Genomic DNA, 115,343 nt, shown 5'->3' with positions numbered 1-115,343 from the left:
AGCTGGCCGCGGCCATAGAGGACGTACGGCTGGAGGGCTTCGCCATCCACCTGCCGCTGGACCGTACCGACGGTTCCGACGCGGTGGAGGAGGTCATCGGCTGGATGGACCGGCTGCGGGCCAACCACCTGCCGCTGCACACGATGTTCGTCAGCCACCTCAAGTCCGACGAGCTCCACCGCCTCCAGCAGCAGTTCCCGCAGACGCGCTTCCGCGCCCGCATCGGTACGCGCCTGTGGCTCGGTGACCACGAGGCCACCGAGTACCGCGGCTCGGTCCTGGACGTCACCCGGGTCGGCAAGGGCGACCGCTTCGGTTACCGCCAGCAGAAGGCCGCCTCGGACGGTTACCTGGTCGTGGTGGCCGGCGGTACGTCGCACGGCGTGGGCCTGGAGTCGCCCAAGGCGCTGCACGGTGTGATGCCCCGCGCCAAGGGCGTGGCGCGCGCGGGTCTGGCGACCGTCAACCGCAACCTCTCGCCGTACGTGTGGGCGGGCAAGCAGCGGTGGTTCGCGGAGCCCCCGCACATGCAGGTCTCCATCCTCTTCGTGCCGGGCGACGCCCCCGAGCCCCGCGTCGGCGAGGAACTGGTGGCGCATCTGCGGCACACCACGACGCAGTACGACCGCATCGTGGACCGCTGAGCCGCGGTCGCTCACACGGAACAACGGGCCCGGGGCCGCAGAGCAGATCTGCGGCCCCGGGCCTGTTCCGTACGCGTCGACGCCGGCCCGGTCACTTCCGGGCCGCGCCCCAGCGCACCTGTGATGCTCCTTCGAACTGCACAGCGTGCCGTGACAGGTGCTGCGCACGGCCGAGCACGAAGACGTCCGGGGCGTGGTCCAGCACGCCGCCCGACGGGTCGTCCTCACCGTCCTTGCGTACGACGTCCCGCTCGGGCAGCAGGACGTCACGTACCACCACGGCGCACAGGTACAACGTCCCCAGCAGGTGCAGTGCCATGGCCAGCTGGTAGCCCTCCAGCGGCAGGCCCTGGTGCTTGTCGCCGTTGCCGGTGTAGGCCAGGTACAGCCAGATGCCGAGGAAGTACATGACCTCGCACGCCTGCCACACCAGGAAGTCACGCCAGCGCGGCCGTGCCAGCGCGGCGAGCGGGATCAGCCACAGCACGTACTGCGGCGAGTAGACCTTGTTGGTGAGGATGAACAGCGCGACGACCAGGAAGGCGAGCTGCGCGAACCGTGGCCGGCGCGGAGCGTAGAAGGTGAGGAGCGCCAGAGCACCGCACCCCAGGATCATCAACACCGTCGCGTAGGTGTTCGCGTCCTCCAGCGGATTGCCGGTGCGCTGGGAGATGAGCAGCCAGATCGATCCGAAGTCGATGGGCCGTTCCTGGCTGAAGGTGTAGAACTTCGCCCAGCCCGCACGGAGGTGGAATCCGGAACCGTCGTGCGTGATCATCACCGGCACGTTGACGACCAGCCACGCGGCCGCGGCACCGGCCACGGCTTTGCCGTAGGTACGCCACTGCCCGGCCCGCCAGCACAGGACGAGCAGCGGGCCGAGCAGCAGAACCGGGTACAGCTTCGCGGCGGTCGCCAGCCCGATGAACACGCCTGCGGCGAGGGCCCGGCTGCGCGACCACATCAGCATCCCTACGGCGGTCAGCGCGACGGCCAGGAGGTCCCAGTTGATGGTGGCCGTGAGCGCGAGGGCGGGAGCGAGGGCGACCAGGAGGCCGTCCCAGGGGCGTCGGCGGTGGGTGCGTGCCACGCAGACGGCGAGGACCGCGGCACAGGCCATCAGCAGACCCGCGTTGACCAGCCAGTAGATCTGCTCACGCTCCTGCATGGAGCCGCCGTGCGGGGTCAGCCAGGAAGCGGCCTCCATGAACACACCGGTCAGCACCGGGTATTCGAGGTACTCCATCTCGCCGGGCAGCCTGTCGAAGTACGGGATCAGACCGTCGGCGAAGCCGCGGCCCGCGTACAGGTGGGGGATGTCGGAGTAGCAGGCGTGGGTGTACTGGCTGGTGGCGCCGAAGAACCAGCCGCTCTCGTAACACGGCAGCTTCTGCACCATGCCGAGCGCGAACATCCCGATCATGACGAGCGCGATGACGTGTACCGGGCTCCACCAGCCCGTGCCGAAGACCGCGCGCCGCCCGGCACGGCCACCGATCAGCTCGCTGCCGGCCGCCGCCACCTCGTCCCGCCGCGTGGGCCGTACGGGCTCGTCCTGTCGCACGCTCGTCATGCGCCCATCCTGCCGTACGGCCCGGGGCCGAACGCGGAGAAGCCCCCGGCCCGTATGCACGGGTCCGGGGGCTTCTCCGTCATGTTTCACGTGAAACAGTCACCGGTCAGTAGTCGCGTCGTCCGCCTGACGCCGAGCCGCCGGCCGGGTGGCCGAAGATGCCGCCTTCGTCGCCCCCGGGCCCACCGGTGCCCGGATCGGGTGTCGGAGTGTTGCCGCCGGAATCTCCACCGCCCGGACGTCCACCGGTGTCCCCACCGTTCGCGCCACCGTGGGTCCGGCAGTTGAGGTCCCAGTCCGCGCACGTGTTGGTCGGCGTGGGGGTGGGCGTGGGACTGGCCGGTGCGGACTTGGTCGGGGTGGGCGTCGGGGAGCTGGGCGGGGGAGCGGACGGGGTGGGCTTCGGCGACGGGCTCATACCGTCCCCGTAGACCGTCTGGCCGATCGGCGCGGGCTGCGGGAAGCGTTCGAGCTTCTTGCCCTTCATGACCTGCGCCATGTAGTCCGCCCAGATACGGGCCGGGAACGACGCACCGTGGACCTTCTTCTCGCCGCCCACGCCGTACATCTTGAGGAACTGCTGCTGCTTGGCCTGGTCGTCCACCCGCCACATGCCGATCGTGGTGGCCAGCTGCTTGGTGTAGCCGGCGAACCAGGCCGACTTGTTGTCGTCGGTGGTACCGGTCTTGCCGGCCGCCTCACGCCCGTCGGGCAGCTTCGCCGCCGTACCGGTGCCCTTCTCCACCACGGTCTTCAGCACGTCCGTCACGTTGTCGGCGACCGCGGCGCTGAAGCCCGTCTTGGGCTTCTTGGTGTGCTCGTACTTGGTCTGGCCGTCCTTCTCGACGGACTCGACCGAGTACGGGTCGTCCTGCTGCCCGCTGGCGGCGAAGGTGGCGTAGGCGCCGGCCAGCCGGATCGCGCTCGGCGCCGAGGTGCCCAGCGAGAAGGCCGGGGTGGTCTTCGCCATGCTCTGGTCGTCGCGGAGTCCCGCGGCGATGGCCGCTTCCTTCACCTTGTCCCGGCCGACGTCCATGCCGAGCTGGATGTACGGGGTGTTCACCGAGAACTGCATGGCGGTGCGGAGCGTGACCTTGCCCTTGTCCTCGTTGCCGTCGTTCGCCTGGTGCCACTCCTTGCCGTCCTTGTCGTGCCAGACGGTCCCGTCGTAGTTGAGCAGCTTCAGCTTGTTGTCACCGTTGTAGATGCTGTTCGGCGAGACCCGCGTACGGCGTTCGGGATTGTGCGGATCCCGTACGCCCTCGCTCATCGCCGACGCCAGCACGAACGGCTTGAAGGTGGAGCCGACCTGGACACCGGTGTAGTCGGCGTTGTTCGTGTAGTGCTGGGTCGCGTCCTTGCCGCCGTAGATGGCGACGATCTTGCCGGTGCCCGGTTCGACCGAGGCGCCGCCGAACTGGACGTGCTTGTCCACCTCGCGCTTGTCCGGATCGATGTGTTCCTTGGTGACCTTGTCCACCGACGCCGCGAGCTCGTTGACCTGCTTCTCGTCGAAGGTCGTGTGGATCTCGTAGCCGCCCTTCTTGAGCATGGCGTCCGTGATCTTGGTGTTGGCCGTGATGTAGTTGTTGGCCAGGTCGACCAGGTAGCCCTTCTGGCCGCGGAGGTCCATGGCCTTCTTGGGCTTCAGCGGCATCGGGAAATCCTTGATCTGGTCCCGGTCCGGCTTCTTCATCCGGCCCACCTCGACCTCGCGGTCCAGCGTCCACTTCCAGCGGTACTCGGCGCGCTTGAGGTTCGCGCCCTTGGTCTCCGTGGTGATGTACGGGTCGTACAGGTTGGGGCCGTTGAGCAGTGCGGCCATGAAGGCGCTCTCACTCGGGGTGAGCTTGTCGCAATCCTTGCCGTAGTACGCCCGGGACGCGGCCTGGATGCCATACGCACCGCGGCCGTAGTAGGCGGTGTTGAGGTAGCCCGCCAGGATGTCCTTCTTATCCTCCTTGATGCCCACCTTCACCGAGATGAACAGCTCGGTGAGCTTGCGCTTGATGGTCTGCGACTGGTCGAGGTAGGTGTTCTTCACGTACTGCTGGGTGATGGTGGAACCACTCTGGGTCTCACCGCCCCTGGCCATGTTGAAGACGGCACGCGCGATGCCCATCGGGTCGATGCCCGAGTCCTCGTAGAAGGAGGCGTTCTCAGCCGAGATCACCGCGTCCTGCATGGTCGCGGGGATGGAGGAGATCGGTACGATCTGCCGGTTGAGTTCACCACCGCCGGCGACGACCATCGGCTTGCCGTTGGACCAGTAGTAGACGTTCTTCTGCAGCTGCGACGCCTTCTGCGGGTCCGGAATGTCCACGTAGGCCAGTGCGATACCGGACGCTCCGACGATCAGTGCCAGAAACCCGATGCAGGTGCCGAGGGTCTGCTTCCACGAGGGCACGAACCGGCGCCAGCCGATCTTCCCGGCTCTCGGATAGTCGATGATCCGCTTCTTGCCGGGCCTGCCTGCGCCCCGGCCACGTCCGCGGCCGCCTTCATCACCACCGCCACCGCCACCACCGCGGCGTCCGCCGCCGCGGCCGCCGTGGCCACTGCCCGAGGCCATCGCCGCCGCGTCGGAGGCACGCCGTCGGCCGCCGCGTTGGGCGGCGCGCCGGGCCTCGGCTCTGCCGCCGGCCGGCCGTTCCTGCCCGTACGCTCCGGAGTCGGCGCCGGGGGCAGGTGCGGAGCCGCGGGTGGGCGCGGCGCGGCGCCCGGGTGGTTGCTGTGCGGCTCGTCGGGCCGCAGCACGTCCGCCGCCCTGCGGCTGGGGCGGTTTGCGACGGTGCTCGCTCATGGAACGAATACTCCTCGGGCAGGCGCGCTATCTATCTCGTCGCCTGAAGGCGGCAGTTGGCTTCAGGTCCCCCCGACGTACGGCACCCATGTGGCGCATGGGGTCGCACTACACCGAGGACGGGGACGTCATGTTCCGCCCCACGGTTCCCGGCAGTTTGCATGGCGCACAGACTACGCACGGCCAAAACCTGCCCACTGTTGAAATTCACTCCAAATCAGTCAGGTTGGGTAGAACGAAACGGTGATGTGATGGCGTTCACCGTCCCCCCTCTTGTTCCTCCCCTGGGGCCGATCTATCGTCTGGATGTATCGGATCGATACATCAGCTCGGCATAAAGAGCGCACGAGACCAAGGAGGCGGACATGAGCAGGCGGTCCGGCATCCTTGAGTTCGCCGTCCTCGGACTGCTCCGCGAGTCCCCCATGCACGGCTATGAGCTGCGCAAACGACTCAACACCTCGCTGGGGGTCTTCCGTGCGTTCAGCTACGGCACGCTCTATCCCTGCCTGAAGGCGCTGGTCGCCAACGGCTGGCTGACCGAGGAGACGGGCGGCTCCCCGGAGCCCGCGTCGCTCACCGGCCGCCGGGCGAAGATCGTCTACCGGCTGACGGCGGAGGGGAAGAGCCACTTCGAGGAGCTGCTCGCCCACTCCGGTCCGGACGCGTGGGAGGACGAGCACTTCGGCGTCCGCTTCGCCTTCTTCGGGCAGACCTCGCGCGACGTACGGATGCGGGTCCTCGAAGGCCGCCGCAGCCGGCTGGAGGAGCGCCTCGAAAAGATGCGCACCTCCCTGGCCCGTTCGCGCGAGCGGCTCGACGACTACACCCTCGAACTTCAGCGGCACGGCATGGAGTCCGTGGAACGCGAGGTCCGGTGGCTCAACGAGCTGATCGAGAGCGAGCGCGCCGGTCGCGACCAGCGCGCCGTCGACCCTGCCGAGCAGCACCAGAAGGACACGTCAGGAGACGCGGACGGCCTGCCCCGGCGTCGGGGTGGTTCCCGGCCGGGCCCGTCCGATGACACCACCACATGAGGTCCCGCAGTCAGCGGAACCTTGTCGAGATCACAGGGAGCAACCGGAATGGGTTCGGTTCGCGTAGCCATCGCCGGCGTGGGCAACTGCGCCGCCTCGCTGGTACAGGGCGTCGAGTACTACAAGGACGCAGACCCGGACACCCGCGTGCCCGGCCTGATGCATGTGCAGTTCGGCGACTACCACGTGCGTGACATCGAGTTCGTGGCCGCTTTCGACGTCGACGCCAAGAAGGTCGGCCTCGACCTGGCGGACGCCATCGGTGCCAGCGAGAACAACACCATCAAGATCTGCGACGTGCCGAACTCCGGCGTGACCGTCCAGCGCGGCCACACCATGGACGGCCTGGGCAAGTACTACCGCCAGACCATCGAGGAGTCCGACGAGACGCCGGTCGACATCGTCCAGGTCCTCAAGGACCAGCAGGTCGACGTCCTGGTGTGCTACCTGCCCGTCGGCTCCGAGGACGCCGCGAAGTTCTACGCGCAGTGCGCCATCGACGCCAAGGTCGCCTTCGTCAACGCCCTCCCGGTCTTCATCGCCGGTACCAAGGAGTGGGCGGACAAGTTCACCGAGGCGGGTGTGCCGATCGTCGGTGACGACATCAAGTCCCAGGTCGGCGCCACGATCACGCACCGCGTGATGGCCAAGCTCTTCGAGGACCGGGGCGTCGTCCTGGACCGCACGATGCAGCTGAACGTCGGCGGCAACATGGACTTCAAGAACATGCTCGAGCGTGAGCGCCTGGAGTCCAAGAAGATCTCCAAGACCCAGGCCGTCACCTCGCAGATCCGCGACCGCGAGCTGGGCGAGGACAACGTCCACATCGGCCCGTCGGACTTCGTCGCCTGGCTGGACGACCGCAAGTGGGCCTATGTGCGCCTGGAGGGCCGCGCCTTCGGTGACGTCCCGCTGAACCTGGAGTACAAGCTGGAGGTCTGGGACTCCCCGAATTCCGCCGGTGTCATCATCGACGCCCTGCGTGCCGCGAAGATCGCCAAGGACCGCGGCATCGGCGGCCCGGTGCTCTCCGCGTCCTCGTACTTCATGAAGTCGCCGCCGGTGCAGTACTTCGACGACGAGGCGCACGTGAACGTCGAGAAGTTCATCAAGGGCGAGGTCGAGCGCTAAGCTCCGCGCCCTGCCCCGTGCTCACAGGCCCCCGGAAATTCCGTCCGGGGGCCTGTGAGCTGTGTGAGGCTGGGCCTCATGCCCGTTGTGCGCGACCTCCGCATGCTGCTCCAGCTGCGTGACTTCCGCTCCCTGCTGGCCGTGCGGCTGCTCTCCCAGGCCGCCGACGGCGTCTACCAGGTCGCGCTCGCCACGTACGTCGTCTTCTCACCCGAGAAACAGGCTTCTCCCGCGGCCATCGCCTCGGCCATGGCGGTCCTGCTGCTCCCGTACTCGCTGCTCGGCCCCTTCGCCGGCGTCTTCCTCGACCGCTGGCGCCGCCGGCAGGTGCTGTTGTACGGCAACCTGCTGCGCACCGCACTGACCGTCGGGACCGCGGCCCTGATCACCGCTCAGGTACCGGACTGGCTCTTCTACGCGTCCGCTCTCTCCGTCATGGCCGTCAACCGCTTCGTGCTGGCCGGACTCTCGGCCGCTCTGCCCCGCGTGGTCGACGGTACGGAACGCCTGGTGGTGGCCAATTCGCTGTCCCCGACCGCCGGCACCCTCGCGACCACCGCGGGCGGTGGCCTCGCCTTCGCGGCCCGGCTCGCGGGCGTCGAGTCGAACTCGGTCGTCGTAGTGCTGGCAGCGGCCCTCTACCTCTGCGCTGCCGGAGCCTCCCTGCGGATGGCCCCGGGGCTGCTCGGGCCCGACCCCGCACGACTCCGGTCGCGGTTGGGCGCCGCCCTGACGAGCACCGCCCGTGGCCTGGGCGAAGGCCTGCGCCACCTGGCCGAGCGCCGCACCGCCGCGGTGGCGCTGACAGCGATGACCGTGCTGCGCTTCTGCTACGGAGCGCTGACGGTGACGGTGCTGATACTGTGCCGGTACGCCTGGTCCGCCGACGAAGCGGACGGTCTGGCGCTCCTCGGGATCGCTGTCGTCGTGTCCGGGGCCGGCTTTTTCACCGCCGCGGTCGTCACCCCTCCGGCCGTGGCCCGGGTCGGTCCCCTGGCCTGGATGGCGTGCTGTGCGGGGCTGTCGGCCGTGCTGGCTCCCGCTCTGGAGCTGACCTTCGCCTACGTCCCGATACTGGTGGCCGCCTTCGTGCTCGGCCTCAGTACTCAGGCAGCCAAGATCGCCACGGACACGGTGGTGCAGTCCTCCGTGGACGACGCCTTCCGCGGTCGCGTCTTCGCCGTCTACGACATGCTCTTCAACGTCGCCTACGTCGGAGCCGCGGCCGTGACGGCGCTGATACTGCCGCCGGACGGCAGGTCGAGCCTGCTCGTCATCGGCGTGGCCCTGCTGCACGCGGCGACCGCCGCGGCGCTGGTGCGCTTCCTGCGACGGTAGGGCAGCGGCCTCCTGGAGCTGGGCCCTGCCGCCACCTTCCCGCCTGACGCGCGGCGCCTGGGCCCTCTCGCGACCCGATACGTTACGTGCTTCGCACACACATGACGCATCGCTCATCAGGGGGACCTCCATGACCACGCCGCCGCCTCCGGGCCAGAACCCGTACGGACAGCATCCCTATGGGCAGGGCCCCTACGGACAGAATCCGCCTCCGCAGGCACCGACCGCTCCGTACGGGCAGCCGCCGCAAGCGCCGAACCCCTACGGCCAGCCCCAGCAGGCTCCCCCGGCGCCGTACGGCCAGCCTCAAGGCGGCTACGCGTACCCGCCGCAGGCGCCGCAGCAGCACGGCGTTCCCTGGCCGCAGGCGGCGCCCCAGCAGCAGCCGTACGGCATGCCGCCGCAGGGCCCGGCTCCCCAGCCGCCCAGGCCGCAACGGCCGGACACCGCGGGCCGGAAGGTCACCCGCGTCGTCATGACCTTCGTCGTGCTCGGCCTGGTGCTCGGAGGCCTGGCGGCCTTCAACTCCTTCTTCAGCTCGGATGCCAAGAAGGCCGCCGTCGGCGACTGCATGAAGAACAACGGCACGACCGTCCGGCCGGACCTGGAGAAGGTGGACTGCTCCGCTTCCGGCGCCGCCTACAAGGTCGCCGAGGTGCATGACGACACCACCGACGAGAAGCTGTGCGACCTGACGAAGTACAACGCCTACTCGGAAGCCACCGGCCGTAGGCACCGCAGCAAGGTCGTCCTCTGCCTGGAGGACCTCAAGAAGTAGGCGACCCGACTGGTTTCACGTGAAACACGACCCGTCTCCAGCGCCGTGTTTCACGTGAAACAGCAGACTCAGCTCTGCGCGGCCCACCACTCCCGCAGGGCCGCGACGGCCTGGTCCCGCTCCATCGGCCCGTTCTCCAGCCGCAGTTCGAGCAGGTGCTTGTACGCCTTGCCGACCGCCGGGCCGGGAGCGACACCGAGGATCTGCATGATGTCGTTGCCGTCCAGGTCCGGCCGGATCGAGTCCAGCTCCTCCTGCTCCTGCAGACGCGCGATCCGCTCCTCCAGGCCGTCGTAGGCACGGGAGAGCGCGTTGGCCTTGCGCTTGTTGCGGGTGGTGCAGTCCGAACGCGTCAGCTTGTGCAGGCGCCGCAGCTGCGGGCCCGCGTCCCGCACGTAGCGGCGGACCGCGGAGTCGGTCCACTCGCCCGTCCCGTAGCCGTGGAAGCGCAGGTGCAGCTCCACCAGGAGCGAGACGTCCTTGATCATGTCGTTGGAGTACTTCAGCGCGGTCATCCGCTTCTTGGTCATCTTCGCCCCCACGACCTCGTGGTGGTGGAAGGAGACCCGCCCGTCGCTCTCGAAGCGCCGTGTCTTCGGCTTGCCGATGTCGTGCAGCAGCGCCGCCAGCCGCAGCACCAGGTCCGGGCCGTCCTCTTCGAGGTCGATGGCCTGCTCCAGCACCGTCAGCGAGTGCTCGTAGACGTCCTTGTGACGGTGATGTTCGTCACTTTCCAGTCGCAGGGCAGGCAGCTCCGGCAGCACCCGATCCGCGATCCCCGTGTCGACCAGCAGCCTGAGGCCCTTGCGCGGGTGTGCGCCCAGCAGCAGCTTGTTCAGTTCGTCCCGCACCCGCTCGGCGGAGACGATGTCGATGCGCTCGGCCATGGCCTTCATGGCGGAGACGACGTCCTCGGCCACCTCGAAGTCCAGCTGGGCCGCGAACCGGGCGGCCCGCATCATCCGCAGCGGGTCGTCGGAGAACGACTCCTCCGGCGTCCCCGGCGTCCGCAGGACACGCGCCGCCAGGTCCTCCAGTCCGTTGTGCGGGTCGATGAACTGCTTCTGCGGCAGCGCCACCGCCATGGCGTTCACCGTGAAGTCCCGGCGCACCAGGTCCTGCTCGATGGAGTCGCCGTAGGACACCTCGGGCTTGCGCGAGGACCGGTCGTACGCCTCGGAGCGGTACGTGGTGACCTCGATGTCGAACGAGTCCTTCTTGCAGCCGACCGTGCCGAAGGCGATACCGACCTCCCACACCGCGTCCGCCCACGGCCGCACGATCCGCAGCACGTCCTCGGGGCGGGCGTCGGTGGTGAAGTCCAGGTCGTTGCCGAGCCGGCCGAGCAGCGCGTCCCGCACCGAACCGCCGACCAGGGCAAGCGTGAACCCGGCCTCCTGGAAACGGCGGGCCAGGTCGTCCGCGACAGGGGAGACCCGCAACAGTTCGCCGACGGCACGGCGCTGCACCTGGCTCAGTGCGCTCGTCGGCTGCGAGGTCCGCTCGGACTGCGGGGCGAGGAAGTCATTGTTGGCGTTCGGCACAACAGAACAGGGTACGGGTCCGCGCCCGGCGAGGCGTCCTGTCGCCCGCCTCGCCGGGCATCCCCGGGAAAAGGGGACAAGGTCCGCCGGTGGCCCGGCCATCGGGCGATCTTGTGGAGCAGTCCCCAGCACTTCGGCACAGCAGGTCTCGTTACCATGCGTGGACGCACATTCCGACGACCACTGACGACGACGAGGGACGGGCGAACGCGTGGCCGAGGCGGCAGGGTTCCAGGGGAGTGAACGGCCGCGCCGTCGGTGGTTGCGCCGGGCCGCGGCACTGATCGCCGGAGTGCCTTTGCTGGCGGCGACGGCGCAGTTCACGGCCGCACCCGAAGCCCGTGCCGCCGGTCCGCGCACCGTCGACGTCTCCATCGACGCGCTCACGCCCACCGTGCCGGAGAAGGACGACACCCTCACCGTCTCCGGCACGCTCACCAACCGCAGCGACGCACCGGTCACCGACGCTCACGTCGGCCTGCGACGGGGCCAGGCCCTCACCAGCCGCAGCGCCATCGACACGGCCGCCAAGCGCACCGGTTTCTCGTCCGGCGCGGACGGCGAGGAGATCAAGAACCGCACGCAGAAGATCGACAAGCTGGCCCCGGGCGTCAGCCGCACTTTCACCCTCCAGGTGCCGGTCAAGGATCTCGACCTCGGGGGCGACGGTGTCTACCAGCTCGGTGTCTCCTTGTCCGGCCGCTCGGGTGACTCCTCGTACGAGCAGGTGCTCGGCGTCCAGCGCACGTTCCTGCCCTGGCAGAGCTCCGACGTGGCGAAGAAGTCCCAGCTCACCTACCTGTGGCCGCTGATCTCCTCGACACACCTCACCGCGGAGACCGACGCGAACGCGGAGCAGACCCCCGTCTTCCGCAACGACAACCTGGCCGCGGAGATCGCTCCCGGCGGGCGGCTCCAGCAGCTCGTGGCGCTCGGCAAGGACCTTCCCGTCACCCTGGTCATCGACCCGGACGTGCTCGCCTCCGTCGAGGCGATGACCAGGAGCTACAAGGTCGAAGGACCGAACGGCCCCACCGCGGGCAAGAACCAGGCCGTCGCCAAGCAGTGGCTGGGTCAGGTGGAGGAGGCCGCCAAGACCCACGAGGTCGTCGCCCTCCCCTTCGCCGACCCCGACCTGGCCTCCCTCGCCCACCGCGGCAAGGAGGTCCCCAGCGCCCTGGGCCACCTCGGCCCCGCCACGACGCTGGCCGCCACGACCGTGGAGACCATCCTGGGCGTCAAGCCCCGTACCGACTTCGCCTGGCCCGCGGAAGGCGCCGTCGACTCCTCGATCATCGATGTGGCCACCTCCGGCGGCGCGCACAACATCATCGCCCGCAGCGACAGCCTCCAGGAGAACGACCTCTCCTACAGCCCGACGGCGGCCCGCCCCATCGGCGGCGGAAACACCGCGATCGTCTCGGACGCCCGGCTGTCCACCGCCTTCGAGGGCGACCTGTCCAAGGCCGAGAACTCCACCCTCGCGGTCCAGGAGTTCCTCGCCCAGAGCCTGATGGTCAACGGCCAGGAGCCCGAGCGGCAGCGCAACATCGTCGTCGCCCCGCAGCGCACCCCGTCGGTCAGCCAGGCCCAGGCCATGGCCGCCGGCGTGAAGAGCCTGGTGCCCGGCCGCTGGGCCGAACCGCTGAACCTGGCGGGCGCCGCCAAGGCCACGCCGGACCCCGACGCCAATCGCGTCGTGCCCCCCCGCTCCGCGTATCCGGCCTCGCTGCGCAAGCAGGAACTGCCGACCGCGGCCTTCGAGGAGATCCAGGAGACCCAGAGCACGCTGGACGACTTCGAGCCCGTCCTGTCCCAGCCCCCTCGCGTGGTGACGCCGTTCGGCAACGCCATCATGCGGGAGATGTCGACCGAGTGGCGGGGCGACGACGCGGGCGCCGCGGTCTTCCGCAGCTCCGTACGCACCTACCTCGACGGCCTGACGAAGAACGTGCAGCTGATCCAGAAGTCGGACGCGACGCTCTCCGGGCGCAGCGCGACCATTCCGGTGACGGTGCAGAACAACCTGGTGCAGGGCGTCAAGAATCTGACGCTGGAACTGTCGTCCTCGCAGCCCAACCGCCTCGACACGGGTGAGCCGCAGGAGATCACGGTCGACGGCGGCCACAGCCAGTCGTTCAAGTTCGACACGACGGCGAACGCCAACGGCCCCGTGCAGGTGACGGCCCAGCTCTACACCTCCGAGGGCAAGCCGTACGGCCTGCCGATGACCTTCCAGGTCAACGTCACCGAGATCACCTCGACGATCATGCTCGTGATCGCCGGCGGCGTGCTGCTGCTCGTCCTCGCCGGCGTGCGCATCTACCTCCAGCGCAAGCGTGCCGGGTCCCGGCACGGCGAGGAAGGGACCGACGGCGGCGAGGGCACCGACGGGACCGACGGGGGCGAGGGATCCGGCGGGGCCGGCGGCGCGGGGGCCGACGGCGGCAGCGGGAACAGCGGCGGAACGGCCGACGGCGGTACGGACGGTGACGGGCCGGTGCAGCCGGGTGACCCCGGGCCGGACACCGGTTCGGGAAGCACGGGCCCGTCCGGCTCAGGTGAGAAAGTGGACCGTTGACAGATGGCGGGGCCGGATGGCCGGCGACGGATGAGGTGGGGCAGCGATGAATGCGCCGTACGACGGTGACCGCGGCAGGGGTGCGCGCGGCACTCCTGCGGGTCAGGGACCGCCGACGCCTCAGGGGCAGCCGCCCCAGGACCCGTACGTGCAGGACGCGTACGCCAACGACCCGTACCGGTCGCAGGACCCCACGACCCAGGACCCGGTGAACGACGTCCTCTACGACCGCTCGGCCCACCCCCCGCCGGCTCCCGGCCAGGCCCCGAACCCGCTCTACCAGCAGCCGCCTGCCCCGCAGCACACCCCGGACCCCCAGGTGTGGGCCCCGCCCCCGCCTCCCGAGCCCCAGGGCCCGACCCGGCACCTGCCGTACGGTGACGACGCCGCCACGCAGTTCGTGGGGGTGGACGACCTCATCACGCAGGCCGCCGACGAGCGCCCCGGGCAGGACGCCTTCGCGCACCTGTACCGGGACCAGCAGCAGCCGTACGAGCCGCAGCGCCCGCAGGAGCCCCAGCGCCCCTACGAGCCACAGAGTCCCTATGAGCAGCAGCGCCCGCAGGAGGCGCAGCAGCAGCCGTATGGCCAGCAGCCCCCGTACGGACAGCAGCGTCCCCAGGAATCGCAGCAGCCCTACGGACAGCAGTCGCCGCCAGAAGCACAGCAGCCGTACGGACAGCAGCAGCCTTACGGCCAGCAGCGCCCGTACAAGCCGCAGCAGCCGATGACGCCGCAGCCGGACCCTCTCGCGCAGACCGCAGCCCTGCCGGAGCAGCCGCCTGCCCCGGTGCCCGCGCCGGAGCCCGCCAAGCGCTCCGGCGGACGCGCGTCCAGCCTGCTGAAGTCCAGCGCCGTCATGGCCGCGGGCACGCTCGTCTCCCGCATCCTCGGCTTCGTCCGCAACCTCGTCATCGCCGCGGCGATCGGCGTCGGCACCCTCAACGACTCGTACCAGGTCGCCAACACCCTGCCGACGATGATCTACATCCTGGTCGGCGGCGGCGCCCTGAACGCCGTCTTCATCCCGCAGCTGGTGCGGGCCATGAAGAACGACGAGGACGGCGGCGAGGCGTACGCCAACCGGCTGCTGACCCTGGTCACCGTGCTGATGGCCGGTGTCACCACGGTCTGTGTGCTGGCGGCGCCGCTCTTCATCAGCATGATGTCGCCGAAGATCGCCTCGGATCCCGAGCAGATGGACGTCGCGGTCGCCTTCGCCCGCTACTGCCTGCCGACCATGTTCTTCATGGGCGTGCACGTCGTACTGGGACAGATCCTCAACGCCCGCGGCCGGTTCGGCGCGATGATGTGGACCCCGGTCCTCAACAACATCATCGTGATCGCCACCTTCGGCGCGTTCATCTGGGTCTTCGGCAGCTTCTCGCACAGCGGCGTGGGCGCGGGCAACGTCTCCGCCGACGCGGTACGGCTGCTGGGCATCGGCACCCTGCTCGGGCTGACCGTGCAGGCGCTCGCCATGTTCCCCTACCTCCGGGACGCCGGTTTCCGGCTCCGTCCCCGCTTCGACTGGCGTGGACACGGGCTCGGCAAGGCCGCCCGGCTCGCCAAGTGGACCTTCTTCTTCGTCCTCGCCAACCAGCTCGGCCTGATCGTGGTGACCCAGATCGCCACCTGGGCCGGCTCGGTGGCCGAGAGCGAGGGCCACTCCGGCACCGGCATCACCGCCTACAACTACGCGTTGCAGCTCTGGCAGATGCCGCAGGCCATCATCACCGTCTCGGTCATGACCGCCGTCCTGCCCCGCATCTCCCGGGCCGCCCACGACGGGGACGTCACCGCCGTCCGCGACGACATTTCCTACGGGCTGCGGACCTCGGCGGTGGCCATCGTGCCGTGCGCCTTCGCGTTCGTGGCGCTCGGTGTGCCGATGGCGACACTGATGTTCTCCAGCGCCGGCACCGGCGCCACCAACATCGGTTACGTGATCATGGCGTTCGGACTGGGCCTGATCCCGTACTCCGCGCAGTACGTCATCCTGCGGGGTTTCTACGCCTACGAGGACACCCGTACGCCGTTCTTCAACACGGTGATCGTCGCCGTCGTCAACGCGGCGGCGTCCGGGCTGTGCTTCCTCCTCCTCCCGGCCCGCTGGGTCGTGGTGGGCCTCGCCTTCTCCTATGGCCTGGGATACGCCGTCGGCGTCGGCGTGGCCTGGCGGCGTCTGCGCACTCGGCTGGGCGGCGACCTGGACGGATCGCACGTCATTCGTACGTACGCCCGTCTCGCCGGCGCCTGTGTGCCCGCCGCCCTGGTCGGCGGCGCGGCCGCATACGGAATCACCCTGGCGCTCGGCAGCGGCGTGACCGGTTCGCTGGCCGCCTTGGCCGGTGGCGGTGTCACACTGATCGCCGTCTTCTTCCTCGCCGCGAAACGGATGCGGGTCGAGGAGATGAACGCCATGGTCGGCATGGTGCGCGCCAAGCTGGGGCGCTGAGCGGGCACAACCATCGGCCGCAACCGTGTGTCGTGCATAGTGGCGGACTGTGGGCACAATTGTCTTGGCTCGTAGAGCCTGCAACGGATGGGGAGGCAGGAACGACGGTGGCGGAACGGAGCACGGCTGCCGTCGACGTGGCCGACACGAGCGGTGACGAACCGCTGACCGCCCAGGCGGGACAGGCCACGGACGACGGTGCGGAGGCCGAGAGCGTAACCGGCACGGACCAGGAAACCGCACGCACCGGCGAAGAGCCTGCCGCGGTGGCCGACACCAAGCCGCCCGAACTGCACAGCGGCCACAAGCTCGCCAGACGCTACCGCCTGGAGGAGTGCGTCACCCGTCTGGACGGATTCAGCAGCTGGCGTGCGGTCGACGAGAAACTGCGCCGTGCAGTCGGCGTACACATCCTGCCCGCGGACCACCCGCGTGCCCGCCCCGTGCTGTCCGCCGCGCGCTCCGCCGCGCTGCTCGGCGACCCCCGCTTCGTGCAGGTCCTCGACGCCGTCGAGGAGAACGACCTCGTCTACGTCGTGCACGAGTGGCTGCCGGACGCCACGGAACTGACCGCGGTGCTCGCGAGCGGCCCGCTGGAACCGCACGACGCCTACCAGCTCGTCAGCCAGGTCTCCCAGGCCATGGCCGCCGCCCACCGGGAAGGCCTGGCCCACCTCAGACTCAACCCCAGCTCCGTGCTGCGGACCGAGTCCGGGCAGTACCGCATCCGCGGCCTGGCCGTGATGGCCGCGCTGCGCGGCATCAGCAGCGAGCACCCGCAGCGCACGGACACCGAGGCGATCGGCGCGCTGCTGTACGCCGCCCTCACCCAGCGCTGGCCGTACGAGAGCGACGCGTACGGCCTGTCGGGGCTGCCCAAGGACGTCGGCATGATCCCGCCGGACCAGGTACGGGCCGGAGTGCACCGCGGCCTGTCCGAGCTGGCCATGCGGGCGCTGGTCAACGACGGTGCCACCGCCTCCCGCCAGGAGCCGGCCTGCACGACTCCGGAGGAACTGGCGAAGGCCGTCACGGCCATACCGCGCATCCGTCCGCCGGAGACATCCTTCACCGCGCCGCCGCCCTACCAGCGCACCGCTTTCCAGCAGGGCTCGTACGGGCAGCCCCCGTCGCGCAACGGCGGGGCTCCGGCCCGGGCCGCAGCGGTGCCCGCTCCGCCGCCACCGCTGCAGAGCCGCACCGGCCGGGCACTGAAGTGGTGCGTGTCCGGACTGCTGATCGCGGCGCTGGGGCTCGGGAGCTGGCAGCTGGCGGACACCCTCATCAAGGGCGAAGGCCAGGAGACCCAGGAGAACACCCAGCCCGAGAGCGCCAAGCAGAAGAAACCCGCACCGAAGCCGATCAAGATCGACAACGCTACGGAGTTCTCCCCCCGCACCAGCAAGCCCGTCGGCAAGGACTCGGCCTCGGCCTCGAACGCCGTGGACGGGGACCCGGGCACCGCCTGGGTGACCGGACTGTTCAAGGGCTGGGCGAACTTCGGCAACCTTCCGTACCGCGCGGACGGCAGCGGTCTGGTCGTCGACCTCGGCAGCGTCCAGGACGTTTCCGAGGTGCAGGCCAGCATGTACCGGGCGGGGCAGACGGCCGAGGTGCTCGCCGCCGCTCCCGAGGCGTCCGACCCGACGACGCTCGACGCGTTCACGCAGCGCCTCTCGAAGCTGGAGAAGGCCGGCTCCTCGCTGTCCGTGAAGGTGGACAAGCCCGTCAAGACGCGTTACGTCCTGGTCCACATCACCGAGTTGCCCAGCGACGAGGCGGAGGACGGCTACCGGGGCGGCATCTCGGAGATCAAGGTCAGCGGCTGACCCCTTCGGGCGCCCTTCGCGGGGTGCTCGAAGGGCTCGTCCCGGCCCCCGCTCCTGCGGGATCCGGCCAGTTCATGAAGACAGGGCACGTGCTGCATCAGCAGCACGTGCCCTGTTTTTTGCGAAGCGGCGGGTGTCTTCCGGCTCTGATTCCGGCAATTACCCGTGAATCCGGCTGCTGCCATTGGGGCAGGCCGATGAGCAACCCGGGGCTTCGGCCGACGCACCGGCAGGAGCCCCGGAAAAACGGAACCTACTTACGCTTCAGTTCCACTTGGTGCAATACACCTGATTGTTGCCGAAGTACCCACAGGCCCGCACCGAGTACCCGGGGCCGTCGTTCTGGAGGTTGTTGTTCGCGATCGATGCCGTGTCGCCCGGGTCGAGGGTCACCTCGCGCTTCTGCACCAATTCCTTCCAGGTCTTTCCGCCGTCGCGGGAGACGTCCATCCAGAGCGCCCCCTCACTGTCGCTCCCGTTCGACGTCATGCTGGCCATCGTCCAGTCGTGACCGTCCGTGCAGCGGTAGACGAGGAGCTTGACCGTGGCGTGCCCGCCGTAGGTCTTCACCGACAGCGTCTTGCGGTAGCTACAGCTGCCCTTGGAGTACGCGGACGCCGAACCCGGCATCGCCCCCACGGCAATGACCGAGGCCACCACGACCAGCAGAAGGCGCTTGAGGTTTTTCATACAGGAATTCCTTGAATCTGTGTCGACAGACGAGAAGCGGCCGGCCGGACCGTTCCACAGCGGCCGATTCCCGGCGGTCAGGTTTTGTGCAGCACCTTGATCGTTCCAGTCGTCGCCGCGACTCGGCAACTTTCGCATTCCGCACTTATATGCCGGTGAAGTAATGGCGTGCCCGGCACCGAACAGTGAGCGGCACCCGCGGTGGCCGAGCCTGTCCCCTCACCTGACCGGCGTTTACTTTCGCAGCCCGGCGGGCTTCAATGGAGCCACCTATCCGCTACCCGCCGCGAGCAGGGGGACATGTGGGGCCTGAGACGGGCGGCTCTGACGTGGTGAGCGACGCCGACCTCCTCGCGCGCCACGTGGCCGGTGACCCCGAAGCCTTCGGCGAGATAGTCCGGCGCCACCGTGACCGGCTCTGGGCGGTGGCGCTGCGCACCCTCGGTGACCGGGAAGAAGCGGCGGACGCCGTGCAGGACGCCCTCGTCTCGGCCTACCGGGCCGCCCACACCTTCCGCGGTCAGTCGGCCGTCACGACCTGGCTGCACCGCATCACGGTCAACGCCTGTCTGGACCGGGCGCGCAAGGCGGCCTCCCGCCGTACGTCTCCGGTCGCCGAGACGGAGCGGCTGGAGCAACTGCTGGAACCGCACGAGTCCGCCGCCGTGCCGGCCGAGCGGCAGGACCTGTACCGGGAACTGCTCGGCGCGCTGCGCACACTGCCCGAAGAACAACGTGCGGCGCTGGTCCTCGTTGACATGCAGGGATATCCGGTGGCCGAGGCCGCCGCGATCCTCGACGTCCCCACGGGGACGGTGAAGAGCCGCTGCGCGCGGGGCCGGGCCCGGCTTCTTCCGATGCTCACCCATCTGCGCCCGGGTGAAGGGGATAACAGACCCGTCAGCGGGGGAAGGAACCGGGCGCAGGGGACATCCGTCCCAGAGGCGGCAGGGCCGAAGGACACAGATGCCGTGAAGGGCGGAGGTGGGCGCTCGTGACTTCGACGACCGACACGGACGAGCACCCGGAGGTCTCCGAGATCTCCGCGCTCACGGACGGGCTGCTCTCCCCGTCCCGCACCGCGGACCTACGGGATCACCTCGCGTGCTGTGAGCTGTGCGAGGACGTCCACGCCTCCCTGGAGGAGATCCGCGGTCTGCTGGGCACCCTCCCGGGGCCCACGCGGATGCCGGCCGACGTGGCGGAGCGTATCGACGCGGCGCTGGCGGCCGAGGCGCTGCTCGACTCCACCGCTCCGGACCAGGAACCGGCCGTGCGGGAAGTCCCGGCAGCCGTGACCGTTCCTGTTTCACGTGAAACCGACAGCGCTCCCTCCGCCGCCCCTCCCGTGCCCGTCACCCGGCCCGCAGGGCATCCGCGGGCGGCTTCCGGCCCGGGGCGCCGTGCGGCCGGTGCCCGGCCCCGGGGCCGGCGGTGGCCGAGGGCACTGCTCGGCGCGGCGGCCGCCGCGGCGGTCATCGGCGTCGGCGGGATCGTCATCCAGAACGCGACCACCGGCAGTGGCCAGGGGGCGGCGCAGAAGCCGCACACCGAGACCGCGGAGAAGAGCACGGGGGGCCCGTCCGGGCTGACGTCCGCCACCCTGGAGTCACGGGTCCACGACCTGCTGGCCTCGTCGCACACCAAGAAGACGCCGGACGTCGGCACGCAGAGCTCCCCCGACACACCGCTGCGGGGCGCGAGGGACACCGTGCCATCCTGCGTCCAGCGCGGCACCGGTCGACCGGAGACTCCCCTGGCGTCCACACAGAGCACCTATGAGGGCAAGGACGCCTATCTCCTGGTGCTGCCGCACCCGACCGACGCCGACCGCGTCTCCGCCTACGTCATCTCCGCCTCCTGCGTCTCCGCGTCTCCGCCGGCTCCCGGCAAGGTGCTGCTGGCCCACTCGTACCGGCGAGCCTGAACCGGCGGAAAGGGCGCCGGGGCTCCGCGGGAATGCTTGCCCCGTAGGATCCGTTGGGTGGGGTGAGAGTTCACCGAGAGCCCCAGCAAGCAGTCGGCAGAGACAAGGAAGACACCCGTGAGCGACGTCCGTAACGTGATCATCATCGGCTCCGGGCCCGCGGGCTACACCGCCGCGCTCTACACCGCCCGTGCCTCCCTGAAGCCGCTGGTCTTCGAGGGCGCCGTCACCGCCGGTGGCGCGCTGATGAACACCACCGAGGTGGAGAACTTCCCCGGGTTCCGCGACGGCATCATGGGCCCCGACCTGATGGACAACATGCGTGCCCAGGCCGAGCGCTTCGGTGCTGAACTGGTCCCGGACGACGTGGTCTCGGTCGACCTGACCGGTGAGATCAAGACCGTCACCGACACCGCCGGCACCGTCCACCGCGCCAAGGCCGTGATCGTCACCACCGGCTCCCAGCACCGCAAGCTGGGCCTGCCCCGTGAGGACGAGCTCTCCGGCCGCGGCGTCTCGTGGTGCGCCACCTGCGACGGGTTCTTCTTCAAGGACCAGGACATCGCCGTGGTCGGCGGTGGCGACACCGCGATGGAGGAGGCCACCTTCCTCTCCCGCTTCGCCAAGTCCGTCACGATCATCCACCGCCGTGACACGCTGCGGGCCAGCAAGGCGATGCAGGAGCGCGCCTTCGCCGACCCGAAGATCAGCTTCGTCTGGGACAGCGAGGTCGCCGAGCTGCACGGCGAGAACAAGCTCTCCGGCCTGACGCTGCGCAACCTGAAGACCGGCGAGACCTCGGAGTCCCCGGTGACCGGCCTGTTCATCGCGATCGGCCACGACCCGCGCACCGAGCTGTTCAAGGGCCAGCTGGAGCTGGACGACGAGGGCTACCTCCAGGTGGAGGCCCCAAGCACCCGTACGAACATCACGGGTGTCTTCGCCGCCGGCGACGTCGTCGACCACACCTACCGCCAGGCGATCACGGCGGCCGGTACCGGCTGCTCCGCGGCCCTGGACGCCGAGCGGCACCTCGCCGCGCTCTCGGACAGCGAGGACGTCCCGGAGCCGGAGAAGACCGCCTCCGCCTGACTCCGCCCCTGACGCCCCCGAGCCCCATTCCACCCAGTAAGGAGACTGCCATGGCCGGTGCCACGGTGACCGTGACGGACGCCAACTTCGAAGAGGTCGTTCTCAAGAGCGACAAGCCCGTACTCGTGGACTTCTGGGCCACCTGGTGCGGCCCGTGCCGCCAGATCGCCCCTTCGCTGGAGGCCATCGCCGCCGAGCACGACGAGATCGTCATCGCGAAGCTGAACACCGACGAGAACCCGACCACCACCGCCAAGTACGGCGTCATGTCGATCCCGACGATGAACGTCTACCAGGGCGGCGAGGTCGTGAAGACCATCGTCGGCGCCAAGCCGAAGGCGATGCTGGAGCGCGAGCTGGGCGACTTCCTCGCCTGATCGCACTCCGCGCCCCGCACGAACGCGAACGGGCCCGCCCCTCCGGGGGCCGGGCCCGTTCGCGTTCGTCGTGGCCCGTTTCTAGAGCGGGCGCAGAGCCGGTTCCTTCTGCACCGCCCCCAGGAGGCGGTCCAGGGCCATCTCCACGTCTTCCTTCCACGAGATCGTGGTGCGCAGTTCCAGCCTCAGGCGGGGGAAGCGGGGGTGCGGGCGGACCGTCTTGAAGCCGACGGCCAGGAGGTGCTCGGCAGGGAGCACACACGCGGGCTCCGACCACCGGGCGTCGCCGAAGGCCTCGACCGCCTTGAAGCCGCGGCGGATGAGGTCCTTGGCCACCGTCTGCACCATCACCCGGCCCAGCCCCTGCCCCTGGTAACCGGGCGTCAGCCAGGCCGTGAGGAGCTGTACGGCGTCGGGGGACACCGGGCTCGTGGGAAAGGCCGTGGAGCGCGGCACGTACGCGGGCGGGGCGTACAGCACGAAACCGACCGGGACGTCGTCGACATGGACCACCCGGCCGCAGGAGCCCCACTCCAGGAGGACGGCCGAGATCCAGGCTTCCTTCTCCAGCTCGGGCCGACCCGCTCTTACCGCGGCTTCACCGCTGACGGGGTCGAGTTCCCAGAAGACGCAGGAGCGGCAGCGCTTGGGGAGATCCGGAAGGTTGTCCAGCGTGAGCGGTACGAGCCGACGGCCCATGAAGACAGGTCCTCGCTTCCCTCGCCCGCCGCACCGCGCGATGCCGTCCGCACGTCCCGCTCTCTGAGCAGGCCACCGACGAAACCACCGACTGCTCCCAGGCCGAAGCCCGCTGCCAGCAGTCCGGTGCGGCTCACCGTTCGCATGGCTTACTCCTTGTTGTGGGGGTTTCCACGTGGATGTGTGCCATACCCGATCGCATCGTATCCACGGTCCGCGTATGCGGATACCGCCACACAGCAAAGGGCGGGCCGTGTTCCGCAATCCGCTGGGAACACGGCCCGCCCTCCGGGCCGGAGAACTCCGCTCAGTCCTCGTCGCCGTTCTCCTCGGCGAGGCTCTTGTCGAGCACCCGTCCCTCGCCGGGGGCCAGGGTGCCGAGGATGCGCTCCAGGTCTTCTATCGAGGCGAACTCGACGACGATCTTGCCCTTCTTCTGCCCGAGGTCGACCTTCACCCGGGTCTCGAAGCGGTCGGACAGCCGCGAGGCGAGACCGGTCAGGGCGGGGGAGACCCGGCCGCCGGCCCGTGGCTTCTTCGCCTTGGTGGTACCGGTGGGCTCGGAGCCCATCAGCCGCACGATCTCCTCGACCGAACGCACCGAGAGTCCCTCGCGGACGATGCGGCGCGCCAGCTCCTCCTGCTCGTCCCCGTCGTCCACGCCCAGCAGGGCACGTGCGTGGCCTGCGGAGAGCACCCCGGACGCGACCCTGAACTGCACGGACGTCGGGAGCTTCAGCAGCCGCAGGGTGTTGGAGACCTGCGAGCGCGACCGGCCGATACGGTCGGCCAGCTCGTCGTGGGTGCAGCTGAAGTCCCGCAGCAGCTGGTCGTAGGCCGCGGCCTCTTCCAGCGGGTTCAGCTGAGCCCGGTGGAGGTTCTCCAGCAGTGCGTCCAGCAGCAGCTTCTCGTCGTCGGTCGCGCGGACGATCGCCGGGATCCGCTCCAGGCCGGCCTCGCGGCAGGCCCGCCAGCGCCGCTCGCCCATGATGAGCTCGTACCGCTGGGGACCGGTCTGCCGGACGACCACCGGCTGGAGGAGGCCCACCTCCTGGATGGAGGTGACCAGCTCGGCGAGTGCCTCCTCTTCGAAGACCTCACGCGGCTGCCGCGGGTTGGGCGTGATCGCGTCGAGCGGCAGCTCGGCGAAATGCGCCCCTGCGACCTCCCCCGACACGTCTGCCACTGCTTCAGGCTTGTGCGGTTCTTCCGTTTCACGTGAAACGGACCTGGCCGCGATCGAGGTGACCTTGGCCGCCGCCACCCCGCGGTCCGGCGGCAGCGTCGGCACCGCGGACGGCGATGTCGCTCCCCGGCCCACCGCGGGCGCGGCGTTCTCCGCTGCCTGCGGTGCCGCGGGGATCAGCGCACCGAGCCCGCGGCCCAGTCCTCTACGTCGTTCGCTCACTGATTCCCCTCCGACATGCTGTGCTGTGGTTCGTAGTTCACGGTGAGGCCCTCGGTGCCGGTACCGGCCTGGGCGACTCCCCGCAAGGCGATCTCCCGGGCCGCTTCCAGGTAGGAGAGCGAACCGCTGGATCCCGGGTCGTAGGTGAGGACCGTCTGCCCGTAGCTGGGCGCCTCGGAGATACGCACCGAACGGGGGATGCTGGTGCGCAGCACCTCGCTGCCGAAGTGGTTGCGCACCTCCTCCGCGACCTGGGAGGCCAGCCGGGTGCGGCCGTCGTACATGGTGAGCAGGATCGTCGACACATGGAGCTTGGGGTTGAGGTGCCCGCGCACCAGGTCGACGTTGCGCAGCAGCTGGCCGAGCCCTTCCAGCGCGTAGTACTCGCACTGGATCGGGATCAGCACCTCGGCACCGGCGACCAGCGCGTTGACGGTCAGCAGGCCGAGTGAAGGCGGGCAGTCGATGAGGATGTAGTCCAGCGGCTGTTCGTAGGCCTTGATGGCCCGGTCCAGCCGGCTTTCCCGCGCCACCAGCGAGACCAGTTCGATCTCGGCGCCCGCCAGGTCGATCGTGGCCGGCGCACAGAACAGCCCTTCCACGTCGGGGACCGGGACCACGACGTCGGCCAGCGGCTTGCTCTCCACCAGCACGTCGTAGATGGAGGGGACTTCGGCGTGATGATCGATGCCCAGGGCCGTGGAGGCGTTGCCCTGCGGGTCGAGGTCGACGACCAGGACCCGGGCACCGTGCAGAGCCAGTGAGGCAGCAAGGTTGACCGTGGTGGTGGTCTTGCCGACCCCGCCCTTCTGGTTGGCGACCACCATGACCCGGGTGTTCTCGGGGCGGGGCAGGGCTTCTCCGGTGCGGCCTGGCGTCTGAACCGCCAGCTGAGCTGCACGACCGATCGGGGTGTCGTCCATGGGGGACGGCGTTTCACGTGAAACGTCATCCCCGAGCGACTCGCTACGGGGACCGGGGACCGGGTCGGTCATCGGGCCCGCGATGTTGGCGTCGGACCGCAAGGATTCACTCTCCTCGACATCAGGCTCGCAGTGCTCAGAGCCTGCCATGCTTTCGGTGTCGTGAACCAGTGAGGTCCGCTCTCCTGTGGATGAACCCACCTCTGTGGATACTTCCGTGACCCGTGGGGGTGTCCGGTCACGCGGCGCGGCAGCCGCGCGACCACGGCTGATGATTCCATGCAGCAGAGAACGACGTTTCACGTGAAACACGATGACAGCGTTGCGTCCGTTTTGTACGCGACACTCCGCTTTATGTCGTTTTGTTGGTTTCGCTGGGGTAGTCAGCTGGGCCAAGGCCCCGCTCAGCGGCGCCGTCCCCGCTGTGCCCGGCTGGGCCTGGCCGCCTTCGCGCGCTTGGCCGCGAACCGCACACCGCCCGGGCTCTCGCCGACCTCGACACGGACCACGGTCGACAACGGATCCACGACCCCCTCGCCGACCTGCACCACCGAGGTCTCCACGACACCGAGCTTGCTCAGCGCGGCACGGGCCCCCTTCAGCTCCTCCTCGGCGGTGTCTCCCTTGAGCGCCAGCATCTCGCCGTAGGGACGCAGCAGCGGAACACCCCAGCCCGCCAGCCGGTCGAGCGGCGCCACCGCACGCGCGGTCACCACATGCACCTGCGGAAGCTTGCCCATGACCTCCTCCGCACGGCCGCGCACCACCGTGACGTGGTCCAGCCCGAGCAGCTCGACCACCTCCAGCAGGAAGTTCGTCCGCCGCAGCAGCGGCTCCAGCAACGTGATCTTGAGGTCCGGCCGCACCAGGGCCAGCGGAATGCCCGGCAGACCCGCACCCGAGCCGACATCACAGACGGTGACGCCCTCGGGCACCACCTCGGAGAGCACCGCGCAGTTCAGCAGGTGCCGCTCCCACAGCCGCGGCACCTCGCGCGGACCGATCAGACCTCTGCGTACGCCCGCGTCGGCGAGCAGCTCGCCGTAGCGCACGGCCTCCGGAAAAAGCTCACCGAACACCTCACGCGCCACATCCGGCGCCGGTGGGAGCTCCGCTGCTGCGTCCGTCACGGGAAACGCCCTTCCTCTGGACTGTTTTATAAGGCTGACAAGATGTGGCCCCGCCTGCGAGACAGACGGGGCCGGTGACATCAAGGCTGTGCGGGGCTCTGGCCGTCAGGCCGGAAGGACCACCACACAACGCTGGGGCTCTTCGCCCTCGGACTCGCTGCGCAGCCCCGCGGCCGCCACCGCGTCGTGCACGACCTTGCGCTCGAAGGGGGTCATCGCCTTCAGCTTCACCGGCTCGCCGGTGCCCTTGGCCTCTTCCGCCGCCTTCGCGCCCAGCTCCGCGAGTTCCTCGCGCTTCTGGGCCCGGTACCCGGCGATGTCCAGCATCAGGCGGCTGCGGTCACCGGTCTCCCGGTGCACCGCGAGCCGGGTCAGCTCCTGGAGCGCCTCCAGCACCTCACCGTCCCGGCCCACCAGCTTCTGCAGGTCACGGCTGGTCGAGTCGCTGATGATCGACACAGCGGCGCGGTCGGCCTCGACGTCCATGTCGATGTCGCCGTCGAGGTCGGCGATGTCCAGCAGACCCTCGAGGTAGTCGGCCGCGATCTCACCCTCCTGCTCCAGGCGGGTGAGGGTGTCGGTCCCCTCGGCGGCCGGGGTCCCCCCTGTCGACGACGAGGGGCGGGTCGTGTCCGTCACGGAAGGACTCCTTCTTACTTCTTGGACGGGTGCTTGGGCCGCTGCTGGCCCTTGCGCTGTCCGGACTTGGCGTTACGGGAGCCGGAGGCGGAGGAACCGCCCTTCGGCTTGCTGTCCTGAGGTGCCTGCTTCTCCAGCGACTGCTTCTTCGAAGCGTCCGCGCCGGAGACGTCGGAAGCGCCGGCACCGGCCCCCGCACGGGTGCGCCGCTGCGCACCGGCACCACCGGCGGGCTTGCTGCCGCCGGCCTGCTTGGCGCCGCCGGTGGTGGTGGGCTGGGTCTGACGCTGGGACTTGCTCTGCCGCTTGGGCTGCTGCCGGTTCTGGCGCGCCTCCTCGGCGACCTTCTTGGCCTCGACCTCGGCCGGGTCCTCCTTGAGCTTGCCCTTGGCGCGCAGCCGCTGCTGACGCTCCTCGAAGGCCTTGCTGCCCGGGGTGGGGTTCCGGCGGATGACGAACATCTGCTGACCCATGGTCCAGACGTTGGTGGTCAGCCAGTACAGGAGAACGCCGACGGGGAAGCCGGGGAAGCCGATGCCGAAGACGGCGAACATGATCGGGAAGACGTACATCAGCATCTTCTGCTGCTGCATGAACGGCGTCTTCACCGTCAGGTCGACGTTCTTGGTCATCAGCTGGCGCTGCGTGTAGAACTGCGACGCCGACATCAGAACGATCATGATGACGGTGACCACGCGGACGTCGGTGACCGACGCCCCCAGAGACTGGATCTTCTCCGGGGTGTCCAGGAACTTCGCGGCCAGCGGCGCGCCGAAGATGTGCGCCTTCTGGGCGCTCTCCAGCAGCGACTGGTTGATGACACCGACGGTCTGGTTGTTCGCGATGTGGCTGAGGACCTGGTACAGCGAGATGAAGAACGGCGACTGCGCCAGGATCGGCAGGCAGCTGGAGAGCGGGTTGGTGCCCGTCTCCTTGTACAGCTTCATCATCTCTTCGGACTGACGCTGCTTGTCGCTCTTGTAGCGCTCCTGGATCGCCTTCATCTTCGGCTGGAGCGCCTGCATGTTCCGCGTCGACTTGATCTGCTTCACGAAGAGCGGGATCAGGCAGATACGGATCAGCACCACCAGCGAGACGATGGACAGACCCCACGCCGCGCCACTGTTCTCGTCGAAGATGAGGCTGTAGAACGAGTGGAACTGGACGATGATCCAGGAAACTGCGTAATAGAGAGGACTGAGGATCGTGTCCACGAATCAGGCTCCTTGGGCGGTGGGCTGAGTCTCAGGCTGTGCGGCAGGCTCAGGGACGGTGGACCCGCCCAGGCGGCTCCTCAGCCGCCGATGCCAGACCGGACGCTTCCGGGGTGGTACGTGGTCGACGCCACCGGGCGACCACGGGTTGCAACGCAGGATGCGCCAAGCCGTCAGCGCGGTCCCTTTCACCGCGCCGTGCCGGTCGATGGCCGTATAGCCATAGTGGGAGCACGACGGGTAGTACCGGCAGACCGGCCCCAGCAGGGGGCTGATGGTCCACTGGTACAGCTTGATCAACAGCAGCAGCGGGTACTTCACCGCGGCTCCCTCCCCTGACCTCGGGTGGGGGGAACTCCATCCAGCAGCCGCTGCAGCGCGGTGTCCAGGTCACGGGCCAGCTGATCGTGGTCCGCATCACCCGCGCCGGGCAGCGCCCGTACGACAACCAGGCTACCGGCGGGCAGCCGGTCCAGCCGGTCGCGCACGAGGTGGCGCAGCCGTCGCTTGACCTTGTTGCGGACCACGGCACCGCCGATGGCCTTGCTCACGACGAAACCCGCACGCGCCGGGGGAGGGCTCTCCCCCGCTGCGTGCGGGTCCGTTGCACCGCTGCGTAGATGGACGACGAGGAGCGGGCGCCCGGCCCTGCGTCCCCGGCGTACCGCGGTCGCAAAGTCCTCGCGCCGCCTCAGCCGATGCTCGGTAGGCAGCACGTCATGGACCTAGCTCAGGGCTCAGGCCGACAGGCGGGCGCGACCCTTGCCACGGCGGGACGCGAGGATCGCGCGGCCGGCACGGGTACGCATCCGCAGGCGGAAGCCGTGGGTCTTGGCGCGACGACGGTTGTTCGGCTGGAAGGTGCGCTTGCTCACTCGGGGGCTCCAGAGATGCTTGGTGTCTCCGGGGAGACAGGTGTGGGGCGTCGATTGGCTGTCACCGTGCGCCCACGAGTAGCTCGCAACGCCCGAGTGCACCGCTACTTCGATCACTAGAGCGCGATCTTTGCCCATCGGAGGCAGGCGGCAGCAGCCATCGACAACTCGACCTGGTTACGGTACGCGCGGCGGCGTCATCCGGTCAAACCGGCCCTCGGCCGGGACACACTATGCACAGCCTGTGGACAACAACTTGAATCACCAGGGTCGCCCTGACTACCGTGGGTCAACTCCGATTCCTTCCCGCCCGTCCTGAGAATCACACATTCGTGGGACCAGTGAGAGAGCGTGCTCTGTGGCCGACGTACCTGCCGATCTTGCCGCAGTGTGGCCACGCGTTCTTGATCACCTCCTACGCGCGGAGAGCGACAGCCTCAAGCCGAAGGACCAGGACTGGCTGAAGCGGACCCAGCCGCTGGCTCTGGTGGCCGACACGGCCCTGCTGGCCGTACCCAACGAGTTCGCCAAGGGTGTGCTGGAAGGCCGGCTCGCGCCGCTCATCGGTGAAGCACTGAGCCACGAGTGCGGCCGTCCGATCAGGATCGCGATCACCGTCGACGACTCCGCCGAGGAACCGCAGCCTCAGCAGCCGATGCAGCAGTCCCAGCCGTCTGCGCACATGCAGCAGCGGCACCATCCCCAGCATCCCCAGCAGTCCCAGCAGCAAGGGGGACAGCCGGGGCAGCAGCACGATGCGTACGGCGGCTACGACAGCCGGCAGAGCGAGGGCTACGACAGCCGGCAGGGCTACGGCCACCAGGACGACGACCTGCCCCACGTACGTCCCGCGTACCCGGAGTACCAGCAGCACCAGCAGCCCCGGCACGAGCCCGGCGCCTGGCCGCAGCACTCCGGCATGGGCGGCCAGACCGGCCCCGGCCCGCGCGAGGACTACGGATGGCAGCAGCAGCGCCTCGGCGGCTTCCCCGAACGCGACCCCTACGCGACGCCGCCCCCCGCACACGTACAGCAGCAGCACCAGCACCCTCAGCGGTCACAGGGCGACTACCGTTCGCAGGCTCCCGAACACACCGGCCCGCCGCAGCACCAGCATTCCGAGGGCCACTCCCCGTACGAGCAGCAGCCGCCGCAGCGCCGTGACCTGTCCGAGCACCAGCCTCCCGCGCACATCCAGAACCCCGGCCCCGGCGGTCTGCCCGCGCCCAGCGGCGCCCCCGGCCCGCTCGCCGCGCAGCCCGCGCCCGCGACCGGCCCCGGTGAGCCGACCGCCCGGCTGAACCCGAAGTACCTCTTCGACACCTTCGTCATCGGCGCGTCCAACCGCTTCGCGCACGCCGCCGCGGTCGCCGTGGCCGAGGCGCCGGCCAAGGCGTACAACCCGCTGTTCATCTACGGGGAGTCCGGCCTCGGGAAGACGCACCTGCTGCACGCCATCGGGCACTACGCGCGAAGCCTCTACCCGGGCACCCGGGTGCGCTACGTGAGCTCGGAGGAGTTCACCAACGAGTTCATCAACTCCATCCGCGACGGCAAGGCGGACGCGTTCCGCAAGCGCTACCGCGACATGGACATCCTGCTCGTCGACGACATCCAGTTCCTGGCCAGCAAGGAGTCGACGCAGGAGGAGTTCTTCCACACCTTCAACACGCTGCACAACGCGAACAAGCAGATCGTGCTGTCCTCGGACCGGCCGCCCAAGCAGCTGGTCACCCTGGAGGACCGGCTGCGCAACCGCTTCGAGTGGGGTCTGATCACCGACGTCCAGCCGCCGGAGCTGGAGACCCGGATCGCGATCCTGCGCAAGAAGGCGGTCCAGGAGCAGCTGAACGCGCCGCCGGAGGTGCTGGAGTTCATCGCCTCCCGCATCTCGCGCAACATCCGCGAACTGGAGGGGGCGCTGATCCGGGTCACCGCCTTCGCCTCCCTCAACCGCCAGCCGGTGGACCTGGGCCTGACGGAGATCGTCCTGAAGGACCTGATCCCCGGCGGCGAGGACGCGGCACCCGAGATCACCGCGACCGCCATCATGGCCGCGACCGCGGACTACTTCGGGCTGACCGTGGACGACCTGTGCGGATCGTCGCGCAGCCGCGTGCTGGTGACGGCGCGGCAGATCGCGATGTACCTGTGTCGTGAGCTGACGGATCTGTCGCTGCCGAAGATCGGGGCGCAGTTCGGCGGGCGGGACCATACGACGGTGATGCACGCCGACCGCAAGATCCGGGCCTTGATGGCCGAACGGCGTTCCATCTACAACCAGGTCACCGAGCTGACGAACCGCATCAAGAACGGCTGACGCGGCATCGGCCACCGGCCGGCCGGAGTTTCCAGGGCGCCCCGGGACGTGACCGCTCCCGGGGTGCCCTTCGTCGCTCGGTGGGCTCCGCGGACGTACGGCGGGCTTCCTGGCCCGTGCGCCCTCGTACGCCCCCGTACGCCCCGAGTACCCCGCCCCTCCGTACCCGTGCGGCGCGGCTGCTCGGCTCGTACAGCGGAGTTCTCCGTCTCGCTCAGCGGGCTTCTCCGCCCGGTACGGGACGCCCGGCCCCGCCGTACGGAGACCTCTCCGCCGCGCCCCGCAGCCCCTCCGAACCCGCCCCACGACCGTCTCGGCACCACCCCGACCCTGTCCCGACCCTGTGGAAGGCCACCGCTCTGTTCGATTCCGCGTCAGGTCACGGCCGTACTCCACAGATTGGCCAAGATTCTTCCGTCCACATGCTGGGGACTGGGAAGTTATCCCGGTGGCTTCCACAGGGGGACCGGCCGCGGCAGCATCTGCCGAGGTCAGCGGCGTGTGGATTTGTGACTAACGCTCATCCACAGGGTGTGGACAGAGGATTCGTCCACAGGGGGCCGTTCGCGTTGTCCACCGCCCGCCCACAGGCGGCCCCCGCTTGTCCCCAGCTTCTCCACACCCCTGTCCACTGTTCGGCAAGGCGACACCCGCGCTCACCGGGCCGAGTGAAAGGCGTCACACCAAGGTGCCGGATTGGGCTGTGGGGAACCGGGGTAAAGCTGGGGACAGGACTGGGGAGAAGTAGGGCTCCCCTGTGCATCGGGTGTGCATGAAGAGCGGCGATCCACAGACACAGCCGGTTGTCCACGGCTGCCGCCCACAGGACCGGTGGACAAAAAAACCGTGTTGACCTGCGCAAATTCAGTTGTCCACGGTTTCCACAGGCCCTACTACTACGACCACAGATAGCTACCGGGGAACTCGTTTCGAAACGGGTCCTGTGCACAACTTGGGGGTCGGTCGTCCGGCGCCTCTCGACCCGACTTGACCCCGAGCAGCAACAGCTGTCGGTGACGTACGTCAGACTGGTCCCCGGCGACCCAGCCGACGAAGAAGGCCAGCAGGGCGTAAGCCAGCAACAGCAGGAGGCGGTTTCCGGTGAAGATCCGGGTGGAGCGCGATGTACTCGCGGAGGCAGTGGCCTGGGCGGCCAAGAGCCTCCCGGCCCGTCCGCCGGTGCCCGTCCTCGCGGGCCTGCTGCTGAAGGCGGAGGAAGGCAGCCTGAGCCTCTCCGGCTTCGACTACGAGGTCTCGGCGCGCGTCTCCGTCGACGCGGACGTGGAGGAGGAAGGCACCGTCCTGGTCTCCGGCCGCCTGCTGGCCGACATCTGCCGTGCCCTCCCCAACCGCCCGGTGGAGATTTCCACCGACGGTGTACGGGTCACCGTCGTCTGCGGCTCCTCGCGGTTCACCCTCCACACCCTCCCGGTGGAGGAGTACCCGGCGCTGCCGCAGATGCCGACCGCCACCGGCACCGTGCCCGGTGAGGTCTTCGCCGCGGCCGCCGCCCAGGTCGCCATCGCCGCCGGCCGTGACGACACCCTGCCGGTGCTCACCGGTGTCCGGATCGAGATCGAGGGCGACACCGTCACGCTGGCCTCCACCGACCGCTACCGCTTCGCGGTCCGCGAGTTCCTGTGGAAGCCGGAGAGCCCGGACGCCTCCGCGGTGGCCCTGGTGCCCGCCAAGACGCTCCTGGACACCGCCAAGTCCCTCAGCAGCGGCGACAGCGTCACGCTGGCGCTGTCCGGCTCGGGCTCCGGCGAGGGCCTGATCGGTTTCGAGGGCGCGGGCCGCCGGACGACCACCCGGCTCCTGGAGGGCGACCTCCCGAAGTACCGCACGCTCTTCCCCACCGAGTTCAACTCGGTCGCCGTGATCGAGACCGCCCCGTTCGTCGAGGCCGTCAAGCGCGTGGCCCTGGTCGCCGAGCGGAACACTCCGGTGCGCCTGAGCTTCGAGCAGGGCGTGCTGATCCTGGAGGCGGGCTCCAGCGAGGACGCACAGGCTGTGGAGCGGGTGGACGCCGACCTGGAGGGCGACGACATCTCCATCGCCTTCAACCCGGGCTTCCTCCTGGAGGGCCTGTCGGCGATCGACTCCCCGGTGGCCCAGCTGTCCTTCACCACCTCGACCAAGCCGGCGCTGCTCAGCGGCCGCCCGGCCAAGGACGCCGAGGCGGACGACGCGTACAAGTACCTGATCATGCCGGTGCGTCTGTCCGGCTGATCTTCTCTCCGGCTGACCGGCGGTCCGCACGGTCCGCCGACGGAAGTCACCCGAAAGTTTTCCCTCCGCCCCTGATACACGAGCGCTACGTGCGTGCATCAGGGGCGGAGTTGTTTTCGGTGCAGCAGGCGGCAATCAGCGGATATCGGCTGCGGACAGCCCTGTAAGAGCGACATCTTTCCCTTACCGGCCCCACTCGGCCGCCTAGTCAATTCCCGTCTTTTCGCGCCGACAGATTTGACTGCCGGAATTCACGAGCGGCTGTCCTCAGCGGCTGAACGAAACCGATACCCGCAGCCGTACGGCTGCCCGCCAGCCCCGGCCCGGGCGCCCCGCCGCACCGGGTGGGCGGGGCCCAAAAGTAATCCACAGCCGGTGGACACAGTTTCGCCTCGTGGGCGCCGCCGCTGGTCACGACGCCGACAACCCCCAGCCTCCGACTGCGACTGTGGAAAACCAGGCCGGGCAGCCGCGCCCCGTGACGACCTCCGGGCGAGCGGAAACCGGCCGCGTACAGAGCGCGAAGAGAAGTGCGTCTCCCGTGGCCCTGCCCTTTCCGCAGGGAGCGCGTCGCCCCACGCAAACCGCAGGCAGCCATTGCCGGCCGCCCCGGAGAACCGCGCAATCCGGGAATTATCGCGGCAGTCACTGCCGCCGGACACAAACAGCGCTAAGAAGCGGGAACGTCACCCCGGCCCCGCCCCCGGTTGTCCACAGGTGTGGGGGCCCGCGCCGCCGCGTCGTGGCTTCGCGCGTAAACTCGACACGTAGGGCGGGGATGTGCCGTAACGCAACGTAAGGGGTACTGATGGAGCTCGGTCTCGTCGGTCTCGGCAAGATGGGCGGCAACATGCGCGAGCGCATCCGCCGCGCTGGCCACACCGTCATCGGATACGACCGCAACCCGGACCTGGCTGATGTGAACAGCCTCAAGGAACTGGTGGACGGGCTCAAGGGTCCGCGCGTGGTGTGGGTCATGGTGCCCGCCGGCGACGCGACCCAGGCGACCATCGACGAGCTGGGCGAGCTGCTGTCCCCCGGCGACGTCGTGGTGGACGGCGGGAACTCCCGCTGGACCGACGACGAGAAGCACTCCGAGGAGCTGCGCGCCAAGGGCATCGGCTTCGTCGACTGCGGCGTCTCGGGCGGCGTCTGGGGCCTGGAGAACGGCTACGCGCTGATGTACGGCGGCTCCACGGAGGACGTCGCCAAGGTGCAGCCGGTCTTCGACGCGCTCAAGCCGGAGGGCGACTTCGGTTCGGTGCACGCCGGCAAGGTCGGCGCGGGCCACTTCGCCAAGATGGTCCACAACGGCATCGAGTACGCCATGATGCAGGCCTACGCCGAGGGCTGGGAGCTGCTGGAGGCGGTCGACTCGGTCACCGACGTGCGCGAGGTCTTCCGGTCCTGGCAGGAGGGCACGGTCATCCGTTCCTGGCTGCTGGACCTGGCGGTCAACGCGCTGGACGACGACGAGCACCTGGACAAGCTGCGGGGCTTCGCCGCCGACTCCGGCGAGGGCCGCTGGACCGTCGAGGCCGCGATCGACAACGCCGTACCGCTGCCCGCGATCACGGCGTCGCTCTTCGCGCGCTTCGCCTCGCGCCAGGACGACTCGCCGCAGATGAAGATGATCGCGGCGCTGCGGAACCAGTTCGGCGGCCACGCCGTCGAGAACGCGAAGAAGTAAGCAGCACGAAGAAGCAAGCAGCCAGGTAGCAGAAGTCCGGTAGCCGGGGGAGGTCGGCGCGCCACATGCACGTATCGCATCTCTCGCTCGCCGACTTCCGCTCGTACGCCCGGGTCGAGGTCCCGCTCGACCCGGGCGTCACGGCTTTCGTGGGCCCCAACGGGCAGGGCAAGACCAACCTCGTCGAGGCGGTCGGCTACCTGGCCACGCTCGGCAGTCACCGGGTCTCCTCCGATGCGCCGCTGGTGCGGATGGGCGCCGAGCGGGCGATCGTGCGGGCCGCGGTCGTCCAGGGCGAGCGGCAGCAGCTGGTCGAGCTGGAGCTGAACCCGGGCAAGGCCAACCGGGCCCGCATCAACAGGTCGTCGCAGGTCAGACCGCGTGACGTACTGGGGATCGTCCGGACGGTGCTGTTCGCGCCGGAGGACCTGGCGCTGGTCAAGGGCGATCCGGGGGAGCGCCGCCGCTTCCTGGACGAGCTGATCACGGCGCGTTCGCCGCGGATGGCGGGGGTGCGCTCGGACTACGACCGGGTGCTCAAGCAGCGCAACACGCTGTTGAAGAGCGCGGCACTGGCCAGACGGCACGGCGGCCGGCAGATGGACCTGTCGACGCTGGACGTGTGGGACCAGCACCTGGCCCGGGTCGGCGCGGAGCTGCTGGCCCAGCGCCTGGACCTGATCGCCACGCTCCAGCCGCTGGCCGACAAGGCGTACGAGCAGCTGGCGCCGGGCGGTGGCCCGCTGTCGATGGAGTACCGCGGCTCGGCGGGCGACAGGATGGCCGTCGCCTCGACGCGGGAGGAGCTGTACGGGCTGCTGACCGAGGCGCTCGGCGCGGCCCGTAAGAACGAGATCGAGCGCGGGGTGACCCTGGTCGGCCCGCACCGCGACGACCTGCTGCTCAAGCTGGGGCAGCTGCCCGCCAAGGGGTACGCGAGCCACGGCGAGTCCTGGTCGTACGCGCTCGCGCTGCGGCTGGCCTCGTACGACCTGCTGCGCGGTGAGGGCAACGAGCCGGTGCTGGTGCTCGACGACGTGTTCGCGGAGCTGGACAGCCGGCGGCGGGAGCGGCTGGCGGAGCTGGTGGCGCCCGGTGAGCAGGTGCTGGTGACCGCGGCGGTGGACGACGACGTGCCGGGTGTGCTGTCGGGGGCCCGGTTCGCGGTGTCCGAGGGCGCCGCGGAGAAGGTCTCCTCGTGAGCGGGCGTCGGAGCCGGTGATGAACGGCGAGCAACCGGACCGGCCCTCCGAGGAGCCCTCGGAGCGGCCGCCCGGCGCCGACCAGCCCAAGCCCCCGGAGCTGTCCGGGATCGATCTGGCCCGGCAGGCGCTGGTCGCCGCCAAGGAGCAGGCGAAGGCGCGTGGTGCCGCCGCGCAGCAGAAGAAGCAGGCGCGCCGCGGCGGTCTGCGCTCCGGCGCGCGCGCCGACGGGCGCGATCCGCTGCCGCTGGGGGCGGCGATCAACCGGCTCATCACGGAGCGCGGCTGGGAGACCCCGGCCGCGGTGGGCGGCGTCATGGGGCGCTGGCCGCAGCTGGTGGGCCCGGAGGTGGCGCAGCACTGCGAGCCGCAGAAGTACGACGAGGAAGCGCGCGTGCTGACGGTGCAGTGCGACTCGACGGTGTGGGCGACGCAGCTGCGGCTGCTGGCGCCGCAGCTCGTCGCGCGGCTGAACCAGGACCTGGGCCAGGGCACCGTGAAGCTGATCAAGGTGCTGGGTCCGGGCGGTCCGGCGCGGCGGTACGGGCCGCTGCGGGCGCCCGGCAGCAAGGGTCCCGGGGACACGTACGGCTGAGGCGGACGCGTGGTACGGGTGAGACTCCGCTCACCGTAGCCGGAGGTTGACAGCCCGAAGCGCTGAACGCCCTCTAGAGCGTCCTGGGGCCCCGTCGCAGATATGGGGAGTCGGCCAACGGCACTTCAGGACGGCACATGACGACTCAGGGGCCCGCAAACCCCCATTAGTTTCGGCGCTACCGGTAGACTGGTAGCAATCCCGCCCACTCGCGGAACATGTCGAACGACGCAGCCGCCCTGCTTCTGATGGAGGCGGCTCGTGCTGTGCCAGAAAGGGCGCTTCGTGGCCGACTCCGGCGACCTCAACGAGAACAACACGGCTTCTACTGAAGAGGGGGTTCCTGCCGGCGCCAGTGGCGACTCTTCGGAAGAGAAGTCGTACGACGCCAGCGCGATCACCGTCCTTGAGGGCCTGGACGCGGTCCGTAAGCGTCCGGGCATGTACATCGGCTCGACCGGTGAGCGTGGTCTGCACCACCTCGTGCAAGAGGTCGTCGACAACTCCGTCGACGAAGCGATGGCCGGGCACGCGGACACCATCGACGTGACGATCCTGGCCGACGGCGGCGTGCGCGTCGTCGACAACGGCCGGGGCATCCCCGTGGGCATCGTTCCGTCGGAGAACAAGCCGGCCGTCGAGGTCGTGCTGACGGTGCTGCACGCCGGCGGCAAGTTCGGCGGTGGCGGGTACGCGGTCTCCGGCGGTCTGCACGGTGTGGGCGTCTCCGTCGTCAACGCGCTGTCGCAGAAGGTCGCGGTCGAGGTCAAGACGGACGGCTACCGCTGGACGCAGGACTACAAGCTGGGTGTGCCGACGGCGCCGCTGGCCCGTAACGAGGCCACCGACGAGACCGGTACGACGGTCACCTTCTGGGCCGACGGCGACATCTTCGAGACGACCGAGTACAGCTTCGAGACGCTGTCCCGCCGTTTCCAGGAGATGGCGTTCCTCAACAAGGGCCTGACGATCTCGCTCACCGACGAGCGCGCGGCCCATGTGGACGAGGAGGGCAAGCCGCTCTCGGTCACGTACCACTACGAGGGCGGCATCGTCGACTTCGTGACGTACCTGAACCAGCGCAAGGGTGAGGTGGTGCACCCCACCGTCATCGACATCGAGGCCGAGGACAAGGAGCGGATGCTCTCGGTCGAGGTGGCGATGCAGTGGAACACCCAGTACACCGAGGGTGTCTACAGCTTCGCCAACACCATCCACACCCATGAGGGCGGTACGCACGAAGAGGGCTTCCGCTCGGCGATGACGGGTCTGATCAACCGTTACGCCAGGGACAAGAAGCTGCTGCGCGAGAAGGACGACAACCTCACGGGTGAGGACATCCGCGAGGGTCTGACGGCGATCATCTCGGTCAAGCTGGGCGAGCCGCAGTTCGAGGGCCAGACCAAGACGAAGCTGGGCAACACCGAGGCCAAGACCTTCGTGCAGAAGGTGGTCCACGAGCACCTGACGGACTGGCTCGACCGCAACCCGAACGAGGCCGCGGACATCATCCGCAAGGGTATCCAGGCCGCGACCGCGCGGGTGGCGGCCCGCAAGGCCCGGGACCTGACCCGCCGCAAGGGCCTGCTGGAGACGGCGTCGCTGCCCGGCAAGCTGTCGGACTGCCAGTCCAACGACCCCACCAAGTGCGAGATCTTCATCGTCGAGGGTGACTCGGCCGGCGGTTCGGCCAAGTCCGGCCGTGACCCGCAGTACCAGGCCATCCTGCCGATCCGCGGCAAGATCCTGAACGTGGAGAAGGCGCGGGTCGACAAGATCCTGCACAACAACGAGGTGCAGGCGCTGATCTCGGCCTTCGGTACCGGGGTCCACGAGGACTTCGACATCGAGAAGCTCCGCTATCACAAGATCATCCTGATGGCGGACGCCGACGTCGACGGTCAGCACATCAACACCCTGCTGCTCACCTTCCTCTTCCGCTTCATGCGGCCGCTGGTGGAGGCCGGGCACGTGTACCTCTCCCGCCCGCCGCTCTACAAGATCAAGTGGGGTCGTGACGACTTCGAGTACGCGTACTCGGACCGGGAGCGCAACGCCCTGATCGAGCTCGGCAAGCAGAACGGCAAGCGGATCAAGGACGACTCCGTCCAGCGCTTCAAGGGTCTGGGCGAGATGAACGCCGAGGAACTGCGGGTGACGACGATGGACGTCGACAGCCGCGTGCTCGGCCAGGTCTCGCTGGACGACGCGGCGCGCGCCGACGACCTGTTCTCGGTGCTGATGGGTGAGGACGTCGAGGCCCGGCGCTCCTTCATCCAGCGCAACGCCAAGGACGTCCGCTTCCTCGACATCTGAGCCCTGTCGGCCCTCCCCCGCCCGACGGCGGGGACCGCAGCAGCCGCAGCTCGAAAGGATTTAGAACAGCAATGGCCGACGAGAACCCCCCTGTGACCCCGGACGGCGTGACCGCCGAGGGCGCGGCCCCCGCCATCGAAGGCGTGGGCATGCGTGTCGAGCCCGTCGGGCTCGAGACGGAGATGCAGCGCTCCTACCTCGACTACGCGATGTCCGTCATCGTCTCGCGTGCGCTGCCGGACGTGCGGGACGGCCTCAAGCCGGTGCACCGCCGCGTCCTGTACGCGATGTACGACGGCGGGTACCGCCCCGAGAAGGGCTTCTACAAGTGCGCCCGCGTCGTCGGCGACGTCATGGGTACGTACCACCCGCACGGTGACTCCTCCATCTACGACGCCCTGGTCCGGCTGGCCCAGCCGTGGTCGATGCGGATGCCGCTGGTGGACTCCAACGGCAACTTCGGCTCGCCGGGCAACGACCCGGCCGCGGCCATGCGGTACACCGAGTGCAAGATGAAGCAGCTCTCCATGGAGATGCTGCGGGACATCGACGAGGAGACCGTCGATTTCCAGGACAACTACGACGGCCGCAACCAGGAGCCGACGGTCCTGCCGGCGCGCTTCCCGAACCTGCTGATCAACGGCAGTGCCGGTATCGCGGTCGGCATGGCGACCAACATCCCGCCGCACAACCTGCGCGAGGTCGCCGCCGGTGCCCAGTGGGCGCTGGAGCACCCGGAGGCGTCCAGCGAGGAGCTGCTGGAAGCGCTCATCGAGCGCATCAAGGGCCCGGACTTCCCGACCGGTGCGCTGGTGGTGGGCCGCAAGGGAATCGAGGAGGCGTACCGTACCGGCCGCGGCTCGATCACCATGCGTGCGGTGGTCGAGGTCGAGGAGATCCAGAACCGCCAGTGCCTGGTGGTCACCGAGCTGCCGTACCAGGTCAACCCGGACAACCTCGCGCAGAAGATCGCCGACCTGGTCAAGGACGGCAAGATCGGCGGCATCGCCGACGTCCGTGACGAGACCTCCTCGCGTACGGGCCAGCGCCTGGTCATCGTCCTGAAGCGGGACGCCGTCGCCAAGGTCGTGCTGAACAACCTCTACAAGCACACCGACCTGCAGACGAACTTCGGCGCGAACATGCTCGCCCTGGTGGACGGTGTGCCGCGCACCCTGTCGCTGGACGCGTTCATCCGCAACTGGGTCAGCCACCAGGTCGAGGTCATCGTCCGGCGCACCAAGTTCCGGCTGCGCAAGGCCGAGGAGCGGGCCCACATCCTGCGCGGTCTGCTCAAGGCGCTGGACGCGATCGACGAGGTCATCGCGCTCATCCGGCGCAGCGAGACGGTCGACGTGGCGCGCGAGGGCCTGATGGGCCTGCTGACCATCGACGAGATCCAGGCCAACGCGATCCTGGAGATGCAGCTGCGCCGGCTGGCCGCCCTGGAGCGCCAGAAGATCACCGCCGAGCACGACGAGCTGCAGGCGAAGATCAACGAGTACAACGCGATCCTCGCCTCCCCGGAGCGTCAGCGCCAGATCATCAGCGAGGAGCTGGCGGCGATCGTCGACAAGTTCGGCGACGACCGGCGCTCGAAGCTGGTGCCCTTCGAGGGCGACATGTCCGTCGAGGACCTGATCGCCGAGGAGGACATCGTCGTCACGATCTCCCGTGGCGGCTATGTGAAGCGGACGAAGACCGACGACTACCGGTCGCAGAAGCGCGGCGGCAAGGGCGTTCGGGGCACGAAGCTGAAGGAAGACGACATCGTCGACCACTTCTTCGTCTCCACCACCCACCACTGGCTGCTGTTCTTCACCAACAAGGGCCGGGTCTACCGGGCCAAGGCGTACGAGCTGCCGGACGCCGGGCGGGACGCGCGCGGCCAGCACGTGGCCAACCTGCTCGCCTTCCAGCCGGACGAGCAGATCGCGCAGATCCTGGCGATCCGTGACTACGAGGCCACGCCCTACCTGGTGCTCGCCACCAAGGGCGGCCTGGTGAAGAAGACGCCGCTCAAGGACTACGACTCGCCGCGCTCCGGCGGTGTCATCGCCATCAACCTCCGGGAGACGGAGGAAGGCGCGGACGACGAACTGATCGGCGCCGAGCTGGTCTCCGCCGAGGACGACCTGCTGCTCATCAGCAAGAAGGCGCAGTCGATCCGGTTCACCGCCACGGACGAGGCGCTGCGTCCGATGGGACGTGCCACCTCGGGTGTCAAGGGCATGAGTTTCCGCGAGGGCGACGAACTGCTCTCGATGAATGTGGTGCGGGCCGGTACGTTCGTCTTCACCGCCACCGACGGCGGTTACGCCAAGCGGACCTCGGTGGACGACTACCGCGTGCAGGGCCGCGGTGGCCTCGGCATCAAGGCCGCGAAGATCGTGGAGGACCGGGGTGAGCTGGTCGGCGCCCTGGTGGTCGAGGAGACGGACGAGATTCTCGCCATCACGCTCAGCGGTGGCGTGATCCGTACGCGGGTCAGCGAGGTCAGGGAGACGGGCCGTGACACCATGGGCGTCCAACTGATCAACCTGGGCAAGCGCGATGCCGTGGTCGGTATCGCACGTAACGCCGAGGCCGGTCGCGAGGCCGAGGAGGTCGACGCGGGTGTGGAGCCCGGGTCGGCCGACGAGGCGGAGGAGACCGAGGCCGCGGTGGCCGAGGGCGGCGAGCCCGCGGCGGAGTAACGCGAGGAGTAGGTCGTGAGTGGAGCCACGGGCGCTGCGGCGGGTGGACCGGGAGACAGGAAGAGCTCCCGTTCGGGACCCGCGACCGTGACGGAGGACGGCGCCCGTGGCTCCGCCGCGTCCGGCGACCCCGCGTCCGAGGGCTCCTACCAGGGGGGAACCGTGACCGACCGGCGTCAGCCGCAACCGCAGCAGCCGCATTCCGCCGCGCAGCCGCAGCCCCCGGCCCAGGGGCAGGGCCCGGGGCCCGGGGCGCAGGGCGGGGGCACCCAGGGCGGCCAGCAGCCGTACCAGCCGCCTCAGGCGTACCGATCGGGTGCGGGACAGGGCGCGGGGGCGCAGCAGGGGGTGCGCCGGCCGCGTACGGGCGCCCGTACGACGCCGCGTACGCGCAAGGCCCGGCTGCGGGTCGCCCGGACCGACCCGTGGTCGGTGATGAAGGTCAGCTTCCTGCTCTCCATCGCGCTGGGCATCTGCACCATCGTGGCGGTCTCGGTGCTGTGGATGGTGATGGACGCGATGGGCGTCTTCACCACCGTCGGCGGCACGATCAGCGAGGCGACGGGCTCGGGCGACGGCGGCGGTTTCGACCTCCAGTCGTTCCTGTCGCTGCCGCGGGTACTGCTCTTCACGTCGGTCATCGCGGTGATCGACGTCGTGCTCGCCACCGCCCTGGCCACGCTCGGAGCCTTCATCTACAACATCTCGGCCGGGTTCGTGGGCGGCGTGGAGCTGACCCTCGCCGAGGACGAGTGACGGACGCGGGCGTCCTCGGGAGGGGCCGTTCGGCGGCCCCTCCCGGGGGCCCGGGGGCTCCCGGCGCACGATTTTGGGAATGCCTCTGAAGTGCGCTAATCTTTCGGTGCAGCGCGGGGCTATAGCTCAGACGGTTAGAGCGCTTCCCTGATAAGGAAGAGGCCACAGGTTCAAGTCCTGTTAGCCCCACCAGCGCGAGAGAGGCCCCACCGGAGACGGTGGGGCCTCTCTCGCGTCCGGGGTGCTCACGCCGGATGAGCGGGGGCGGGCGGTGACGGGCGGTGCACCATTGCGCATGGGTCGGGCCCTAGGTCACCGATCGGTATCGGCCGGTGTGTATCATCGGCCCCCAGAGGTCCCCTACGTCAACGAAAGACGAGGTCGCGCGGTGAAGAAGCTTCTCCTGGTCGCACTGGCCGCCATCGGCGGGCTCCTCGTGTACCGCCAGATCCAGGCGGATCGCGCCGAGCAGGATCTGTGGACGGAGGCGACCGACTCCGTGCCCGCAGGTTCGGGTGTGTGAGACGCAGAGCAGTTCGTAGTCAACGTACGTACCCCGGCCACCGTGTGACGGTGACCGGGGTCTCGTGCGTCCGGGGGCGGGACGGCGCGCGACGCGGCCATCCCGACGGGTTTGCCAAAGCACATAAGTAGCTTGCAAAAGCAAATGTGGTGAGGGGTGGCTCGTGGCAAGGGGGCGTACGCGAAGGAGTGGGCGCGCCGGGAGGCTGGTGCCCGTCCTGGTGCCCGTACTCGTATCCGTACCGGCGCTGGCGGGGGCCGCGGCGGCAGGGCCCGCGGACGGTTTACGGAACGGCCCGCCCGCCTACAGGACGGCGGCCGGCGCCCAGCCCGTACAGGGCACCCAGAGACCGTCCGGCGCGCCGCGTATCGACCCCGGAACCTACACCGACACCCTCGCCCGCGGCGACGAGAAGCACTACGCGGTGCGGCTGGACGAGAAGTCCAGCGCCTACTTCTCCGCGGTGGCGGCGCCCCGGCCCGGCAGTGAGGTCGCGGACCACACCGACAGCCTGAAGGTCAGCCTCCGTGACGCCGACGGCAACGCCTGCTCCCCCGGCGGGAGTACGGCCTTCCACGGCCGCGGCATGGCGTACCCGATAGCCGACTATGTCACCCGGCGCGCCGACGGGCCGCGGACCAACTGCCAGAAGGCGGGCGCCTACTACTTCGTGGTCAAGCGGGTCGGCAAGGTCTCGGCACCGGGGGCGGACCGCTGGCCCGTAGAGCTCCGCTTCCAGCGCGAGCCCGGGATCACGGGCTCACCACCCGCCCAGCCCGCCCCGGGCACCTGGTCCACGGCAACGCCCGTACCGCTGACCGGCGGCACGAAGAAGAACGCCGAGGGCGGCACCGGCTTCAACGACGCCGGACCGATCGGCAAAGGGGTGTGGCAGGACCGCATCAGGCCGGGGGAGACCCGGTTCTACCGGGTGCCGGTGGACTGGGGGCAGCAGCTGAGCGTGAGCGTCGAGCTGCCGGGCGGGACGCTGGCGGACGGCGGCGCCGCGCTCCGCGGGCGGGGCGCGGTGGCCGGCTCACGGCTCGTGGCGAGTGCGCTGGGGCTGGGGGTCTACAACCCGGCGCGCGGCCCGGTCAGCGACACCCGCTTCATCGCGTACGACGGCAAGCCGGCCGCCGCCAAGCTCGCCACGGCACCGGTGGACTACGGCAACCGCTACAACGCCACCGCACCGGTCAGCGCGATGCGCTTCGCGGGCTCGTACTACCTCGCCGTGTCGCTGCACCCGGACGCCGCGAAGTACTTCGAGAACGGCACCCCGATCACACTGCGCGTCGACCCGGCGGGACGCCCACAGCGCGGGCCCGACTACCGGGAGAAAACCACCGACTTCTCTGTGTCGCCGAAGCAACGCGCCGCTGCTGAAGAAGGCATGACGACGCGACAGGTGGCGTCGGGCAGCAGGTTGCGCGTGTTGGGGTATGGCGGCATCAGTACGGGGGCGGTGCTGCTGCTGGCGCTGGGGGTGTGGACGGTGGCAGCGCGCTGGAGGGGTGCTGGGGGGCGCGGGCAGCAGTGATCTGCGCCGTACTCCCGGGAACTTGCCAGGCGGCGGTATACCGCGCGTCAGCTGGCATCTGGAGGCCAGACAGCGGGGCGGCGACATGCACCCGTCAGCTGACAGCCAGAGCCCAGACACCGAACGCGATGCAGAGCAGCGCCACGACGATCACCGGGACGGCAACCTTAGGCGGCGGCCCGGGGGGCCGCCGCGGCACGGCCCGATGCCGGCGGGCCGCTGCCCGGCTGGAGGGCGGGAGGGGATGGGCGCGGTCGGGGGTGTAGGGGCGGGTGGCCGGGGGGAAAGGCGGTGGGGTGGTAGGGAGTTGTGGGGCGGGCATGCCGGTGGAGGGCGGCCCCAAGGGGGCGCTGCCGGTGTCGGGCGTGCGCCCCGGGGACGGGGTGGGCGGAGTGGTGGGCGCGGGCGGCGGCGTCGATGGTGCGGCACCCGGCTGCTCCGGTTGCCCTGACCGCTCCCGAATCTGCCTCTGTTCCTGCCTCTGTGCGTGCCCCTGTTCCCGTGCCTGCCCCGGCCCCTCCTCCGGCTCCGTCAGCCCCTCTTCCGCCCGCTGCGGCGACCTCTCCCGTAGCGGACCGTCCGGCCCGAACCCGGCAGGCAGCGGCCCGATGTGATCGAAGACCTCGACGACCTCGTCCTCGATCGTCGCCTCCGGCAGCAGCTCGGCCGCCGCGAGCAGTGCCTTGCGGGCGCCTACGGCCGTCTTGAAGCGCAGGTCGGGGTCCGGCTGCAGCAGAGTCGCCAGTACCTGCCACAGCGGCTCCGCGATGTCCTCGGGCGCCTCCGGCGTTCCGTGCTCGGTGAAGCGCTCGACCAGGCTCTGGGCGTCCGGCTTGGCGCCGGTGAGCAGGTTCACCGCGACCAGGCCGACCGCGAAGAGGTCGCCGGGAAAGTCGGGCTCGGCGCCCAGCATCTGCTCCGGCGCGAAGTAACCGGGCGTACCCACTACGTAATTGGCGTCCGTCAGCCGCGGCTCGCCCTTGCGCATCGCGATGCCGAAGTCGGACAGCCGCACGTGCGGCCGGCCGGTCCCCGTCGACTCCAGCAGGACGTTCGCGGGCTTGATGTCGCGATGCACGATGCCTTCCGCGTGGACCGCGGTCAGCCCTGACAGCAGCTGGTCGAGCAGTACGCACACGAGGCGTGGCGGCAGCGGCCCGTAGTCCCCCACGAGGTGCGCCAGTGAGCCGCCGTGCACCAGGTCCATGGTGAACAGGACCTTGTCGTCGTCCGCGGCCCAGCTCGCGGGGGCCAGCACGTGCGGGTGGTCGATCCGTACGGCCTGCTCCCGTACGAAGCGCAGCAGCGTGTGCGCGTCGCTCTGCTGCAGCACCTTGGCCGCCACGTAACGGCGGCGCCGCTGGTCCCAGGCGCGCCACACGGCTCCCACACCGCCCCGCCCGATCGGGTCGATCAGCTCGTACCGACCGGCGAAGACCTCACCCATTGTGCCCCGTCCGCCTACCGAACCACCGAACTGCCCGACTTCCGGGGGCCGTCGCGCGCCACCCCGGCTGCTCGCCGTCTAACTCTGGTGGGCCTCGTAGTGGGAGACCGCGTCCGCGGTGCGCCCCGCTCCGTAGACCCTGAGGAACTCTGCCAGTTCGGGGTGGGTGGGGGCGAGGGTGTTGGCGGCGTCGATGATGTCACCGGCGGCCGAAACCGAGCGCAACAGCGACTGGATCTCGCGCACCACGCGCCGTACGGTCGTCGCCCCCGTGGACGACGCGGTCTGCGTGGTGTTGTTCAGCACCGACCCGCCCGCGGTCTTCTTGATCTCGTCCATCCGGTCGGTGGCCTCGGCGGCACTCACACTGCCGTCCGCCACCTGCCCCGCCAGTTCCTGGAGGGCCTGGACCCGCTGGACGACGGCCGGGTTCCCGATCTTGGCCCGCTGACCGCTCATGAGCTGGGACAGCATGGGCGCGGAGAGTCCCAGTACGGACGCCAGGCGGGCCTGGTTGAGACCGAGATCGTCGATGAGACGGCGGAACAACGCTCCCAGGGGCTCGCCGTACCAGCTGCGCTGCAGCTCCCGAGCGCGCGCGGTGGCTTCTTGCTGTGCTGCGTCCATGGCGTCTCCCCTGTCTCCCCGATCGCGCTTCGCTGCCGCGAATCTCGCGAAGCATCCTACGGAGAGCACCTGCGCGCGGCGATACCCGGTCGGGAAACCTCCCGGGCACCGGGTACCCTGGTTCGCGACGGGGCCTTAGCTCAGTTGGTAGAGCGCTGTCTTTGCATGGCAGATGTCAGGGGTTCGACTCCCCTAGGCTCCACATGGTCAGACCCCTCCCGCTTGCTTCAGTGCAGGTGGGAGGGGTTTTTTGCGGTCCGGGCCGGGGATTTGTCGCCGGTGTGCCGAACGCGCAGCGGCCCGTGCCGCGCACTCCTGAGGGGTGCTGCGGCGCGGGCCGGGCGGGTCCGGAGACTTCGGGGGCGGGGAGCCGCCGGAGGGCACGGGGTCAGGGGGTGGGGCCGCCGCGTTCCTCCGCTTCGGCTTCGGCCTGCTTGGCCTGGACCTCCGGGTCCAGGGCGGCCGCCTCCGCGGTGCCGTCCACGGCGGTCAGGTTGGCGCGTTCGCTGACCTCGGTGGGGGCGGGGGGCTCGACCAGCCAGTCCGGGTTGGCCTGCTTGTCCCACCACTTCCAGGCGGCGTAGGCGCCGCCGGCGAGGAGGCCGACGACCGCGATCCGCTTGGCGGCCTTGCCGGCGCGGCGGCGGCGGTTGTGCTTCTTGACGAGCTTCTCGATCTCCTTGGCCGACACCTGGCCACGGAGGGCCGCGATGGCGGCCGTGCCGCGTGCCACGGCCTGCTCGCGGACCGGTTCCGCGGCGGCGCGTGCGCTGTGCACGGCGTGCTCGACGCGCGGGGCGGTGTACTCGGCGGCCTGGCGGGCAGCCTTGCGGGTGCGCTTGGCGGCGCGGCTCGCGGCGGCGTCCACCTTCGGCGGCAGGGCGCCGCGGGCGTGCTCGATACGCGGCTGCAGGTGGGCGTCGTACTGGCTGCGGGCCTGGTGAGCGGCCTCGGCCACCTTGGGTGCCAGTCGCGTGCGGGCCTCGTGCGCGTAGTGCGTGGCGGTGTCCTTGGCCGTACCGGCATACGGAGCCACCACCTCCGCCGCGTGTCGCACGCTGTCCTTGGCCGAACTGGTCGCCGCGCGCACGCTGTCCTTGCGGGTCACGGGATCCTCCTCCTCGGTGGCGTGTCCGGGGGGCTCGGGGGGTTGTCCCCCGATGTCTGCTGTGTCGCCTGTCCACCCGGTTCAAGATCATGCCTGCCCGCGCGACATACGGCATGCGCGGGCGGGCATCCGGGTCATTGGGGGCCATACGGAGCCTTGCGATGACAATGCCACGGTTTTCCGGGCCGTGCGCCGGTTCGGCCGGTACTGATGGCGGAAAGGACAACCGAACGCGGTGGTGTCCCGGTGCGGGGCACACGGCCGTGCGAGGATCGGGAACCGTCAGTGCAGACTTATGGAAGGTAGATCGTGGCTGAAGAGCTCTACGCCACCCTGAAGACCAATCAGGGCGACATCGAGATTCGGCTCCTGCCGAACCACGCCCCGACGACGGTGAAGAACTTCGTCGAACTCGCCAAGGGCGAGCGCGAGTGGACCCACCCGGAGACCGGCAGGAAGTCCACGGAGAAGCTGTACGACGGCACCGTCTTCCACCGGGTGATCAGCGGTTTCATGATCCAGGGCGGCGACCCGCTGGGCAACGGCACCGGCGGCCCGGGGTACGAGTTCAAGGACGAGTTCCACCCGGACCTGGCCTTCAACAAGCCGTACCTGCTCGCCATGGCCAACGCCGGCCCGGGCACCAACGGCTCGCAGTTCTTCATCACGGTCTCCGCGACCGCCTGGCTGACCGGCAAGCACACCATCTTCGGCGAGGTCACCAGCGACGCGGGCAAGAAGGTCGTGGACGCCATCGCGGCGACCCAGACCAACCCGCGCACCGACCGCCCGGTCAACGACGTCGTGATCGAGTCGGTCGTCGTCGAGACCCGCTGACGCGCGGTACCGCGTCACCGCGGACGTCCGGCCCGGGAGACCCGCAGCGGCCCCGGGCCGCGGACCCGCGGGAACCATTGCGCCCTGCCCGGTCGTAGATCGGGTGGGGCGCGCACTTCGTCGTGCGGTGACGTCCGCACGGATTCGGACGAGGGACCGAGGGGACCATGGACCAGGCGCCGGGCAGCCCACAGGAGCCGCAGGACGCGCGGGCGGGCGACGCCGCGCCCGGCTGCTACCGCCATCCGGACCGTGCGACGGGCATCAGCTGTACGCGCTGCGAGCGGCCGGTCTGCCCCGAGTGCATGGTCAGCGCGTCGGTCGGGTTCCAGTGCCCGGACTGCGTACGCGGCGGCAGCGGTACGGGCCGTACGGCGCAGGCCACCGCCCCCCGGACGCTCGCGGGCGGCTCGCTCGCCGCGGACACCCGCCTGGTCACCAAGATCCTGCTCGGCATCAACGTCGCGGTGTTCATCGCGGTGCTGGCGGTGGGCGACAGCCTGGTCCAGAACCTGGAGATGATCGGCGGGGCCTTCGTCCCCGAGGACCTGACGTTCATCGGCGTCGCCGAGGGCGAGTTCCACCGCCTGCTGACGGCGGCCTTCCTGCACCAGGAGCCGATGCACATCATCTTCAACATGCTGTCGCTGTGGTGGCTGGGCCCGCCGCTGGAGGCGGCCCTCGGACGGGTCCGCTTCATCGGGCTCTACCTGCTCTCCGCGCTCGGCGGCAGCGCCCTGTCGTACCTGCTCGCCGCGCAGAACCAGCCCTCGCTGGGGGCGTCCGGCGCGGTCTTCGGGCTGCTCGGCGCGACGGCCATACTGATGCGCCGCCTGAACTACGACATGCGGCCCGTGCTGATCCTGCTGGCGCTCAACCTGGTCTTCACGTTCGCGTGGCCCAACATCGCCTGGCAGGCGCATGTCGGCGGGCTGGTCGTGGGCGCGGCCGTGACGTACGGGATGGTGCACGCGCCGCGGGGGCGGCGGGCGCTGGTGCAGGGTCTGACGTTCGCGGTGGCGTTCCTGGTGATCGTCGCGGTGGTGTGGGTGCGGACCGTCCAGCTGGTGGGGTGAGGGGCGGCGGGCGCGGAGCGTGCCGGGATCGGTCCGGGCGGGGTGCGTTGCGTGATCTTTCCGTGCCGGACCGTGAGGGCGCCGGGAGGCGCTCCGGTATGGATTGATCACGCTCCGGGTACCGGACGTCCACGCTTCGGGTGCGGGTTGTCCACAGCGCGTGTCGGATCTTGTGCACCGGGTTGGGAACGCCTGTTCCACCCTGTACAGAGGCGCGTTTTCCCAGCCAGGACGGGGCGGGACGGTGGTCCGGGTGACGGACCGCTGGTCACACCGGCGTCAACGGCCGGGAAGTTATCCACAGATCTTCTGAAGTTTTCCCCGGCTGTGGATAACTGTGTGGATGGCCTTGGGCATGGCTTGCGCGGCGACGCTCGCGCAGGGGCGGCGCGGTGGCCGTCCGGCCGGGTGCGGCCGTACCGCGGAGCGGGTCCGCCTGCCGGGTGTCACCGTCCCCGATGACCGGTGTCACCGGGGACAGCTGCTGGTCCGGGCTACTTCCACTGGGTGGACACGCCGAAGCCCACCGCGATGAAGCCGAACCCGCACACGATGTTCCAGTTGCCCATCGCCTTGACGGGCATGTCGCCCCCGGTCACATAGAAGAGCACGATCCACACCAGACCGATCAGAAACAGCGCCAGCATCACCGGGGCGACCCAGCCCCGGCCGGAACTCATGCGCAGACTGGTCGTCTGCTTCGCCGGCGGCGGCGTGAAGTCGTCCTTCTTGCGGATCCGTGACTTCGGCACGAGGAACTCTCCTGTCGATGATCTGCGTGACCGCACTGAGGGCGGATGATGCTGACGCGGGCCGGGCGGGGACGCGACGGGGAGCGGATTCCCTCCCCGGGCGTCCGTTAGCGTAGTGCTTCCGCGGCGTCGTAAGGAGCAAGGGTACGTTGAGCACTTCCGCTGACTCCCCCGGCCGCCCGCCGCGCCGCCGCCTGCGGCCGGTGCGTCTGTTGACCCTGGGCGTCTTCGCGCTCGCCGGACTGATCTTCTGGCTGAGTTTCGACACCGCGCGCGGCACGGACCTGCGCTCCGACGACTCGATGCTGCGCCTGTCCGACCTCATCCAGGAACGCAGCCACAAGAACGGCGCCCACGACGAGCGCAACGCCGCACTGCGCGACGAGGTCGACACCCTCGCGCACCAGGACAGCGGCAACTCGGCGGCCGAGAACGCCAGGCTCGCGGCGCTGGAGAAGAACGCCGGCACCAAGCCGGTCGACGGCCAGGGCATGACCGTCACCCTCACCGACGCCCCGCCGAACGCCACCGCGAAGATCCCCGGCGTGCCGGAGCCGCAGCCCAACGATCTGGTCATCCACCAGCAGGACCTGCAGGCCGTGGTCAACGCCCTGTGGCAGGGCGGTGCCAAGGGGATCCGGGTCATGGACCAGCGGCTGATCTCCACCAGCGCGGTGCGCTGCGTGGGCAACACCCTGATCCTCCAGGGCCGCGTCTACTCGCCCCCGTACAAGGTCACCGCCGTCGGCGACCGGGAGAAGCTGAGCAGGGCGCTGACCGCTTCGCCGGCCATCCAGAACTACATGCAGTACGTCAACGCCTACGGGCTCGGCTGGAAAGTCGACCAGCACGAGACGGTGACTCTGCCCGGCTACTCCGGCACAGTGGATCTCCACTACGCACAGCCTGTGAAGCCGTGATCCGCCGGCCGCCCGCACCGGCGCCGGCGGCCGGGGAGGGGGCGGTCCGCGATGACGGCACGGTCCAGGGGGGCGGCGCGGTCCAGGGCGGCGCGGCCCGGGGCGGAAGGCAGGGCCGGCCGGGGCCGGCGGCCCGTCACGGTGGCGCGGCTGGTCGTACGGACGTTCAGCGAGGTGTGCGTCACCGTCGGCACGCTGATCGTGCTGTTCGTGGTGTACGTCCTGTTCTGGACCGGCGTACGGGCCGACAGCGCGATGGACGGTGAGATCGGCGCACTCCAGGACCGGTGGTCCACCGGCCCGCTCGCCACCGCGTCCCCGGACGGTGCCGCCGGGCAGCCCGGCGGAACCGGAAAGCGACCGCGGTACGAGAACGGCAAGTCCTTCGCCGTGATGTACATCCCGCGGTTCGGCGCCGACTGGAGCAAGCCCGTACTGGAGGGCACCGGGACGGACGTCCTGAAGAAGGGGCTGGGCCACTACGACCGCACCGCGCGGCTCGGCGGGACGGGCAACTTCGCGGTCGCCGGGCACCGCCGCACCTACGGTGACCCGTTCAAGGACTTCCCCGAACTGCGGCCGGGCGACGCGGTGGTGCTCACGGACGGCACGACCTGGTACACATACCGGATCGACCGGCGCCCCTACACGACGGTGCCCACCGACATCGGGGTGATCGACCCCGTACCGCGCAAATCGGGATACAACGGGCCGGGCCGGTACCTCACGCTGACGACCTGCGAGCCGGAGTGGGGCCACAGTCACCGGCTGATCGTCTGGGCACACCTGGATTCCACCCAACCCGTGGAGCGCGGAAGGCCGTCGGCTTTGACCGGCTGACCCCCCGGCCGCCGCCCTCGCCCTTTAGTCTGGTGGGGCGATCGACATCGATCGACACGGTCATCGTCATCGGCAAGTAGGGGCAGCGACAGCATGTACGGCTGGATCTGGCGGCATCTGCCGGGCAACGCATGGGTGAGGGCGCTGATCTCCCTCGTGCTGGTGCTGGCGATCGTCTATGTGCTCTTCCAGTACGTCTTCCCGTGGGCGGAGCCGCTGCTCCCCTTCAACGACGTCACGGTCGACCGAGGGATGGGAGCCGTCCGATGACCGCGAGGATTCTTGTCGTCGACAACTACGACAGCTTCGTTTTCAACCTCGTCCAGTACCTCTACCAACTCGGGGCCGAGTGCGAGGTGCTGCGCAACGACGAGGTCGAGCTGCGGCATGCTCAGGACGGCTTCGACGGCGTACTGCTCTCTCCCGGCCCCGGCGCCCCCGAGCAGGCGGGTGTCTGTGTCGACATGGTCCGGCACTGCGCCGACACGGGCGTGCCGGTCTTCGGGGTCTGCCTCGGGTTGCAGTCGATGGCGGTCGCCTACGGCGGTGTGGTGGGCCGGGCCCCCGAGCTGCTGCACGGCAAGACCTCGCTGGTCTCCCACGAGGGCGCGGGCGTCTTCAAGGGCCTGCCCACCCCCTTCACCGCCACCCGCTACCACTCCCTGGCCGTACAGCCCGGCACCGTCCCCGACGAGATGGTGGTCACCGCCTGGACGGGCGACGACGCCGAGACCGGCGTGGCGATGGGGCTGCGGCACCGTGAACTTCCCGTCGAAGGCGTCCAGTTCCACCCCGAGTCGGTCCTGACCGAGTGGGGCCACCGGATGCTCGCCAACTGGCTGGTGGAGTGCGGCGACTCCGGTGCGGTGGAGCGTTCGGCGGGGCTCGCCCCGGTGGTCGGCAAGGTTGGCGCGTGACTGACCTCCGCCGCGGGCGCGAGGGAAGGTCCTACGACCCGTCGCGTGACGCCGACGGCCCGTACGACCGTGAGGCGTTCGAGGCGGCCGTCGGGCAGCTGGACGACCCGCTGACGGACCCGCTCCCCGGCCGTCCGCCGGCACGGGAACCGGGACCGGGGCGACCGGGCTCCGAGCGGGACGAGCGTGCGCAGCCGGAGCGGCCCGGCCGGTCGGAGCGAGGGCAGACTGCTCAGCCGGTGCGGCCCGCACAGCCGGTGCAGTCTCCGCAGGCCGGGCAGCCCGCCTCCGGGCGGAGCGGTTCTCCGTGGTTCCGGCCGCATCAGGCTCCGGTGGCGCCCCCTGCGCAGCAGCAGGGGCAGAACACGGGCCACGGGCAAGGACAGGGGCAGGGACAGGGCCAGAGCCAGGCTCACGGCCAGGAACAGGGCCGCGCGATATCCGGTCCGGACCGTTCCCCGGCGTCCGGGTCCATGCCCGCACCAGGGTCCATGCCCGCACCAGGGCCCACGCCTGTGCAAGCGCCCGCACCGAGCCCCGAGCCCGCGCCGGACCCGTTCCTGAACCCGGTCCTGGACCCGCCGTACGTACCGGGCCCGGTCGGTGCTCCGGTCGGTACTGCCGACCCGGATCCCGCCTTCGACGCCGAGACCATGGCGCTCCGTCAGGCCACGGAAGCAGGCGTCGCGCACGGCGGGCCGGACGTTGTTTCACGTGAAACCGAGCCCGAAGCCCCGGCCTCCGACGCGTCGGCCTCGACGCCACCGGCGACCGGGGGCCGTGCCGCACGCCGTAAAGCCGCTCAGGAGGCCGCCAAACGCGGTAACAGGCGCGCACGGCGTGGTTCCCATTCGGGCGGTACGGACGCCTCCTCCTCGGCCGCTGAGGCGCCATCGGTGCCCATGACCCGGCTGGAGGCCCGTCGCGCCGAGCGGGCCGGCAAGGAGAGTCCGGGCACCGTCATCAGCCGCGCCGTGGGCGAGGTGTTCATCACCCTCGGCGTGCTGATGCTGCTCTTCGTCACCTACCAGCTGTGGTGGACGAACGTCCTGGCGCACCAGCAGGCCGGCGGCACCGCCAGCAACCTGGAGCACGAGTGGGACGAGGGCGGCGAGGACCGCAAGCCCGACGCCTTCTCGGCCGGCCAGGGCTTCGCCATCATGTACATCCCCAAGCTGGACGTGAAGGTCCCGATCGCCGAGGGCATCGACAAGCCCGCGGTGCTGGACCGCGGCATGGTCGGCCACTACGACAAGAACAGCGTGAAGACCGCGATGCCCTGGGACAAGCAGGGCAACTTCGCGGTGGCCGGCCACCGCAACACGCACGGTGAGCCGTTCCGCTACATCAACAAGCTCACCAAGGGCGACAAGATCGTCGTCGAGACGCGCAGCACGTACTACACGTACACGATGGAGAGCATCCTGCCGCAGACCTCGCCCCGGGACATCGCGGTGCTCGATCCGGTGCCGAGGCGATCCGGGTTCACCCGCCCCGGCCGCTACCTCACGCTGACGACCTGCACGCCCGAATTCACCAGTACCTACCGGATGATCGTCTGGGGCAAGATGGTCGAGGAGCGGCCGCGGAGCAAGGGCAAGCCGGATGCGCTCGTCAGCTGAGCGAATGTAAGAGGGGTACCACGCGGTGACTGCCACCGGACACGACGAGGACACCGGCCCGGCGGCGGAGCCGCCGGCGTCCACGCCGCCGCGCCGCCTGCGCGGGCGCATCGCCGCCGTCGTCAGCGTCGTCGGAGAACTGCTGATCACGGCGGGGCTGATCCTGGCCCTCTTCGTCGTCTACTCGCTGTGGTGGACGAACGTCCTCGCCGACCGCGAGGCGCACAAGCAGGGCGACACGGTGCGCAAGAACTGGGCACAGGCCCCGAAGGGCCCCGGCGCGCTCGACACCAAGGACGGCATCGGCTTCCTGCACGTCCCGGCGATGAAGAACGGCGAGGTGCTCGTCAAGAAGGGCATCGACCCCGACGTCCTGAACGAGGGCGTCGCCGGCTACTACACCGAGCCCGTCAAGTCGGCCCTTCCGCAGGACAAGAAGGGCAACTTCTCGCTCGCCGCGCACCGCGACGGGCACGGCGCGAAGTTCCACAACATCGACAAGCTCAAGGACGGCGATCCGATCGTCTTCGAGTCCAAGGACACCTGGTACATCTACAAGGTCTACGCGTCCTTGGACGAGACCTCGAAGTACAACGTCGACGTCCTGGACGACGTCCCCAAGGAGTCCGGCAAGCGCAAGCCGGGCCGCTACATCACGCTCACGACCTGCACGCCGGTCTACACCTCCACGTACCGCTACATCGTCTGGGGCGAGCTGGAGCGCACCGAGAAGGTCGACGCCCGGCGCACCCCGCCGAAGGAACTGCGCTGAGGCCGGGACCGGCCCCACGGCCGGTCCCGCCCCGACGACCCGTAGCGGCCACGGCGGACAGCCCCGCCCACGGCAAAGCCCCGGCCCCCCAGAAGGGCGCCGGGGCTTTCCCGTACTCCGACGGTGACCCGTCAGTGCCTGTTGTGCCGTCCCCACCAACCGCCTATGACGCCACCGTCGTCACCGCTGTCGCCGTCACCACCGTCCCCGCTGGGACCGCCCATCGTGGTGAGCGTCACCGTCGTGGAGCCGGGGGCCGACGGGGTGTTGGGCTGCGGGTCCTGGGTGATCACGCGGGCCTTGTCGTCCTGCGAGCTGCCGCCCGCGAACTGGATGTTCGTGAAGCCGGCGTCCTGCAAGGCCTTCTTGGCGTCCTTGACGGACTGGCCGACGACGGTGGGCACCGGCTTCTGCTCGGCGGCCTTGCCGACGGTCAGCGTGATCGTGGACCCGTTCCGGGCCTGCGAGTTGCCGCCCGGGGACTGCGCGGTGACCTTGCCGACCTGGTTCGGGTCGGAGACCTCCTGCTCGTTCTTGCCGACCTGGAAACCGAGGTCGGTGAGCTGCTTCTGCGCGGTGTTGAAGTCCTGCCCGGTCACCGGCGGCACCGTCGTCGTGGGCGACTTCTTGGCGACCACCAGCGTGATCTTGGTCTTCTTGGTGCCCTCGCTCTGGCCCTTGGGGTCCTGGTCGACGACCGTGCCCTCCGGGCGTTCCGAGACCCGCTCGGTCTTCTGGACGTCCTCGAAGCCCTTGTTCTTCAGGTCGTCCTTCGCCTTGTCGAAGGTCAGGCCCGTGACATCGGGGATGGTGACCTTCTCCGGCCCGGTGCACAGCGTCACCGTCACCGTGCCGTCCTTGGCGACCGTCCCGCCGACGGCCGGTTCCTGCTTGGTGATCTGGTCCTTCTCGACGTTCTCGCAGGCCGTGCTGCCGCCCTTGGAGACCTTGAAGCCGCCGTTGACGCCGGCCGACTTGGCCTGTTCCAGGGTCTTCCCGGTCAGCTCCGGCACCTTGACGTCGTTGCTGGTGTTCGTGTTGTTGAACATCGCCTTGCCGATGAAGATCGCACCGGCCAGGACGAGGACGCCCGCGACGACGAGCATGATCGTGGAGGTGTGCTTCTTCTTCTGGCCGCCACCGCCGCGGCGCCGGTCGGGCCGCTCGTCGTAGCCGTAACCGCCGTCGTCCGGGTTCATCGGCGGCAGCATCGACGTCTGGCCGGCCGGGTCCTGCGGACGCAGCATCGCCGTCGGCTGGTCCTGGTCGTAGCCGACCGCGCCGAGGGCGGCGGTGGCCGCGACCGGCTGCCCGTCGAGGGCCGCCTCGATGTCGGCGCGCATCTCGTCCGCCGACTGGTAGCGGTAGTCCGGGTCCTTGACCAGCGCCTTGAGGACGATGGCGTCCATCTCCGGCGTGATCTCGGGGTCGAAGTTGCTCGGCGGCTGCGGTTCTTCCCGTACGTGCTGGTAGGCCACGGCGACGGGCGAGTCGCCGACGAAGGGCGGCCGAACGGTGAGCAGTTCGTAGAGCAGGCAGCCGGTCGAGTACAGGTCGGAGCGGGCGTCGACCTGCTCGCCCTTGGCCTGCTCGGGCGAGAGGTACTGCGCCGTGCCGATGACCGCGGCGGTCTGCGTCATCGTCATACCGGCGTCGCCCATCGCCCGGGCGATGCCGAAGTCCATGACCTTCACCTGGCCGGTGCGGGTCAGCATGACGTTGGCCGGCTTGATGTCGCGGTGGACGATGCCGGCCCGGTGGGAGTACTCCAGCGCCTGGAGCACGCCGATGGTCATCTCCAGCGACCGTTCGGGCAGCAGCTTGCGGCCGGAGTGCAGCAGCTCACGCAGGGTGGAGCCGTCGACGTACTCCATGACGATGTACGGGATGGAGACGCCGTCGACGTAGTCCTCGCCGGTGTCGTACACCGCGACGATCGACGGATGGTTCAGCGAGGCGGCCGACTGGGCCTCACGGCGGAACCGGGCCTGGAAGGACGGGTCGCGGGCGAGGTCCACGCGCAGCGTCTTCACAGCGACGGTGCGGCCCAGGCGGGTGTCGTGGGCGAGGTAGACCTCGGCCATGCCACCGCGGCCGAGCACCGAGCCCAGCTCGTACCGGCCGCCGAGGCGACGCGGCTCTTCCATAAGCTTCTCCAGCCCTCTCCGTCAGTCCCGACCGCACCCGTGTGTGGTCCGGCGGTGTGCTGTTCGGGCATACCGTACCCGGCACGCCGTGCGGGGCCCGGTCGCGACCGGCACCTGATATCCGACCGGTATTGGCGTGACCGGGGTCACTTCTTGCCGTCGAGTACCGCCTCCATGACCTTCTTGGCGATGGGGGCGGCCAGCTTGCCGCCCGCGATGTCGCCGCGGAGCGTGTCCGAGCCCTCGATCACGACGGCGACGGCCACCGGCGTTCCCTTGGAGGTCTTGGCGTAGGAGATGAACCAGGCGTACGGGTTGTCCTTGTTGTTCTCGCCGTGCTGGGCGGTGCCGGTCTTGCCGCCGACGGTGACCCCGTCGATCTGGCCGTTGGTGCCGGTGCCGTTCTTGACGACACCCTCCATCATCTCCTGGAGCTTCTGGGCGTTCTCCGGCTTGAGCGGCTGGCTCATCGCCTCCGGCGTGTGCTGCTGCACGACGTTGAGGTTGGGGGCCACCAGCTGGTCGACCATGTACGGCTTCATCAGCTTGCCGCCGTTGGCGATGGCCGCGGTGACCATGGCCATCTGCAGCGGGGTGGCGCGGTTGGACGCCTGGCCGATGCCGGCCATCGCGTTCTGCGGCCGGTTGTCGGTCGGGTAGACGCTCTCGGCGGCCCGTACCGGGGTGTCGACCTCAGGGTCGTTGTAGCCGAACTTCTCGGCCTCGGCCTTCATCTTCTTGTTGCCGAGGTCGGCGCTGATCTTGCCGAAGACGGTGTTGCAGGACCAGCGCAGCGCTTCCTTGAGGCTGGCGTTCTCGCAGGGGATGTTGCCCTCGTTGTTCAGCGGCTGGTGCGCGGTGTCCGGCAGGTACCAGGGCAGCGGCGAGTCGGTCTTGGCGTTGATGTCGGTGTAGAGGCCGTTCTCCAGCGCCGCGGCGGCGGTGACGACCTTGAAGGTGGAGCCCGGCGGGTAGGTCTGGCGCAGCGCCCGGTTGAGCATCGGGTCGTCCGGGTTGTTCTTCTTCAGCAGCCCGTTGTACGCCTTGGCGTCCTTGTCGGACATGCCGGCGAAGGTGGAGGGGTCGTACGACGGGGTGCTGGCCAGCGCCAGGATCGCGCCGGTCTCCGGGTTGATCGCGGCGACCGCGCCCTTGCTCTTGCCCAGGCCCTCGTAGGCGGCCTTCTGCGCCTTGGCGTTCAGGGTGGTGACGACGTCGCCGCCCTTTTGCTTGTCGCCGGTGAACATGTCGACCGTACGGCTGAAGAAGAGCTTGTCGTCGGTTCCGGACAGGATGCTGTCGTTGAGCTTTTCGAGCTGGTTGGAGCCGAACGCCTGGGACGCGTAGCCGGTGACCGGCGCCCACATCGGGCCGTCCTTGTAGGTCCGCTTGTACTTGAAGTCGCCGCTCTCGTTGGTGGTCGAGCCGGTGACGGCCTTGCCATCGACGATGATGTTGCCGCGCGGCTGGCTGTAGCGCTCGATGGCCACGCGCCGGTTGTGCGTGTCGTTCTTCAGCTCGTCGGCCTGGACGAACTGCACCCAGTTGACGCGGATGAGCAGGGAGAGAACCAGCAGGCCGCAGAAGATGGCAACGCGGCGCAGAGGCTTGTTCACGGGCGGACCACCTGGGTCATCTCGGCGTCGGTCGAGGGCGCGGGGGCCGGGGCGGGACGACGGGCGGTGTCGCTGATGCGCAGCAGGATCGCGACCAGGGCCCAGTTCGCGATGACGGAGGAGCCGCCCTGTGCGAGGAACGGCATCGTCATGCCGGTCAGCGGGATCAGGCCGGTGACACCGCCGGCGACGACGAAGACCTGGAGGGCGAAGGCGCCGGACAGACCGATGGCGAGGAGCTTGCCGAACGGGTCGCGGGCGGCCAGTGCCGTACGGATGCCGCGCTCGATGAGCAGGCCGTACAGCAGCAGGACCGCCATCACGCCGGCGAGTCCGGCTTCCTCGCCGACGGTGGCGAGGATGTAGTCGCTCTTGGGCGCGATGCCGCCGATCAGGCGGGAGTAGCCCTGGCCGAGGCCGGAGCCGAGGATGCCGCCGGAGCCGAAGGAGTACATGGCCTGGGCGGTCTCGGTGACGCCGCCGTTGATCAGCTGTAGGGGGTTGAGCCAGTTCTGCACCCGCTCCTGCACGTGCGACTCGAAGGTGGCCACCGCGACCGCGCCGCCGGCGCTGAGCAGCAGGCCGAAGACGATCCAGCTGGTCCGCTCGGTGGCCACGTACAGCATGATCACGAACAGGCCGAAGAACAGCAGGGACGTACCGAGGTCGGTCTCGAAGACCAGGATCATCAGGCTCAGCGCCCAGATGACCAGGATCGGGCCGAGGTCGCGGCCGCGCGGCAGGTACAGGCCCATGAAGCGGCGGCTGGCCAGCGCCAGCGCGTCCCGTTTGACCATGAGATAGCCCGCGAAGAAGATCGCGATGACGATCTTGGCGAACTCACCGGGCTGCAGCGAACCGACACCGGGGATGGTGATCCAGATGCGGGCGCCGAACTTGGCCGGGAAGAAGATCGGGGCGATCAGCAGGACCAGCGCGACGACCATCGAGATGTAGGTGTAGCGCTGCAGGACGCGGTGGTCCTTCAGGAAGATCAGCACGCCGAGGAAGAGGGCGACGCCGAGCGTCGACCACATCAGCTGTCCGGGCGCCATCGCGCCGCCCAGCTGCTTGGTGGTGATCTGCGGTTCCTGGTCCAGGCGCCAGATGAAGACCAGGCCGAGACCGTTGAGAAGGGTCGCGATGGGCAGCATCAGCGGGTCGGCGTACGGCGCCCACTTGCGGACGACGAGGTGGGTGATGCCGGCCAGCAGGCCGAGGCCGAGGGCGTAGCCGAGTACGCCGGCCGGGACCGAGCCTTCCTTGGCCAGGCCCACGTTGATGTACGCGAACACCGCGATGAGGACCGCGAAGACGAGCATGGCCAGCTCGGTGTTGCGGCGGCTCGGGGCACCGATCGTGCCCACGGTGGTCGTGGTGGTGGTACTGCTCATCAGTTCTACGGCCCCCTACGCCCTCACTGCTGGGTGCTGCAATTCTTTTCCAGCTTCTGCTGCTCCTCGGAGGGGGGCGTCTGGCTGGTGGTGGGTGTGGGTTTCGGAGTCGCCTGGGGCGCGCCGGGCTTGCCGGGCTTGTTGCTCTTTCGGGCGTCTTTCTCGGCCTTCTTACGGGCCGCCTCGCGCTCCGCCGTCTCCCGCGTCTCCTTCGAGCGGCAGGCGTTGGCCTGCTTGCCCAGCTCGGTGACCTTGTCGATCGCCTGGTTGCGGCTGTCGACGGCGATGGTCTCCTTGACCTGGTTGCGCTGGTAGACGGGGAGGTACTTGAGTTCGATCTCCGGATGGTCCTCGTCGACGTTGTTGAGCTTGATCCAGGCGAGATCCTGGCTGATGCCCTGGTACAGCGCGACGTGGTCGTCCTTGGCGCCGACGAAGTACTGCGTCTGCGTCCAGCGGTAGCCCGCGTACAGACCGCCGCCGACCACGGCCAGCGCCAGCACGATGATCAGCGAACGCTTGATCCACCGGCCCCGGCCGCGCTCCGGCTTGAGGAACTCCTCGTCCGTGAACGCGCCGAACGAGCCCTGCGGCGGGCCCGTGACGCCGTTGTCGCCGCTGCCCGGCGGGCCGAAGGAGCCGCCCGGCGCGCTCTGCGGCGTGTCCCGGTGGCGGCCCAGTTCGGCGGCGCGGGCGGCCGGCGTCTGCATCGTGCTGGGGTCGCTGAGCTGGTTCTGGTTCTCGGCGACGGCACCGACGACGACCGGGGTGTCGTTGAGGTGACCCGCGAGGGTGTCACCGGCGTCGACGTCCAGGACGTCGGCGACGATGCAGGTGATGTTGTCCGGGCCGCCGCCGCGCAGCGCCAGCTGGATCAGTTCCTGCACCGTCTCGTGCGGGCCGTGGTAGCTGGCGAGGGTGTCTTCGAGGGTCTGGTGGCTGACCACGCCGGACAGGCCGTCCGAGCAGATCAGGTAGCGGTCACCGGCCCGTACCTCGCGGATGGACAGGTCGGGCTCGACGTGGTCGCCGCTGCCCAGCGCGCGCATCAGCAGGGAGCGCTGCGGGTGGGTGGTGGCTTCCTCCTCGGTGATCCGGCCCTCGTCGACGAGCCGCTGCACCCAGGTGTGGTCCTGCGTGATCTGCGTCAGGACGCCGTCGCGCAGCAGGTAGGCGCGGGAGTCGCCGACGTGGACGAGGCCGAGCCGCTGCCCGGTCCACAGCAGGGCGGTCAGGGTCGTGCCCATGCCCTCCAGCTGCGGGTCCTCCTCGACCATGACGCGCAGCTGGTCGTTGGCGCGCTGGACGGCCGTACCGAGGGAGGTGAGGATGTCGGAGCCGGGGACGTCGTCGTCGAGCTGGACGAGGGTGGAGATCACCTCGGAGGAGGCGACCTCGCCCGCGGCCTGGCCGCCCATGCCGTCGGCGATGGCGAGCAGGCGCGGGCCGGCGTAACCGGAGTCCTCGTTGCCCTCCCGGATCATGCCCTTGTGCGATCCGGCGGCGAAGCGCAGTGACAGACTCATACGCACCTCGCCCGTCGGCTCGGGGTACATCCGCACGGTGCCCACCCTCCGGTCGGGAGCACGCTCGGGTCCGTCGAGTGGACCGCCGCGGCTCGCTCGCTCCGCTCGCGCTCTTTCATGACGTAGCACTACTTCCGCAGCTCGATGACGGTCTTGCCGATGCGGATCGGGGCGCCCAGCGGAATCGGTGTCGGGGTCGTCAGTCGGGTCCGGTCGAGATACGTGCCGTTGGTGGACCCGAGATCCTCGACGATCCACTGGCCGTCACGGTCCGGGTAGATCCTGGCATGCCGGCTGGAGGCGTAGTCGTCGTCCAGCACGATCGTGGAGTCGTGCGCGCGTCCCAGGGAGATGGTCTGGCCCTGGAGGGCGACGGTCGTCCCCGTCAACGTGCCCTCGGAGACCACCAGCTTCGTGGGGGCCCCGCGGCGCTGACGGTTGTTGCCGCGGCCGCCTTCCTGGCGGCGCTGCTGCGGCGGAGCGGCCTGCTGGCGCTGCTGCGAACGCGCCTCCTGGCCGCCGCGCCGGGCGGCGCCGCGCTGTGTGACACGCGTGCCGAACAGATCGCTGCGGATGACCTGTACGGCCACGATGACGAACAGCCACAGTACGGCGAGGAAACCCAACCGCATGACCGTGAGGGTCAGCTCTGACATTGCCCCCGCTTCACCCTTCGGCTTGCCGGTAAACGATGGTGGTACTGCCCACGACGATCCGCGAGCCGTCGCGGAGCGTAGCGCGGGTGGTGTGCTGCCCGTCTACCACGATGCCGTTGGTAGAACCCAGATCCTGGATGGTCGCAGGCGTTCCGACGCGGATCTCGCAGTGCCGGCGGGAGACTCCCGGGTCGTCGATCCGTACGTCGGCGTCGGTGCTGCGGCCCAGGACGAGGGTCGACCGGGAGATCTGGTGTCGGTTGCCGTTGATCTCGATCCAGCGTCGCGTCGGCGCGCTCCGCTCCGCCCCGCCCCGGCCCTGGTACCAGCTGTCGGAGGCCGCGCCCGGCTGCGCACCGGCGCCGGGCATCCCCGGGCGGGGCGCGGGCTGGGCGGCACCGGGCGGCGAGGTGGGCATGGGGGGCGGGCCCACATGACCGCCGGGGCCGGACGGGCTGTTCCGGGGCGCGGTGGGGCGCTGGGCCGCGGCGGCGGCTCCCGGATGCTCCTGGGACGTGCTGGACGCGAGGGTGCGGCTGCGGACGCGGTACAGGCCGGTGTCGAGGTCGTCGGCCTTCTCCAGGTGCACCTTGATCGGGCCCATGAAGGTGTAGCGCTGCTGCTTGGCGTAGTCGCGGACCATGCCGGAGAGCTCGTCTCCGAGCTGGCCGCTGTACGGGCTGAGCCGCTCGTAGTCGGGGGTGCTCAGTTCGACGATGAAGTCGTTGGGGACGACCGTGCGGTCGCGGTTCCAGATGGTGGCGTTGTTGTCGCACTCGCGCTGGAGCGCGCCGGCGATCTCAACGGGCTGCACCTCGGACTTGAACACCTTGGCGAAGGTGCCGTTGACGAGACCTTCGAGACGCTGCTCGAAGCGCTTCAGTACTCCCACGGGGGCACCTCCTTCCTCAGTCTTCGTCAGGTCGGTCTTCGACAGGGTCGTCCTGATACTGCTTACTGATCGTATCCACGCGCCGGGAAATCGGCTGGTTCCCCTTTCCCGTCGTGAGGACGAGTGTCGCCCCTCACAAGGTTGCTCGCTGCTGCTTGCTGGTGCGTCACTCCGGCGTAACCGCGATGGGGCCGCGGTGCCGCCATGGTGAAACCCGCTGTGTCACCGGCCGCCGGGGCGGGCCCCGGCACCGCGATGGCTTCGCGATGAGACCGCGCCGGCGTTGCGATGGCACTGCGATCGTAGATGTGCCCCACTCACAGTGTCCCGCAACCGCCGGGTTCGCCGACCGGGTGGGGCGGCGAGGCGGGGGCGGATGCGGGCGGGGGTGTGCGGGGGTGGCGGGAATCGGTCGAGGTGGCGGGATCCGGCCTGGTGCGGGGGCGGGTACGGGGGCGGGGGCGCGGGTTGGCGCCGGTGGGCCGGGGGTCGGGTGTGGCGGACGGGTTACTGCCGGGGTGGGCGGAGGGGTGCCCGGGTGGGGGGGGAGAAGCGGCTGCCGGGTGTGGCGGAGGGGTGATCGCCGTGGCTCGTAGGGGCGACCGTCGGGTGGGGCGGAGGGGTGACCGGGGATCGTCCGGAGGGGGGATCGGTACGGGGGCCGGTGCGGGGTGTGGCGGGGTGCGGCGGCCGGGTCGGGCGACGGTGGTCGCGGTGCCGGCCGGTCTTCGCGGCGGCGCGGCCTTCGTGACGGGGCGGCCTTCGTGACGGGGCGACGGTGGGCGACGGCGGAGTGCCGGCCGACGGGTGACGGAGGGGCCCGACGGGGTTCCGGGGCAGGTCAAGGGCGGGTGCCGGAGAACGGATGTGATTCCACCCCGGACAGCGTGCTAATGTTCTGCATGTCGGAAGGCGCTCGCACAAGACCCGGACGGAACACCCCGGATCGCGTGAGAGAATCGGATGACACACCCAATGCGCGGGTGGCGGAATAGGCAGACGCGCTGGATTCAGGTTCCAGTGCCCGAAAGGGCGTGGGGGTTCAACTCCCCCCTCGCGCACAGATAAGACACCCGGTCCGGGCTCCCCGGACCGGGTGTTTTGCGTTGTCCCGGCGAATCTCCGCCCTCGGCGCCTCACCCCCGCGCGCTGACGCCCAGTGAGTCCTACGTCACACCAGCGGCCCTGCGTCGCGTCGGCGAGCGTCAGATCACGTCGCTGACGGCCGTACAGAAAGCGCGGGTGCGCGCGGTCTCGCGGTCCTGGTGCCAGACGAGTCCGAGTGCGGAGTCCGGCAGGCCGTTGACCGGTACGAACGTGATGTCACGGCGCCCGTGGTAGTCCGCCGTGGGGCGGCAGAGCAGCATCGCGCCGCGTCCGGCGGCGGCCAGGGTGAGGCCCTCCTGGAGGGTGCGGACGCCGGGCCCGGGCGGGATGGGGCGGCCGCCGGGGGTGCTGGTGGGGGCCTGGGCGTAGCGCCAGTACTCGGGAGCGGGGCCTTCGACCGTGACGAGCGGCCCGTCGGCCAGGTCCTCGGCGTCGATGGAGGCGCGGGAGGCGAAGGGGTGGCGTACGGAGACGGCCAGGGTCTGCTGCTGCTCGGAGAAGACCGGGCCCAGTACGAGGCCGGGTTCCTCGACGGGCAGCAGGACGACGGCGGCGTCGACCTCACCCCGGTGCACCGGGCCGAAGGGGTCCTGGAGCGGGATTTCGGCGATCTCCGTGGCGCACCCGGGATGGCGGGCCTGGAAGGTGTCGATGGCCCGCATGATGCGGTCGTCGGCGGTTCCCTGGAAACCGATGCGCAGCCGGCCCTCGATGCCGCGGGCAGCGGCGACGGTGGACTCGACCGTGCCGCGCAGGGCGTCGTAGGCGGGGCGGAGGCCGGTGAGGAAGTCCGTACCCAGAGGGGTGAGCCGTACCCGGCGGCTGGTGCGTTCGACGAGGCGGGCGCCGACGCGGCGTTCCAGGGCGCGCAGGAGCTGGCTGACGCGGCTCTGGGAGACGTACAGGCGTGCGCCGGTGCGCCCGAAGTGCAGTTCTTCGGCGAGGACGAGGAAGCACTCCAGTTCGCGCATCTCCAGGCCGCCGGAGGTGACGGGCGCGGTGTTGCTCCGGGGGGAAGGGGTACTCCGGGTACTCCGGGATCGATGAGCCACGCTCATGGAAGCGTGAGACGTCCGCCGTTGTTCCCGCGGGCGGCTGCGCATTGGCTGGGGGACATGACGACGATCGAGGAAACGGCGGGCCGCGGCGGCGAGTTGCGGCCGGGCAGGGGCGCGGGGTGGCCCGCGGTGGGGGTGCTGGCGGCGGCCACGTTCACGGTGGTGACGTCGGAGATGCTGCCGGTGGGGCTGCTGACGCCCATCGGGGGCGGGCTGGGGGTCACGGACGGTACGGCGGGGCTGACGCTCACGGTGGCCGGGGTGGTCGCGGCGCTGGGGGCGCCGGTGCTGACCCTGGCGGTGGGCCGGGCGGACCGGCGGGTGGTGCTGTGCGGGCTGATGGCGATGCTCGCGGCGGCGAACCTGTTGGCCGCGTGGGCACCGGACTTCGGGGTGATGCTGGCGGCGCGGGTGCTGGTCGGGCTGGGTATGGGTGGCGTGTGGGCGCTGGCGGCGGGACTCGCGGTACGGCTGGTGGCGGCGCGGTCGGTGGCTGCGGCGACATCGTTGATCTTCAGTGGGGTGGCCGCCGCCTCGGTGCTCGGGGTGCCGATGGGCACGCTGATCGGGCAACTGGGCGGGTGGCGTGCGGCGTTCGTGGTGGTGGGCGTACTGGCGGCGTTGGTCACGGGGGCGCTGGCCGTGCTGCTGCCGCCGCTGCCGGCCGAGGGGGCGGTACGGCTGGGCGGGGTGCTGAGGCTGTTCCGGGACGCGCGGGTGCGTACCGGGCTGGTGGTGGTGGCGCTCCTGGTAGGCGGGCACTTCGCCGCGTACACGTATGTGCGGCCGGTGCTGGAGGAGGTGTCCGGGGTCGGTCCTGGGGTGATCAGCACGCTGCTGCTGGTGTACGGGGTCGCGGGGGTGGCGGGGAACTTCGCGGGCGGTGCGGGGGCGGGGCGGTCGCCGCGCGGCACGCTGGTGGTGATCAGCGCGGTGCTGGCGGGGGCTGTGCTGCTGGTCCCTGTGCTGGGGGTGGGTGTGCCGGGTGCGGCGGCGTTGCTGGCGGTCTGGGGGCTGGCTTACGGAGGGGTGTCGGTCAGTACGCAGACGTGGTTGATGGTGGTGGCCCCGGAGGCGCGTGAGGCGGCGTCCGCGCTGTTCGTGGCGGTGTTCAACGCGGCCATCGCGCTGGGCGCCTTCGGTGGGGGCCGGGTGGCGGACGGTTGGGGGATCAGCGCGGTGCTGTGGAGCGGGGGCGCGTTGGCTGTGGGGGCGTTGGTTGCGGTGGGGGTGGGGAGGGGGCCTGGGATGGGGAAGGTGTGAAGGGAGAGGGGGAGGTGACGGGAGAGGGGGAGGAGGGGTGAGGGTGAGGGGGACGGGTCGGGGAGAGGCGGGGGCGGAGGCAGGGCCGGTGTGCGGGGACGGCGGGGTTGGTGGGAGTGGTGGGGCTTCGGGGCTGCGACTTTCGTCGCGGTAGGGAGCGACGAATGGTGACTGTGCCGGCGGGCAGGGCGTGCCTACGCTCGGAGCGTGAACATCAGGGGGAAGGAACAGGTGGCGGGCCGGGCGGCGGTCGGTGCAAGGGCCCGCGCGACGGGCCGTGCGACGGCGGTCCGGGTCGCGGAAGCCCGAGCCGCGGTCGAGCGGGTGTGGCGGTGCCTGGCCCGTCCGGAGCAGTGGCCGCCGTACCGCGTCGTCGGTGAATCGCTGCTGGCCCTGCTGCTCGGGCTGATCGCGCTCGGCATGGAGAAGATCAGCGACAGCGGAGACGTCCGTACATGGCTCGTGACGGCCGCGGTGGTGGTGCTCGCACCGCTGCGCCGCGCCCTGCCGGGTACGGTCCTGATCCTCGCGGCGTCGCTGAGCTGGCCGTACGCGGGGATGATGGTGCTGCTGATCGTGGCGGGCTGGTCGGCCGGGCGCCGGATCGCCGGCAGCGCGCGGGCCCTGGCGGTGTTCGCGGCGGCGCTGGTGGTGAGCACGGTGGTGCCCGTGGTCGAGGACCTCCCGTTGGTGTCGCCGGAGAAGCTGATGATCCTGGCGGTGTCCTTCCTGGCGATAGTGGCCATGCCGGGCATCGCGAGCCGTTACTGGTCGCAGAACCGCACCTTGGTGGAGACACTCCACGCGCAGCGCACCCAACTGCTGCGGAAGAACGCGATGATCGCCCGTCAGACGCGGCTGCGCGAGCGGCAGCGCATCGCGCAGGACATGCACGACAGCCTGGGGCACCAGCTCACGCTGATCGCCGTGCACACGGGCGCGCTGGAGGTGGACTCCGAGCTGAACGAGCGGCAGCGGGAGGCCGTCGGTGTGCTGCGCGGAGCCTCGGTGGCGGCGATGCGCGAACTGCGCGAGGTCGTGGGCCTGCTGCGTGACGAGCACGAGGACGCGGCCGCGGCACATCCGGCGCTCGGCGCGGGCACGGCTCCGGACGCGGGGCGGCGCGGGGTGGATCAGGTGGAGGCGCTGGCCGAGGCGTCGCGTGGCGCGGGGGCGCGAATATCCGTCTCCCGGTCGGGGGAGCCGCGTGCGCTGACGCCGGCCGTCGACCGGGCCGCGTACCGCATCGTGCAGGAAGGTCTGACCAACGCGCACAAGCACGCGTCGGGAGCACCGGTGGCGGTGGCCCTGCGCTACGAGCCGGACTCGCTGCTGGTGGAGGTCGTCAACGGGCCGGTGCCGCCGGGCGCGGCCGGCGGCCCCCAGGTCAGCGGCGGCCAGGGGCTGACAGGGCTGCGAGAGCGGGCGCGGCTGGTGGGCGGCATGGTGCACAGCGGCCCGGTGCCGGGCGGCGGCTTCCGGCTCGCCGGGGTACTGCCGTACGGGCCGGTGGGCGTGGCGACGACGGCCAGGGAGCCCGACGCCGTGCCGACGGCCGGACCGTCAGGGGCGGTCGACCCGGGCGGCCTGGATGGCCCGGACGGCCCGGACGGCTTGAGTGGCCCGGCTGGTTTCGGTGCTCCGGGCGGTGGTTTCCCGGACACCGGTCGCGGGCGTCCCGTGGTGCGTACCGGCAAGGACGGGCAGCCGGTCATCGACTGGTCGCGGGTGTACGCGGCGCCGGACACGGCGATGTTCCCCGGGGAGGCGAGGCGCAGGGGGTTCGCCGTCGGGTGCGGTCTGGCGGCGAGCGTGGTCGTGGTCCTGGGCCTGGTGACCGCGTGGGGGACGGTCGAGCTCTTCAAGGAGATGGAGGAGAGCTCGGTGTCACCGGGCACCTTCGAGCGGATGAGGACGGGGGCGCCGGAGGCCGAGGTGCGCGAACAACTGCCGGAGGAGTCGTTCCTGAACAGCGGGCTGAACGACCAGGGGCCGGCGAAGCCGGAGGGCGCGCGCTGCGAGACGTTCGCGTCCACCGAACCGTCCTCGGACTGGGAGGAGGAGCGCGCGTTCCGGTTCTGTTTCAAGGACGGGAAGCTGGTGGAGAAGCGGACCTTCCTGGGGAAGGTCTGAGGGCGGCCGGGCGGACCGGCGCGTGAATGGGGGGAAGATGGCGCTGTCCGTGGAAACAACCGAACGAGCCCGTGCGGGAGCCCGAGTGATCAGGGTGATCGTCGCTGACGACGAGCCGCTCATCAGAGCCGGTATCCGGATGATCCTCACCTCCGACCGGGACATCACGGTCGTGGCGGAGGCGGGCAACGGCAGGGAAGCGGTCGAGGCCGCGCGTGGCCACGGCGTGGACGTGGTGCTCCTGGACATCCAGATGCCGGTCATGGACGGGCTGACGGCACTCGCCGAGCTGCGCCGCGCGGCACCGGCCGTACGGGCCTTGATCCTGACGACGTTCGGGGAGCGGGAGAACGTCCTGCGGGCGATGGGCGAGGGAAGCGCGGGCTTCCTGCTGAAGGACTCCGCGCCGGACGAACTGATCCGGGCGGTGCGCGCCGCGGCCGAGGGCCATGCCTACATGTCGCCGATGGCGACCCGGCATGTGGCCGATTCGCTGGTGGCGCGCGGCAGCGGTGCCGGAGGCGAGACCGGCGCGTCCCGTGCGGCACGGCGTGCGGAGGAGGCCAGGCGGCGGCTGTCCGTCCTGACGGAACGGGAGAGGGAGGTGCTGTCCCTGCTCGGCGAGGGGCTTTCCAACGCCGACGCAGGCGAGCGGATCCACATGAGCGAGGCAACGGTGAAGACGTACGTCAGCCGGATCCTGTCCAAGCTGGGCTGCGAGAACCGGGTACAGGCGGCGCTGCTGGCGCGCGACGCGGAGTCGGGGGCGTAAAGCCGCCCGACCCGGGTGAAGTCCGGGCCGGGCGCGTAGCCGGGTCTGTGCCGAATGTGTGCGGTGCCGTGCCGGATGTGTGCGGCCCCGTGCCGGATGTGTGTGGTCCTGTGCGGGCCGGGGCAGGGCGCGGTGCGTCAGGCGGCGAGGCGTGCGGCGAGGGCCTTGGCCTTGTCGGCGGCTTCCTGGAACGCCTTGTCGCGGGAGGCCTCGTACAGCGGTATGAGCTCGGCCATCGCGGGGTTGGTGGGCGCCATCGTCAGCTCGGGGACGATGAAGTCGACCTCCATGCCGAACATGGTGCCGAGCACGGCCTCCAGGTAGTTCTGGACGTAGTCGAAGCCCTCGCGAGGCGTGCCCGGGGCGTAGGAGCCGCCACGGCTGGTGACGACGGTCAGCGGCTTGCCCTTGAGCGTGGACTCGTCCCCGGTGGTCCGGCCCATGATGATCACGTGGTCCAGCCATGCCTTCACGGTGGAGGGGATCGTGAAGTTGTACATGGGGGCGCCGATGACGACCGCGTCCGCCTGCTCCAGCTCTTCCACCAGTTCGAGGCGCTGCGCGAAAGCGGTCCGCTGCTCGGGGGTGTGGTCCTCCGGGGCGCTGAAGGCGGCGGTGAATCCCGGGGCCTCCAGGTGCGGCAGCGGCGTGGCGGCGAGATCGCGGTAGACGACGGTGCCGTCGGGGTGCTGTTCCTCCCAGGCCTTGCGGAAGGCGGCGGTCACCGCGCGGGAGGCGGATCCGTCGGTCGTGAAGAGGGAGGAGTCGAGATGCAGGAGCGTGGCCATGATGCGGTCCTTCGGTCGTGGCCGGGTGGCGGCCCGAGGATGAGTTCCGTTCGTACCTATGGATAGAACAGTAGCTTACTTTTCTTTAGTACCCAACGGCGGCGCAGTAACCTGGGTGCATGACGGAGCGCGGCGAAGAGGCATGCAGGCAGGTGGACACCGGCATGACGCGGGTCTTCGCGCTGTTCGGCAAGCGATGGACCGGCCTGGTCGTGTCCGTCCTTCTCGACGGCCCGGTGTACTTCGCCGAGCTGCGGCGGGCGGTCCCCGGTATCAGCGAGCGCATGCTCTCGGACCGGCTCACGGAGCTGTCCGCGGCCGGTCTGGTCGTACGTGAGGTGGACGGCGGCCCGCCGCTGCGCGTCTCGTACCGCCTGACCGAGGCGGGGCGGGCGCTCGATCCCGCGCTCAAGGAACTGTCCCGGTGGGCGGAGACGTACCTCGCCGACGGCGGACAGTGCCCGGAACGCTTCCGGGGCTGAACGGGCCTGGGTGGGGCTGAACGGGCCTGGGTGGGGCTGAACGGGCCTGGGTGGGGCTGAACGGGTCTTGGCGAAGGCCTGAACGGGCCTGAAGGGGCCGGGACAGGTCTGAAGGGGTCGGGCGGGTCCGAACGGGCTGGGCAGCTCTGGTGGGGCTGGGGCAGGCCTGGGCGATGGCGAAGGGTTGGGGAGCGGGGCCGGCGCGGCCCGTCCGTGCCCCTCAGCCGTGTCGTTCCTGCGCGGCGTTGTAGCGCAACAGGTACGTGGCGAAACGGTCCAGGTCCTCCTCGTCCCAGTCGGCGAGCCGTTCGTGGAACGCCTGGCGGCGGCTGGCGGTGACATTGGCCAGCATCTGCGCGCCCTTGGCCGTGGGGTGCAGTACCTGGACACGGTGGTCGTCCGGATCGACGCGGCGTTCGACGAAGCCGAGCTTCTCCAGGGCGGAGATCTGCCGGCTGACCGTGGACTTGTCCAGGAGGTAGTGCGCGGCGAGGTCGGTCGCGCGGCATCCCTTCTGGTCGTCGAGGTGCGCCAGCAGCGTGTAGGAGACGAGCGAGAGCTCGGGGTGCATACGGGCGGCGGTGGCGCGTGCCCGGCGGGCGAACGCGGTCATCTCCTGCTGGATGGTCTCGACGGATTCGTCTCTGCGGGCCACGGTTGCTTGCCTTTCGTTGAAGTAGTTGTATAGTACAACGTGGAATGAGAGTTGTATAAGCCAACTACTCGATGCTGAGCGACTAGCTTGAGAAGGCACGACGCATGAGTTCGGTCCGACGTCCTGACCACCACCGCCCCGATCACCGAGCCGATCTGCGGCACGTCCTGACCCACCTGATCACCCCGTTGCTGATGTGCATCGGGATGGGCCTGGCCTACCTGGGGGCGTTCGCGCATCCCGAGCCGCACCACCTGCCCGTCGCTGTGGTCGGTTCGGGCTCCCAGACGCAGGTGCTCGCCCAGTCGATCAGCGACAAGGCACACGGCGGCCTGGACGTCCGCACGGTCGGCAGCCGGGCCGAGGCCGAGGACCAGCTGAAGCACCAGGAGATCTTCGGCGCGTACGTGATGGACGCGCACGGCCCCGGCGGCGGGGCACCGGCCTCGAAGAGCGACGGCGCGTCGGCGGCGAAGAGCGGCGCCGGGGCGAAGGCGGCGCCGGAACTGATGGTCGCGACCGCCGGTTCCGACACCACGGCGACCGTGGTGCAGAAGATCTTCACACCCGTCGCGGCCCAGCAGGGCCTGCCGCTCAAGGTCACCGACGTCGCCCCGCCGGCCGAGGACGACCCGACGAGCCAGGGTCTTTTCTTCCTGATGGTCGCGATCAGCATCGGCTCGTACGCCTCGGTCGCGGTGATCGGCGGCGCCGGGGCCGTCCTGCCGATCCGGCTGCGCGCGGCGCTGGCGGTCGGCACCTCGTTCGTGGTCAGCATCCTCGGCACGCTCTTCGCCGGCCCGGTCTTCCACCTCGTGGACCACGGGCTGTGGGGGCTGTGGGCCATGGCCTGGCTGTACTCGGCGGGCATCCTGCTGATCGGTACCGGGCTGCACACGTTCCTCAAGCGCTGGACCACGCTGGGTGTCATGGCGCTGTTCGTGATGCTCAACTTCACCTCTGCGGGCGGTGTCTTCCGCCCCGAGCTGCAGAACGGTTTCTTCGCCTCCCTCCACGCGTTCTGGAACGGCGCCGGCTTCGTCGAGGGCACCCGTAGCCACGTCTACTTCGACGGCAACGGGCTGGCCGGGCACGTCTGGACCCTGGTGCTGTGGCTGGTCGTGGGCCTCGTGATGGTTGGCGTGGCGTCCCTGGCCGAGGCACGCCGTCGGCGCGCGGCGGCGGCCGCGGCACAGAACGCGACGGCCGTGGCCGCGGCCGCCGTGGCCGCAACGGTGCCGGAACGCCACCCCGCCCATGCCGCGACGGCCGGCGACGGCGAGCGCACGGAGCAGGCCGGGCGGTCCGAGGCGGCGGAGGAGGCCGAGGAGGAGATGGAAGAGGCAGTCGGCGTCTGAGTCGACCGGGCTGACCGACCGGTCGACCCGACCAAGCCGGCCAGCCCTCGCTCCTCCCCCCCAGATCCGTCACACAGAGTTATCCACAGGCCCTGCCGCGAGGCGGGGTCTGTCTGTACCGTCGTGACCACGCGGCGGAGACCGCATCCCGGCGACCGGCGGCAGACCACCGGTTTCTGCGGGCGTTCCGACGCGACCGGGCGACGGTGTCCGGGGCCGGGCAGGGGGCACGAAGGGGGAGGTGGCGGCGGTGACGCGATTGCCGTACGTAACGGGGTTCGCGAGGCCGGACGCGCGGGGGCCCGCGCCGAAGGCGGTCGGCAAGGCGCTGCGGGAGCGGGCACCACGTTCCGCGCATGGCCGGTTCGCGCCGGATGCCGGGCGGCCCGACGCGGTGACGATCGTCGAGGAGTCCAACGCCGGCCGTCTGCCGGAACTGGTGCCCATACGGGTCGGCCGCATGGCTGCCGGTCCCTTCGCCTTCCTCCGCGGAACCGCGGGCCTGATGGCGTACGACCTGATGACCACCCCGGTGACCGGCATCGGCGCGCAGATATGCGGTGACGCGCACGCGGCCAACTTCGGTCTCTACGGCGACGCCCGCGGCAAGCTGGTGATGGATCTCAACGACTTCGACGAGACGCTGTACGGGCCTTGGGAGTGGGATCTGAAGCGACTCGTGGCCTCGTTGGTACTGGCAGGCCGGGAGGCGGGGGCGAGCGAGGAGCAGTGTCGTGAGGCGGCCCGTGACGCGGTGGGCGCGTATCGCCGCACGATGCGGCTGCTGGCGGGCATGTCGGCCGCCGACGCCTGGAACGCGATAGCCGACGAGGAACTGGTCTCCCACGCGGACGCTCGCGATCTGCTGGGCACGCTGGAGCAGGTGGTGGCCAAGGCGCGGAAGAACACCAGCGCGCGGTTCGCGGCGAAGTCGACTGAGGAGATACCCGGCGGCGGCAGGAGGTTCGTGGACGCTCCGCCCGTACTGCGCCGCATACCGGACGCGGAGGCCGCCGCGGTCGTCTCCTCGCTCGCCGACTACCTGGACACGCTGCCGGAGGACCGGCTTCCGCTGCTGGCCAGGTACGAGGTGCAGGATGTGGCGTTCAGGGTGGTGGGCACGGGGAGTGTGGGCCTGCGCTCCTACGTGGTGCTGTTGCTGGACCACCGAGGTGAGCCACTGGTGCTCCAGGTGAAGGAGGCGAGGAGTTCGGCGCTGACTCCGTACGTGGAGAAAGCCGGCTTCCCTGCGCAGACGGTCGCCCACGAGGGCCGGCGGATCGTACGCGGACAGCGGCACATGCAGGTGGTGAGCGACAGCTTGCTGGGCTGGACAACGGTGCACGAGCCGCACGCGAGAAGCGGCGGGAACGGTGGTGACGCGGGGGAGCAAGCGGGGCGGGGACACGAGCGCGGGCGTGGCCGGGGAAGGGGCGAAGGGCGGGCAGAAGGGCCGGCCGAGCCGTGGGCCGAAGCGTGGTCGGTAGGGCCTGAGGCGCAGGACGAGACGGCACGCGAGCTGCGGCCCGAGGCACGGGACGAAGCGCGGGGCGCCAGGGAGAGCGTGCTGTGGAGTCAGGGGGACGGGGAGCCCCGGGGGCAGGCGGGGCTCGAAGCGCGGGACGGAAGGCGTGGCGAGGCGTGGGATGGCCCAGGGGCGAGGGCATCGGCCGAGGGACTGAGGCAGTCAGGGGAAGGGCTGAGGGCTGGGACAACAGCTCATGGGGCGGACGCGACATGGGTTGGGCCGATGGGTGGGACGTCGGCTGAAGGGGTGGGGCGGACGGGGGCCGGTGCCGGGTTCGGGATATCGGCTGAGGGCGTGGTGGGGCGGACGGAGGCCGGTCCCGGGTTCGGCATATCGGCTGAGGACGTGGGCGATACGTGGGCTGAACCTTGCGCCGAGGGGTGCAGTGACGCGGTGGTCGAGGGGCGTGGGGCGCGGAGTGAGGGGCGTGGCGAGGCGTGGGGTGGGGGACGTGGCGAGGCGTGGGGTGGGGCTGGGGGTGAGCCCTTGTCCTGGAGGCGGGGTGGGGGGCGGGGGGAGGGGGCGGGGAGGCCCTACCAGGTGCGGCAGTTCCGGAACCGTAAAGGCAGCGTCGACCCGGCCGCCCTCTCCGGCGACCAGATAGACGACTACGCGCGGATGACGGGTGCGTTGCTGGCCCGGGCCCATGCGCATAGTGCCGATCCGCGTGTGGTGGCGGGGTACTGCGGCAAGGGGGAGGCGTTGGACGAGGCGCTGGCCGATTTCGCGGTGGCCTACGCGGACCGTACGGAAGCGGATCACGCGGAGTTAGTCGCGGCGATCAGGAAGGGGCGGATAGCCGCGGAGACGGGAGTCTGAGCGGGGTCGGCACGGGCCGTAGGGTGTCCGGGTGACGAACTCGCAGGCGGAGAACGCGCAGGACGGCCAGGACGCACACGCTGACCACGGGATCGCGGGGCATGCGGACCACGCGAGGCTAGGGGGGCACCAGGCCCAGACGGGCCAGGAGGGCCAGATGGGCCAGGCAGGTCAGGAGGACCTGACGGGCCAGGCGGGCCAAGTGAGCCAGGCGGGTCAGGAAGGCCTCGTGGGCCGGGAGAGTCTGGTGGGGCAAGGGGCTCAGGTGGGGTCGGCAGGCCAGGAGGGCCTGGCGGGTCATGGGGCCCAGGCGGGTCAGGCGGGCCAGGAAGGCTTCGCGGGCCGGGAGAGTCTGGTGGGGCAAGGGGCTCAGGTGGGGTCGGCAGGTCAGGAGGGGCTGGCGGGTCATGGGGCCCAGGCGGGTCAGGCGGAGCGGGAAGGCCTGGCGGCCGATGCGGTGCCGGGTGGTCACGCCGGCCCTGGCGCCCCGGGGGCGGATGCGGGCCGCGCGCACGAGGGCGACGGCGCGGGTGGGGCTTCGACGCGGCGGTTGGCGCAGGCGGTGGAGGCCGCTGAGCAGGCACTGATCGAGTTCGAGATCGCGGTGGAGACCTTCCGGGTGGAGGTGGAGAACTTCTCCCGGCTGCACCATCAGCGTCTCGGTCCGATGTACGCGCGGCTGGACGAGCTGGACGCCCAGATCGCTGAGGCGATCGCAGCTCGTACGGGTGACCCCGAGGACGTACGCAAGGCGCGGGAAGCGCGGGCGTCGGTGCTGCCCATGCCCGACGTCGAGGAACTTTTCCACGGGTGGATGGGGTCCGAGGGGCTGTACCCGGAGGCCGAGGCGATGCTCAACGAGCAGTCGGTCCGGCCGCCGCAGAAGGTGCGGCCGAGCGAGGAGGCCCGCCGGACCTACCGTGACCTGGTGCGCAAGGCCCACCCCGACCTGGCGCGGGACGAGGCCGAGCGGGGCCGCAGGGACACGTTCATCGTGCGGGTGAACGCCGCGTACGCCGCCGGGGACGAGGCAGCGCTGCGCGAGCTGGCCCAGGAGTGGGAGGCCGGGCCGGTGCCGCAGGAGCAGCGGCCGGGCGAGAGCGAGGAGCTCTACGCGCGGCTGGAGTGGCTGGCGGAGCGCAAGGAGATGCTCGCGGCGGTCGCCGCCGAGCTGGAGAACAGTGCGATCGGAGCGATGATCAAGATGGCGCCCGAGGACCCGGACGCGCTGCTGGCGGAGATCGCCGAGAAGCTGCTGGCGGATGTGGCCGAGCGTGAGGCGTACCTGGCGCAGTTGGTCGGGTAGCGTCGGGTCCATGCATTTCGGATCTCTGCCCACGGTCAAGGTCGACGCGTTGACGTCCGACGACTTCCTTCTGGACGTCCGGGAGGACGACGAGTGGGAGGCGGGGCATGCCGAAGGCGCGCTGCACATCCCGATGAGCGAGTTCGTCGCCCGGTACGGCGAGTTGACGGAGCAGGCGCCCGACGGCGGCAAGGTGTATGTGCTGTGCCGGGTCGGTGGCCGTTCCGCGCAGGTCGCCCAGTACCTGATCCAGCAGGGCATCGACGCGGTGAACGTCGACGGCGGGATGCAGGCGTGGGAGGCTTCCGGCCGCCCGGTGAAGGACAGCAAGGGCGAGCCGGGCGCGGTCGTCTGACCGGTCGCTTTCGGACGGCCGCTCAGCCGAGGGCGTGAGCGGCCAGCAGGTCGCCCAGAGCCTCTTCGTGTGCGGCGGCGGGGCCGAGGGAGAGTTCGAGCTGCTTCGCCCAGGCGTGGTAGCGGTGCAGCGCGTAGTCCGTGTCGGCGCCGAAGCCGCCGTGCAGGTGCTGTGCGGTCTGTACGACGCGGCGTACGCCCTCCGATGCCCAGATTTTGGCCACCGCGACGTCTCCTGCCGGTGGCAGCGCGCCGTTCGCGCCGCTGCTGATGCGCCACGCGGCCTGCCAGAGGGTGGCCTCCATGGCCCGCAGGTCGATGTAGCGGTCGGCGGCCTGGACGGCGACGGCCTGGAAGGTGGCGACGGGAAAGCCGAACTGTTCGCGTTTCGCCGTGTAGGCGCTGGTCATGGCCAGTACGGCTTGGCCGAGTCCGAGAGCCAGCGCGCATGTGCCGGTGGTGAGCAGGTTGCGCAGCCACTCCCAGGCACCGGTGCTGGTGATCATCTCTTCGTCGCGGACACGTACGGAGTCCAGGTGGACTTCCGCGTGGCGTTCGCCGTTGGTGGAGGTCTGGTCGGCGAGGCGGACGCCGTTACGGAGGCGGGGTAGGAGGGCGAGTACGGCGGTTCCGTCGCCGGTGTGGGCGGGGACGAGGATCCGGTCGGCGCTCTGCGCCCAGGGGACGGCGGTCTGCATGCCGTCGAGAACCCACTCGGCCTCTTCGCGGCGGGCGGTGACGGCGAGCTCGGCGGGGTCGTGGCCGGTGCGCCCGGCGGCGGCGACCGTGATGATCAGTTCGCCGCGTCCGGCCCGGGGCAGTACGTCGGCGCGCAGCGCGTCGGTGGCATAGACCTGGACAGCGAGGGCCGCCGCGCTGTTCTCCAGCAGCGGTACGCGGGCCAGCACCTTGGCGGACTCGCGGAGCATCAGGCAGAGCGCGATCGGGTCCAGGCCCGCGCCGCCGTACTCCGCGGCGAGTACCAGGCTCAGCAGGTCGGCGTCGGCCAGCTTGCGCCACAGGGGGCGGTCGATGTCGTCGGCCACGGCTCCGGCGGTGAGGGCAGGGCTCGGCACGCTGTCGGCAACGACGTCCCCGAAGACGGCCACGGCCGCCTCGACGGCCGCCTGCTGCTCCTCGGTGAAGGTGAAGTCCACTGTCCTGTCCTCCCGCGTGCCCGCACGGCGACTGCCTGACGGGTCGTCAAGTTAGAACAGGTTGCAGTATTTGTGAATGGGGTCAGCGGTCGAAGTCCAGCTCGACCTCCTCCGTCACGGGATGCGACTGGCAGGCGAGGACGTATCCCGACGCGACTTCCTCGTCCTCCAAGGCGTAATTGCGGTCCATACGGACCTCACCCGTCACCAGGAACGCGCGACAGGTGCCGCAGACGCCTCCCTTGCAGGCGTACGGGGCGTCCGCGCGGTTGCGCAGCACGGTCTCCAGCAGCGGTTCACCGTCCAGGACCGGCCAGCTGCCCGCCCGGCCGTCCAGGGTCGCGGTCACGGTGCTGTGCGCGGGGGTACGAAGGGACGCGGGGCTGCCGGGGAGGGAGGCGGGGCCTCCGACAACCGCGGGGCTCGCGAAGGCGGGGTCGGTAACTGCGGGGTCCGTGGAAGCGGCGTCCGCGAAGGCGGCCTCCCCGGGCGCGGGCTCGGATATGTGGAAGATCTCTTCGTGGATGCGGTTCCGGGGGACCTGGAGGGCGCGCAGCGCGCGTTCCGCGGCCTGGACGAGGCCGTACGGGCCGCACAAATACCAGCCGTCGACGGATGCCACGGGCAGCAGGGCGGGCAGCAGCGCGCGGAGCCGTTCCTCGTCCAGCCGGCCGGAGGGCAGGCCCGACTGCTGGTCCTCGCGGGAGAGGACGGAGACGAGCTGGAAGCGTTCCGGAAAGCGGTCCTTGAGGTCGGCGACCTCCTCCAGGAACATCGTCGATGCTGCCGTACGGTCGCTGCGGACCAGGCAGAAACGGGCGTCCGGCCGGCGGGCCAGCAGCGTCGCGACGATGGACAGCACCGGTGTGATGCCGCTGCCGCCGACGATGCCGACGAAGTGCCCGGGGCGGGGCTCCAGTACGAAGCGACCGGCCGGTGCCATGACGTCGACCGTGTCACCGACGGCCAGTTCCTTGAGGGCGTAGGTGGAGAACTCGCCGTCCTCGACCAGCCGTATCCCCACCCGCAGCGTGGGATCGTCCGTCGCCGGGGTGCAGATCGAGTACGTACGGCGGATCTCCCGGCCGTCCACCGTGCGGCGCAGCGCGATGTGCTGGCCCGGGACGTGCCGGAAGGTGGTGCGCAGCTCGGGCGGCACCTGGAAGGTGACGGCGACGGCGTCGTCCGTGAGCCGTTCGATCTCCGCGACCCGGAGCGGGTGGAACATCACAACTCCTTGAAGTGGTCGAACGGTTCGCGGCAGCTCTCGCAGCGGCGCAGTGCCTTGCAGGCGGTGGAGGAGAACCGGCTGAGCAGCGTCGTCTCGGTCGATCCGCAGTGCGGGCAGCGGATGGCCAGCGCCAGCGGTACGGGGCCGCCGGCCGGGCCGGTGGGGCGCGGCGGGGCTATGCCGAACTCGGTCAGCTTCCGGCGGCCCTCGGCCGTGATCGCGTCGGTCGTCCACGGCGGGTCGAGGACCGTGCGCACCTCGACCTGGGGGATGCCGTTGTCGTGGAGGACGCGTTCGATGTCGGCGGACATGGTCTCGACGGCGGGGCAGCCCGTGTACGTCGGGGTGAGTTCGACCTCCACCTGCCCGGGGCCCGTGAGCCGCAGGCCGCGGAGTACGCCCAGTTCGGCCAGGGTGATGACCGGCATCTCCGGGTCGGGTACGGAGCCGGCCAGGTCGCGCAGCCGTTCTTCGAGCGCGGTGGTCACCATGTCGCCCCCGGGTGGCTCCGGTGCAGGTGCTGCATCTCGGCGAGCATCCGGCCGAAGGATTCGGTGTGCAGCCCCTGGCGCCCGGCCCCCGCGGTCCAGGCGCCACGGCTCGGGCCCTGGGGGACGGTGAGGGTGGCGCGCGTCAGGACGGACTCGACGCGGGTGGTCCAGGCGTCGTGCAGGGCGGACAGGTCGACGTCCAGCCCCGGTACGGGCTCGAAGAGCTCGCCGGTGAAGCGCCACAGGGCGGTCAGGCCGCGTTGTATCCGCTCGTGGCTCTCCTCGGTGCCGTCGCCCAGGCGCAGGGTCCACTGCTCGGCGTGGTCACGGTGATAGGCGACCTCCTTGACCGCCTTCGCTGCCAGCGGAGCCAGGGGGCCGCTCTCGGAGGCCAGTTGGCCGTACAGCAGCTCCTGGTAGGTGGAGAAGTACAGCTGGCGGGCGATGGTGTGGGCGAAGTCGCCGTTGGGCTGCTCGACGAGCTGGCAGTTGCGGAAGGCCCGTTCCTCGCGGAGGTAGGCCAGTTCGTCCTCGTCGCCGGCGAGGGAGAGCAGGACGCGGGCCTGGCCGAGCAGGTCCAGCGCGATGTTCGCGAGGGCCATCTCTTCCTCCAGGACGGGGGCGTGCCCGGCCCACTCCCCCAGCCGATGGGACAGGACGAGGGCGTCGTCACCGAGGGCCAGGGCCGGGGCAGCGGCGGCGACGTCCCGGGCGAGGGAGCCCGCGGGGGCGGGAGCCGCGGCGGCGCTGTCGGCGGCGGCCGGTGCCTGGGCGGTCGGTACGGGCTTCACAGGTGCTGCACCCCGTCCGGGATCTCGTAGAAGGTCGGGTGGCGGTAGGGCTTGTCGGCGGCCGGTTCGAAGAAGGAGTCCTTCTCGTCCGGGGAGGAGGCGGAGATCGCGGCGGACGGGACCACCCAGATCGAGATGCCTTCCGAGCGGCGGGTGTAGAGATCGCGGGCGTTACGCAGAGCCATCTCGGCGTCCGGAGCGTGCAGGCTGCCCGCGTGGGTGTGGGACAGGCCGCGCCGGCTACGGACGAAGACCTCCCACAGCGGCCAGTCGGTGGGCTTCGCGCCGGGCGCGGCCGATGCGGCCGATGCGCTGCCCCGGTGAGCGGTGGGCGCGCTGCCGGGTGCTGGGGCCGGTGTGGCCGGTCCCGCTGACGCGGTCCCGCCTCCGGTTCCGGCTCCGGTCCGGCTCTCCGGCCCGGCCGGGACCTTGGTGCCGCCCTTGGCCGTCCGGTTCTCCGGGTGCTCGCTGTTTTCCCTACCGGGCGTGGTCATCGGGTCCCCTCCCCGTGCTTGGCCGCGTACGCCGCCGCGGCGTCGCGCACCCAGGCGCCTTCTTCGTGGGCGCGGCGCCGTTGGGTCATCCGCTGGTCGTTGCAGGGGCCGTTGCCCTTGAGCACCTCGCGGAACTCGTCCCAGTCGATGGGGCCGAAGTCCCAGTGACCACGCTGTTCGTTCCACGTCAGGTCGGGGTCCGGGAGGGTGAGGCCGAGTGATTCGGCCTGCGGGACGCAGATGTCCACGAAGCGCTGGCGCAGTTCGTCGTTGGAGTGCCGCTTGATCTTCCAGGCCATGGACTGGGCCGAGTGCGCCGATTCGTCGTCGGGCGGGCCGAACATCATCAGCGACGGCCACCACCAGCGGTCCACGGCGTCCTGCGCCATGGCGTGCTGGGCCTCGGTGCCGCGGCTCAGGGCCAGCAGAAGTTCGTACCCCTGGCGCTGGTGGAAGGACTCCTCCTTGCAGACGCGGACCATGGCGCGGGCGTACGGGCCGTACGAACAGCGGCACAGCGGGACCTGGTTCGTGATCGCGGCGCCGTCCACCAGCCAGCCGATGGCGCCGACGTCGGCCCAGGTCAGGGTGGGGTAGTTGAAGATGGACGAGTACTTCTGGCGGCCGGAGTGCAGCTTGTCGAGCAGCTCGTCGCGGCCGGCTCCGAGGGTTTCGGCGGCGCTGTAGAGATACAGGCCGTGGCCCGCCTCGTCCTGCACCTTCGCCATCAGGATCGCCTTGCGGCGCAACGACGGGGCCCGGGTGATCCAGTTCGCCTCCGGCTGCATCCCGATGATCTCGGAGTGCGCGTGCTGCGCTATCTGGCGCACCAGCGATGAGCGGTAGGCGTCCGGCATCCAGTCACGCGGCTCGATCCGTTCGTCCGCGGCCACCGCCGCGTCGAAGCCTGCCTCCAAGGCCGCGAGGGACTCCTCGCCCGGCGCGATCGTCGTCATGTGATCCCCCTGCCTCCCGACCGACCGATCGTTCGGTTCAATGGTGTGGCCGCGCGTGCGGGGTGTCAAGCCTGTGGATAACTCAGGGGAGGGTGTGCCGGGTGGGGCCGCCTAGGTACGGTTCCGGAGCGGTGAAAAGCCGCTCGGAATCTGGGAACGGGGCAGGAATGCAGCATTACGGGGACGAATCGCGGCCACCAGCCGCGCTCTCGCTACCGTCACGCGTCGTGGTGAGCGTCGTGGCGGGCGCCGTGACGCTGGCCGTCGTGATCCACCTGGCGATGATGTTCCTGCACGTGGCGCCGCCCAACACGCTGAGCAAACAGCACAGCGAAGTGATCAATGACTACGTCTTCCCGGAGTACGAGCAGAACTGGAAGCTGTTCGCCCCCAACCCGCTCCAGCAGAACATCGCGGTGCAGGTACGGGCCCAGGTGCGCACCGAAGGCGACGACCGGCTGACCACCGGCTGGACCGATCTGACCGCCGTCGACGGCCGGGCCCTGCTGCACAACCCCGTACCGAGCCACACCCAGCAGAACGAACTCCGCCGCGCCTGGGAGTACTACCTCAACACCCACGACGCACAGAACCGCACCTCCGGTGCGCGGGGCGAACTGGCCGAGCAGTACGTACGGCGGATCGTGATGCAGCGCATGAGCCCCCAGTGGGCGGCGCGCGGCAAGGTCGAGCAGATACAGGTCCGCTCGATGACGACGGCCGTCAGCCCGCCGTCGTGGAGCACGGAGAAGATCAGCGAAAAGCCCAGGTACCGCGAGCTGCCCTGGTGGCCGGTCACCACGGACGACCTGCCCGAAGGAGCGAGGATCCAGTGACAGCGCACAGGTCGCCTTCGCACGGGGCACGGGACGCGGCGGGCACGGACGCCCCGGCGGCCATCCCCGCTCAGAGCCGTACGGACGAAGCGGACCCCCTGGCCAAGGCCGACACCGCCTGGCCGGTCGTCACCCCACCCCCGGGCTCACCCCCGGAGCCACCCCCCGGCTCGCCCCCGGAGCCGCCCCCCGGCCCGGCCTCCGCGCCCCCCGCCCGCGCCGACGAGACGCGCATCGAGCGCGCCTTCGGGCGGGCCTTCAGGCGCGTCACCGGCAGCGCCTTCGCCCCGTACCAGTCCGCCGTCATCCGCATCGGATTCGCGGCCACCTGGCTCTTCTTCCTGCTGCGGGAGTGGCCGAACCGGCATGAGCTCTACGGGCCCCACGGCCCCTGGAGCGGCGACATGGCGCGCCGGCTCCTCGACGGCAACGAGGCCTTCTCGATCCTGACGTGGACCGACAGCCGGGGCTGGTTCGAGCTCGTCTACGGGCTCGCCGTCGTCGCCAGCGCCCTGCTGCTGGTCGGCTGGCGGACCCGCACCATGTCGGTGCTGTTCATGGTGGGTGTGCTCTCACTGCAGAACCGCAGCATCTTCGTCGGGGACGGCGGCGACAACGTCCTGCACCTGATGGCGATATACCTGGTGCTCACCCGGTGCGGGCAGGTGTGGTCGCTGGACGCGCGCCGCGCCGCGAAGCACGTGCGGCCGTCCGACGGGCCTCAGGGCCGCGACATCACCGGCGTCGTCCTGTGGGCGGGCCTCGGGCTGTCTGGGTGCTGTGGCTCTCCCACGGGGCCTGGTGGGCCGCGCGGCGGTACGCGCCCGGAGAGCCGCGCCTCGTCCTCGACATGATCACCAAGCTGATCCACAACGGCGCTCTGCTGGTGATCGTCGTCGAGGTCTGCCTGATCTACGCCACGGCCGGCTGGTACAAGATCCAGGGGACGCGCTGGCAGGACGGCACCGCGGTGTACTACCCGATGCACCTGGACTACTTCTCGCCCTGGCCGGAGCTGTCCCGGGTGCTCGCCGACAACGGCCTGATGGTCATGCTGATCACGTACGGCACGGTGATCGTGCAGGTCGCCTTCCCCTTCACCCTCTTCAACCGCCGTCTGAAGAACGTGCTGCTGGTCGCGATGATCTGCGAGCACCTGTCGATCGCGTTCCTGCTCGGCCTGCCGTTCTTCTCGCTCGCGATGATCACGGCGGACGCGGTGTTCCTGCCGACGGTCTTCCTGGTGTGGCTGGGTGCCCGGGCCACCTCCGTACGCGACCGGGTGCTCCCACGCCGTACTGCGGTACGCGAGTGACGCCGTGGACGGGAGCGGCGGATGTCTGTCCGGCGGACAGTTGAGATAGTGGGGAAATGATCGAGAACGGGACCTCGGACGATCCGGTACGGCGCTGGCGCGCGAGCGCCGGCGACCCGTCCTCGGTCCTCCTGGACGGCTTCCACGCGCTGAAGCACGCCCTGCGCTTCGGCGGGGACGTACGGCACGTCCTGACCAGTGACAAGCCCGCCCTGCTGGCGCTCGCCGGGGAACTCGCGGACGACCTGACCGCCGACCTCGAAGAGCTGGCGGAGCAGGTGCCGGTGGCGGCACTGCGCACGCTCCTGCCGAAGGTGCACCCCACGGGCGTCGCGGCCCTCGCCGTACGCCCCGACGCCGCGGCGAACCTGGCCCGGCTCCGCGAGGCCCCGCGACCCGCTCCCGTCGTCCTCCTGGAGAACCCGCGCAACCTGGGCAACATCGGTGCCGTCGTCCGCCTGGCGGCCGGTTTCGGCGCGACCGGCGTGGTCACCACCGGCTCGCTCGACCCCTGGCACCCCAACGCCGTACGGGGCAGCGCCGGTCTGCACTTCGCCGGCGCGGTGGAGCGCCTGACGCTGCCGGAACTGCCGCCAGGACCGGTCTATGCCCTCGACCCCGAGGGCGCGGACATCCGTTCCGTGACGTTCCCCGACGACGCGATTCTCGCCTTCGGGTCCGAGCGGCAAGGCATCTCGGACGAGCTGCGGGAGCGGGCATCGGCGCTGGTCGCGGTGCCGATGCAGGCGCGGGTGTCCAGCTTCAACCTGGCCACGAGCGTGGCCATGGGGCTCTTCCACTGGATGTCCCGCGGCACGGCGGACCCGGCCGCCCCGGCCGGGATGACCGGAGCGGCCGCAGGGCCGGCGCTCTTCCAGCTCCCCTGAGCTTCGACTGCCCTGAGCCCCGACCGGCTCTCCCGGGCTCTAGCTCTCCTGGGCCGGCCTGCGCACCTCCACCGTCCGGAAGCGGTCGGCCACGAACGCGCCGTCGCACAGTGCCGCGTTGGCCGCCGGGTTGCCGCCCGAGCCGTGGAAGTCGGAGAAGGCGGCGGTCTGGTTGACGTACACCCCGCCGGTCAGGTTGAGGGACAGCTGCGCGCACTCCTCCAGGCACGCCTCCTCCACCAGCTTCTCCACCTCCCCTGAGGTGGTGTACGCGCCGACCGTCATCGCACCCTTGACGCGGGTGGTGTGCCGCAGCAGGTCCACCGCGTCCGCGGCGGAGTCGACGGCCACCGCGAAGGAGACCGGGCCGAAGCACTCCGAGAGGTAGGCGGCGTCGGCGCCCGCGCCCTCCCAGAGCTTGCGTGCGCCGTCCATCTTGACCATCACCGGCGTACGGACCGTGGCGTCGGGGAAGTCGGGGTTGGCCACCTCGCGGGAGGGCAGGGCCACCTCGCCCAGCCCGGAGGCCGCCTCGATCCGCTCCTTGACCTGCGGATTGACGATCGCGCCCAGCAGGGCGTTGGCCCGCGCGTCGTCGCCCAGCAGCTTGTCGACGGCGGTCGCGAGGTCGCCGACCACGTCGTCGTACGACTTGGGGCCGGCGTCCGTGGTGATGCCGTCGCGGGGGATGAGGAGGTTCTGCGGGGTGGTGCACATCTGGCCGCTGTACAGGGACAGGGAGAAGGCGAGGTTGCCGAGCATGCCCTTGTAGTCGTCCGTGGAATCGATGACGACCGTGTTGACGCCGGCCTTCTCCGTGTAGACGCGCGCCTGAGGCGCGTTGGCCTCCAGCCAGTCGCCGAACTCGGTGGAGCCCGTGTAGTCGATGATGCGGACCTCGGGGCGCACCGCGAGGGTCTTGGCCAGGCCCTCGCCGGGCCGGTCGACGGCCAGTGCGACCAGGTCGGGGGAGAACCCTGCCTCGGCCAGCACCTCGCGCGCCACCCGGACGGTGAGCGCGAGCGGCAGCACGGCCCGCGGGTGCGGCTTGACCAGGACCGCGTTGCCGGTGGCCAGGGAGGCGAACAGGCCCGGGTAGCCGTTCCATGTCGGGAAGGTGTTGCAGCCGATCAGGAGGGCGACGCCGCGGGGGACGGCCTTGAAGGACTTGGACAGCTCCAGCGGGTCGCGCTTGCCCTGCGGCTTGGACCAGGCGGCCTGCTCCGGGGTGCGGACCTGCTCCGCGTAGGCGTACGCGACGGCCTCCATGCCGCGGTCCTGTGCGTGCGGCCCGCCCGCCTGGAACGCCATCATGAACGCCTGACCGCTGGTGTGCATCACGGCCTGCGTGAACTCATGGGTGCGCGCGCTGATCCGCGACAGGATCTCCAGACAGACCAGGGCCCTGGTCTGCGGACCGGCATCGCGCCATACGGGCACCGCCGCGCGCATCGCGGGCAGCAGCACGTCCGGGTCCGGGTGCGGGTAGCTGATGTTCAACCCGATGCCGTACGGGGAGACTTCCTCGCCCGTCCAGTCGTCCGTGCCGGGCTGGTCCAGCTCGAAGCGCTTGCCGCGCAGGGCGTCGAAGGCGGCCTGGCCGTCCGCCGCCGCGTTCTCCCCGTAGGCCTTGGGGTGCTCGGGGTGCGGGGACCAGTACGCGCGGGTACGGATCGCCTCCAGCGCCTGGTCGAGCGTCGGGCGGTGCTTTTCGAGCAGCTGCGCTGCGGTCAGTTCGGCGGCCATCGAAGACCAACTCCTCGTCGGGCGGGCTGGGCCTGCCGTCTCAGGGCGCCCGCCGCGTGGCGCGGACGCCACGCCGAGGAAGCGACGCCTCCGCGAGGACAGGTCCGAGGACAGGGCTGGGCACCATTTCGGCGACGGGGCTAGAGTAACCGAACGATCGGTCGGGGCAAGAGGGTCCGGCGAACCTGTGGACAACTCCGTCGGGGAGGATCAGCTGTCATGACAGCCATCGAAGCGGACCGCACCGTCGCGGTCGTCGGCACGGGCACCATGGGGCAGGGAATCGCGCAGGTCGCGCTGGTCGCGGGCCACCCGGTGCGGCTCTACGACGCGTTGCCGGGCCGGGCAGCGGAAGCCGCCGAGGCGATCGGGCGCCGCCTGGACCGGCTGGTGGAGAAGGGCAAGATGGCGTCCGCGGAGCGTGCGGCGGCCCGCGCGCGCCTCACCCCTGCCACCGCGCTCCCCCAACTCGCCGACGCCGCCCTCGTCGTCGAGGCGATCGTGGAGGAACTGGGCGCGAAGCAGGCACTGTTCGCCGCCCTGGAGGACGTGGTCGGCGAGGACTGCCTGCTGGCCACGAACACCTCGTCCCTGTCCGTCACCGCCGTCGCGGGCGCGCTCCGCCTGCCCGGGCGCTTCGTGGGCCTGCACTTCTTCAACCCGGCGCCGCTCCTGCCCCTGGTCGAGGTCGTCAGCGGCTTCACGACGGACACCTCGGCGGCCACCATCGCGTACGAGACCGCCGCGGCCTGGGGCAAGACCCCCGTACGCAGCGCCGACACCCCCGGCTTCATCGTCAACCGCATCGCCCGCCCCTTCTACGCGGAGGCCCTGCGCGTCTACGAGGAGCGGGCCGCCGACCCGGCCACCGTCGACGCCGTGCTGCGCGGGTCCGGCGGCTTCCGGATGGGGCCGTTCGAGCTGATGGACCTCATCGGACAGGATGTGAACGAAGCCGTCACCCGATCGGTGTGGGAGGGATTCTTCCGCGACCCGAAGTTCACGCCCGCGCTGGCGCAGCGGCGCCTGGTGGAGGCCGGTCTGCTGGGCCGCAAGACGGGGCGGGGCTGGTACGACTACGCCGACGGCGCCCCCGGGCCGCGGCCGCACACCGCGGAACCGTGCCCCGCGCCGGCGGCCGTGACGGTGCACACGCACCTCTCCGGGCCGGCCGCCGTGCTCCAGGAGCTGATCGACGAGGCCGGCATCAAGGTCACCCGGGACGGCGCTCCAGGGGAGCACGAGGGCTGCATCCGGTTGCCGGGCGGCGCCCGCCTGGCGCTGACCGACGGCCACCCCGCCACCGGGGACGCGTCCGGCCCGACGATCCGTTTCGACCTGGCGCTGGACTACCGGGCCGCGACCCGCATCGCCCTCGCGCCCGGTGCGGAGACGTCCGAGCAGGACGTACGGGAGGCGGTCGGCCTCTTCCAGGCGCTCGGCAAGGAGGTGAGCGTCGTCGACGACGTACCGGGCCTGATCGTCGCCCGTACCGTCGCGATGATCGTGGACTTCGCCGCGGACGCCGAGGCGCGCGGCGTCGCGAGCCGTGAGGACATCGACACGGCCATGCGGCTCGGCGTGAACTACCCCGGCGGGCCCTCGGAATGGGCCGCGCGCGTCGGCCGGCGCTGGGTGTGCGACCTGCTGGAGGCACTGCGCCGGCAGTACGCCGACGGCCGTTACGGGGCGTCCAGGGCCCTGCGCCGCAGTTTGCAGCTGAACGGCCGGATGCTCTAATCATGACCATGGCCAAGCGCGACACCTACACGCCCGATTCGCTGCTGTCGGTCGCCGTCGAGGTGTTCAACGAGCGCGGGTACGACGGCACCTCCATGGAGCACCTCTCCCGGGCGGCCGGTATCTCCAAGTCCTCGATCTACCACCACGTGCGCAGCAAGGAAGAACTGCTGCACCGCGCCATAAGCCGGGCGCTGGACGGGCTCTTCGGGGTCCTCCAGGAGCCCGGGGCGTGTACGGGGCGGGCCATCGAGCGGCTGGAGTACGTGGCCAGGCGTGAGGCGGAAGTGCTGATGGAGGAGCTGCCGTACGTGACGCTGCTGCTGCGGGTGCGCGGCAACACCGACACGGAGCGCTGGGCAATGGAGCGCCGGCGGGAGTTCGACGGCGAGGTCACCGAGCTGCTCAAGCAGGCCGCCGCCGACGGTGACCTGCGCGCGGACGTGGACGTCCGGCTGGCGACCCGGCTGCTCTTCGGCATGATCAACTCGATCGTGGAGTGGTACCGACCGGGCCGGGGCGGCTCGGCGAACAGCGACGAGGTCGCCGAGGCCGTGGTGCGGACGGCGTTCGCGGGGCTGCGGACCTGAGGCGGGGCCGGAGCTGGGGCAGGGCCCCGGGCCGGAGGCGGGCCCCCGGGCCCAGGCTGGTCCCAGGCCTGAGGCGGGCTGCGGGCCTGATGCGGGCTGCGGGTCCGAGGCGGGACCCCGGACCCAAGGCGGCTCCCGAGCCGGTCGCGACGCCCCTGAACGGCTCGCCCGCCTAGTTCTGCTCGGCCCCCAGATCGGTCTCCTCGAAGACGAGCAGGGTACGGGTGCTGAGCACCTCCGGGATCGACTGGATACGGGTGAGGACCAGTTCCCGCAGCTCCTGGTTGTCCTTGGTGTGCACTAACAGCAGAACATCGAAATCGCCGCTGACCAGGGCGATGTGTGCGGCTCCCGGAAGCTCGGTGAGCTGGGCGCGGACCGTGCGCCAGGAGTTCTGCACGATCTTCAGCGTGACGTAGGCGGAGGCACCCTGCCCGGCCCGTTCCTGGTCGATGCGCGCGCTGAAGCCGCGGATCACACCGTCGTCGATCAGCCGGTTGATGCGCGCGTAGGCATTGGCCCGCGAGACGTGTACACGCTCGGCGACGGAGCGTATCGAGGCGCGTCCGTCGGTCTGCAGCATGTGCAGGATCGCGCGGTCGATGGTGTCCAAGGGGCGGGCGGGCCGCTGCCCGCCGCCGTTGACCATCTGTTCGTCCGGCATAGCGCCTCGCCTCCCCTGGATGGACGCCCTGTCCTCATCTCAGGCTGTGGAGAACCGATTGTCCACAGGCTGAGCCCGCCTGTAGCCAAAATGTGCCGACGACCGAACAATCGGTAGGTGCGGGCCACTCGCCCGTCCCCGCCGTTCTTCTACCCGCCCGTCGTCCCTCACCGATCCCGGCCAGGCGCTCCGCGCCACTCTTTCCGAAGTCCAAGGAGGTGCTCGTCATGACGGTTCTTGAGCAGCGCGGCAGCAGGAGGAGCGGGAGCTACTGGCCCGCACCGCCGCCCGCGTGGCGTCCCCGCGTGGACCCCGCGCCCCTCCTGCCCGACGCGGAGCCGTACCGGCTGCTGGGCACGGACGCCGCCGGCCGGATCGATGCGGCACTGCTGTCGGACCTGTACGAGCAGCTGGTGCGCGGCCGCCGGTACAACGCCCAGGCCACGGCCCTGACGCGGCAGGGCAGGCTCGCGGTCTACCCGTCCTCCACCGGCCAGGAGGCGTGCCAGGTCGCCGCCGCGCGGGTGCTGAAGGAGCAGGACTGGCTCTTCCCCAGCTACCGCGACACCCTCGCCGCCGTGGCCCGCGGCCTCGACCCCGTACAGGCCCTCACCCTTCTGAGGGGCGACTGGCACACGGGGTACGACCCGCACGAGCACCGCATCGCCCCGTTGTGCACCCCGCTCGCCACCCAGCTCCCGCACGCGGTGGGCCTCGCGCACGCCGCGCGCCTGAAGGGGGACGACGTGGTGGCGCTCGCCCTGGTGGGCGACGGCGGCACCAGCGAGGGCGACTTCCACGAGGCGCTGAACTTCGCCGCCGTGTGGCAGGCCCCGGTGGTCTTCCTCGTCCAGAACAACGGGTTCGCGATCTCCGTACCGCTCGCCAAGCAGTCCGCCGCGCCGTCCCTCGCCCACAAGGCCGTCGGGTACGGGATGCCGGGCCGCCTGGTGGACGGCAACGACGCGCCCGCGCTGCACGAGGTGCTCGGAGAGGCGGTGGAGCGGGCGCGCCGGGGCGGGGGACCGACGCTCGTGGAGGCGCTCACGTACCGCATCGAGGCGCACACCAACGCCGACGATGCCACCCGCTACCGCACCGAGGCCGAGGTCGAGGAGTGGCGCGAGCACGACCCGATAGCCCTGGTGGAACGGGAACTGACCGAGCGCGGCCTGCTCACCGACGACTTCGTGCAGCGCACCCGGGACGGCGCCGAGGAACTGGCCGCCGCTCTCCGGGACCACATGAACCAGGATCCGGCCCTGGAGCCGATGGACCTGTTTGCGCATGTCTATGCCGAGCAGACCGCCCAGTTGCGCGAGCAGGCGGCGCAGCTGCGGGCCGAGCTGGAGGCCGAGGCGTCGGACGCCGAAGGGGCCACCGAAGGAGACATCGCCGGCGGGTCGGCGCGCGGCGCGGCTGGGGAGGAGCGGCCATGACGGCGACAGCGGCGGAGGCCGGACGCAAGCCCGCCAGCATGGCGCAGGCGCTGAACCGCGCGCTGCGCGACGCGATGGCCGACGATCCGACGGTCCATGTGATGGGCGAGGACGTGGCGGAGCTGGGCGGAGTCTTCCGGATCACCGACGGCCTGGCCAAGGAGTTCGGCGAGGAGCGCTGCGGCGACACCCCGCTCGCCGAGGCGGGCATCCTCGGTACGGCGGTCGGCATGGCCATGTACGGGCTGCGGCCGGTCGTGGAGATGCAGTTCGACGCCTTCGCCTATCCCGGGTTCGAGCAGCTGATCAGCCATGTCGCCCGGATGCGCAACCGCACCCGGGGCGCCATGCCGCTGCCGCTGACCATCCGCGTCCCGTACGGCGGCGGGATCGGCGGCGTGGAGCACCACAGCGACTCCTCCGAGGCGTACTACCTCGCCACCCCCGGGCTCCAGGTCGTCACACCGGCGACGGTCGCCGACGCGTACGGGCTGCTGCGGGCGGCCATCGCCTCCGACGACCCGGTGGTCTTCCTCGAACCGAAGCGGCTGTACTGGTCGCGCGCCGACTGGTCCCCCGACGCCCCGGAGCCGGTGGCCGAACTGGGCCGCGCGGAGATCCGGCGTCCTGGACGCAGCGCCACGCTGATCACATACGGGCCGTCGCTGCCGGTCTGCCTGGAGGCGGCGGAGGCCGCCACCGCTGAGGGCTGGGACCTGGAGGTCCTCGACCTGCGCTCGCTGGTGCCCTTCGACGACGAGACGGTCTGCGCCTCGGTACGGCGTACGGGCCGCGCGGTCGTCGTGCACGAGTCCAGCGGCTTCGGCGGCCCCGGCGGGGAGATAGCCGCGCGCGTCACGGAGCGCTGTTTCCACCACCTTGAGGCGCCGGTGCTGCGGGTCGCGGGCTTCGACATCCCGTATCCGCCGCCCATGCTGGAGCGCCACCACCTGCCGGGTGTCGACCGGATCCTGGACACCGTCAGCCGGCTCCAGTGGGAGTCGGACTGGACCGAGGGGAGCGGTGACTGATGGCCGTGGTGCGTGAGTTCACGTTGCCCGACCTCGGAGAAGGCCTGACCGAGGCGACGGTGGTGCGATGGCTGGTCGAGGTCGGCGAGGTCGTCGCCGTCGACCAGCCGGTGGTCGAGGTGGAGACCGCGAAGGCACTGGTGGACGTGCCGTGCCCGTACGGGGGCGTGGTCACCGCGCGGTTCGGGGACGAGGGGGCGGAACTGCCGGTCGGGTCGCCGTTGCTGACGGTGGCGGTCGGGTCGCAGGCAGCGGCAGCGGCAGGACAGGGGGCGGGAGCGGGCCGGGGGGCCGGGGAGGGTGATGCGGGTGGAGTGGAGAAGGCGGGTGTGGCTGGCGAGGCTGGTGGCGCTGTAGAGGGCGCTGGTGGTGCGGGCGCAGGGGCGGGTGCAGACGCAGGGGCCGGTGCGGGTGCGGGTGCGGGTGTGGCCGAAGGGTCGGGGAATGTGCTGGTCGGGTACGGCACGAGTGCCGCGGCGGCGCGTCGGCGGCGGGTCCGTCCGCCCAGGACGGGTGCTGGGGCGGCCGGCGGAGCGGGTGGCGGAACGGGCGGGGTTTCGGGGGCGGGGCGCAGTGAGGCTTCGGAACCGGACGATGTGCGGCGGGGTGGTGCGGCGACCGGTCCGGTGCCGGTGATTTCGCCGCTCGTCCGACGGCTGGCGCGGGAGCACGGGCTGGACCTGCGGGAGATACGCGGGACGGGGCCGGAGGGCCTGATCCTGCGTACGGATGTGGAGCTGGTGGTACGGGCGCGGGCGGCCGGGGCCGGGAACCGAGCGGAGGCTGGGGTCGTTCACGGGGCAGCCGGGGCCGTGACCGAGGCTGGAACCGGAACCGGAACCGGAGTCGGAGTCGGAGCCGGAGTCGGAGCCCGGGGCGGGGTCGGGGCCGGTGCGGCGGGTGGCGCGGTGGTGTCCGCGGGGCTGCCCCTGGAGGCCGAGCGCATACCGCTGCGAGGGATGCGGGGCGCCGCGGCGGAGAAGTTCCGGCGCAGCCGCCAGGAGATCCCCGACGCGACCTGCTGGGTGGACGCCGACGCCACGGAACTGCTCGCCGCACGGCGGGACATGAACGCGGCCGGTGGAGCGAAGGTGTCGCTGCTCGCGCTGCTGGCCCGTGTCTGTACGGCGGCGCTCGCGCGGTATCCGCAGCTCAACGCCACCGTCGACCTGGAGGCCAACGAGATCGTACGGCTGCCTGCCGTACACCTGGGCTTCGCGGCGCAGACCGAGCGCGGACTGGTGGTGCCGGTCGTACGGGACGCGCACCGCCGTTCGGCCGAGGGGCTGACCGCCGAGATGGCCCGGCTGACCGAAGCGGCCCGGAGCGGTGCGCTCGGACTCGCCGACCTGACCCACGGCACCTTCACCCTCAACAACTACGGCGTCTTCGGCGTCGACGGCTCCACGCCGATCATCAATCACCCCGAGGCGGCGATGCTGGGTGTGGGCCGAATAACGGCGAAGCCGTGGGTGCACGCGGGGGAGTTGGCCGTACGCCAGGTCGTGCAGCTGTCGCTCACCTTCGACCACCGGGTGTGTGACGGAGGTACGGCCGGAGGGTTCCTGCGGTTCGTCGCGGACTGTGTGGAGCGGCCTGCGGTGTTGTTGCGCACGTTGTGAGCGGGCCCGGTCGGTGATCGGGACGCTCCCGGCGATACTCAAGGGGTGACCGACCACCAGACCGCGCACGGCCAGGGCCCGCACGAGCAGGACCCGCACGATCAGGATCCGGGCGGCCGGCGTCCGGACGAACAGAGTCCGGGCGACCAGCGTCCGTACGACGTCATCGTGCCTGCCGGGGGTGCTGCCCGGCGGCTCGGCGGGGTGGACAAGCCCGCGGTGTCCGTCGGGGGGCGGCCGTTGCTGGACCGGGTGCTCGACGCCTGTGCCGACGCGGCGACCGCCGTCGTCGTCGGACCCGCGAGGCGCACCGCGCGGCCGGTCGTGCACGCCCGTGAGGAGCCGCCCGGCGGTGGGCCGCTGGCCGCGCTCGGCGCCGGGCTGCAGCACAGTACGGCGCCGGTCGTCCTCGTGCTCTCCGCCGACCTGCCGTTCCTGACCGGTGCGACCGTACGGGCCCTGCTGGCAGCTGCCGCGGAGGACGGGGCGGACGGTGCGCTGCTCCGGGACGCGGAAGGCCGGGACCAGCCGCTGGTCGCCGCATACCGGGCGGAGCCGCTGCGCCGTGCGCTGGGCGACGTACGGGCCGAGCGCGGCGCGCTCGCCGGGCTGCCGTTGCGGGCGCTGACGGAGCGGTTGGCGCTGCGCCGGGTGCCGGATCCGACGGCCGCGGCGTCGTTCGACTGCGACACCTGGGAGGACATCGGAGCGGCACGCGCCCGCATCAGGGAGCATGGAACCGTGTTGGACGAATGGATCACCGCAGCCAAGGCCGAACTGGGCATTGAACTCGATGTCGACACGGCGGCCCTTCTCGACCTCGCGCGCGACGCCGCGCACGGCGTGGCCAGGCCGGCGGCGCCACTGACGACGTTCCTGGTCGGTTACGCCGCCGGTCAGCAGGGCCGGGACGTGTCGTACCTGGCGGAGAAGGCGGCCGCGCTGGCCAACCGCTGGGCCGCCGAGGCCGCTGAGGACCCCGGAGCCGCTGAGAACACCGAGGCCGCCGGGAGCACTGGGGTCGCCGGGAGCACTGGGGCCGCGGAGAAGATCGAGGCAGCTGAGAACGCCGGGGCCGCTGAGGGCACCGGGAAGGCCGGGGGCGCTGGGAGCACCGGGCCCGCCGGGAAGACCGGTGCGACGCCGGAGGCGGCATCCGGGGACGAGCCGGAAGCGAAGCCGGCGGAATGACGGACGGGGAGTTCGACGACGCGCTGGCGCTGGCCAACGGCGGCCCGGTCGAGATGCCGCGCCACGACGCGCACCGGCCGTCCGGCCACGACGCCGACGCTCAGAGTGTGCCGGGCCGGTACGACGACGGGCGGCGCGAAGGAAGCCGGTACGACGACGGGAGGCGTGAGCGGAACCGGCCCGACGACGGGCGCGCGGGACGCCGCGGTGCCGGTGGCGGTACCGGTGCCGGCCGGGCGGCGGAGCCCGGTGACGGGTACGAGTACGGGAACGCGAGCACTTACGGGAACGGGCCCGGGTACGGGGGCGGGCACGGGAACGAGGCCGGTTACGGGAACGGTTGCGGACACGGGGGCGGGCCCGCTTCCGGCGCTGCCGTGGCCGCCTCCGGTGGAGACCGTTACGCGCCGGTCTTCGACGACGGTTACGCGTGGATCTTCGAGGAGCGGGAGCCGACGCGGGACACCGGCAGGGGCGGAAGAGCGCCGACGGCCGGTACGGGCCTGGACGACGACACGCGCCGGGGCCCCTACACGCCGTGGGATGCCGCCCCGCCCGCAGGAGCGCACGAGCCGCCGCGCGCCCCCGACGGTGCGCCCGATCCGTCGTCCGCGCCCGCGCCCCGTACCTCGCCCCCGACGCGCCCCACCCCGCCTGCGACGACCATGCCGACCACCCGGGCGGCCGGCTCCAGCGCCTCAGACGGCACCGGCGACCCCGACCTCCCCAGCGCCCCCGAACGCCCCGGCGTTTTCGAAGGCCCGAGAACTCCCCGGATTCCCAGCACCCCCCGGGCCCCCGGCACACCCAGTACTCCCACCGACCCCAGTACTCCCACTGACCCCAGCACCCCCAGCACCCCCACCTCCCCTGACCACCACGGCCGCCGCACCCGGCACGACCACCCCGCGTCGACCTCGTGGCGTACGGCCCGCAGGATCGCCGCCCGTGCGCCGTACGGTCCGTTGCCCCCGGTCGTCTGCCCGCTGGGCAGTGCGGCGCTCGGCCGTACCCTCGCCGAGCCGCTGGTCGCGCTCACCGATCTGCCGTCCTTCGACACCTCCGCGATGGACGGCTGGGCGGTGGCCGGGCCCGGCCCCTGGCACCTCGCCGCCCGTACCCGCCCGGACGAGCGCGAGCACGGCATCCTGGCCGGTCACGAGCCGTCCGAGGGCGTGGCCGACGGTGACGCGGTGCTGATCGCCACGGGCGCGCGCATCCCGCCCGGCGCCACGGCCGTACTGCGCAGCGAACACGGCGAGGTACGCGTCCGGTCCACCGGGGGCGCGCAGCTGTACGCGCCCGCCCCCGTGCCGCACGGTCAGGACATCCGGCCGCGTGGCCAGGAGTGCCGCCGTGGCGACCAACTGCTGCCCGCCGGAGCCCTGGTGACCCCGGCCGTACTGGGTCTGGCCGCCGCCGCGGGCTACGACGCGCTGACCGCGTACGCCCGGCCGCGTGTCGAAGTTCTGGTGCTCGGCGACGAGTTGCTGAGTTCCGGGCTGCCCGCCGAGGGGCTGATCCGGGACGCGCTCGGCCCGATGATCACTCCCTGGCTGCGCGCGCTGGGCGCGGAGGCCGGGCCGCCTCGCCATCTCGGGGACGACGCCGAGGTGTTGTACGACGCCCTCGCGTCCTCGGAAGCCGATCTGGTGATCACCACCGGGGGCACGGCGTCCGGGCCGGTCGACCATGTGCATCCCACGCTGCGCAGGCTGGGGGCGGAGGTCCTGGTGGACGGCGTGACGGTACGCCCCGGGCACCCCATGCTCCTCGCCCGCATCCCGGACCACCCCCACCACCCGAGCCGACAAGGCCACCCGGACCACCTGGGCCGACCGAATCACCCGGACCACCCGGACCACCCGGGCAACCCGGACCACCCGGGCCACCCGACTCCCGGCCGTCTCCTCGTAGGGCTGCCCGGCAACCCCCTTGCTGCCGTGTCGGGCCTGCTCACCCTGGCGGAACCGGTACTGCGTACGCTCGCCGCCCGCCGTCGGCTGCCCTCCTACCGGGCGCCGCTGACCGCCGACGTGCCCGGCCACCCGCACGACACGCGGCTGGTTCCGGTCGCCTTCCGGGACGGCGCGGCCGACGAGGGGGACGGTGACGGTGGCGCGGTCGTACCGCTGCGTTTCAGCGGGCCGGCCATGCTGCGCGGCATCGCGGCGGCCGACGCGATGGCGGTCGTACCGCCCGGTGGCGCGGTACGCGGTGACGAGGTCGAACTCCTCGACCTGCCCTGGACCGCCGACGGAACGGCGGACGCGGTGACGGGATGGACGCCCGAGCCCCCCGCCCCGTACGACGCATCCGCCCCATCCGCCCCATCCGCTCCGCCCACCGAACCCGGCCCCACGCCGTCCGGCCCCACCGAACCCGGCCCCACGCCGTCCAGCTCCACCGACCCCGGCCCCACCGGCCCCACCAGCCCGACCGATCCCACCAGCCCGACCGGACCCACCGATCCGACCGGCTCCACCGACCCGACCGGCCCCACCGACCCGACCGGCGGAGGCGCCGCGTGAAACTCCCCACCCATGACGCCGCCGCGCGCGAGGTTCCCGAGGAGTCCAGCCACCGCGTCGTGCTGCCCCGCCGCACCCCGGTGGCGCCGCTGCGCCAGGTGGCGCGCCGGCTGCTGATGGCCCTGCTCGTGCTCGTCGCGACGGTGGCCATCGTCTGGATCGACCGCGACGAGTACCACGACAACGCCAACGGCTCCGTCGACTTCCTCGACTGCGTCTACTACGCCACCGTCACGCTCTCCACCACCGGTTACGGCGACATCGTCCCGTACGGAGACGGCGCGCGGCTGCTGAACATCCTGCTCATCACGCCCCTCCGGGTCCTCTTCCTGATCATCCTGGTCGGCACCACGCTCGAAGTCCTCACCGAGCGCACCCGCGAGCAGTGGCAACTGAACCGCTGGAGAAACGCCTTGCGCGACCACACCGTCATCGTCGGATTCGGCACCAAGGGCCGGTCCGCGGCCCAGACCCTGCGCGCGACGGGCCTGACCCGCGACCGCATCGTCATCGTCGACCCGAGCCCCAAGGTCATCGACTCGGCGGTGGCCGAGGGCTTCGCGGGCGTGGTCGGCGACGCGACGCGCAGCGACGTCCTCGTCCGGGCCGAGATCCAGCGGGCCCGGCAGGTCGTCATCGCCACCCAGCGCGACGACACGGCCGTCCTCGTCTCGCTCACCGCCCGCCAGCTCAACAAGAAGGCCAACATCGTCGCGGCCGTACGGGAGGAGGAGAACGCGCCGCTGCTCCGCCAGTCCGGCGCCGACATGGTCATCACCTCGGCCAGCGCCGCCGGCCGCCTGCTGGGCCTGTCGGTGCACAGTCCCAGCGCCGGTACGGTCCTGGAGGACCTGATCCAGCAGGGCAGCGGGCTGGACCTGATCGAGCGCCCGGTGGTGAAGGCCGAGGTCGGCAAGTCGGTACGGGAGACCGACGACCTGATCGTCTCCGTGCTGCGCGGGCACCGGCTGCTGGGGTACGACGATCCGGCGGCCAGCCCGTTGCAGGCCGCCGACCGGGTGATCACCATCGTCCGGGCCGCGTCGGCCGAACAGCAGGACGGCCCGACCAAGCCCGGCGTGAAGCCGATGATTCCCGGTACGGGGGTGTCCTCGATGGCACCCGTGCGCCGCGACGACTAGAGCGTTCCGGCAGGTGGCGGAGTAGCCTCGCGGCCATGCGTGCGATCACCATTCCCGAACCCGGCGGTCCCGACGCCCTCGTATGGGCGGAGGTGCCCGACTCGCAACCGTCCGAGGGAGAGGTCCTGGTCGAGGTGGCGGCCACGGCTGTCAACCGCGCCGATCTCCTCCAGCGCCAGGGCTTCTACGATCCGCCGCCCGGCGCGCCCCCGTACCCCGGCCTGGAGTGTGCCGGGCGCGTCAAGGCCCTCGGCCCGGGGGTCAGCGGCTGGTCGGTCGGCGACGAGGTGTGCGCGCTGCTGGCGGGCGGCGGGTACGCGGAGCAGGTCGTCGTCCCCGCGGGCCAGCTGATGCCCGTACCGAAGGGCCTCGGCATGGCCGCCGCCGCGGCGTTGCCCGAGGTGACGTGCACCGTTTGGTCCAATGTGTTCATGATCGCGCACTTGCGGCCCGGTGAGACGCTGCTCGTGCACGGCGGCTCCAGCGGGATCGGCACGATGGCGATCCAGCTCGCCAAGGCCGTCGGCGCCCGGGTCGCGGTCACCGCGGGCAGCGCCGACAAGCTGGCCCGCTGCGCCGAACTGGGCGCCGACATCCTGGTCAACTACCGGGACCAGGACTTCGTCGAGGAGGTGCGCAAGGCCACCGACGGCAAGGGCGCGGACGTCATCCTGGACATCATGGGCGCCAAGTACCTCGATCCGAACGTCAAGGCGCTGGCCACCAACGGGCGGCTCGCGATCATCGGCCTCCAGGGCGGCGCCAAGGGCGAGTTGAACCTCGGCGCGCTGCTGACCAAGCGCGGTGCCGTCACCGCCACCTCGCTGCGCGGGCGTCCGCTGGCCGAGAAGGCGTCGATCGTCGCGGCGGTACGTGAACACGTGTGGCCGCTGATCGAGAACGGCCAGGTCAAGCCGATCGTGGACCGTACGCTGCCGATCGCGGAGGCCCCCGAGGCCCACCGGGTCGTGGACGCGAGCGGCCATGTGGGCAAGGTCGTCCTGACGGTCTGAGCCCACCGCCTCCGGGGCCGTCCGGCGGTCTGAGCCCGCCGGCTGCCGGGGCCGTCCGACGTTCTGAGCCCGCCGCCTCCCGGGCCGTCCGACGGTCTGGTCCCACCGCCTCCCGGGCCACGCCACCACCCCCTGGCCGTACGCCCGATACGTCCGAGATGCCGCTGGCCACCCTCCGTGTGACGCTGAGGAGATCAGGCGACGACTCCGCAGGCCCGGGAGGTCATGGGCGTGACTTCGGAACGCGTGACCCCGGGCCCGGTGGCGCCGGAACCTGTAATTCCGGTATGTGCGGCTCCGGAATGCGTGGCTCCGAAACCCGTGGCCGTGACGCTGCGGCAGCAGCGGCGGCCCCGCCCTCACCGCCCTCACCACTCCCGCCTCCATCTGGCCGCCGGCCTGCTGCTCTGCACCGCCGCGCTGCTGCCCCTTCCCCACGCGACCGCCACCGCGTCAGCAGCCACGGCAGCGGCCATGGCGGCGGAGGCCGTCCTCGACGGCGGTGACACCTCCGGCCGTAGCCAGGCCCCCGATACGGGTCCGAGCACTCCCGCCCCCACCCGCAGCCCCAGCCATCACCACCACCCCCACCCCCACAGCACCCCCCGTCCCCACCCCACCCAGCACCCCACCCCCGACCCGCTGGCCGCGCTCGACCAGGCCAACCCGCTGAGCCCCCTTCTCCCGGTCCCGCTCGGCCCCCTTTTCGGTTCCGGTGCGGGACCCGCCCGCCCGGCCCTGCCGTCGGAGCCGTACCCGTCCATCCCGGACGCCGCTTCCTCGGCCGGGGGCGCGGGCGCTCCGGACGGCCGTGCCTCCCGGTCCCCGTCCCCCGCTGCCACCTCACAACGCTCTGGAACGGCCTCTCCCGCCCCCGCGGCCACCCGGCGGGGTGATCTGGCCGGACGGCTCGCCCATCGCCCCTACGTGCCCCTGCCGCCTCTCCAGGCCCCCGCTCCGACGGCGTCCGCCGTCCGGTCGCACGGCCCCTCCCGCTACGCGCCCGGCGCGGTGCCCGGCGCCGCCTCCCCCGCGTCCCGGGCCCCGTACGCCGATTCCGGGCCGGGCAGCGGCGTGCACCGGGTCCTGCCGCTGGGCGCCGGCATGGCCCTGACCGGCCTCGGCCTCGGCTTCATCGCCCTGCGCCTGAGACGCTCCTGACCACGCCCCCCACGGCCCCGGCCCGAAACCCGGCCCGAAGCCCTCCCCGGACCTATCCCGAAGCCCTTCCCGGGCCTATCCCAAAGCCCTCCCCGGGCCTATCCCAAAGCCCTCCCCGGTCCTCTCCCCGAAGCCCTCCCCGGACCTCTCCCCAAAGCCCACCCCCAACCTCTCTCCAGCACCCACCCGGCCCCTCCCGAAAGCCCACCCGGGCCCCTCCCGAAAGCCCACCCGGCCCCCTCCCCGAGCCCCGCCCCGAACCTCTCCCCAAAGCCCACCCGCCCCCAGAGGTTGGATCATCTTTCTCCCAGGGCACAACCGTTCCTAGTCAGCTGTACGAGAGAATGGCGGCATGGATATGCCGATGAACGAACGGTCGCAGGAGAGCCCGCACGTCCTGGTGGTCGGCCCGGACGGAATGGCTCTCGGCAGTGCCGGCTCCGGTGGCGGGGACGGCGACGACGAGTCCCGCGAGGTTCCCGTGACGGACATGGTCGAACAGCCCGCAAAGGTCATGCGCATCGGCAGCATGATCAAGCAGCTTCTCGAAGAGGTGAAGGCGGCGCCGCTGGACGAGGCGAGCCGGGTGCGCCTCAAGGAGATCCACTCCAGCTCGGTCAAGGAGCTGGAGGACGGCCTGGCGCCCGAGCTGGTCGAGGAGCTGGAGCGGCTGTCCTTGCCGTTCACCGACGACTCGGTGCCCACGGACGCGGAACTGCGGATCGCGCAGGCCCAGTTGGTCGGCTGGCTGGAAGGGCTGTTCCACGGCATCCAGACCGCGCTGTTCGCCCAGCAGATGGCGGCCCGCGCCCAGTTGGAGCAGATGCGCCGCGCGCTGCCGCCCGGTGCGGTGCCGGCCGACGACATGGAACAGTCCAGCCCCGGTCAGGGGGGCGCCCGCTCGGGCCCGTACCTCTGATCCGTTCGAAAGGGCCCGCCGCGCACCCCGCGCGCCGGGCCCTTCCGCTGTCCCGATGGACGCGCGGGCGAGCCGGTTGTACGGACCGCCCCCGCCCCTACGAACGCTTCCCCGTGGACACGGTCAGGTGAATCTTCTCGCCGCCCTTGGGGTCCCACAGATTGCTCGGGGACTGGCTGACGACGGTGTTCTTGCCGTAGATGGAGCTGCTGCGCTCGGAGATCTCGTACGACCAGCCGGCCGCGTCCATGCACTGCTTCACCGAGGTCAGGTTCTTGCCGTAGAAGGACGGCAGGAAGATCTTGCCCTTCTGGCTGTAGCTCTTGGTCGGGTCGGTGCAGCGCGTGGTGGAGATCGTGGCCGTCGGGTCCTCGGGCTTGACCGAGGGGGACGGCGAGTAGGTGTACGGGCTGGTGCGGCGCGTGTTCGTGTTCTCGCTGCCGCCGCTCAGGCCGATGCCGATGGCGATCGCGGTGACCACGACCACGCCGATGATGGCGGAGACGACGATCACCGGGGTGTTGCCACGGCCGCCGGAACGGTTGCCGCCCGGCCGCTGGCCGACCGGTGCGGGCGTCGGCGCGGGGGTCGACGGGCCCGCGTACGGCGGCGGGGTCTGGAAGCCGCTGTTGAACGGAGCCGGACCCTGAGCCGGGATCGGCCCCGGCGTCCCGATCGGCCCCTGCGACGGCATCGGCCCCTGCGTCGGAACCGGCCCTTGCGACGGCATCGGCCCCTGTGACGGAACCGGCCCCTGAGCCCCCATCGGCCCCGAAGCCCCCATCGGCCCCGGACCCGGAATCGGCCCCGGATAACCACTGACCGGCGGCGTCGCCGCCGCCGACGGCCCGAACCCCTGCCCCCCGGCCGCCGACGGGCCGGGCCCCATCCGCGGGCCGGTCTGCGGCGCGGCCTGCGTCGGCTGGTACGGCGTCTGGACGCTCGGCGGGACCGGGGTGTGCGGTCCGGCGGCGTTCGGGGAGGCGGTCGGGAAGACCGCGGAGGCCACCGAGGCGCCGCTGGTGCGGGCGCGCGGGCCCTCGCTGATGATCAGCGGCGTGGCGCCGGACTGGCCCGAACCGGCGACGCGCAGGCACTCGTCCCGCATCGCCTCGGCGGTCGGGAACCGCTCGTTGGGGTTCTTCTTCAGCGCGCGGGCGACCAGCGCGTCCACGGCGGGCGGCAGCGACCGGTTGATGCCGGACGGGACCGGCGGCTCCTCCTGGACGTGCGCGTACGCGATGGCCAGCGGGGAGTCCGCGTCGAAGGGGAGCCGGCCGGTCAGCAGCTCGAAGAGCATGATGCCGACCGAGTACAGGTCGGAGCGGGCGTCCACGCCGCGGCCCAGGGCCTGCTCGGGCGAGAGGTACTGCGGGGTGCCGACGACCATGCCGGTCTGCGTCATGGAGGTGACCCCGGACTGCATGGCGCGGGCGATGCCGAAGTCCATGACCTTGACGACGCCGCGCTTGTTCAGCATGACGTTGCCGGGCTTGATGTCCCGGTGGACCAGGCCCATCTCGTGGCTGGCCTCCAGGGCGGCCAGCACATCGGCGGTGATCTTCAGGGCCTTCTCGGTGGGCATCGCGCCGTGCCGGGCGATGTCGTCGTCCAGGTCGGAGCGGAGCGGCCGGCCCGCCACGTACTCCATGACGATGTACGGCACCACGCCGCCGTCCCCGGCGCCGGAGGCGCTGTCGGACAGCGTGTCCTCGCCGGAATCGAACACCGAGACGATGTTGGTGTGCGTGAGCTTCGCCACGGACTGGGCCTCGCGCCGGAAGCGTTCGCGGAACGCCTGCTCGCGGCCGAGCTCGGTGTGCAGCGTCTTGATCGCGACCTCGCGGTCCAGGACGCTGTCGTACGCGAGGTGTACGGACGCCATGCCGCCGGCGCCCAGAAGATCACGGAGCTGGTAGCGTCCCCCGCCGACCGAACGGCCCTCGTACCCGTCCTGAGCGCCGTCCTGGCTCATGGTTCCGCTTCCCCCTTGGCGCGCTGTTCCCGCGCACGTGTTGCGGCGCGCCGCGCCTCGTGGCTCTTGCCGTGCCCGTCCGTGCCGCCCTGTGTGACCTGTTGACGTGCACAGACGTTACTCAACGTGTGGGCCCCCGGTACCTGCGGCAGGTGGTGGGCCCGCGGCACGTGCGCCTGCGGACGTGCCGAGATCAGTATGGGTTGTACCGGGATCGTGGCCGAATCCCAGCCCAGTGTCCACCAGGGCGCGGACACGTCAAGCTGTGTGCCCGTTCCGTGACCGGATGCGCAAGATCCCATTACGGTCCCGGACCGTCCGGACCGCCGATCGGCGTGCGACCGCCCGGGGTTAACTTGCGACAATGGGGCCGGAGAAGGTGTGATGACCGGTCCATCACGGGACCGGCGGGTGCCGCGGAGCCTGTAGCGTGCTCTAGCGAAGACCGAGACCTTACCGCTGTGATGCGGATCGATACGACGGCGAGGACCGATGGCACCGACGCAGAGCCCCCAGGGCCCGTCCGATCCTGATGCCACCGGCTCCCACTCTCCTGATGCAAATCCTTCCGATGCACCGGAGATGTGGGGCAATGGCGGTTTGGTGGGCGACGGACGCTACCGGCTCACGCACCGGCTCGGCCGTGGCGGCATGGCGGAGGTGTTCGCCGCCGAGGACGTGCGCCTCGGCCGCACCGTCGCCGTCAAGCTGCTGCGCGCCGACCTCGCGGAGGACCCGGTCTCCAAGGCCCGCTTCACCCGTGAGGCACAGTCCGTCGCGGGGCTGAACCACCACGCGGTGGTGGCGGTGTACGACTCCGGCGAGGACTACGTCGGCGGCACCACCGTGCCGTACATCGTCATGGAACTGGTCGAGGGACGCACCATCCGCGACCTGCTGCTGAACGCGGACGCCCCGCCGCCGGACCAGGCGCTGATCATCGTCTCCGGGGTGCTGGAGGCGCTGGCCTACAGCCACCAGCACGGCATCGTGCACCGTGACATCAAGCCCGCGAACGTGATCATCACGCACGGCGGCGCGGTCAAGGTGATGGACTTCGGCATCGCCCGCGCGCTGCACGGCGCGCAGTCGACGATGACCCAGACCGGCATGGTCATGGGCACGCCGCAGTACCTCTCGCCCGAGCAGGCCCTCGGCAAGACCGTGGACACCCGCTCCGACCTGTACGCGACCGGCTGCCTGCTGTACGAACTGCTGGCCCTGCGTCCCCCGTTCACCGGCGAGACCCCGCTGTCGGTCGTCTACCAGCACGTCCAGGACATCCCGGTGCCGCCGTCCGAGGTCGCCGGGGCGGTCCCGCCGGAGCTGGACGGCCTGGTCATGCGCTCGCTGGCCAAGGACCCGGACGACCGTTTCCAGACCGCGGAGGAGATGCGCGGGCTGGTCCAGTACGCCCTGCAGATGCTGCACGAGCAGGGCGGCCACTCCGGTACGTGGAACACCGGCCCGGTCGCCGTGCACGGCGGCGGGCACACCCCGGCCCTGGGGTCGGCCGCCGCCACCACGGCGCTGCCGCACCCGGACCACGGGCAGACCACGGCCCAGCCGATCCTGCCCCCCGGCATGCGGGACGGCGACGGCGGCTACGAGGGCGGGCACCGGCCCGCCAAGGGCGGCCGCGGCAAGATCTGGCTGATCGCGGCGCTCGCGGTGATCGCCATCGCGGTCGGTGTGGCCATCGCGCTGCAGAAGACGGCCGGTGACGGGAAGAAGGACACGAAGCCGACCCCGAGCCCGTCGGTCTCCCAGAGCTCGGAGCAGAAGCCCTCCGACGAGCCGTCCGACGAGCCGACCAACACGTACTCGGAGCCGGGCAGCTCGGGCGGCAACTCGCACACGTACAACCCGCCGACGACGCGCTACCCGAGCACGCCGCGCACCTCCAGGCCGCCCAGCTCGCCGCCGCCGTCGAGCAACCCTCCGACGGCGACGCCGAGCGGCAAGCCGACCAACGGCGGCACCACCCAGGGCAACACGAGCAGCGGTGCCAACGGCGGCAACGGCGGGGACTCCAACGGCAACACGTCGAACGGCAACACGAGCAGCGGCAACACGAACGCCGGGACGACCGCGGGCAGCGGCCCGGGCGGCAGCGGCGCCGTCGGCGACCTGGACGGGAACTGACCGCCTGGCCACCGACCGGCGGTCGGCGGCCGCCTGACCACCCCTCAGCGCCCGCACCACCACCGCTCAGCCCCTCGTCCGTACTCAGCGGGCGGCCGGATCACCGGCCGCCCGCTGAGTCGTCCCCGGCCCCTCGCTCCCCGGCCCCGTCACTCGGTGAAAGCCCCCCGCACCGCCGCGTACTCCCGCGTCCACCACACCGCCAGCGCGGCCGCCGCCGGGAACTGCGGGTCGGCCCGCCGGTCGCCGAGCCGGTAGCGCCAGTCGAGCATCCAGAAGTCGTTGAGGCGCTCCCACCACACCCGGTGCACGGCGGCGGCCAGTTCCGCCGCTCCGGCGCCCGAGGCGCGGCGGTAGGCGCCCGCGTAGGCCCGTACCTTCGGCAGGTCGAGGGTGCCGGCGGGCTGGACGAAGAAGATGGCCGCGGCCCGTACGGCCTCCTCGGCGCGGGGCTGCACGCCCAGCCGGTCCCAGTCGACGATGGCGGCGGGCTCGGCACCCCGGTAGAGCAGGTTGAGCGGGTGGAAGTCGCCGTGGACCCAGCCGGCGGCCGGTACCTGCGCCGCCGCCGGCCGCCGGTGCGCCTCCCGTTCCAGCAGCGTCCGGCGCTCCAGCAGGCGGTGTTCGGCGAGTTCGTCGAAGCTGCTGCGCGGGCGGGTCCGGCGGGCGAGCGCGAGCAGTTCGCCGATCATCTCGAAGGTCCGTGCCGGGTCGGCGCCCGGATGCTCGTACGGGGTACGGGGGCCCGCCGGATCGCGCGTTATGACCTGCTCCAGCGCGGTGTGCACATGGCCCAGCAGGGCGCCCAGGCGGCGCGACTGGAGCCGGGTGAGGGCGGCGCCGTCGCGGTGGCGGCCCTCGACCCACGGGTGCAGCGCGTAGCACCGGCCGCCGAGGACCGTGACCGTGCGGCCGTCCGCGTCGGCGAGCGGCGGGGCGACCGGCAGGCCGAGCGCGCCCAGGCGGCGCGTGGCGCGGTGCTGGCGGGCGATGGCGGCCTGGTCGCCGTCGAGGTGGTGTTTGAGGAAGTAGCGGCCGTGGGTGGTGGCGAGGCGGTAACCGCGGTTGAGCAGCCCCTCGGCGACCGGCTCGCACGTCAACGGCTCCCCGGCGCCGTAACGGCGCAGCAGGGAGCCGAGGGTGTGTCCGTCGGGCGTGGTCACCGTCCGGACATCGGATGAGCGCAGCACGCGCCAGATGTTAGATCACCGCGTCACGCTGAGTGGGCGTAACGGAACAGAGGGACATCACAGAGGTAGTGGACCTTGACAAACTCCGGTTCTATGCGGAGGAAAACCGGGTCGAAGGGCTCTCCGTCGGCCAGCCGCGGCGTGGGTCCGAACAGTTCGAACTCGGCCGGCGTGGGCGCGATGGCCCGGGCGGTGCCGGTGAACTGGACGGACCAGGTGTCGTTGGCGCCGGAATTCACGTTGTCGGCCTCGTAGGCGACGACGTTGCCGTCCAGGGCGCGGTGGTAGCCGTGGCCGCGGTGCAGCCGCAGCAGCAGCCGGCCGTCGGTCACGACATGCCGCGTGACGGCGGTGAAGGGCAGCGCCCGCTGGCTGGCCGACACCCGTCCGTAAGGGACGCGGTTCAGCAGCTCGATGGCGTGGAGGTCGTCGGTGGGCATGGCTACACCCTGCCGTGCCGGTGCGTACGAAAGTAGGGGCACCCGCCCTGGTGGAAACGGGACGTTGGTCCTGAATCGTGCGGCAATTCTCTGCTTCGGTGCTGTTTTAGGAGGTCAGAGCGGTTACGGGCGCCGAATTTTTCCTACTCTTGAACGTTCACCCACGTCCGCCCGTATGCCGTCACGTCCACCGCATACATTTCGCACACGGAAAAACCCCAGGATTTTCACGCGGCGCTACTGCCGCTCCGCCTGCATCCGCGCCACATAGGCAGCCGCCTGCGACCGGCGCTCCATGCCCATCTTGGAGAGCAGGCTGGAGACGTAGTTCTTGATCGTCTTCTCGGCGAGATGCAGCCGCTCGCCGATCACCCGGTTGGTCAGCCCCTCGCCGATCAGGTCGAGGATCTTGCGCTCCTGCTCGGTCAGGCCGGCCAGCCGCTGGTCGCCGCGCGGATTGTTGCCGTCGCGCAGGCGTTCCAGTACGCGGGCGGTGGCCACCGGGTCCAGCAGCGACTTGCCGGCCGCCACGTCCCGTACGGCGGTCAGCAGCTCGTTGCCGCGGATCGCCTTGAGCACGTACCCGGACGCACCCGCCATGATGGCGTCGAAGAGAGCTTCGTCGTCCGCGAAAGACGTGAGCATCAGGCATTTGATCGACTCGTCCTGGGAACGGATCTCCCGGCAGACCTCCACACCGCTGCCGTCCGGCAGCCGGACGTCCAGCACGGCCACGTCCGGACGCGTCGCAGGGATCCTGACCAGGGCATCTGCGGCGGTACCGGCCTCACCGACCACCTCGATGTCCGCCTCCACCGAGAGCATCTCGTGGACGCCGCGCCGTACGACCTCGTGGTCGTCGAGCAGGAATACCGTGATTTTTCCGTCGTCGCGCACACGATCAGTCTCACACACCAACTCTTCCCGTGCTCCAGGTCACCGATATAACGTGCCGTTGTCCCGGCGGACTGCAACGCTGTGAACAGGGGATTGCCGACTGGTCGGCGCGCATGCTCGGAAATCCAAGCAAAATACTTGGAACCCCAAGCAAAGTCGCAGGTCAGGGCCCCTTTCGCCTAGGCTCCGGAAGTAGGGCACAACGCCCCTTCCGGCAGGCCGTGGCCGGGGCACCTTGTTCCACCCGGGCCGCGCCGTGCCGCACACACCCCGTGCGCCGTATCGGATACCGGGTGAGCCGCAATACGGCCACCGGCGGACCCCGGGGGCCGGACAGACGGAGGAGCAGCACGTGACCGTGGAGAGCACTGCCGCGCGGAAGAACACCCGCGGTGGCGGCAAGCGCACCACCGCAAAGAAGGCGTCACCCGCCAAGGCGAAGGCGGCCGCCCCGGCCCCTGCCGAGGCGGAGCAGGATCAGCTGGTACAGCTGCTGACCCCCGAGGGCAAGCGCGTCGAGCACCCCGAGTACGCGATCGACCTCTCGGACGGGGAACTGCGCGGGCTGTACCGGGACATGGTCCTCACGCGGCGCTTCGACGCCGAGGCGACCACCCTCCAGCGCCAGGGTGAGCTGGGCCTGTGGGCCTCGCTGCTGGGCCAGGAGGCCGCCCAGATCGGCTCCGGGCGCGCGCTGCGCGACGACGACTACGTCTTCCCGACCTACCGGGAGCACGGGGTCGCCTGGTGCCGTGGCGTGGACCCGACGAACCTGCTGGGCATGTTCCGCGGCGTGAACAACGGCGGCTGGGACCCCAACAGCAACAACTTCCACCTGTACACGATCGTGATCGGCTCCCAGGCGCTGCACGCGACCGGCTACGCCATGGGCGTCCAGAAGGACGGCGCCGACTCGGCGGTCATCGCGTACTTCGGTGACGGCGCCTCCAGCCAGGGCGACGTGGCCGAGTCCTTCACCTTCTCCGCGGTCTACAACGCCCCCGTGGTGTTCTTCTGCCAGAACAACCAGTGGGCGATCTCCGAGCCCACCGAGAAGCAGACCCGCGTCCCGCTCTACCAGCGCGCCCGCGGCTACGGCTTCCCCGGTGTCCGGGTGGACGGCAACGACGTCCTGGCCTGCCTGGCGGTGACCAGGGCGGCCCTGGAGCGGGCCCGCGCGGGCGAGGGCCCGACCCTGGTCGAGGCGTTCACGTACCGGATGGGCGCCCACACCACCTCCGACGACCCGACGCGCTACCGCGCCGACGAGGAGCGCGAGGCGTGGGAGGCCAAGGACCCGATCCTGCGGCTGCGCACCTACCTGGAGACCGAGGGCATCGCCGACCAGGCCTACCTGGACTCCGTCGAGGAGGAGAGCGAGACGCTGGGCAAGCGGGTGCGCGAGGTGGTGCGCACGATGCCCGACCCGGACACCATGGCCATTTTTGAGAACGTGTACGCCGACGGACACGCGCTCGTAGACGAGGAGCGCGCGCAGTTCGCCGCGTACCAGGCGTCGTTCGCGGACGCGGAGGAGAACTGACCATGGCTGTCTTCGAGAAGATCACGCTGTCCAAGGCGATCAACGCCTCGCTGCGCGCCTCCATGGAGGCCGACCCCAAGGTCCTGATCATGGGCGAGGACGTCGGCAAGCTCGGCGGCGTCTTCCGCGTCACCGACGGGCTGCAGAAGGACTTCGGCGAGGAGCGGGTGATCGACACGCCGCTCGCCGAGTCCGGCATCGTCGGCACCGCCATCGGCATGGCGCTGCGCGGCTACCGGCCCGTGGTGGAGATCCAGTTCGACGGTTTCGTCTTCCCCGCGTACGACCAGATCGTCACCCAGCTCGCCAAGATGCACGCCCGCGCCCTCGGCAAGATCAAGATGCCGGTCGTCATCCGTATCCCCTACGGCGGCGGCATCGGCGCGGTCGAGCACCACTCCGAGTCGCCCGAGGCCCTCTTCGCGCACGTCGCGGGCCTCAAGTGCGTCTCGCCCTCGAACGCCTCGGACGCGTACTGGATGATGCGTCAGGCCATCGAGAGCGACGACCCGGTCATCTACTTCGAGCCCAAGCGCCGCTACCACGACAAGGGCCGCCTGGACACCGAGGCGATCCCCGACCCGCTGCACGCGGCGCGGGTGGCGCAGGCCGGTACGGACGTGACGCTGGCCGCGTACGGCCCGATGGTCAAGGTCTGCCTGGACGCCGCCAAGGTCGCCGCCGAGGAGGGCAAGTCGGTCGAGGTCCTGGACCTGCGCTCGATCTCGCCCATGGACTTCGACGCGATCCAGGCCTCCGTGGAGAAGACCCGGCGGCTGGTCGTCGTCCACGAGGCACCGGTCTTCCTCGGTTCGGGCTCGGAGATCGCCGCCCGCATCACCGAGCGGTGCTTCTACCACCTGGAGGCGCCGGTGCTGCGGGTGGGCGGCTTCCACTCGCCGTACCCGCCGTCCAGGCTGGAGGACGAATACCTGCCGGGACTCGACCGGGTGCTCGACGCGGTCGACCGCGCGCTGGCGTACTGAAGGGCTTGAGGAGTAGTGACCATGACCGCAGCCGAACAGCGCTTCCGCGAGTTCAAGATGCCCGACGTGGGCGAGGGACTCACCGAGGCCGAAATCCTCAAGTGGTACGTGAAGCCGGGTGACACCGTCACCGACGGGCAGGTCATCTGCGAGGTGGAGACCGCCAAGGCCGCCGTGGAGCTGCCCTGCCCGTACGAGGGCGTGGTGCACGCGGTGCACTTCGAGGAGGGCGCCACGGTCGACGTGGGCACCTCGATCATCGCCGTGGACACCGACCCGGGCGCCGGCCCGGCCGAGGCACCCGCCCCGGCCGCCGCTGCCGGGCCCGCTCCGGCCGCCGACGAGGAGGACGCCGAGCCGCAGGGCCGGCAGGCCGTCCTCGTCGGGTACGGCGCGGCCCCCTCGTCCACCAAGCGGCGGGCGCGCAAGCCGCAGCCGGGCGCACCGGAGCGGGAACCGGCCGCCGCGGCGCTCCAGGCGGAGCTGAACGGCCACGCCGCGGTGTCGGCCCCGGCCGCCCCGGCCCCCGCCACTCCTGCCACTCCGGCACCTCCGGCCCCCTCCGCCCCGGCTGCCGTCCCCGCGGCCGGGCGGCCGCTGGCCAAGCCCCCGGTCCGCAAGCTGGCCAAGGACCTCGGCATCGACCTGGCCACGGTCACCCCGACCGGCCCGGACGGCGTCATCACCCGCGAGGACGTGCACGCGGCGGCGGCCCCCGCACCTGCCGCCGAGGCCCCGGCCGCGGCGGCGGCCCCGGCCGCCACCGCTCCCTCCCCGGGCTCCGAGGCGGTACGCGCCCGGGAGACCCGTGTCCCGATCAAGGGCGTACGCAAGGCCACCGCGCAGGCGATGGTCAACAGCGCCTTCACCGCGCCGCACGTCACGGAGTTCATCACCGTCGACGTGACCCGCACGATGAAGCTCGTCCAGGAGCTGAAGCAGGACCCCGACATGGCGGGCCTGCGCGTCAACCCGCTGCTGCTCGTGGCCAAGGCGCTGCTGGTCGCCATCAAGCGCAACCCCGAGATCAGCGCGGCCTGGGACGAGGAGAACCAGGAGATCGTCCGCAAGCACTACGTGAACCTGGGCATCGCCGCGGCCACCCCCCGCGGCCTGATCGTCCCGAACATCAAGGACGCGGACGCCAAGACCCTGCCGCAGCTGGCCGCCGCGCTCGGCGAGCTGGTCACCACGGCGCGCGAGGGCAAGACGGCGCCCGGTGACATGGCGGGCGGCACGGTCACCATCACCAACGTGGGCGTCTTCGGCGTCGACACCGGCACCCCGATCCTCAACCCCGGGGAGCCGGCGATCCTCGCCTTCGGCGCGGTCAAGCTCCAGCCCTGGGTCCACAAGGGAAAGGTCAAGCCCCGCCAGGTCACCACGCTGGCGCTCTCCTTCGACCACCGGCTGGTCGACGGCGAGCTGGGCTCCAAGGTCCTCGCGGACATCGCGGCGATCCTGGAGCAGCCCAAGCGGCTGATCACCTGGGCCTGACGGGGCACGGCCCGGGCCCCGGCCCCGGCCTCCGCACCACGTGAGGGCGGGCCCGGTACGACATGAGGGCGGGCCCGGAGGCAACCGAAACGGTTCGCCTCCGGGCCCGCCCTGTCAGCGTCCTGGCGTGCCTCAGCCCCGGATGATCTCGACGGCGCGGCTGAGGTGCCCCACGGGCCCGCCCGGCGCCGCTCCGTCGGCCTGCGCCGCGCCCTTCGTCAGCGCGACACCGCCCCACAGCACGGCCACGAGCAGCGCGACCATGACGGTGGTCCGAGCACGTCGGCCGGCGTTCGTCCTGGACTGCATGGTGGTCTCCCCTTGCGTACGGTTCGGAGCCTGACTTCCAGCCCCTCCCTTCCATTACGTCACGGGATTCCGCCCATGTCGTACGCGTCAGGTACAGACTCACGTCAGCCTTAAGTCGGACACCGGCCGGGCCCCGGATACATCCTTCGGCAGATTGCGGACCTACCGACCGGCCGCACCGGGCCAGGGGCGTCGGCCGCGCCTCGCCCCGGACATCGGCCGCACCGGGCCTCAGGTGCCCAGGCCGGGGAGGGTCCAGGCGGAGTCGTGGCGGGAGAAGCCTATGTGCGGGTAGTAGTCGACTGCGCCCGGCGCCGAGAGCAGGATCAGCTTGGCGCGGGGGGCCGCTTCCCGGGTGACGCGGACGAGTTCGCGGCCGACCCCCTGGCCCTGGAACGCGACGTCGACGGCCAGGTCGCTGAGGTACGTGGCGTAGGCGCCGTCGGTCATCGAGCGGGCGATGCCGATGAGGCGCCCGTCCTCGGTACGGGCGGTGACGACGAGGTTCGCGCCGGCCAGCATCTGCGTGAACCGCTCCACGTCGTCCACCGGGCGGCGCTCGGCGAGCGTGGACGCGCGGTAGAGGGCCGAGGCCTCCTCGACGTCCAGACCGGCGCCGACGACCTGCTCACACTTCCACATAAGGGTGCGACTCCTTCGTTTCTTGCTCGGGGCCTGGCCGGAGCGGCAAGTCCCGCCCCCGGCCGGAGGGTTCAGCGTGGCCTGCGGGCCGGTCACGATCAACCACCGTCCGGCGGCCGCCGCCTCAAAAGAAGTTGCCGCCCCCGCCCTCCCCGCCTACCGTCGACCGGATGAGCAGCCCGACGATCATCCGCCCCTACCGCCCGGCGGACGAGCCCGCCGTCATGGACCTGTGGTCCCGCGCCGTACGCCGGGCCCACCCGTTCATCGAGGACGAGGGGACGGGGGAGCGCGCCCGCGAGGTCCGCGAGGTGTACCTCGTGCAGGCCGACAACTGGGTGGCTGAAGACCGTCAGAACGGCACCGTACTGGGCCTTCTCGGCCTCCTGGGCTCCGAGATCGGCGGCCTCTTCGTCGCCCCCGAGGCGCAGGGCCGCGGCATCGGCGCCCAGCTCCTCGAACACGCCGCGGCTCTCCACGGCGCCCTCACCCTCGGAGTCTTCGCCCGCAACGAGACGGCCCGCGCGTTCTACGCCCACCTGGGCTTCACGGAACGCGACCGCCGCACGGACGAGGCCACCGGCGAGGAAGTGATCACCCTGGGCCGCCCGGCGCCCCTGCGCTCCGTGGGCTGGCTGCACGTGCGCGACGGCCGCCTGCTCAGCGTCCGTACGCGCGGCAACGACACGTTCTACCTGCCCGGCGGCAAGTACGAACCGGGGGAGACCGCCCCCGAGGCCCTCTCTCGCGAACTCTCCGAAGAAATCGGCCTGTCCGTACCCGCGGGCGACCTCTGTGAAGCCTTCACCATCCACGCCACGGCCCACGGCGCGAACGCCGGCCGCCCCCTGCACATGACGTGCTTCACCGGCGGCCCCCAGGACATCGCCCCCGCGCCCGGCCGCGAGATCGCCGAGTACGCCTGGTTCGACCGCCAGGAGGCGCGGGAGCGCTGCGCGCCGGCTCACATGCGGGTGGTCAACCGCCTGATCGCGCAGGGCCGCATGACCGCCTGACGGTGCTTGCCCGGACTCCCAGTTCCACCTCCGCCCACACCGTCTTGCCGACCGTACGGGGCTCGATCCCCCACCGGTCGGCGAGACCGCCCACCAATACGAGTCCGTGCCCGGAGGTGGAGGCCACCCCGCGCCTCCTCCGCGGCACCCGCTCTCCACGCGGATCACTGACCTCGATCCGCAGCAGGCTGGGCCCCATCACCAGCCGCACCCGGAAGAGCCGCCCCCGCAGCGACCCGTGCAGCAGCGCGTTGGTGGCCAGCTCCGAAACGATCAGCGCCGCGTCCCCGGCGGCTTCCGCCTGCCCCCACTCCGCCACCAGCCGCGCCGCCCGCCGCCGGGCGAGGGAGACGCTGCGGGCGGTGGGGGTGTAGTCGAGCTTGTCTTCGTGGACGAGTTGGGAAACGGGCATGGCTGATCGCCT

Annotated in this window: 95 protein-coding genes, 3 tRNA genes and 5 pseudogenes (1 of these 103 cut by a window edge); 61 read left to right on the top strand and 42 right to left on the bottom strand. The window is 70.8% G+C overall.

What is annotated here, in order from left to right:
• Positions 1–644 carry the 3' portion of an alanine racemase gene (locus JXZ78_RS10585; protein ID WP_030017084.1) on the top strand. The gene continues 388 nt to the left of window position 1, outside the view, so 644 of the gene's 1,032 nt are visible here — the last part of the coding sequence; its start codon lies beyond the left edge, outside the window; its stop codon occupies positions 642–644.
• A gap of 91 nt (positions 645–735) precedes the next feature.
• Here the strand turns inward: JXZ78_RS10585 and JXZ78_RS10580 are convergent, their stop codons facing one another.
• Positions 736–2,217: a glycosyltransferase family 87 protein gene (locus JXZ78_RS10580; protein WP_030017083.1), complete on the bottom strand. Its 1,482-nt coding sequence runs from the start codon at positions 2,215–2,217 to the stop codon at positions 736–738.
• A gap of 106 nt (positions 2,218–2,323) precedes the next feature.
• Positions 2,324–5,020: a transglycosylase domain-containing protein gene (locus JXZ78_RS10575; protein ID WP_078623887.1), complete on the bottom strand. Its 2,697-nt coding sequence runs from the start codon at positions 5,018–5,020 to the stop codon at positions 2,324–2,326.
• 365 nt (positions 5,021–5,385) lie between these two features.
• On the opposite strand from JXZ78_RS10575, the gene JXZ78_RS10570 reads away from it, so the two are divergent.
• From JXZ78_RS10570 to JXZ78_RS10555, 4 genes are all read left to right on the top strand, one after another.
• Complete coding sequence (locus tag JXZ78_RS10570) at positions 5,386–6,057, top strand: PadR family transcriptional regulator (RefSeq protein ID WP_030017081.1); 672 nt, start codon at positions 5,386–5,388, stop codon at positions 6,055–6,057.
• A 48-nt stretch (positions 6,058–6,105) separates the two neighbouring features.
• Positions 6,106–7,188 (top strand): inositol-3-phosphate synthase, encoded by a 1,083-nt coding sequence (locus JXZ78_RS10565; RefSeq protein ID WP_030017080.1) that lies wholly within the window; start codon positions 6,106–6,108, stop codon positions 7,186–7,188.
• Positions 7,189–7,266: 78 nt separating this feature from the next.
• Positions 7,267–8,526: an MFS transporter gene (locus JXZ78_RS10560; protein ID WP_030017079.1), complete on the top strand. Its 1,260-nt coding sequence runs from the start codon at positions 7,267–7,269 to the stop codon at positions 8,524–8,526.
• Between the two features lie 130 nt (positions 8,527–8,656).
• Positions 8,657–9,304, top strand: coding sequence for an LppU/SCO3897 family protein (locus JXZ78_RS10555; RefSeq protein ID WP_033036940.1), 648 nt, complete (start codon positions 8,657–8,659; stop codon positions 9,302–9,304).
• Between the two features lie 68 nt (positions 9,305–9,372).
• Here JXZ78_RS10555 and JXZ78_RS10550 read toward each other — a convergent pair whose 3' ends face one another.
• Positions 9,373–10,848, bottom strand: a complete 1,476-nt coding sequence (locus JXZ78_RS10550) for a CCA tRNA nucleotidyltransferase (RefSeq protein ID WP_030017077.1) — start codon at positions 10,846–10,848, stop codon at positions 9,373–9,375.
• A gap of 211 nt (positions 10,849–11,059) precedes the next feature.
• Between JXZ78_RS10550 and JXZ78_RS10545 the strand changes: the two genes are divergently transcribed.
• The 3 genes from JXZ78_RS10545 (at position 11,060) to JXZ78_RS10535 (ending at position 17,716) form a co-directional block, all read left to right on the top strand.
• Positions 11,060–13,429, top strand: a complete 2,370-nt coding sequence (locus tag JXZ78_RS10545; protein ID WP_030017076.1) for a DUF6049 family protein — start codon at positions 11,060–11,062, stop codon at positions 13,427–13,429.
• A gap of 46 nt (positions 13,430–13,475) precedes the next feature.
• Positions 13,476–15,887 carry a murein biosynthesis integral membrane protein MurJ gene (gene murJ / locus JXZ78_RS10540; RefSeq protein ID WP_030017075.1) on the top strand — a complete coding sequence of 804 codons (2,412 nt, stop codon included), beginning with the start codon at positions 13,476–13,478 and terminating at the stop codon, positions 15,885–15,887.
• 107 nt (positions 15,888–15,994) lie between these two features.
• On the top strand, positions 15,995–17,716 hold the full coding sequence (locus JXZ78_RS10535; RefSeq protein WP_030017074.1) for a protein kinase family protein: 1,722 nt from the start codon (positions 15,995–15,997) through the stop codon (positions 17,714–17,716).
• A 264-nt stretch (positions 17,717–17,980) separates the two neighbouring features.
• On the opposite strand, the gene JXZ78_RS10530 is transcribed toward JXZ78_RS10535, so the two are convergent.
• On the bottom strand, positions 17,981–18,406 hold the full coding sequence (locus tag JXZ78_RS10530; RefSeq protein ID WP_030017073.1) for a hypothetical protein: 426 nt from the start codon (positions 18,404–18,406) through the stop codon (positions 17,981–17,983).
• A gap of 260 nt (positions 18,407–18,666) precedes the next feature.
• On the opposite strand from JXZ78_RS10530, the gene sigM reads away from it, so the two are divergent.
• The 4 genes from sigM to trxA all read left to right on the top strand — a co-directional run bounded on the left by sigM (position 18,667) and on the right by trxA (position 21,802).
• Positions 18,667–19,404: an RNA polymerase sigma factor SigM gene (gene sigM, locus JXZ78_RS10525; protein ID WP_275127640.1), complete on the top strand. Its 738-nt coding sequence runs from the start codon at positions 18,667–18,669 to the stop codon at positions 19,402–19,404.
• Positions 19,401–20,333, top strand: a complete 933-nt coding sequence (locus JXZ78_RS10520) for an anti-sigma factor family protein (protein ID WP_030017071.1) — start codon at positions 19,401–19,403, stop codon at positions 20,331–20,333. The genes sigM and JXZ78_RS10520 overlap by 4 nt, the downstream gene beginning before the upstream one ends.
• Before the next feature lie 117 nt (positions 20,334–20,450).
• Positions 20,451–21,425: a thioredoxin-disulfide reductase gene (gene trxB / locus JXZ78_RS10515; RefSeq protein ID WP_030017070.1), complete on the top strand. Its 975-nt coding sequence runs from the start codon at positions 20,451–20,453 to the stop codon at positions 21,423–21,425.
• Positions 21,426–21,475: 50 nt separating this feature from the next.
• Entirely contained in the window at positions 21,476–21,802 is a 327-nt protein-coding gene (gene trxA, locus JXZ78_RS10510) for a thioredoxin (RefSeq protein WP_030017069.1), read from the top strand.
• Positions 21,803–21,883: 81 nt separating this feature from the next.
• Here the strand turns inward: trxA and JXZ78_RS10505 are convergent, their stop codons facing one another.
• The 9 genes from JXZ78_RS10505 to rpmH form a co-directional block, all read right to left on the bottom strand.
• On the bottom strand, positions 21,884–22,501 hold the full coding sequence (locus JXZ78_RS10505) for a GNAT family N-acetyltransferase (protein ID WP_030017068.1): 618 nt from the start codon (positions 22,499–22,501) through the stop codon (positions 21,884–21,886).
• Positions 22,502–22,808: 307 nt separating this feature from the next.
• Positions 22,809–23,909 (bottom strand): ParB/RepB/Spo0J family partition protein, encoded by a 1,101-nt coding sequence (locus JXZ78_RS10500; protein ID WP_078623886.1) that lies wholly within the window; start codon positions 23,907–23,909, stop codon positions 22,809–22,811.
• On the bottom strand, positions 23,906–24,982 hold the full coding sequence (locus JXZ78_RS10495) for an AAA family ATPase (protein WP_078623885.1): 1,077 nt from the start codon (positions 24,980–24,982) through the stop codon (positions 23,906–23,908). Before JXZ78_RS10495 ends, JXZ78_RS10500 begins: the two co-directional genes overlap by 4 nt.
• Positions 24,983–25,236: 254 nt before the next feature.
• Positions 25,237–25,962, bottom strand: coding sequence for a 16S rRNA (guanine(527)-N(7))-methyltransferase RsmG (gene rsmG, locus JXZ78_RS10490; protein ID WP_030017065.1), 726 nt, complete (start codon positions 25,960–25,962; stop codon positions 25,237–25,239).
• Positions 25,963–26,067: 105 nt separating this feature from the next.
• Positions 26,068–26,601, bottom strand: a complete 534-nt coding sequence (locus tag JXZ78_RS10485; protein ID WP_030017064.1) for a Jag family protein — start codon at positions 26,599–26,601, stop codon at positions 26,068–26,070.
• Positions 26,602–26,615: 14 nt separating this feature from the next.
• Positions 26,616–27,815 (bottom strand): membrane protein insertase YidC, encoded by a 1,200-nt coding sequence (yidC, locus tag JXZ78_RS10480; RefSeq protein WP_030017063.1) that lies wholly within the window; start codon positions 27,813–27,815, stop codon positions 26,616–26,618.
• Between the two features lie 3 nt (positions 27,816–27,818).
• A complete protein-coding gene (yidD, locus tag JXZ78_RS10475) occupies positions 27,819–28,136 on the bottom strand; it encodes a membrane protein insertion efficiency factor YidD (RefSeq protein ID WP_003978865.1) in 318 nt (105 codons plus the stop codon).
• Positions 28,133–28,531: a ribonuclease P protein component gene (rnpA, locus tag JXZ78_RS10470; protein WP_030017062.1), complete on the bottom strand. Its 399-nt coding sequence runs from the start codon at positions 28,529–28,531 to the stop codon at positions 28,133–28,135. Before rnpA ends, yidD begins: the two co-directional genes overlap by 4 nt.
• A gap of 21 nt (positions 28,532–28,552) precedes the next feature.
• Positions 28,553–28,690 carry a 50S ribosomal protein L34 gene (gene rpmH / locus JXZ78_RS10465; RefSeq protein ID WP_003949374.1) on the bottom strand — a complete coding sequence of 46 codons (138 nt, stop codon included), beginning with the start codon at positions 28,688–28,690 and terminating at the stop codon, positions 28,553–28,555.
• 358 nt (positions 28,691–29,048) lie between these two features.
• Here rpmH and JXZ78_RS41300 point away from each other — a divergent pair.
• The 12 genes and pseudogenes from JXZ78_RS41300 to JXZ78_RS10410 all read left to right on the top strand — a co-directional run.
• Positions 29,049–29,331: pseudogene (locus JXZ78_RS41300) on the top strand (chromosomal replication initiator protein DnaA); the annotation flags it as partial.
• A gap of 185 nt (positions 29,332–29,516) precedes the next feature.
• Positions 29,517–31,010: pseudogene (gene dnaA / locus JXZ78_RS10460) on the top strand (chromosomal replication initiator protein DnaA); the annotation flags it as partial.
• Between the two features lie 1,101 nt (positions 31,011–32,111).
• Positions 32,112–33,242: a DNA polymerase III subunit beta gene (gene dnaN, locus JXZ78_RS10455; protein WP_030017060.1), complete on the top strand. Its 1,131-nt coding sequence runs from the start codon at positions 32,112–32,114 to the stop codon at positions 33,240–33,242.
• Between the two features lie 808 nt (positions 33,243–34,050).
• A complete protein-coding gene (gene gnd, locus JXZ78_RS10450; protein ID WP_030017059.1) occupies positions 34,051–34,932 on the top strand; it encodes a phosphogluconate dehydrogenase (NAD(+)-dependent, decarboxylating) in 882 nt (293 codons plus the stop codon).
• A 65-nt stretch (positions 34,933–34,997) separates the two neighbouring features.
• The gene (gene recF, locus JXZ78_RS10445) at positions 34,998–36,134 is read left to right on the top strand and encodes a DNA replication/repair protein RecF (RefSeq protein ID WP_030017058.1); all 1,137 of its coding nucleotides are present in this window, start codon (positions 34,998–35,000) and stop codon (positions 36,132–36,134) included.
• A gap of 19 nt (positions 36,135–36,153) precedes the next feature.
• Positions 36,154–36,729 carry a DciA family protein gene (locus tag JXZ78_RS10440; protein WP_030017057.1) on the top strand — a complete coding sequence of 192 codons (576 nt, stop codon included), beginning with the start codon at positions 36,154–36,156 and terminating at the stop codon, positions 36,727–36,729.
• Positions 36,730–36,990: 261 nt separating this feature from the next.
• On the top strand, positions 36,991–39,045 hold the full coding sequence (gene gyrB / locus JXZ78_RS10435; protein ID WP_030017056.1) for a DNA topoisomerase (ATP-hydrolyzing) subunit B: 2,055 nt from the start codon (positions 36,991–36,993) through the stop codon (positions 39,043–39,045).
• Between the two features lie 71 nt (positions 39,046–39,116).
• Positions 39,117–41,741: a DNA gyrase subunit A gene (gene gyrA / locus JXZ78_RS10430; RefSeq protein WP_030017055.1), complete on the top strand. Its 2,625-nt coding sequence runs from the start codon at positions 39,117–39,119 to the stop codon at positions 41,739–41,741.
• A gap of 15 nt (positions 41,742–41,756) precedes the next feature.
• Positions 41,757–42,497 (top strand): DUF3566 domain-containing protein, encoded by a 741-nt coding sequence (locus JXZ78_RS10425; protein WP_030017054.1) that lies wholly within the window; start codon positions 41,757–41,759, stop codon positions 42,495–42,497.
• 115 nt (positions 42,498–42,612) lie between these two features.
• Positions 42,613–42,689: transfer RNA gene (locus tag JXZ78_RS10420), tRNA-Ile, on the top strand.
• Between the two features lie 196 nt (positions 42,690–42,885).
• A complete protein-coding gene (locus JXZ78_RS10415; protein ID WP_003958712.1) occupies positions 42,886–43,020 on the top strand; it encodes a DLW-39 family protein in 135 nt (44 codons plus the stop codon).
• Positions 43,021–43,240: 220 nt separating this feature from the next.
• Positions 43,241–44,560, top strand: coding sequence for a hypothetical protein (locus JXZ78_RS10410; protein ID WP_238782811.1), 1,320 nt, complete (start codon positions 43,241–43,243; stop codon positions 44,558–44,560).
• Between the two features lie 94 nt (positions 44,561–44,654).
• Here the strand turns inward: JXZ78_RS10410 and JXZ78_RS10405 are convergent, their stop codons facing one another.
• Entirely contained in the window at positions 44,655–46,007 is a 1,353-nt protein-coding gene (locus tag JXZ78_RS10405) for a serine/threonine-protein kinase (RefSeq protein WP_030017052.1), read from the bottom strand.
• A 78-nt stretch (positions 46,008–46,085) separates the two neighbouring features.
• Positions 46,086–46,634, bottom strand: coding sequence for a helix-turn-helix domain-containing protein (locus JXZ78_RS10400; RefSeq protein WP_030017051.1), 549 nt, complete (start codon positions 46,632–46,634; stop codon positions 46,086–46,088).
• 129 nt (positions 46,635–46,763) lie between these two features.
• Between JXZ78_RS10400 and JXZ78_RS10395 the strand changes: the two genes are divergently transcribed.
• A tRNA-Ala gene (locus JXZ78_RS10395) sits at positions 46,764–46,836 on the top strand.
• 186 nt (positions 46,837–47,022) lie between these two features.
• Here the strand turns inward: JXZ78_RS10395 and JXZ78_RS10390 are convergent.
• Positions 47,023–47,742, bottom strand: coding sequence for a DUF5324 family protein (locus JXZ78_RS10390; protein ID WP_030017050.1), 720 nt, complete (start codon positions 47,740–47,742; stop codon positions 47,023–47,025).
• A 309-nt stretch (positions 47,743–48,051) separates the two neighbouring features.
• Between JXZ78_RS10390 and JXZ78_RS10385 the strand changes: the two genes are divergently transcribed.
• Together JXZ78_RS10385 and JXZ78_RS10380 are read left to right on the top strand one after the other, a co-directional pair.
• Positions 48,052–48,579: a peptidylprolyl isomerase gene (locus JXZ78_RS10385; RefSeq protein ID WP_030017049.1), complete on the top strand. Its 528-nt coding sequence runs from the start codon at positions 48,052–48,054 to the stop codon at positions 48,577–48,579.
• A gap of 167 nt (positions 48,580–48,746) precedes the next feature.
• Positions 48,747–49,655 (top strand): rhomboid family intramembrane serine protease, encoded by a 909-nt coding sequence (locus JXZ78_RS10380; RefSeq protein WP_030017048.1) that lies wholly within the window; start codon positions 48,747–48,749, stop codon positions 49,653–49,655.
• Positions 49,656–50,149: 494 nt separating this feature from the next.
• Here JXZ78_RS10380 and crgA read toward each other — a convergent pair whose 3' ends face one another.
• Positions 50,150–50,407: a cell division protein CrgA gene (gene crgA, locus JXZ78_RS10375; RefSeq protein WP_030017047.1), complete on the bottom strand. Its 258-nt coding sequence runs from the start codon at positions 50,405–50,407 to the stop codon at positions 50,150–50,152.
• Positions 50,408–50,556: 149 nt separating this feature from the next.
• Between crgA and JXZ78_RS10370 the strand changes: the two genes are divergently transcribed.
• The 6 genes from JXZ78_RS10370 to JXZ78_RS10345 all read left to right on the top strand — a co-directional run bounded on the left by JXZ78_RS10370 (position 50,557) and on the right by JXZ78_RS10345 (position 55,478).
• On the top strand, positions 50,557–51,327 hold the full coding sequence (locus tag JXZ78_RS10370) for a DUF881 domain-containing protein (RefSeq protein WP_030017046.1): 771 nt from the start codon (positions 50,557–50,559) through the stop codon (positions 51,325–51,327).
• Between the two features lie 141 nt (positions 51,328–51,468).
• On the top strand, positions 51,469–52,167 hold the full coding sequence (locus JXZ78_RS10365; protein WP_030017045.1) for a class E sortase: 699 nt from the start codon (positions 51,469–51,471) through the stop codon (positions 52,165–52,167).
• 93 nt (positions 52,168–52,260) lie between these two features.
• Entirely contained in the window at positions 52,261–52,437 is a 177-nt protein-coding gene (locus JXZ78_RS10360; protein WP_030017044.1) for a hypothetical protein, read from the top strand.
• Positions 52,434–53,084 (top strand): aminodeoxychorismate/anthranilate synthase component II, encoded by a 651-nt coding sequence (locus JXZ78_RS10355; RefSeq protein WP_030017043.1) that lies wholly within the window; start codon positions 52,434–52,436, stop codon positions 53,082–53,084. The genes JXZ78_RS10360 and JXZ78_RS10355 overlap by 4 nt, the downstream gene beginning before the upstream one ends.
• A gap of 239 nt (positions 53,085–53,323) precedes the next feature.
• Complete coding sequence (locus tag JXZ78_RS10350) at positions 53,324–54,706, top strand: class E sortase (RefSeq protein ID WP_425274945.1); 1,383 nt, start codon at positions 53,324–53,326, stop codon at positions 54,704–54,706.
• Between the two features lie 25 nt (positions 54,707–54,731).
• The gene (locus tag JXZ78_RS10345) at positions 54,732–55,478 is read left to right on the top strand and encodes a class E sortase (protein ID WP_030017041.1); all 747 of its coding nucleotides are present in this window, start codon (positions 54,732–54,734) and stop codon (positions 55,476–55,478) included.
• 131 nt (positions 55,479–55,609) lie between these two features.
• Here JXZ78_RS10345 and pknB read toward each other — a convergent pair whose 3' ends face one another.
• The 6 genes from pknB to JXZ78_RS10315 all read right to left on the bottom strand — a co-directional run bounded on the left by pknB (position 55,610) and on the right by JXZ78_RS10315 (position 63,709).
• Positions 55,610–57,625, bottom strand: coding sequence for a Stk1 family PASTA domain-containing Ser/Thr kinase (pknB, locus tag JXZ78_RS10340; protein ID WP_030017040.1), 2,016 nt, complete (start codon positions 57,623–57,625; stop codon positions 55,610–55,612).
• Between the two features lie 146 nt (positions 57,626–57,771).
• On the bottom strand, positions 57,772–59,241 hold the full coding sequence (locus tag JXZ78_RS10335) for a peptidoglycan D,D-transpeptidase FtsI family protein (RefSeq protein WP_030017039.1): 1,470 nt from the start codon (positions 59,239–59,241) through the stop codon (positions 57,772–57,774).
• Positions 59,238–60,635 (bottom strand): FtsW/RodA/SpoVE family cell cycle protein, encoded by a 1,398-nt coding sequence (locus JXZ78_RS10330; RefSeq protein WP_030017038.1) that lies wholly within the window; start codon positions 60,633–60,635, stop codon positions 59,238–59,240. Before JXZ78_RS10330 ends, JXZ78_RS10335 begins: the two co-directional genes overlap by 4 nt.
• A 23-nt stretch (positions 60,636–60,658) precedes the next feature.
• Entirely contained in the window at positions 60,659–62,161 is a 1,503-nt protein-coding gene (locus JXZ78_RS10325; protein WP_030017037.1) for a PP2C family protein-serine/threonine phosphatase, read from the bottom strand.
• A 128-nt stretch (positions 62,162–62,289) separates the two neighbouring features.
• A complete protein-coding gene (locus JXZ78_RS10320) occupies positions 62,290–62,817 on the bottom strand; it encodes an FHA domain-containing protein FhaB/FipA (RefSeq protein ID WP_030017036.1) in 528 nt (175 codons plus the stop codon).
• Positions 62,818–62,827: 10 nt separating this feature from the next.
• Positions 62,828–63,709 carry an FHA domain-containing protein gene (locus JXZ78_RS10315; protein WP_030017035.1) on the bottom strand — a complete coding sequence of 294 codons (882 nt, stop codon included), beginning with the start codon at positions 63,707–63,709 and terminating at the stop codon, positions 62,828–62,830.
• 977 nt (positions 63,710–64,686) lie between these two features.
• On the opposite strand from JXZ78_RS10315, the gene JXZ78_RS10310 reads away from it, so the two are divergent.
• A tRNA-Leu gene (locus tag JXZ78_RS10310) sits at positions 64,687–64,770 on the top strand.
• 144 nt (positions 64,771–64,914) lie between these two features.
• On the opposite strand, the gene JXZ78_RS10305 is transcribed toward JXZ78_RS10310, so the two are convergent.
• Positions 64,915–65,787 (bottom strand): LysR family transcriptional regulator, encoded by an 873-nt coding sequence (locus tag JXZ78_RS10305; protein ID WP_030018061.1) that lies wholly within the window; start codon positions 65,785–65,787, stop codon positions 64,915–64,917.
• 144 nt (positions 65,788–65,931) lie between these two features.
• Between JXZ78_RS10305 and JXZ78_RS10300 the strand changes: the two genes are divergently transcribed.
• The 3 genes from JXZ78_RS10300 (at position 65,932) to JXZ78_RS10290 (ending at position 70,042) form a co-directional block, all read left to right on the top strand.
• On the top strand, positions 65,932–67,137 hold the full coding sequence (locus JXZ78_RS10300; RefSeq protein WP_238782810.1) for an MFS transporter: 1,206 nt from the start codon (positions 65,932–65,934) through the stop codon (positions 67,135–67,137).
• 207 nt (positions 67,138–67,344) lie between these two features.
• On the top strand, positions 67,345–69,270 hold the full coding sequence (locus tag JXZ78_RS10295) for a histidine kinase (protein WP_238782809.1): 1,926 nt from the start codon (positions 67,345–67,347) through the stop codon (positions 69,268–69,270).
• An 85-nt stretch (positions 69,271–69,355) separates the two neighbouring features.
• Positions 69,356–70,042 (top strand): response regulator transcription factor, encoded by a 687-nt coding sequence (locus JXZ78_RS10290; protein ID WP_030018013.1) that lies wholly within the window; start codon positions 69,356–69,358, stop codon positions 70,040–70,042.
• Positions 70,043–70,179: 137 nt separating this feature from the next.
• On the opposite strand, the gene JXZ78_RS10285 is transcribed toward JXZ78_RS10290, so the two are convergent.
• Positions 70,180–70,830: an FMN-dependent NADH-azoreductase gene (locus tag JXZ78_RS10285; RefSeq protein WP_030018012.1), complete on the bottom strand. Its 651-nt coding sequence runs from the start codon at positions 70,828–70,830 to the stop codon at positions 70,180–70,182.
• Between the two features lie 119 nt (positions 70,831–70,949).
• On the opposite strand from JXZ78_RS10285, the gene JXZ78_RS10280 reads away from it, so the two are divergent.
• Positions 70,950–71,312, top strand: coding sequence for a winged helix-turn-helix transcriptional regulator (locus JXZ78_RS10280; RefSeq protein WP_030018011.1), 363 nt, complete (start codon positions 70,950–70,952; stop codon positions 71,310–71,312).
• Positions 71,313–71,532: 220 nt separating this feature from the next.
• On the opposite strand, the gene JXZ78_RS10275 is transcribed toward JXZ78_RS10280, so the two are convergent.
• Entirely contained in the window at positions 71,533–71,967 is a 435-nt protein-coding gene (locus JXZ78_RS10275; protein WP_030018010.1) for a MarR family winged helix-turn-helix transcriptional regulator, read from the bottom strand.
• A 104-nt stretch (positions 71,968–72,071) separates the two neighbouring features.
• Between JXZ78_RS10275 and JXZ78_RS10270 the strand changes: the two genes are divergently transcribed.
• Together JXZ78_RS10270 and JXZ78_RS10265 are read left to right on the top strand one after the other, a co-directional pair.
• Positions 72,072–73,325, top strand: coding sequence for an ABC transporter permease (locus JXZ78_RS10270; protein ID WP_238782808.1), 1,254 nt, complete (start codon positions 72,072–72,074; stop codon positions 73,323–73,325).
• 250 nt (positions 73,326–73,575) lie between these two features.
• On the top strand, positions 73,576–75,672 hold the full coding sequence (locus tag JXZ78_RS10265; protein ID WP_238782807.1) for a DUF2252 family protein: 2,097 nt from the start codon (positions 73,576–73,578) through the stop codon (positions 75,670–75,672).
• 118 nt (positions 75,673–75,790) lie between these two features.
• On the opposite strand, the gene JXZ78_RS10260 is transcribed toward JXZ78_RS10265, so the two are convergent.
• Positions 75,791–76,144 carry a hypothetical protein gene (locus tag JXZ78_RS10260; protein ID WP_238782832.1) on the bottom strand — a complete coding sequence of 118 codons (354 nt, stop codon included), beginning with the start codon at positions 76,142–76,144 and terminating at the stop codon, positions 75,791–75,793.
• Here JXZ78_RS10260 and JXZ78_RS10255 point away from each other — a divergent pair.
• Together JXZ78_RS10255 and JXZ78_RS10250 are read left to right on the top strand one after the other, a co-directional pair.
• A complete protein-coding gene (locus tag JXZ78_RS10255; protein ID WP_372498414.1) occupies positions 76,115–76,978 on the top strand; it encodes a hypothetical protein in 864 nt (287 codons plus the stop codon). The genes JXZ78_RS10260 and JXZ78_RS10255 overlap by 30 nt on opposite strands.
• Before the next feature lie 10 nt (positions 76,979–76,988).
• Positions 76,989–77,333: a rhodanese-like domain-containing protein gene (locus JXZ78_RS10250; protein WP_030017809.1), complete on the top strand. Its 345-nt coding sequence runs from the start codon at positions 76,989–76,991 to the stop codon at positions 77,331–77,333.
• A gap of 22 nt (positions 77,334–77,355) precedes the next feature.
• On the opposite strand, the gene JXZ78_RS10245 is transcribed toward JXZ78_RS10250, so the two are convergent.
• The 6 genes from JXZ78_RS10245 to paaA all read right to left on the bottom strand — a co-directional run bounded on the left by JXZ78_RS10245 (position 77,356) and on the right by paaA (position 82,452).
• Positions 77,356–78,489 (bottom strand): acyl-CoA dehydrogenase family protein, encoded by a 1,134-nt coding sequence (locus JXZ78_RS10245; protein WP_030017808.1) that lies wholly within the window; start codon positions 78,487–78,489, stop codon positions 77,356–77,358.
• A gap of 82 nt (positions 78,490–78,571) precedes the next feature.
• A complete protein-coding gene (locus tag JXZ78_RS10240; protein WP_030017807.1) occupies positions 78,572–79,717 on the bottom strand; it encodes a 2Fe-2S iron-sulfur cluster-binding protein in 1,146 nt (381 codons plus the stop codon).
• Positions 79,717–80,211 (bottom strand): 1,2-phenylacetyl-CoA epoxidase subunit PaaD, encoded by a 495-nt coding sequence (paaD, locus tag JXZ78_RS10235; protein ID WP_030017806.1) that lies wholly within the window; start codon positions 80,209–80,211, stop codon positions 79,717–79,719. The genes JXZ78_RS10240 and paaD overlap by 1 nt, the downstream gene beginning before the upstream one ends.
• Complete coding sequence (paaC, locus tag JXZ78_RS10230; RefSeq protein WP_078623962.1) at positions 80,205–81,002, bottom strand: 1,2-phenylacetyl-CoA epoxidase subunit PaaC; 798 nt, start codon at positions 81,000–81,002, stop codon at positions 80,205–80,207. The genes paaD and paaC overlap by 7 nt, the downstream gene beginning before the upstream one ends.
• Positions 80,999–81,265 carry a 1,2-phenylacetyl-CoA epoxidase subunit PaaB gene (paaB, locus tag JXZ78_RS41245; protein ID WP_030017804.1) on the bottom strand — a complete coding sequence of 89 codons (267 nt, stop codon included), beginning with the start codon at positions 81,263–81,265 and terminating at the stop codon, positions 80,999–81,001. The genes paaC and paaB overlap by 4 nt, the downstream gene beginning before the upstream one ends.
• 227 nt (positions 81,266–81,492) lie before the next feature.
• A complete protein-coding gene (gene paaA / locus JXZ78_RS10220) occupies positions 81,493–82,452 on the bottom strand; it encodes a 1,2-phenylacetyl-CoA epoxidase subunit PaaA (RefSeq protein WP_030017802.1) in 960 nt (319 codons plus the stop codon).
• Between the two features lie 167 nt (positions 82,453–82,619).
• On the opposite strand from paaA, the gene JXZ78_RS10215 reads away from it, so the two are divergent.
• From JXZ78_RS10215 to JXZ78_RS10205, 3 genes and pseudogenes are all read left to right on the top strand, one after another.
• Positions 82,620–83,288, top strand: a complete 669-nt coding sequence (locus JXZ78_RS10215; RefSeq protein WP_030017801.1) for a DUF5819 family protein — start codon at positions 82,620–82,622, stop codon at positions 83,286–83,288.
• A gap of 98 nt (positions 83,289–83,386) precedes the next feature.
• Positions 83,387–84,603 (top strand): annotated as a pseudogene (locus JXZ78_RS10210) (HTTM domain-containing protein).
• A 56-nt stretch (positions 84,604–84,659) separates the two neighbouring features.
• Entirely contained in the window at positions 84,660–85,490 is an 831-nt protein-coding gene (locus JXZ78_RS10205; RefSeq protein ID WP_030017800.1) for a TrmH family RNA methyltransferase, read from the top strand.
• A 39-nt stretch (positions 85,491–85,529) separates the two neighbouring features.
• On the opposite strand, the gene paaN is transcribed toward JXZ78_RS10205, so the two are convergent.
• Positions 85,530–87,236: a phenylacetic acid degradation protein PaaN gene (paaN, locus tag JXZ78_RS10200; protein WP_030017799.1), complete on the bottom strand. Its 1,707-nt coding sequence runs from the start codon at positions 87,234–87,236 to the stop codon at positions 85,530–85,532.
• A gap of 219 nt (positions 87,237–87,455) precedes the next feature.
• Here paaN and JXZ78_RS10195 point away from each other — a divergent pair, with 219 nt between their 5' ends.
• Together JXZ78_RS10195 and JXZ78_RS10190 are read left to right on the top strand one after the other, a co-directional pair.
• Positions 87,456–88,976 carry a 3-hydroxyacyl-CoA dehydrogenase gene (locus JXZ78_RS10195; RefSeq protein ID WP_030017798.1) on the top strand — a complete coding sequence of 507 codons (1,521 nt, stop codon included), beginning with the start codon at positions 87,456–87,458 and terminating at the stop codon, positions 88,974–88,976.
• A gap of 2 nt (positions 88,977–88,978) precedes the next feature.
• A complete protein-coding gene (locus tag JXZ78_RS10190; protein ID WP_030017796.1) occupies positions 88,979–89,566 on the top strand; it encodes a TetR/AcrR family transcriptional regulator in 588 nt (195 codons plus the stop codon).
• A 172-nt stretch (positions 89,567–89,738) separates the two neighbouring features.
• Here the strand turns inward: JXZ78_RS10190 and JXZ78_RS10185 are convergent, their stop codons facing one another.
• On the bottom strand, positions 89,739–90,230 hold the full coding sequence (locus JXZ78_RS10185) for an Lrp/AsnC family transcriptional regulator (RefSeq protein ID WP_030017795.1): 492 nt from the start codon (positions 90,228–90,230) through the stop codon (positions 89,739–89,741).
• Between the two features lie 227 nt (positions 90,231–90,457).
• Here JXZ78_RS10185 and pdhA (JXZ78_RS10180) point away from each other — a divergent pair, with 227 nt between their 5' ends.
• The 9 genes and pseudogenes from pdhA (JXZ78_RS10180) to JXZ78_RS10140 all read left to right on the top strand — a co-directional run bounded on the left by pdhA (JXZ78_RS10180) (position 90,458) and on the right by JXZ78_RS10140 (position 102,279).
• Positions 90,458–91,669, top strand: a complete 1,212-nt coding sequence (pdhA, locus tag JXZ78_RS10180) for a pyruvate dehydrogenase (acetyl-transferring) E1 component subunit alpha (RefSeq protein WP_030017794.1) — start codon at positions 90,458–90,460, stop codon at positions 91,667–91,669.
• Complete coding sequence (locus JXZ78_RS10175) at positions 91,666–92,700, top strand: alpha-ketoacid dehydrogenase subunit beta (RefSeq protein ID WP_030017793.1); 1,035 nt, start codon at positions 91,666–91,668, stop codon at positions 92,698–92,700. The genes pdhA (JXZ78_RS10180) and JXZ78_RS10175 overlap by 4 nt, the downstream gene beginning before the upstream one ends.
• On the top strand, positions 92,700–94,322 hold the full coding sequence (locus JXZ78_RS10170) for a dihydrolipoamide acetyltransferase family protein (protein WP_030017792.1): 1,623 nt from the start codon (positions 92,700–92,702) through the stop codon (positions 94,320–94,322). The genes JXZ78_RS10175 and JXZ78_RS10170 overlap by 1 nt, the downstream gene beginning before the upstream one ends.
• A gap of 165 nt (positions 94,323–94,487) precedes the next feature.
• Positions 94,488–95,327 (top strand): annotated as a pseudogene (locus tag JXZ78_RS10165) (NTP transferase domain-containing protein); the annotation flags it as partial.
• A gap of 851 nt (positions 95,328–96,178) precedes the next feature.
• A pseudogene (locus JXZ78_RS10160) lies at positions 96,179–97,768 on the top strand (molybdopterin molybdotransferase MoeA); the annotation flags it as partial.
• 272 nt (positions 97,769–98,040) lie between these two features.
• The gene (locus JXZ78_RS10155) at positions 98,041–99,186 is read left to right on the top strand and encodes a potassium channel family protein (protein WP_030017788.1); all 1,146 of its coding nucleotides are present in this window, start codon (positions 98,041–98,043) and stop codon (positions 99,184–99,186) included.
• A 35-nt stretch (positions 99,187–99,221) separates the two neighbouring features.
• Positions 99,222–100,199, top strand: a complete 978-nt coding sequence (locus JXZ78_RS10150) for an NAD(P)H-quinone oxidoreductase (RefSeq protein ID WP_030017787.1) — start codon at positions 99,222–99,224, stop codon at positions 100,197–100,199.
• 306 nt (positions 100,200–100,505) lie between these two features.
• Positions 100,506–101,360: a hypothetical protein gene (locus JXZ78_RS10145; protein WP_238782804.1), complete on the top strand. Its 855-nt coding sequence runs from the start codon at positions 100,506–100,508 to the stop codon at positions 101,358–101,360.
• Between the two features lie 352 nt (positions 101,361–101,712).
• Complete coding sequence (locus JXZ78_RS10140) at positions 101,713–102,279, top strand: bacterial proteasome activator family protein (protein ID WP_030017882.1); 567 nt, start codon at positions 101,713–101,715, stop codon at positions 102,277–102,279.
• A 97-nt stretch (positions 102,280–102,376) separates the two neighbouring features.
• Here the strand turns inward: JXZ78_RS10140 and JXZ78_RS10135 are convergent, their stop codons facing one another.
• Positions 102,377–104,254 carry a Stk1 family PASTA domain-containing Ser/Thr kinase gene (locus tag JXZ78_RS10135; protein ID WP_030017881.1) on the bottom strand — a complete coding sequence of 626 codons (1,878 nt, stop codon included), beginning with the start codon at positions 104,252–104,254 and terminating at the stop codon, positions 102,377–102,379.
• A gap of 492 nt (positions 104,255–104,746) precedes the next feature.
• On the opposite strand from JXZ78_RS10135, the gene JXZ78_RS10130 reads away from it, so the two are divergent.
• Positions 104,747–106,399: a protein kinase domain-containing protein gene (locus JXZ78_RS10130; RefSeq protein WP_030017880.1), complete on the top strand. Its 1,653-nt coding sequence runs from the start codon at positions 104,747–104,749 to the stop codon at positions 106,397–106,399.
• 149 nt (positions 106,400–106,548) lie between these two features.
• Here the strand turns inward: JXZ78_RS10130 and JXZ78_RS10125 are convergent, their stop codons facing one another.
• The 3 genes from JXZ78_RS10125 to JXZ78_RS10115 form a co-directional block, all read right to left on the bottom strand.
• Positions 106,549–107,589 (bottom strand): phosphotransferase, encoded by a 1,041-nt coding sequence (locus JXZ78_RS10125; RefSeq protein ID WP_030017879.1) that lies wholly within the window; start codon positions 107,587–107,589, stop codon positions 106,549–106,551.
• Between the two features lie 23 nt (positions 107,590–107,612).
• On the bottom strand, positions 107,613–108,029 hold the full coding sequence (locus JXZ78_RS10120; RefSeq protein ID WP_030017878.1) for a pyridoxamine 5'-phosphate oxidase family protein: 417 nt from the start codon (positions 108,027–108,029) through the stop codon (positions 107,613–107,615).
• 237 nt (positions 108,030–108,266) lie between these two features.
• The gene (locus JXZ78_RS10115) at positions 108,267–108,926 is read right to left on the bottom strand and encodes a response regulator (RefSeq protein ID WP_030017877.1); all 660 of its coding nucleotides are present in this window, start codon (positions 108,924–108,926) and stop codon (positions 108,267–108,269) included.
• A 352-nt stretch (positions 108,927–109,278) separates the two neighbouring features.
• On the opposite strand from JXZ78_RS10115, the gene pdhA (JXZ78_RS10110) reads away from it, so the two are divergent.
• The 3 genes from pdhA (JXZ78_RS10110) to JXZ78_RS10100 are packed head-to-tail and all read left to right on the top strand — an operon-like array spanning position 109,279 to position 112,952.
• Positions 109,279–110,469, top strand: a complete 1,191-nt coding sequence (gene pdhA / locus JXZ78_RS10110; protein WP_030017876.1) for a pyruvate dehydrogenase (acetyl-transferring) E1 component subunit alpha — start codon at positions 109,279–109,281, stop codon at positions 110,467–110,469.
• Positions 110,470–110,471: 2 nt separating this feature from the next.
• Positions 110,472–111,455, top strand: coding sequence for an alpha-ketoacid dehydrogenase subunit beta (locus JXZ78_RS10105; RefSeq protein ID WP_030017873.1), 984 nt, complete (start codon positions 110,472–110,474; stop codon positions 111,453–111,455).
• Positions 111,456–111,476: 21 nt separating this feature from the next.
• Positions 111,477–112,952: a dihydrolipoamide acetyltransferase family protein gene (locus tag JXZ78_RS10100; RefSeq protein ID WP_030017872.1), complete on the top strand. Its 1,476-nt coding sequence runs from the start codon at positions 111,477–111,479 to the stop codon at positions 112,950–112,952.
• 132 nt (positions 112,953–113,084) lie between these two features.
• Here JXZ78_RS10100 and JXZ78_RS10095 read toward each other — a convergent pair whose 3' ends face one another.
• Together JXZ78_RS10095 and JXZ78_RS10090 are read right to left on the bottom strand one after the other, a co-directional pair.
• The gene (locus JXZ78_RS10095) at positions 113,085–113,261 is read right to left on the bottom strand and encodes a hypothetical protein (protein WP_167745383.1); all 177 of its coding nucleotides are present in this window, start codon (positions 113,259–113,261) and stop codon (positions 113,085–113,087) included.
• Between the two features lie 231 nt (positions 113,262–113,492).
• Positions 113,493–113,903 carry a GNAT family N-acetyltransferase gene (locus tag JXZ78_RS10090; RefSeq protein ID WP_030017871.1) on the bottom strand — a complete coding sequence of 137 codons (411 nt, stop codon included), beginning with the start codon at positions 113,901–113,903 and terminating at the stop codon, positions 113,493–113,495.
• A 170-nt stretch (positions 113,904–114,073) separates the two neighbouring features.
• On the opposite strand from JXZ78_RS10090, the gene JXZ78_RS10085 reads away from it, so the two are divergent.
• Positions 114,074–114,919, top strand: a complete 846-nt coding sequence (locus tag JXZ78_RS10085) for a GNAT family N-acetyltransferase (RefSeq protein WP_030017870.1) — start codon at positions 114,074–114,076, stop codon at positions 114,917–114,919.
• Here the strand turns inward: JXZ78_RS10085 and JXZ78_RS10080 are convergent.
• Positions 114,882–115,331 carry an ATP-binding protein gene (locus JXZ78_RS10080; RefSeq protein WP_033037086.1) on the bottom strand — a complete coding sequence of 150 codons (450 nt, stop codon included), beginning with the start codon at positions 115,329–115,331 and terminating at the stop codon, positions 114,882–114,884. The genes JXZ78_RS10085 and JXZ78_RS10080 overlap by 38 nt on opposite strands.
• Between the last annotated feature and the right edge of the window lie 12 nt (positions 115,332–115,343).

The sequence above is a fragment of the Streptomyces monomycini genome, from assembly GCF_022271435.1.
Classification (GTDB): Bacteria; Actinomycetota; Actinomycetes; order Streptomycetales; family Streptomycetaceae; genus Streptomyces; species Streptomyces monomycini.
Note: the sequence above shows the minus strand (reverse complement) of the source record. Positions and strands in the feature narration are given on the sequence as shown.

Bases quoted from the DNA above. Each gene is read 5' to 3' on its own strand.
- JXZ78_RS10555 (WP_033036940.1), top strand. From the start codon at position 8,657: ATGACCACGCCGCCGCCTCCGGGCCAGAACCCGTACGGACAGCATCCC.
- JXZ78_RS10325 (WP_030017037.1), bottom strand. From the start codon at position 62,161: ATGAGTCTGTCACTGCGCTTCGCCGCCGGATCGCACAAGGGCATGATC.
- murJ (WP_030017075.1), top strand. From the start codon at position 13,476: ATGAATGCGCCGTACGACGGTGACCGCGGCAGGGGTGCGCGCGGCACT.
- JXZ78_RS10530 (WP_030017073.1), bottom strand. From the start codon at position 18,406: ATGAAAAACCTCAAGCGCCTTCTGCTGGTCGTGGTGGCCTCGGTCATT.
- paaD (WP_030017806.1), bottom strand. From the start codon at position 80,211: ATGGTGACCACCGCGCTCGAAGAACGGCTGCGCGACCTGGCCGGCTCC.
- JXZ78_RS10170 (WP_030017792.1), top strand. From the start codon at position 92,700: ATGGCCGTGGTGCGTGAGTTCACGTTGCCCGACCTCGGAGAAGGCCTG.
- JXZ78_RS10405 (WP_030017052.1), bottom strand. From the start codon at position 46,007: ATGGGTGAGGTCTTCGCCGGTCGGTACGAGCTGATCGACCCGATCGGG.
- JXZ78_RS10080 (WP_033037086.1), bottom strand. From the start codon at position 115,331: ATGCCCGTTTCCCAACTCGTCCACGAAGACAAGCTCGACTACACCCCC.
- JXZ78_RS10285 (WP_030018012.1), bottom strand. From the start codon at position 70,830: ATGGCCACGCTCCTGCATCTCGACTCCTCCCTCTTCACGACCGACGGA.
- JXZ78_RS10205 (WP_030017800.1), top strand. From the start codon at position 84,660: ATGATCGAGAACGGGACCTCGGACGATCCGGTACGGCGCTGGCGCGCG.
- JXZ78_RS10215 (WP_030017801.1), top strand. From the start codon at position 82,620: ATGCAGCATTACGGGGACGAATCGCGGCCACCAGCCGCGCTCTCGCTA.
- JXZ78_RS10135 (WP_030017881.1), bottom strand. From the start codon at position 104,254: ATGAGCCAGGACGGCGCTCAGGACGGGTACGAGGGCCGTTCGGTCGGC.
- paaA (WP_030017802.1), bottom strand. From the start codon at position 82,452: ATGACGACGATCGCGCCGGGCGAGGAGTCCCTCGCGGCCTTGGAGGCA.
- JXZ78_RS10195 (WP_030017798.1), top strand. From the start codon at position 87,456: ATGACAGCCATCGAAGCGGACCGCACCGTCGCGGTCGTCGGCACGGGC.
- JXZ78_RS10120 (WP_030017878.1), bottom strand. From the start codon at position 108,029: ATGCCCACCGACGACCTCCACGCCATCGAGCTGCTGAACCGCGTCCCT.
- JXZ78_RS10250 (WP_030017809.1), top strand. From the start codon at position 76,989: ATGCATTTCGGATCTCTGCCCACGGTCAAGGTCGACGCGTTGACGTCC.
- JXZ78_RS10095 (WP_167745383.1), bottom strand. From the start codon at position 113,261: ATGCAGTCCAGGACGAACGCCGGCCGACGTGCTCGGACCACCGTCATG.
- paaN (WP_030017799.1), bottom strand. From the start codon at position 87,236: ATGGCCGCCGAACTGACCGCAGCGCAGCTGCTCGAAAAGCACCGCCCG.
- JXZ78_RS10400 (WP_030017051.1), bottom strand. From the start codon at position 46,634: ATGGACGCAGCACAGCAAGAAGCCACCGCGCGCGCTCGGGAGCTGCAG.
- JXZ78_RS10090 (WP_030017871.1), bottom strand. From the start codon at position 113,903: ATGTGGAAGTGTGAGCAGGTCGTCGGCGCCGGTCTGGACGTCGAGGAG.
- JXZ78_RS10505 (WP_030017068.1), bottom strand. From the start codon at position 22,501: ATGGGCCGTCGGCTCGTACCGCTCACGCTGGACAACCTTCCGGATCTC.
- JXZ78_RS10280 (WP_030018011.1), top strand. From the start codon at position 70,950: ATGACGGAGCGCGGCGAAGAGGCATGCAGGCAGGTGGACACCGGCATG.
- JXZ78_RS10380 (WP_030017048.1), top strand. From the start codon at position 48,747: ATGGACCAGGCGCCGGGCAGCCCACAGGAGCCGCAGGACGCGCGGGCG.
- JXZ78_RS10570 (WP_030017081.1), top strand. From the start codon at position 5,386: ATGAGCAGGCGGTCCGGCATCCTTGAGTTCGCCGTCCTCGGACTGCTC.
- JXZ78_RS10185 (WP_030017795.1), bottom strand. From the start codon at position 90,230: ATGCCGGACGAACAGATGGTCAACGGCGGCGGGCAGCGGCCCGCCCGC.
- JXZ78_RS10130 (WP_030017880.1), top strand. From the start codon at position 104,747: ATGGCACCGACGCAGAGCCCCCAGGGCCCGTCCGATCCTGATGCCACC.
- JXZ78_RS10360 (WP_030017044.1), top strand. From the start codon at position 52,261: ATGTACGGCTGGATCTGGCGGCATCTGCCGGGCAACGCATGGGTGAGG.
- gyrA (WP_030017055.1), top strand. From the start codon at position 39,117: ATGGCCGACGAGAACCCCCCTGTGACCCCGGACGGCGTGACCGCCGAG.
- JXZ78_RS10575 (WP_078623887.1), bottom strand. From the start codon at position 5,020: ATGAGCGAGCACCGTCGCAAACCGCCCCAGCCGCAGGGCGGCGGACGT.
- JXZ78_RS10440 (WP_030017057.1), top strand. From the start codon at position 36,154: ATGAACGGCGAGCAACCGGACCGGCCCTCCGAGGAGCCCTCGGAGCGG.
- trxA (WP_030017069.1), top strand. From the start codon at position 21,476: ATGGCCGGTGCCACGGTGACCGTGACGGACGCCAACTTCGAAGAGGTC.
- JXZ78_RS10100 (WP_030017872.1), top strand. From the start codon at position 111,477: ATGACCGCAGCCGAACAGCGCTTCCGCGAGTTCAAGATGCCCGACGTG.
- JXZ78_RS10560 (WP_030017079.1), top strand. From the start codon at position 7,267: ATGCCCGTTGTGCGCGACCTCCGCATGCTGCTCCAGCTGCGTGACTTC.
- JXZ78_RS10305 (WP_030018061.1), bottom strand. From the start codon at position 65,787: ATGCGCGAACTGGAGTGCTTCCTCGTCCTCGCCGAAGAACTGCACTTC.
- pdhA (WP_030017794.1), top strand. From the start codon at position 90,458: ATGACGGTTCTTGAGCAGCGCGGCAGCAGGAGGAGCGGGAGCTACTGG.
- JXZ78_RS10320 (WP_030017036.1), bottom strand. From the start codon at position 62,817: ATGTCAGAGCTGACCCTCACGGTCATGCGGTTGGGTTTCCTCGCCGTA.
- JXZ78_RS10495 (WP_078623885.1), bottom strand. From the start codon at position 24,982: ATGGCAGGCTCTGAGCACTGCGAGCCTGATGTCGAGGAGAGTGAATCC.
- JXZ78_RS10190 (WP_030017796.1), top strand. From the start codon at position 88,979: ATGACCATGGCCAAGCGCGACACCTACACGCCCGATTCGCTGCTGTCG.
- JXZ78_RS10355 (WP_030017043.1), top strand. From the start codon at position 52,434: ATGACCGCGAGGATTCTTGTCGTCGACAACTACGACAGCTTCGTTTTC.
- sigM (WP_275127640.1), top strand. From the start codon at position 18,667: ATGGAGCCACCTATCCGCTACCCGCCGCGAGCAGGGGGACATGTGGGG.
- JXZ78_RS10330 (WP_030017038.1), bottom strand. From the start codon at position 60,635: ATGAGCAGTACCACCACCACGACCACCGTGGGCACGATCGGTGCCCCG.
- JXZ78_RS10140 (WP_030017882.1), top strand. From the start codon at position 101,713: ATGGATATGCCGATGAACGAACGGTCGCAGGAGAGCCCGCACGTCCTG.
- JXZ78_RS10085 (WP_030017870.1), top strand. From the start codon at position 114,074: ATGAGCAGCCCGACGATCATCCGCCCCTACCGCCCGGCGGACGAGCCC.
- recF (WP_030017058.1), top strand. From the start codon at position 34,998: ATGCACGTATCGCATCTCTCGCTCGCCGACTTCCGCTCGTACGCCCGG.
- JXZ78_RS10240 (WP_030017807.1), bottom strand. From the start codon at position 79,717: ATGTTCCACCCGCTCCGGGTCGCGGAGATCGAACGGCTCACGGACGAC.
- JXZ78_RS10105 (WP_030017873.1), top strand. From the start codon at position 110,472: ATGGCTGTCTTCGAGAAGATCACGCTGTCCAAGGCGATCAACGCCTCG.
- JXZ78_RS10270 (WP_238782808.1), top strand. From the start codon at position 72,072: ATGAGTTCGGTCCGACGTCCTGACCACCACCGCCCCGATCACCGAGCC.
- JXZ78_RS10565 (WP_030017080.1), top strand. From the start codon at position 6,106: ATGGGTTCGGTTCGCGTAGCCATCGCCGGCGTGGGCAACTGCGCCGCC.
- JXZ78_RS10300 (WP_238782810.1), top strand. From the start codon at position 65,932: ATGACGACGATCGAGGAAACGGCGGGCCGCGGCGGCGAGTTGCGGCCG.
- JXZ78_RS10580 (WP_030017083.1), bottom strand. From the start codon at position 2,217: ATGACGAGCGTGCGACAGGACGAGCCCGTACGGCCCACGCGGCGGGAC.
- JXZ78_RS10150 (WP_030017787.1), top strand. From the start codon at position 99,222: ATGCGTGCGATCACCATTCCCGAACCCGGCGGTCCCGACGCCCTCGTA.
- gnd (WP_030017059.1), top strand. From the start codon at position 34,051: ATGGAGCTCGGTCTCGTCGGTCTCGGCAAGATGGGCGGCAACATGCGC.
- pknB (WP_030017040.1), bottom strand. From the start codon at position 57,625: ATGGAAGAGCCGCGTCGCCTCGGCGGCCGGTACGAGCTGGGCTCGGTG.
- JXZ78_RS10175 (WP_030017793.1), top strand. From the start codon at position 91,666: ATGACGGCGACAGCGGCGGAGGCCGGACGCAAGCCCGCCAGCATGGCG.